Annotated in this window: 128 protein-coding genes, 1 other RNA gene and 1 riboswitch (1 of these 130 running past the window's edge); of the genes, 36 read left to right on the forward strand and 93 right to left on the reverse strand. The window is 37.0% G+C overall.

The window, feature by feature from the left end; translation table 11 throughout:
• Nucleotides 1-123: 123 nt before the first annotated feature.
• The 5 genes from V1L66_RS20515 to V1L66_RS20535 form a co-directional block, all read right to left on the reverse strand.
• Complete coding sequence (locus V1L66_RS20515; RefSeq protein ID WP_333006202.1) at nt 124-1194, reverse strand: glycosyltransferase family 2 protein; 1071 nt, start codon at nt 1192-1194, stop codon at nt 124-126.
• A 157-nt stretch (nt 1195-1351) separates the two neighbouring features.
• Nucleotides 1352-2104: a hypothetical protein gene (locus V1L66_RS20520; protein WP_333006203.1), complete on the reverse strand. Its 753-nt coding sequence runs from the start codon at nt 2102-2104 to the stop codon at nt 1352-1354.
• Between the two features lies 1 nt (nt 2105).
• A complete protein-coding gene (locus V1L66_RS20525; protein ID WP_036078123.1) occupies nt 2106-5888 on the reverse strand; it encodes an ATP-binding protein in 3783 nt (1260 codons plus the stop codon).
• Nucleotides 5889-6000: 112 nt separating this feature from the next.
• Nucleotides 6001-6555: an NADPH-dependent FMN reductase gene (locus V1L66_RS20530; protein WP_026023374.1), complete on the reverse strand. Its 555-nt coding sequence runs from the start codon at nt 6553-6555 to the stop codon at nt 6001-6003.
• Between the two features lie 128 nt (nt 6556-6683).
• Nucleotides 6684-7514 (reverse strand): oxidoreductase, encoded by an 831-nt coding sequence (locus tag V1L66_RS20535; RefSeq protein WP_258859150.1) that lies wholly within the window; start codon nt 7512-7514, stop codon nt 6684-6686.
• 402 nt (nt 7515-7916) lie between these two features.
• Between V1L66_RS20535 and V1L66_RS20540 the strand changes: the two genes are divergently transcribed.
• The 5 genes from V1L66_RS20540 to V1L66_RS20560 all read left to right on the forward strand — a co-directional run bounded on the left by V1L66_RS20540 (nt 7917) and on the right by V1L66_RS20560 (nt 12256).
• Nucleotides 7917-8963, forward strand: coding sequence for a PseG/SpsG family protein (locus tag V1L66_RS20540; RefSeq protein WP_066037048.1), 1047 nt, complete (start codon nt 7917-7919; stop codon nt 8961-8963).
• Nucleotides 8964-9155: 192 nt separating this feature from the next.
• Nucleotides 9156-9341, forward strand: coding sequence for an SE1832 family protein (locus V1L66_RS20545; protein WP_016992348.1), 186 nt, complete (start codon nt 9156-9158; stop codon nt 9339-9341).
• A gap of 34 nt (nt 9342-9375) precedes the next feature.
• The gene (locus tag V1L66_RS20550; protein WP_016992347.1) at nt 9376-10947 is read left to right on the forward strand and encodes an ABC-F family ATP-binding cassette domain-containing protein; all 1572 of its coding nucleotides are present in this window, start codon (nt 9376-9378) and stop codon (nt 10945-10947) included.
• Between the two features lie 434 nt (nt 10948-11381).
• A complete protein-coding gene (gene spx, locus V1L66_RS20555) occupies nt 11382-11786 on the forward strand; it encodes a transcriptional regulator Spx (protein ID WP_004225558.1) in 405 nt (134 codons plus the stop codon).
• A 23-nt stretch (nt 11787-11809) separates the two neighbouring features.
• On the forward strand, nt 11810-12256 hold the full coding sequence (locus V1L66_RS20560; protein WP_016992346.1) for a MarR family winged helix-turn-helix transcriptional regulator: 447 nt from the start codon (nt 11810-11812) through the stop codon (nt 12254-12256).
• 108 nt (nt 12257-12364) lie between these two features.
• On the opposite strand, the gene V1L66_RS20565 is transcribed toward V1L66_RS20560, so the two are convergent.
• Nucleotides 12365-12913 (reverse strand): RNA polymerase sigma factor, encoded by a 549-nt coding sequence (locus V1L66_RS20565; RefSeq protein ID WP_036078118.1) that lies wholly within the window; start codon nt 12911-12913, stop codon nt 12365-12367.
• Between the two features lie 302 nt (nt 12914-13215).
• Nucleotides 13216-14343, reverse strand: coding sequence for a LuxR C-terminal-related transcriptional regulator (locus tag V1L66_RS20570; RefSeq protein ID WP_333006204.1), 1128 nt, complete (start codon nt 14341-14343; stop codon nt 13216-13218).
• Between the two features lie 191 nt (nt 14344-14534).
• Here V1L66_RS20570 and V1L66_RS20575 point away from each other — a divergent pair, with 191 nt between their 5' ends.
• From V1L66_RS20575 to V1L66_RS20585, 3 genes are all read left to right on the forward strand, one after another.
• The gene (locus V1L66_RS20575; RefSeq protein ID WP_333006205.1) at nt 14535-15290 is read left to right on the forward strand and encodes a glucose 1-dehydrogenase; all 756 of its coding nucleotides are present in this window, start codon (nt 14535-14537) and stop codon (nt 15288-15290) included.
• Nucleotides 15291-15310: 20 nt separating this feature from the next.
• Entirely contained in the window at nt 15311-16054 is a 744-nt protein-coding gene (locus V1L66_RS20580; protein ID WP_036078112.1) for an SDR family NAD(P)-dependent oxidoreductase, read from the forward strand.
• A 247-nt stretch (nt 16055-16301) separates the two neighbouring features.
• On the forward strand, nt 16302-17684 hold the full coding sequence (locus V1L66_RS20585; protein WP_036078110.1) for a dipeptidase: 1383 nt from the start codon (nt 16302-16304) through the stop codon (nt 17682-17684).
• Between the two features lie 57 nt (nt 17685-17741).
• Here V1L66_RS20585 and V1L66_RS20590 read toward each other — a convergent pair whose 3' ends face one another.
• Nucleotides 17742-18314 (reverse strand): nitroreductase, encoded by a 573-nt coding sequence (locus tag V1L66_RS20590; RefSeq protein WP_016992008.1) that lies wholly within the window; start codon nt 18312-18314, stop codon nt 17742-17744.
• A 95-nt stretch (nt 18315-18409) separates the two neighbouring features.
• Entirely contained in the window at nt 18410-18904 is a 495-nt protein-coding gene (locus tag V1L66_RS20595) for an amidase domain-containing protein (protein ID WP_036078108.1), read from the reverse strand.
• A 182-nt stretch (nt 18905-19086) separates the two neighbouring features.
• Between V1L66_RS20595 and V1L66_RS20600 the strand changes: the two genes are divergently transcribed.
• Nucleotides 19087-20109, forward strand: a complete 1023-nt coding sequence (locus tag V1L66_RS20600; RefSeq protein ID WP_333006206.1) for a DUF2804 domain-containing protein — start codon at nt 19087-19089, stop codon at nt 20107-20109.
• Nucleotides 20110-20205: 96 nt separating this feature from the next.
• Here the strand turns inward: V1L66_RS20600 and V1L66_RS20605 are convergent, their stop codons facing one another.
• Nucleotides 20206-20922 carry a glycerophosphodiester phosphodiesterase gene (locus V1L66_RS20605; RefSeq protein WP_016992005.1) on the reverse strand — a complete coding sequence of 239 codons (717 nt, stop codon included), beginning with the start codon at nt 20920-20922 and terminating at the stop codon, nt 20206-20208.
• Nucleotides 20923-21079: 157 nt separating this feature from the next.
• Between V1L66_RS20605 and helD the strand changes: the two genes are divergently transcribed.
• Nucleotides 21080-23308 (forward strand): RNA polymerase recycling motor HelD, encoded by a 2229-nt coding sequence (gene helD / locus V1L66_RS20610; RefSeq protein ID WP_333006207.1) that lies wholly within the window; start codon nt 21080-21082, stop codon nt 23306-23308.
• Between the two features lie 35 nt (nt 23309-23343).
• Here the strand turns inward: helD and V1L66_RS20615 are convergent, their stop codons facing one another.
• On the reverse strand, nt 23344-23466 hold the full coding sequence (locus V1L66_RS20615; RefSeq protein WP_004229664.1) for a hypothetical protein: 123 nt from the start codon (nt 23464-23466) through the stop codon (nt 23344-23346).
• Nucleotides 23467-23651: 185 nt separating this feature from the next.
• Here V1L66_RS20615 and V1L66_RS20620 point away from each other — a divergent pair, with 185 nt between their 5' ends.
• Nucleotides 23652-24077, forward strand: coding sequence for an HTH domain-containing protein (locus V1L66_RS20620; RefSeq protein ID WP_058844812.1), 426 nt, complete (start codon nt 23652-23654; stop codon nt 24075-24077).
• Complete coding sequence (locus V1L66_RS20625) at nt 24020-24955, forward strand: IS3 family transposase (protein WP_409072246.1); 936 nt, start codon at nt 24020-24022, stop codon at nt 24953-24955. Before V1L66_RS20620 ends, V1L66_RS20625 begins: the two co-directional genes overlap by 58 nt.
• Here V1L66_RS20625 and V1L66_RS20630 read toward each other — a convergent pair.
• The 4 genes from V1L66_RS20630 to V1L66_RS20645 form a co-directional block, all read right to left on the reverse strand.
• Entirely contained in the window at nt 24940-25809 is an 870-nt protein-coding gene (locus tag V1L66_RS20630) for a GNAT family N-acetyltransferase (protein WP_244905043.1), read from the reverse strand. The two genes, V1L66_RS20625 and V1L66_RS20630, sit on opposite strands and share 16 nt — an antisense overlap.
• Before the next feature lie 361 nt (nt 25810-26170).
• The gene (locus V1L66_RS20635; protein WP_333005567.1) at nt 26171-28003 is read right to left on the reverse strand and encodes an ABC transporter ATP-binding protein; all 1833 of its coding nucleotides are present in this window, start codon (nt 28001-28003) and stop codon (nt 26171-26173) included.
• Complete coding sequence (locus tag V1L66_RS20640; protein ID WP_333005569.1) at nt 28003-29724, reverse strand: ABC transporter ATP-binding protein; 1722 nt, start codon at nt 29722-29724, stop codon at nt 28003-28005. Before V1L66_RS20640 ends, V1L66_RS20635 begins: the two co-directional genes overlap by 1 nt.
• A 66-nt stretch (nt 29725-29790) precedes the next feature.
• Nucleotides 29791-30684: an EamA family transporter gene (locus tag V1L66_RS20645; protein ID WP_333005570.1), complete on the reverse strand. Its 894-nt coding sequence runs from the start codon at nt 30682-30684 to the stop codon at nt 29791-29793.
• 186 nt (nt 30685-30870) lie between these two features.
• On the opposite strand from V1L66_RS20645, the gene V1L66_RS20650 reads away from it, so the two are divergent.
• On the forward strand, nt 30871-32898 hold the full coding sequence (locus V1L66_RS20650) for an EAL domain-containing protein (RefSeq protein WP_333005571.1): 2028 nt from the start codon (nt 30871-30873) through the stop codon (nt 32896-32898).
• A gap of 41 nt (nt 32899-32939) precedes the next feature.
• Here V1L66_RS20650 and V1L66_RS20655 read toward each other — a convergent pair whose 3' ends face one another.
• Both V1L66_RS20655 and V1L66_RS20660 read right to left on the reverse strand, forming a co-directional pair.
• The gene (locus V1L66_RS20655) at nt 32940-33416 is read right to left on the reverse strand and encodes a threonine/serine exporter family protein (RefSeq protein WP_081010948.1); all 477 of its coding nucleotides are present in this window, start codon (nt 33414-33416) and stop codon (nt 32940-32942) included.
• 12 nt (nt 33417-33428) lie between these two features.
• The gene (locus tag V1L66_RS20660) at nt 33429-34181 is read right to left on the reverse strand and encodes a threonine/serine exporter family protein (protein WP_016994658.1); all 753 of its coding nucleotides are present in this window, start codon (nt 34179-34181) and stop codon (nt 33429-33431) included.
• A 328-nt stretch (nt 34182-34509) separates the two neighbouring features.
• Here V1L66_RS20660 and V1L66_RS20665 point away from each other — a divergent pair, with 328 nt between their 5' ends.
• Nucleotides 34510-35919 carry a polysaccharide deacetylase family protein gene (locus tag V1L66_RS20665; RefSeq protein WP_258859159.1) on the forward strand — a complete coding sequence of 470 codons (1410 nt, stop codon included), beginning with the start codon at nt 34510-34512 and terminating at the stop codon, nt 35917-35919.
• A 350-nt stretch (nt 35920-36269) separates the two neighbouring features.
• Here the strand turns inward: V1L66_RS20665 and V1L66_RS20670 are convergent, their stop codons facing one another.
• From V1L66_RS20670 to V1L66_RS20685, 4 genes are all read right to left on the reverse strand, one after another.
• Entirely contained in the window at nt 36270-38366 is a 2097-nt protein-coding gene (locus V1L66_RS20670) for a beta-propeller domain-containing protein (RefSeq protein WP_333005574.1), read from the reverse strand.
• Between the two features lie 130 nt (nt 38367-38496).
• Entirely contained in the window at nt 38497-39690 is a 1194-nt protein-coding gene (locus V1L66_RS20675; RefSeq protein WP_036078088.1) for an acyl-CoA dehydrogenase family protein, read from the reverse strand.
• A gap of 9 nt (nt 39691-39699) precedes the next feature.
• Nucleotides 39700-40872: a saccharopine dehydrogenase family protein gene (locus tag V1L66_RS20680; protein WP_004229703.1), complete on the reverse strand. Its 1173-nt coding sequence runs from the start codon at nt 40870-40872 to the stop codon at nt 39700-39702.
• A gap of 26 nt (nt 40873-40898) precedes the next feature.
• A complete protein-coding gene (locus V1L66_RS20685) occupies nt 40899-42377 on the reverse strand; it encodes an aldehyde dehydrogenase family protein (RefSeq protein ID WP_036078085.1) in 1479 nt (492 codons plus the stop codon).
• A gap of 578 nt (nt 42378-42955) precedes the next feature.
• On the opposite strand from V1L66_RS20685, the gene V1L66_RS20690 reads away from it, so the two are divergent.
• Nucleotides 42956-43756, forward strand: coding sequence for a TIGR00266 family protein (locus tag V1L66_RS20690; RefSeq protein WP_004229711.1), 801 nt, complete (start codon nt 42956-42958; stop codon nt 43754-43756).
• A gap of 38 nt (nt 43757-43794) precedes the next feature.
• Here V1L66_RS20690 and V1L66_RS20695 read toward each other — a convergent pair whose 3' ends face one another.
• The 4 genes from V1L66_RS20695 to V1L66_RS20710 all read right to left on the reverse strand — a co-directional run bounded on the left by V1L66_RS20695 (nt 43795) and on the right by V1L66_RS20710 (nt 48580).
• The gene (locus V1L66_RS20695) at nt 43795-44757 is read right to left on the reverse strand and encodes a D-glycerate dehydrogenase (RefSeq protein ID WP_036078082.1); all 963 of its coding nucleotides are present in this window, start codon (nt 44755-44757) and stop codon (nt 43795-43797) included.
• 215 nt (nt 44758-44972) lie between these two features.
• Complete coding sequence (locus tag V1L66_RS20700; protein ID WP_016994460.1) at nt 44973-46265, reverse strand: globin-coupled sensor protein; 1293 nt, start codon at nt 46263-46265, stop codon at nt 44973-44975.
• Between the two features lie 295 nt (nt 46266-46560).
• Complete coding sequence (locus tag V1L66_RS20705; RefSeq protein WP_004229718.1) at nt 46561-47397, reverse strand: undecaprenyl-diphosphate phosphatase; 837 nt, start codon at nt 47395-47397, stop codon at nt 46561-46563.
• A gap of 103 nt (nt 47398-47500) precedes the next feature.
• Nucleotides 47501-48580, reverse strand: coding sequence for a metallophosphoesterase (locus V1L66_RS20710; RefSeq protein ID WP_312124652.1), 1080 nt, complete (start codon nt 48578-48580; stop codon nt 47501-47503).
• Nucleotides 48581-48888: 308 nt separating this feature from the next.
• Here V1L66_RS20710 and V1L66_RS20715 point away from each other — a divergent pair, with 308 nt between their 5' ends.
• Complete coding sequence (locus V1L66_RS20715; protein WP_016994458.1) at nt 48889-50037, forward strand: acyl-CoA dehydrogenase family protein; 1149 nt, start codon at nt 48889-48891, stop codon at nt 50035-50037.
• Between the two features lie 34 nt (nt 50038-50071).
• On the opposite strand, the gene V1L66_RS20720 is transcribed toward V1L66_RS20715, so the two are convergent.
• The 4 genes from V1L66_RS20720 to V1L66_RS20735 all read right to left on the reverse strand — a co-directional run bounded on the left by V1L66_RS20720 (nt 50072) and on the right by V1L66_RS20735 (nt 54064).
• Entirely contained in the window at nt 50072-52282 is a 2211-nt protein-coding gene (locus V1L66_RS20720) for a histidine kinase dimerization/phospho-acceptor domain-containing protein (RefSeq protein ID WP_312124653.1), read from the reverse strand.
• A gap of 16 nt (nt 52283-52298) precedes the next feature.
• Nucleotides 52299-52454 carry a hypothetical protein gene (locus V1L66_RS20725; protein WP_016994457.1) on the reverse strand — a complete coding sequence of 52 codons (156 nt, stop codon included), beginning with the start codon at nt 52452-52454 and terminating at the stop codon, nt 52299-52301.
• A complete protein-coding gene (locus tag V1L66_RS20730; RefSeq protein ID WP_016994456.1) occupies nt 52432-53124 on the reverse strand; it encodes a response regulator transcription factor in 693 nt (230 codons plus the stop codon). Before V1L66_RS20730 ends, V1L66_RS20725 begins: the two co-directional genes overlap by 23 nt.
• A 76-nt stretch (nt 53125-53200) precedes the next feature.
• Nucleotides 53201-54064: a DMT family transporter gene (locus V1L66_RS20735; protein WP_016994455.1), complete on the reverse strand. Its 864-nt coding sequence runs from the start codon at nt 54062-54064 to the stop codon at nt 53201-53203.
• 155 nt (nt 54065-54219) lie between these two features.
• Between V1L66_RS20735 and V1L66_RS20740 the strand changes: the two genes are divergently transcribed.
• Nucleotides 54220-54450 carry a hypothetical protein gene (locus V1L66_RS20740; protein ID WP_016994454.1) on the forward strand — a complete coding sequence of 77 codons (231 nt, stop codon included), beginning with the start codon at nt 54220-54222 and terminating at the stop codon, nt 54448-54450.
• 53 nt (nt 54451-54503) lie between these two features.
• Here V1L66_RS20740 and V1L66_RS20745 read toward each other — a convergent pair whose 3' ends face one another.
• From V1L66_RS20745 to V1L66_RS20755, 3 genes are all read right to left on the reverse strand, one after another.
• Entirely contained in the window at nt 54504-55490 is a 987-nt protein-coding gene (locus V1L66_RS20745) for a homoserine dehydrogenase (RefSeq protein ID WP_333005589.1), read from the reverse strand.
• 464 nt (nt 55491-55954) lie between these two features.
• Entirely contained in the window at nt 55955-56341 is a 387-nt protein-coding gene (locus V1L66_RS20750; RefSeq protein ID WP_036078066.1) for a hypothetical protein, read from the reverse strand.
• 332 nt (nt 56342-56673) lie between these two features.
• Nucleotides 56674-57975, reverse strand: coding sequence for an O-acetylhomoserine aminocarboxypropyltransferase/cysteine synthase family protein (locus V1L66_RS20755; protein WP_333005591.1), 1302 nt, complete (start codon nt 57973-57975; stop codon nt 56674-56676).
• Between the two features lie 117 nt (nt 57976-58092).
• Nucleotides 58093-58206, reverse strand: a riboswitch (SAM riboswitch).
• A gap of 155 nt (nt 58207-58361) precedes the next feature.
• On the opposite strand from V1L66_RS20755, the gene V1L66_RS20760 reads away from it, so the two are divergent.
• Both V1L66_RS20760 and V1L66_RS20765 read left to right on the forward strand, forming a co-directional pair.
• Nucleotides 58362-58994, forward strand: coding sequence for a glycerol-3-phosphate acyltransferase (locus V1L66_RS20760; protein ID WP_016994445.1), 633 nt, complete (start codon nt 58362-58364; stop codon nt 58992-58994).
• Nucleotides 58995-59190: 196 nt separating this feature from the next.
• A complete protein-coding gene (locus V1L66_RS20765; RefSeq protein ID WP_333005592.1) occupies nt 59191-60672 on the forward strand; it encodes a DASS family sodium-coupled anion symporter in 1482 nt (493 codons plus the stop codon).
• A gap of 72 nt (nt 60673-60744) precedes the next feature.
• On the opposite strand, the gene V1L66_RS20770 is transcribed toward V1L66_RS20765, so the two are convergent.
• The gene (locus tag V1L66_RS20770) at nt 60745-62268 is read right to left on the reverse strand and encodes a succinate CoA transferase (RefSeq protein WP_016994443.1); all 1524 of its coding nucleotides are present in this window, start codon (nt 62266-62268) and stop codon (nt 60745-60747) included.
• 367 nt (nt 62269-62635) lie between these two features.
• On the opposite strand from V1L66_RS20770, the gene chrR reads away from it, so the two are divergent.
• Both chrR and V1L66_RS20780 read left to right on the forward strand, forming a co-directional pair.
• Nucleotides 62636-63367, forward strand: coding sequence for a class II chromate reductase ChrR (gene chrR, locus V1L66_RS20775; RefSeq protein WP_016994441.1), 732 nt, complete (start codon nt 62636-62638; stop codon nt 63365-63367).
• Nucleotides 63368-63571: 204 nt separating this feature from the next.
• Entirely contained in the window at nt 63572-63997 is a 426-nt protein-coding gene (locus V1L66_RS20780) for a hypothetical protein (RefSeq protein ID WP_258860732.1), read from the forward strand.
• A gap of 41 nt (nt 63998-64038) precedes the next feature.
• On the opposite strand, the gene V1L66_RS20785 is transcribed toward V1L66_RS20780, so the two are convergent.
• Nucleotides 64039-65718, reverse strand: a complete 1680-nt coding sequence (locus V1L66_RS20785; RefSeq protein WP_016994436.1) for a hypothetical protein — start codon at nt 65716-65718, stop codon at nt 64039-64041.
• Between the two features lie 132 nt (nt 65719-65850).
• Between V1L66_RS20785 and V1L66_RS20790 the strand changes: the two genes are divergently transcribed.
• The 3 genes from V1L66_RS20790 to V1L66_RS20800 all read left to right on the forward strand — a co-directional run bounded on the left by V1L66_RS20790 (nt 65851) and on the right by V1L66_RS20800 (nt 68954).
• Entirely contained in the window at nt 65851-66501 is a 651-nt protein-coding gene (locus tag V1L66_RS20790) for a lysoplasmalogenase (RefSeq protein ID WP_333005596.1), read from the forward strand.
• 90 nt (nt 66502-66591) lie between these two features.
• Nucleotides 66592-67821, forward strand: coding sequence for a peptidase T (gene pepT, locus V1L66_RS20795; protein ID WP_333005597.1), 1230 nt, complete (start codon nt 66592-66594; stop codon nt 67819-67821).
• 170 nt (nt 67822-67991) lie between these two features.
• On the forward strand, nt 67992-68954 hold the full coding sequence (locus tag V1L66_RS20800) for a multidrug resistance efflux transporter family protein (protein ID WP_036078053.1): 963 nt from the start codon (nt 67992-67994) through the stop codon (nt 68952-68954).
• A gap of 261 nt (nt 68955-69215) precedes the next feature.
• Here V1L66_RS20800 and V1L66_RS20805 read toward each other — a convergent pair whose 3' ends face one another.
• On the reverse strand, nt 69216-69647 hold the full coding sequence (locus V1L66_RS20805) for a DUF4395 domain-containing protein (RefSeq protein ID WP_333005600.1): 432 nt from the start codon (nt 69645-69647) through the stop codon (nt 69216-69218).
• A gap of 119 nt (nt 69648-69766) precedes the next feature.
• On the opposite strand from V1L66_RS20805, the gene V1L66_RS20810 reads away from it, so the two are divergent.
• Nucleotides 69767-70477 carry a hypothetical protein gene (locus tag V1L66_RS20810; RefSeq protein ID WP_036078049.1) on the forward strand — a complete coding sequence of 237 codons (711 nt, stop codon included), beginning with the start codon at nt 69767-69769 and terminating at the stop codon, nt 70475-70477.
• A gap of 61 nt (nt 70478-70538) precedes the next feature.
• On the opposite strand, the gene V1L66_RS20815 is transcribed toward V1L66_RS20810, so the two are convergent.
• Both V1L66_RS20815 and V1L66_RS20820 read right to left on the reverse strand, forming a co-directional pair.
• Complete coding sequence (locus V1L66_RS20815; RefSeq protein ID WP_333005603.1) at nt 70539-71222, reverse strand: GNAT family N-acetyltransferase; 684 nt, start codon at nt 71220-71222, stop codon at nt 70539-70541.
• An 11-nt stretch (nt 71223-71233) separates the two neighbouring features.
• On the reverse strand, nt 71234-72346 hold the full coding sequence (locus V1L66_RS20820) for a mandelate racemase/muconate lactonizing enzyme family protein (RefSeq protein WP_036078045.1): 1113 nt from the start codon (nt 72344-72346) through the stop codon (nt 71234-71236).
• An 80-nt stretch (nt 72347-72426) separates the two neighbouring features.
• On the opposite strand from V1L66_RS20820, the gene V1L66_RS20825 reads away from it, so the two are divergent.
• On the forward strand, nt 72427-73668 hold the full coding sequence (locus tag V1L66_RS20825) for a hypothetical protein (RefSeq protein ID WP_016994426.1): 1242 nt from the start codon (nt 72427-72429) through the stop codon (nt 73666-73668).
• A 55-nt stretch (nt 73669-73723) separates the two neighbouring features.
• Here the strand turns inward: V1L66_RS20825 and nhaC are convergent, their stop codons facing one another.
• From nhaC to V1L66_RS20855, 6 genes are all read right to left on the reverse strand, one after another.
• Nucleotides 73724-75172: a Na+/H+ antiporter NhaC gene (gene nhaC, locus V1L66_RS20830; protein ID WP_026023485.1), complete on the reverse strand. Its 1449-nt coding sequence runs from the start codon at nt 75170-75172 to the stop codon at nt 73724-73726.
• 280 nt (nt 75173-75452) lie between these two features.
• Nucleotides 75453-76562, reverse strand: coding sequence for an amidohydrolase (locus tag V1L66_RS20835; protein ID WP_036078042.1), 1110 nt, complete (start codon nt 76560-76562; stop codon nt 75453-75455).
• A 204-nt stretch (nt 76563-76766) separates the two neighbouring features.
• Nucleotides 76767-76910, reverse strand: coding sequence for a hypothetical protein (locus V1L66_RS20840; protein ID WP_333005607.1), 144 nt, complete (start codon nt 76908-76910; stop codon nt 76767-76769).
• 201 nt (nt 76911-77111) lie between these two features.
• Nucleotides 77112-77663 carry a superoxide dismutase family protein gene (locus tag V1L66_RS20845; protein ID WP_016994420.1) on the reverse strand — a complete coding sequence of 184 codons (552 nt, stop codon included), beginning with the start codon at nt 77661-77663 and terminating at the stop codon, nt 77112-77114.
• 159 nt (nt 77664-77822) lie between these two features.
• Entirely contained in the window at nt 77823-78584 is a 762-nt protein-coding gene (locus tag V1L66_RS20850) for a 3D domain-containing protein (protein WP_016994419.1), read from the reverse strand.
• Nucleotides 78585-78978: 394 nt separating this feature from the next.
• Nucleotides 78979-79995, reverse strand: a complete 1017-nt coding sequence (locus V1L66_RS20855; RefSeq protein ID WP_258860725.1) for a GGDEF domain-containing protein — start codon at nt 79993-79995, stop codon at nt 78979-78981.
• 464 nt (nt 79996-80459) lie between these two features.
• On the opposite strand from V1L66_RS20855, the gene V1L66_RS20860 reads away from it, so the two are divergent.
• From V1L66_RS20860 to V1L66_RS20875, 4 genes are all read left to right on the forward strand, one after another.
• The gene (locus tag V1L66_RS20860; RefSeq protein WP_333005610.1) at nt 80460-81149 is read left to right on the forward strand and encodes a response regulator transcription factor; all 690 of its coding nucleotides are present in this window, start codon (nt 80460-80462) and stop codon (nt 81147-81149) included.
• The gene (locus tag V1L66_RS20865; RefSeq protein ID WP_333005611.1) at nt 81146-82132 is read left to right on the forward strand and encodes a HAMP domain-containing sensor histidine kinase; all 987 of its coding nucleotides are present in this window, start codon (nt 81146-81148) and stop codon (nt 82130-82132) included. Before V1L66_RS20860 ends, V1L66_RS20865 begins: the two co-directional genes overlap by 4 nt.
• A gap of 103 nt (nt 82133-82235) precedes the next feature.
• Nucleotides 82236-82997, forward strand: coding sequence for an ABC transporter ATP-binding protein (locus V1L66_RS20870; protein ID WP_016992178.1), 762 nt, complete (start codon nt 82236-82238; stop codon nt 82995-82997).
• Entirely contained in the window at nt 82987-84828 is a 1842-nt protein-coding gene (locus V1L66_RS20875; protein ID WP_333005613.1) for an ABC transporter permease, read from the forward strand. Before V1L66_RS20870 ends, V1L66_RS20875 begins: the two co-directional genes overlap by 11 nt.
• Before the next feature lie 363 nt (nt 84829-85191).
• Here V1L66_RS20875 and V1L66_RS20880 read toward each other — a convergent pair whose 3' ends face one another.
• Nucleotides 85192-85632: a DUF2269 family protein gene (locus tag V1L66_RS20880; RefSeq protein ID WP_016992176.1), complete on the reverse strand. Its 441-nt coding sequence runs from the start codon at nt 85630-85632 to the stop codon at nt 85192-85194.
• 172 nt (nt 85633-85804) lie between these two features.
• On the opposite strand from V1L66_RS20880, the gene V1L66_RS20885 reads away from it, so the two are divergent.
• Together V1L66_RS20885 and V1L66_RS20890 are read left to right on the forward strand one after the other, a co-directional pair.
• Nucleotides 85805-86443 carry a YfbR-like 5'-deoxynucleotidase gene (locus V1L66_RS20885; protein ID WP_333005614.1) on the forward strand — a complete coding sequence of 213 codons (639 nt, stop codon included), beginning with the start codon at nt 85805-85807 and terminating at the stop codon, nt 86441-86443.
• Between the two features lie 103 nt (nt 86444-86546).
• On the forward strand, nt 86547-87059 hold the full coding sequence (locus V1L66_RS20890; protein WP_016992174.1) for a zf-HC2 domain-containing protein: 513 nt from the start codon (nt 86547-86549) through the stop codon (nt 87057-87059).
• Nucleotides 87060-87112: 53 nt separating this feature from the next.
• Here V1L66_RS20890 and V1L66_RS20895 read toward each other — a convergent pair whose 3' ends face one another.
• Nucleotides 87113-87451, reverse strand: a complete 339-nt coding sequence (locus V1L66_RS20895) for a zinc ribbon domain-containing protein YjdM (protein WP_016992173.1) — start codon at nt 87449-87451, stop codon at nt 87113-87115.
• 247 nt (nt 87452-87698) lie between these two features.
• On the opposite strand from V1L66_RS20895, the gene ssrS reads away from it, so the two are divergent.
• Nucleotides 87699-87891, forward strand: a non-coding RNA gene (ssrS, locus tag V1L66_RS20900) — 6S RNA.
• A gap of 139 nt (nt 87892-88030) precedes the next feature.
• Here the strand turns inward: ssrS and V1L66_RS20905 are convergent.
• From V1L66_RS20905 to V1L66_RS20915, 3 genes are read right to left on the reverse strand one after another with little or no spacing between them, the layout of a single operon-like run.
• Entirely contained in the window at nt 88031-88198 is a 168-nt protein-coding gene (locus V1L66_RS20905; protein WP_333005615.1) for a hypothetical protein, read from the reverse strand.
• Nucleotides 88199-88213: 15 nt separating this feature from the next.
• Nucleotides 88214-89128 (reverse strand): helix-turn-helix domain-containing protein, encoded by a 915-nt coding sequence (locus tag V1L66_RS20910; RefSeq protein WP_333005616.1) that lies wholly within the window; start codon nt 89126-89128, stop codon nt 88214-88216.
• Nucleotides 89107-89298, reverse strand: coding sequence for a hypothetical protein (locus V1L66_RS20915; protein ID WP_333005617.1), 192 nt, complete (start codon nt 89296-89298; stop codon nt 89107-89109). The genes V1L66_RS20910 and V1L66_RS20915 overlap by 22 nt, the downstream gene beginning before the upstream one ends.
• A 166-nt stretch (nt 89299-89464) precedes the next feature.
• Between V1L66_RS20915 and V1L66_RS20920 the strand changes: the two genes are divergently transcribed.
• The 3 genes from V1L66_RS20920 to V1L66_RS20930 all read left to right on the forward strand — a co-directional run bounded on the left by V1L66_RS20920 (nt 89465) and on the right by V1L66_RS20930 (nt 90568).
• Nucleotides 89465-89674 carry a helix-turn-helix transcriptional regulator gene (locus V1L66_RS20920; RefSeq protein WP_208704770.1) on the forward strand — a complete coding sequence of 70 codons (210 nt, stop codon included), beginning with the start codon at nt 89465-89467 and terminating at the stop codon, nt 89672-89674.
• Between the two features lie 84 nt (nt 89675-89758).
• Entirely contained in the window at nt 89759-90280 is a 522-nt protein-coding gene (locus tag V1L66_RS20925) for a PH domain-containing protein (RefSeq protein WP_333005618.1), read from the forward strand.
• 24 nt (nt 90281-90304) lie between these two features.
• Nucleotides 90305-90568 (forward strand): hypothetical protein, encoded by a 264-nt coding sequence (locus V1L66_RS20930; protein ID WP_333005619.1) that lies wholly within the window; start codon nt 90305-90307, stop codon nt 90566-90568.
• A 52-nt stretch (nt 90569-90620) separates the two neighbouring features.
• On the opposite strand, the gene V1L66_RS20935 is transcribed toward V1L66_RS20930, so the two are convergent.
• The 45 genes from V1L66_RS20935 to V1L66_RS21155 all read right to left on the reverse strand — a co-directional run.
• The gene (locus V1L66_RS20935; RefSeq protein WP_333005621.1) at nt 90621-91292 is read right to left on the reverse strand and encodes a M15 family metallopeptidase; all 672 of its coding nucleotides are present in this window, start codon (nt 91290-91292) and stop codon (nt 90621-90623) included.
• Complete coding sequence (locus tag V1L66_RS20940; protein ID WP_333005622.1) at nt 91289-91546, reverse strand: phage holin; 258 nt, start codon at nt 91544-91546, stop codon at nt 91289-91291. The genes V1L66_RS20935 and V1L66_RS20940 overlap by 4 nt, the downstream gene beginning before the upstream one ends.
• 1 nt (nt 91547) lies before the next feature.
• A complete protein-coding gene (locus V1L66_RS20945; protein ID WP_112116168.1) occupies nt 91548-91748 on the reverse strand; it encodes a hemolysin XhlA family protein in 201 nt (66 codons plus the stop codon).
• Between the two features lie 70 nt (nt 91749-91818).
• The gene (locus tag V1L66_RS20950) at nt 91819-91959 is read right to left on the reverse strand and encodes a hypothetical protein (protein ID WP_259419804.1); all 141 of its coding nucleotides are present in this window, start codon (nt 91957-91959) and stop codon (nt 91819-91821) included.
• A complete protein-coding gene (locus tag V1L66_RS20955) occupies nt 91959-92255 on the reverse strand; it encodes a hypothetical protein (protein WP_333005623.1) in 297 nt (98 codons plus the stop codon). Before V1L66_RS20955 ends, V1L66_RS20950 begins: the two co-directional genes overlap by 1 nt.
• A gap of 14 nt (nt 92256-92269) precedes the next feature.
• Nucleotides 92270-93445: a hypothetical protein gene (locus tag V1L66_RS20960; protein ID WP_333005625.1), complete on the reverse strand. Its 1176-nt coding sequence runs from the start codon at nt 93443-93445 to the stop codon at nt 92270-92272.
• Nucleotides 93445-94260, reverse strand: coding sequence for a putative phage tail protein (locus V1L66_RS20965; protein ID WP_333005626.1), 816 nt, complete (start codon nt 94258-94260; stop codon nt 93445-93447). The genes V1L66_RS20960 and V1L66_RS20965 overlap by 1 nt, the downstream gene beginning before the upstream one ends.
• A gap of 10 nt (nt 94261-94270) precedes the next feature.
• Nucleotides 94271-94618: a hypothetical protein gene (locus V1L66_RS20970; protein WP_333005627.1), complete on the reverse strand. Its 348-nt coding sequence runs from the start codon at nt 94616-94618 to the stop codon at nt 94271-94273.
• The gene (locus tag V1L66_RS20975) at nt 94615-95655 is read right to left on the reverse strand and encodes a baseplate J/gp47 family protein (RefSeq protein WP_333005628.1); all 1041 of its coding nucleotides are present in this window, start codon (nt 95653-95655) and stop codon (nt 94615-94617) included. Before V1L66_RS20975 ends, V1L66_RS20970 begins: the two co-directional genes overlap by 4 nt.
• Entirely contained in the window at nt 95656-96102 is a 447-nt protein-coding gene (locus tag V1L66_RS20980) for a DUF2634 domain-containing protein (protein ID WP_313871113.1), read from the reverse strand.
• Nucleotides 96102-96461, reverse strand: a complete 360-nt coding sequence (locus V1L66_RS20985; protein ID WP_333005629.1) for a DUF2577 domain-containing protein — start codon at nt 96459-96461, stop codon at nt 96102-96104. Before V1L66_RS20985 ends, V1L66_RS20980 begins: the two co-directional genes overlap by 1 nt.
• Nucleotides 96462-97439, reverse strand: a complete 978-nt coding sequence (locus V1L66_RS20990) for a hypothetical protein (RefSeq protein WP_333005630.1) — start codon at nt 97437-97439, stop codon at nt 96462-96464.
• Nucleotides 97439-97861, reverse strand: coding sequence for a hypothetical protein (locus tag V1L66_RS20995; RefSeq protein ID WP_333005631.1), 423 nt, complete (start codon nt 97859-97861; stop codon nt 97439-97441). The genes V1L66_RS20990 and V1L66_RS20995 overlap by 1 nt, the downstream gene beginning before the upstream one ends.
• Before the next feature lie 12 nt (nt 97862-97873).
• A complete protein-coding gene (locus tag V1L66_RS21000; RefSeq protein WP_333005632.1) occupies nt 97874-99898 on the reverse strand; it encodes a phage tail tape measure protein in 2025 nt (674 codons plus the stop codon).
• A gap of 201 nt (nt 99899-100099) precedes the next feature.
• Nucleotides 100100-100492: a phage tail assembly chaperone gene (locus tag V1L66_RS21005; protein ID WP_333005634.1), complete on the reverse strand. Its 393-nt coding sequence runs from the start codon at nt 100490-100492 to the stop codon at nt 100100-100102.
• A 25-nt stretch (nt 100493-100517) separates the two neighbouring features.
• Nucleotides 100518-100952 carry a phage tail tube protein gene (locus V1L66_RS21010; protein ID WP_333005636.1) on the reverse strand — a complete coding sequence of 145 codons (435 nt, stop codon included), beginning with the start codon at nt 100950-100952 and terminating at the stop codon, nt 100518-100520.
• Between the two features lie 14 nt (nt 100953-100966).
• Entirely contained in the window at nt 100967-102025 is a 1059-nt protein-coding gene (locus V1L66_RS21015) for a phage tail sheath subtilisin-like domain-containing protein (protein ID WP_333005638.1), read from the reverse strand.
• Nucleotides 102026-102028: 3 nt separating this feature from the next.
• Entirely contained in the window at nt 102029-102520 is a 492-nt protein-coding gene (locus V1L66_RS21020; RefSeq protein ID WP_333005640.1) for a DUF6838 family protein, read from the reverse strand.
• Entirely contained in the window at nt 102517-102945 is a 429-nt protein-coding gene (locus tag V1L66_RS21025; protein WP_333005641.1) for an HK97 gp10 family phage protein, read from the reverse strand. Before V1L66_RS21025 ends, V1L66_RS21020 begins: the two co-directional genes overlap by 4 nt.
• Nucleotides 102942-103271 (reverse strand): phage head closure protein, encoded by a 330-nt coding sequence (locus V1L66_RS21030; RefSeq protein WP_333005643.1) that lies wholly within the window; start codon nt 103269-103271, stop codon nt 102942-102944. Before V1L66_RS21030 ends, V1L66_RS21025 begins: the two co-directional genes overlap by 4 nt.
• Nucleotides 103272-103280: 9 nt before the next feature.
• The gene (locus V1L66_RS21035; protein WP_333005645.1) at nt 103281-103571 is read right to left on the reverse strand and encodes a head-tail connector protein; all 291 of its coding nucleotides are present in this window, start codon (nt 103569-103571) and stop codon (nt 103281-103283) included.
• A complete protein-coding gene (locus V1L66_RS21040) occupies nt 103561-103716 on the reverse strand; it encodes a hypothetical protein (RefSeq protein ID WP_158499503.1) in 156 nt (51 codons plus the stop codon). Before V1L66_RS21040 ends, V1L66_RS21035 begins: the two co-directional genes overlap by 11 nt.
• Before the next feature lie 38 nt (nt 103717-103754).
• Nucleotides 103755-104924 carry a phage major capsid protein gene (locus V1L66_RS21045; RefSeq protein ID WP_281115204.1) on the reverse strand — a complete coding sequence of 390 codons (1170 nt, stop codon included), beginning with the start codon at nt 104922-104924 and terminating at the stop codon, nt 103755-103757.
• 1 nt (nt 104925) lies between these two features.
• Nucleotides 104926-105531, reverse strand: a complete 606-nt coding sequence (locus V1L66_RS21050) for an HK97 family phage prohead protease (RefSeq protein ID WP_281115205.1) — start codon at nt 105529-105531, stop codon at nt 104926-104928.
• Nucleotides 105521-106774, reverse strand: coding sequence for a phage portal protein (locus V1L66_RS21055; RefSeq protein ID WP_333005649.1), 1254 nt, complete (start codon nt 106772-106774; stop codon nt 105521-105523). The genes V1L66_RS21050 and V1L66_RS21055 overlap by 11 nt, the downstream gene beginning before the upstream one ends.
• A 12-nt stretch (nt 106775-106786) precedes the next feature.
• The gene (locus tag V1L66_RS21060) at nt 106787-108466 is read right to left on the reverse strand and encodes a terminase TerL endonuclease subunit (protein WP_333005650.1); all 1680 of its coding nucleotides are present in this window, start codon (nt 108464-108466) and stop codon (nt 106787-106789) included.
• Nucleotides 108463-108924: a P27 family phage terminase small subunit gene (locus V1L66_RS21065; RefSeq protein ID WP_333005652.1), complete on the reverse strand. Its 462-nt coding sequence runs from the start codon at nt 108922-108924 to the stop codon at nt 108463-108465. Before V1L66_RS21065 ends, V1L66_RS21060 begins: the two co-directional genes overlap by 4 nt.
• Nucleotides 108925-108999: 75 nt before the next feature.
• Nucleotides 109000-109230 carry an HNH endonuclease gene (locus V1L66_RS21070; RefSeq protein ID WP_333005719.1) on the reverse strand — a complete coding sequence of 77 codons (231 nt, stop codon included), beginning with the start codon at nt 109228-109230 and terminating at the stop codon, nt 109000-109002.
• A gap of 441 nt (nt 109231-109671) precedes the next feature.
• Nucleotides 109672-109875: a hypothetical protein gene (locus tag V1L66_RS21075; protein ID WP_333005653.1), complete on the reverse strand. Its 204-nt coding sequence runs from the start codon at nt 109873-109875 to the stop codon at nt 109672-109674.
• A 237-nt stretch (nt 109876-110112) separates the two neighbouring features.
• Nucleotides 110113-110475, reverse strand: coding sequence for a hypothetical protein (locus tag V1L66_RS21080; RefSeq protein ID WP_333005655.1), 363 nt, complete (start codon nt 110473-110475; stop codon nt 110113-110115).
• Nucleotides 110472-110888 (reverse strand): transcriptional regulator, encoded by a 417-nt coding sequence (locus tag V1L66_RS21085; RefSeq protein WP_333005657.1) that lies wholly within the window; start codon nt 110886-110888, stop codon nt 110472-110474. The genes V1L66_RS21080 and V1L66_RS21085 overlap by 4 nt, the downstream gene beginning before the upstream one ends.
• A 38-nt stretch (nt 110889-110926) precedes the next feature.
• On the reverse strand, nt 110927-111394 hold the full coding sequence (locus V1L66_RS21090; protein WP_333005659.1) for a DNA N-6-adenine-methyltransferase: 468 nt from the start codon (nt 111392-111394) through the stop codon (nt 110927-110929).
• A 28-nt stretch (nt 111395-111422) separates the two neighbouring features.
• Nucleotides 111423-111557, reverse strand: coding sequence for a hypothetical protein (locus V1L66_RS21095; RefSeq protein WP_333005661.1), 135 nt, complete (start codon nt 111555-111557; stop codon nt 111423-111425).
• On the reverse strand, nt 111554-111787 hold the full coding sequence (locus V1L66_RS21100) for a hypothetical protein (protein WP_333005662.1): 234 nt from the start codon (nt 111785-111787) through the stop codon (nt 111554-111556). Before V1L66_RS21100 ends, V1L66_RS21095 begins: the two co-directional genes overlap by 4 nt.
• A 35-nt stretch (nt 111788-111822) precedes the next feature.
• Nucleotides 111823-112074, reverse strand: a complete 252-nt coding sequence (locus tag V1L66_RS21105) for a hypothetical protein (RefSeq protein ID WP_333005663.1) — start codon at nt 112072-112074, stop codon at nt 111823-111825.
• Between the two features lie 37 nt (nt 112075-112111).
• The gene (locus tag V1L66_RS21110) at nt 112112-112366 is read right to left on the reverse strand and encodes a hypothetical protein (protein ID WP_333005665.1); all 255 of its coding nucleotides are present in this window, start codon (nt 112364-112366) and stop codon (nt 112112-112114) included.
• A gap of 224 nt (nt 112367-112590) precedes the next feature.
• Nucleotides 112591-112767: a hypothetical protein gene (locus V1L66_RS21115; RefSeq protein WP_333005667.1), complete on the reverse strand. Its 177-nt coding sequence runs from the start codon at nt 112765-112767 to the stop codon at nt 112591-112593.
• 35 nt (nt 112768-112802) lie between these two features.
• Entirely contained in the window at nt 112803-113330 is a 528-nt protein-coding gene (locus tag V1L66_RS21120) for a hypothetical protein (protein ID WP_333005669.1), read from the reverse strand.
• Nucleotides 113317-113544 (reverse strand): hypothetical protein, encoded by a 228-nt coding sequence (locus V1L66_RS21125; protein WP_333005671.1) that lies wholly within the window; start codon nt 113542-113544, stop codon nt 113317-113319. The genes V1L66_RS21120 and V1L66_RS21125 overlap by 14 nt, the downstream gene beginning before the upstream one ends.
• Nucleotides 113544-113921, reverse strand: coding sequence for a hypothetical protein (locus tag V1L66_RS21130; RefSeq protein WP_333005672.1), 378 nt, complete (start codon nt 113919-113921; stop codon nt 113544-113546). Before V1L66_RS21130 ends, V1L66_RS21125 begins: the two co-directional genes overlap by 1 nt.
• On the reverse strand, nt 113902-114141 hold the full coding sequence (locus V1L66_RS21135) for a hypothetical protein (RefSeq protein ID WP_333005673.1): 240 nt from the start codon (nt 114139-114141) through the stop codon (nt 113902-113904). The genes V1L66_RS21130 and V1L66_RS21135 overlap by 20 nt, the downstream gene beginning before the upstream one ends.
• Nucleotides 114142-114150: 9 nt before the next feature.
• Nucleotides 114151-114366 carry a hypothetical protein gene (locus V1L66_RS21140; RefSeq protein ID WP_333005675.1) on the reverse strand — a complete coding sequence of 72 codons (216 nt, stop codon included), beginning with the start codon at nt 114364-114366 and terminating at the stop codon, nt 114151-114153.
• Nucleotides 114366-114914, reverse strand: coding sequence for an ERCC4 domain-containing protein (locus tag V1L66_RS21145; protein ID WP_333005677.1), 549 nt, complete (start codon nt 114912-114914; stop codon nt 114366-114368). Before V1L66_RS21145 ends, V1L66_RS21140 begins: the two co-directional genes overlap by 1 nt.
• Nucleotides 114911-115210, reverse strand: coding sequence for a hypothetical protein (locus tag V1L66_RS21150; protein ID WP_333005678.1), 300 nt, complete (start codon nt 115208-115210; stop codon nt 114911-114913). Before V1L66_RS21150 ends, V1L66_RS21145 begins: the two co-directional genes overlap by 4 nt.
• A gap of 110 nt (nt 115211-115320) precedes the next feature.
• Nucleotides 115321-115343: the 3' portion of a hypothetical protein gene (locus V1L66_RS21155; protein ID WP_333005679.1), read on the reverse strand. The gene runs 403 nt beyond the window's last position; only the last 23 of its 426 coding nucleotides appear in the window; its start codon lies off the right edge, out of view — the gene reads right to left on this strand; it ends in the stop codon at nt 115321-115323.

The raw sequence follows: 115343 nt of genomic DNA on the forward strand, positions 1-115343 counted from the left end.
TGGAAGCAAAAAATTTTAGGCCACGTAATGTAATTTTTATGACGGTTGTTGTAGGTGTCTCTGTGTTAATTGGCCAAGCTATTTATGTCTTGTTTATTGATGTACCTTTTCCATAAGAAAGATTTATATCTTTAATTGACTAAGTAAATATTTCCCATTATTGATTATTTCCTGATGATTCGGTTTCCATTTTTGTGCCTCTAGATTATGCTGATAGGCATTTTCAAATAACCGTAACTCCCTGTATAAAAGGCTTAATTGTAAATGAGGAATCCATGTTGAATAAGCACGCTTTTGGATAGTCATTGTATCGGCAGGAGCTTGTTGCAAGGCTTGAGAGTACCAGTAAATAGCCTCTTTATGTTTTAGTTGCTCCATAAAAAATTGGCCCATTCGGCAACATGCTTCTGGCTTTGGTCGATCATATAAGAAAGATTGCAAAATAGCTTGCTGTGCTTGTTGATCATCATGTAAACGTCGATAGCATTCCCCTACATGTAAGCAAGCTTCAATGCAATCATCTGTTGTGCCTAAGTTACTATCCAAAAATAGATTGTATTGATTAATAGCTTCTAGGTAACGTTGATGTAATTTTAATTCATTCCCATAATGAAATGTCTCAATTGCTGAAAGAGAATGTCCATCCTTTATTAATCCCTCATAAATACGTATATTACGATGGATATCTTTTGTTAACGGTAAATGTGTAACAGCGATATCACTATGGTAGAGCTGCCCAGACACCCTTAAATTCTCATGGACAGCACCTTCCCATTGAAAATGATTCGCCCTTTTTACTAGACGATATTTTCGTTCACTACACTCCACTTCTCCGTCACAGTCAAGCGTCAAATAATAATCCATTGTTACAGCATCAATAGAGGGAAATAAGGATTGCTTTAGTTGGCTGAACTTGTACTGATTTTCCTTTGTCATAACATCATCAGCATCGAGCCATAAAATATAGTCTTTTGTTGCTTGCTGAAAGGAAAAATTTCGTGCTTTAGCAAAATGATCACACCAGGAAAAATCGTAAATTCGAGAGGTAAAATTTTGGACAATCTCCTTTGTTCGATCAGTTGAGCCTGTATCAATGATGTTGATCTCATCCACTAGGTGCTGAACCGAATCTAAGCATCTTTCAATCGTACATTGTGCATTTCTCACAATCATACATAAACTAATTGATAACATCTGTCCCCTCCTTAATAAGGTTTTACTATATGCTAATGTAGTATTTTATCGAAAACATTTTCCGATTATCACCTAACTTTGTAAATTAATCATGTAAATCAAAAAAAACGAACGCGTCTCACGTTCGTTTTTTTCTAGCATTTGATATCCTGCTGAATCAAGATAAATATTGCTCGCGCCATGATAATTGTTCTTTGTCTGTAAGCTGTTGTTCTAAATGATGATCCCATTGATTGAGTAATGTATTCCACACTCGTACAAATACTATATCCTGCTCCTTATCATAAAGAACAAACTCTAAACACGGGCTATCATTAATTTGTCGAGCTTCTGTTTGAACAATATTTGCGATGACTTTCTGAGAGTTCCCTTCCTCCTCTTCATCCACTTCCTGTAAAGCTGCGATCACCATGGACTCCTCAAACTGTTCCTGTTGCTCTGCTTCTTTGTCAATATAACGATAGAGCTCTGGCAATTCATCATATTCATCATTATTCGTATCGACTGTGAGAAATGATTGATGGCAAGGACTAAAGTAAAGCGTGGAGGTTTCTTCTTCTAGTTCTTCTTCAAAAATACCTCGTTCTAGCTGTTGCTGCCCTTTCTCAGTTAGTCTATAGAAATCATCTTCATTCCTCACAAGATTTACTCGAATCATTAAAGAAATCAAGTCCTCGATAAATAATGGGTCTACAAGCAATAGCTCACTCAATTCCTGTGTGTTTCCAAAATCGGCCTCTTGAATACTAAGCAGAAGCATTGTCATTAAGACATCCATTGTTGAACGGCGAACTGGCTTATAGGTCACATCAACTGTCCGAATGGGAATACACCATTCAGCCGTTTTGACAATCTTAATATTACGATTCTGCTGAAGCTCACGCATAAGCCGTTGCTGTAATTTTGACAATCTATATCACCAATCCTTCATGATTACGCAAGCCATCGTAGGATTTTACTGTCTTTAATAAATTTGCATACATCTCTCTTGTATCTTGATGTTTTGCACGTTTTGCAAACATTTCTGCACTTCCAACAAGCAGTAGTAACTCACGAGCACGAGATAGCGCGACATTTAAACGACGATAATCTCTGGCAAAACCGATATCCCCGCCTTTAGGTGTATTACGAACCATACTCACTAAAACGACATCCATTTCCATTCCTTGAAATTTATCAACAGTCCCTGTTCTAAATTGCAGGTGTGGTAGCTGTAATTCCTGCTGAAGAAGGCGATTAATTTTCTTTACCTGCTCACCGTAGAAACTGATGACACCAACGCTTTTTTGAGCATCCTGTGGCATACGCCCTGCTTCTTTTGCCGCCTTCACCGCTTCATTGAGATCCAGCAAAATACGTCTAATTGTTAGTAATTCACCTTCATTATAACGACTCGTTCCACCTTTTACTTGCTCCTCTAAATAAGGTTTTTCTGTTGGAATATCAATCCATAGTAAATGGTCATCACGTTTTATAAATTGCCCCTCTAAGCCATGATCTCTTGCTGCATCCGAATCTGGTAAGCCACATTGCAAGCCATTTTCCTCTTTGGCATAAAATGGTGTGATACTTTGCATAATCTTCTCATGCATGCGGTATTGCAGTGCTAGCATTTGCTTATGTGTTGGTGGCAAATTATTAAATAAGCGCTCAAATAGAGATTCACGCAACAGATTTTTTAATTCCTGTGCACCCTCAAAGTTTGGATTTTCTTCAAGCATTGCCTTTAATGTTTCCTCTAGTGTATCATCCCCAAGCAATGGTGGTAGCTGATGATGATCACCTACTAATATAACTTTCTTCCCCTTCAGCATTGGTAAGAGTAATTCTGGGGGTGTTGCCTTTGAAACTTCATCAATAATAACCACATCAAAGGTTGGATAGTTTTCCATAAACTCCTTACTAGCAGAGGCTACGCATGTTGTTCCAATAACGTTAGCATGACGCACATATAATTTTCGAATTTCATCTAAATCATACTCTGTTGCGTTTTGTAGTTTTTCACGCCATTGTTCTTGTAGTTTTTTACGAAGTGGTAGCTGTTTTTCCTGACGTTGTAATGCTTTAATTGCTTGGTTTGCAGTTTGTATAGCTTCCTTCACCTCTTCTGCCGTTCGTTCTGGCGTAGATTGTAAAAGCTTTGTATAGGAAGCTAATTGCTTTTCTTTCTTCAATCCAGCTATATTAATGTCTTTTATCTGTTCTTCCATCTGCGTTAGCTGCTGCTCTACTTCCTGCAAGTTTGTTTGGATAGTCTGTAAAGAGGCTTGTTTAGGAACAAGTTGTACTTTAGCCTGTTCCACTGCCTCAAGCTGCTGCTTTGCTTGTTGAAGAGACTCTCTAGCTTGTGAGGCAAGAATTTTTAAATATTCTACAGATTCTTCTGGTTCTTCAGTAATCTGAAAGGCGTTTGCCAGTTGTTGTAACCGTTCAGTATGTTGTATAAAGGGTTGGAGCTGCCGCTGGTAACTTTGCACATCAAAACTAGTTATTGCACACTCCTGATGAATTAAAGTTACTAGATTTTTACGAAAAGTTTCGTATTCCTGATCTTTATGGTCTTGCTGTTGCTTTAGTGCTATTCCCTTTTGCCAAACAAAATCACGACGCATATATAGCCCGAGCAAATAACTTTCAATAACATCAGTTGCTGGTGCTTGACCATCTTGAAAAGCCGTGTTTAACTGTGCGAATACACCAGTAAGGTTTTGCAAAGAAAACGGTTGTACTGGTTGTAGTCTACTTTTAGCAAGGGCACGCTCCTTGACTTCATGCGTAACCAAAGCCTCTAGCTTCACAATTGCTTTTTGTAAACGAGCATTAATTGTTGACCATGCCTCTAAGTCCTTAGCATCTTCTAAATGCTGCAAGCGACCAATTTGCTGCGAAAGTACATGAGAAGGACGAATTTGATAATGTTGTAAAAAACGCTGGATAAGCTCAAATGAGGTTAAGGTATATATATATTTTTGCGCTTCCTTCATGATAACGAGACGATTGCTTTCGATTTCATATTTCTGCTGTATCTCTTCAAATTGCTGTGTTAACTGGTGCTTTTGCTCTTGTAGTTCTTTATATTGAGCAGCAGCCTCTAGATGTTTTACTTTTTCAGTAGTTTCCTGAATCGTACTTTGTAATTGCTCAACTGAAGGGTAATCAGCAAGTGTCTGTTCAAGCTGCTGTACAATTGGCTCAATTTGTGCGAGCTGTTTTACATAATGCTCTTTTTGAGCTTCACATGTTTGTTGCTCTGTTTTAGCAGCCTTCAATTCTTTTTTTAATGCTTGAATCTCCTGCTGTAGAATGGGTTCTTCAATAGCTGCTTGCTCTTTTGCAGCAATTTCCTGTGTTAATTGCTCTAGCCATTGCTCTAATTTCTCTTGCTCATCCTTTGCTTTTACAAGATTTGCTTCTAGCTCTTGCTGACGTTCTGGAAATATTGTAATTGCTTCTTCAATCGCAGCAAGTGTCTGCTCACGCCACTGCAGTGCAACATTTTCCTCTATAAATTTTTTACCCTCTTCCTCAATACTCTCCGTTCTACCATAGCGTAAAATTCGAATTTCTTGATTGGACAGTAAGCGTCCTAATGCATTATCTACAGCTAAATTAGACTGTGAGGCAACAAGTGTTTTTAAGCCTGCTTTAACATTTTGCTGACAAATCTCTGAAATGACAGTTGTTTTCCCCGTACCAGGTGGACCCTGAATGACATACAAATCCTCAACGGATAATGCACCTAAAACGGCTCGTCGTTGATATTCATTTAAATTATTATGAAACTCAATATCTTCGCGTAGCTTGGATGCGCGAACTGTAGGACGCCGCTCAAACAGTATTGTTTCTAAATTAGGGTTTACTGCCTCACCCTTTTCTAGCTTTGTAAAACCATTACGTAGTCGTCGAATTTGGCTTAATGTTGCAAAATTACTGAAGCTCGCTTGTTTTGTACGAAGATTCAGCTGATCTCTGCGAGCTAAATCCTGTACGAAAGGTTTTAAATCAATTTCAACCGTTTGCTTTCCTGCATTCGCCTTTAAAATCTGCCCAATTTCGCCACGAACTCCTTGAATGCTAACACTTAAACCCTCTAGCTTTTTCCACTCTTTACTCTTTATGTAGGGGCATACAATGGTTAAGCGTGTAAAGTCTTCATTGAAATAGCTTTGCTTAAATTCTGTATGAATATCATCAATTGTCGCGTCTTGTTCTTGTATCTTTAGATAGCCTTCCCAGCTGGCTATACGTTTTTTTACATACTCTGTACGTTCTTCTGCAATCGGTAGCTGTCTTATTTTGCTGTGCAGCTCAAGTGGAATACCTGCTCCATTATTAGGCTTCGTCACAAATTGTAATGCGGCTGCTAGGCGACGGTTTGTGTTAATAGGTCCACGCATATGGACAAATCGTATATTGGTTGCCAGCAAACCTTCCACCTTTAGCACACAATCCATAATGACCGTTTTCTCAGCAAGAAGATCGGATAATTTTTCGTTGTCCTCCGCATTAAAATAGATGGATAAAAAGGTTTCACCAACTGTTTTTGCTTTTCGTTTTTCAATATAGACAGTAAAGGATCTTTGTAACGCAAAAAAGGCATGCTCGTTTGCTGAGCATTCCTCTACCGCTTCCTTCGCCTTATTGGTCAAAATAAGATTACAGCGTTGTTTTTCTAGTAAAGCGATGTCCTGCATGAGCAGCCCTCCTTCCTGTGTCACTAAAGTTTTATTTTATCACATCCTAAAACAATACTTACAAAGAAAAATCCCCTGCACAGTGATTTCTTACCACCGTACAAGGGCTATCTTAATGTTGATCAATTGTTTCCTTCGGCAAATTCTTGCTCATTTCACAGTACTGAACAAATACCCGTGCTAATTCACGTAAACGGCTATGAACGTCTGCATCTACAATATTATTGTTTGCATCAAAATGTGATGTATGTGTATACACATAATTTGGCGTAACAAGCGCTCGGAAGTAGTCTAAAATAGGCTTTAATTGATTTTCGACTACAAGATGATGCTGGTATGTGCCTCCATTTGCAACAATGGATACAGGCTTATAGCGCATTGTTTTAGGGTGTAAGAAGTCAAAGGCATTTTTCAAAACACCTGGAATAGACGCTTGGAAAATAGGCGTTGCAATAATGTAAGCGTCTGCCTCCTCAAATTGTTGAATCATTTTTTTCATATCATCATTTAATGGAGAACCATCCACAATTTGATGCTTATATTGACTAAAATGCATCATTTCTAACTCGAAACTAGCATCTAATTCTTTAATATATTGCTCCACTTGCTCTAAAATAGCACCAGTTTTACGACCAAACATCGTGCCATCTACGAGTAAAATTTTCATCATTACTATGCCTCCACATTCATCTTCTACAATAATATTGTAACAAATGAAAAGTGGCTCGGAAAGGATTGTCATGGCTTTAGATATAAATTCAGCCTTTAGACGGAACGCTAAAATTATTCCCTAAATTAATTATCCTGATCATGATGTCGGAAATGGACTTCCTTATCAATGACCGTTTCCTCAAGCTTATATTTATCTCGATTAATAACAACCTCACGATTTACTTTCTCGCCTTCATTCAGCTTATCCCAATTAAATAATATCTCTCTTGAAATGTCCTCTTCTGATACTTCTGGATACTCTAATGTTGCTAACTCATCTGATGGATAAATAGTGACTGGCTGCTGTTTACCATATAGGGCAATGATAATCATAGCCTTTGCCACTTGTGTAGCTTCGATTGCTCTAGAACGCTTTAAAGGTCCAATTAATAAAGGCTGTGCAAGCTTTAATAATTTTTCTCCTGCCTTTTCTCCTAATCGAAATTCTCCTCGGTTCCCTACTAAGAGTGAGGGACGAATAATGGAAAGTCTTTGTAAGCCTAGTTCCTGTAAATCATGCTCAAGTTTGCCTTTAACTCGATTATAGTAAAATGGAGAATTCTCATTAGCTCCCATTGCCGTAATCACAAGAAAATGAGGGATTCCCCGTTTTTTTGCTAAAGAGGCAATTGCTAATGGGTATTCAAAATCTACCTTTTCAAACATTTCACGAGAGCCTGCCTTTTTAATGGTTGTACCTAAGCAACAATACAACTCGTGAGCAAATCCTATATCGTTTTCTTCTATTCTATCAAAATCACGAATTTTCACTTCTAACTTCGGATGCGTAAAAGTTAGCCCTCTTCGTGCAATAACTGTTACTGAAATATACTCATCATTTTCACATAATTGTTCAACTAGAGCGGAGCCGGTTAAACCAGTCGCCCCTACAACAATCGCTGCACGCATACTCATTTTTTCTCCCATCCTTCTACATATTGATAGTGTATCAATGACGCCTCACGCTAACAGCATCCAGATTTTTCCAAATTCACACCACAAGCTCGTCTTCCAAATCCGCGATACCCTACGTAGGCTGTATCCTGACACATTGGAATTAAACAAAAACATGCTATCGTCTCTCTTTGTGCAGAGGGATTTTTCTAAATCAAGATAAAGACCTTCCAGTTGTTATGTATCATTCCTACCATTGGCCTTACTATCTATATCGGCCATTTCTTTAATGATTAAAACAGATTAAAGATAGCTATTTTAGAGGATTCCTCTAGAGACATTCATGATCAAATCCTAAATTTTACACATACTTGCTCTTTCTTCGCCATAATTTAAAGAGACAGAGGAAAGGATGGGATACATTTGCAAAACGAAACACACGCAATTGAACCAAAAAAAACGATTGTTTTCATTATTGAAAGCTGTATTGATAAAGGGCTGTATCCTTTTGAGCGGGTTTCAACATTAGCTAAACTACTTTCGAATGAGAAGGTTTTTATCTTTGTAAAGACTCCTTCAAATGACGGAATCCAAATTTTAATGAATGAAGGAGTTACGCCTATTCTATTTGATCACTTTAACGAATTACCTAAGCAAATCAAAGGACTTCAACCTGATTTAATTGTTAGAGATGGGCGAAATTCTGAAGGCTGGCAAGTAGAGGAATTACGACCTTTCTGCAAAACAATTATTCATTTTGACGATTTTGGTGAAGGTGGCCAAGCCTGTGATTGTGTACTACTAGCACTCTATCAAGAAGTAAAAGATTATTTACCATCGCATTATATTGGTGGAAGCTTTGTTTTTGCTCTTCCAGATGCCTATCAACATTTCGATAATATACCTGATAGTAAAACACCTGAAAATCCGCCTCATATCGTTGTCGCTTTTGAGGATGGGGACGAGCATAATTTAACATATCGAACACTTCGACACCTAACTCAACTACAAATACCACTACAAATTACAGTTATGATTGACGACAGCTATCGCCATGCAACGGATGACTTGCAAATGATGGTACTTAGTCGTCGTAATACTGCCATTCTTCGAGATAAAAATGCACTCCTCAAACTACTACCTAAAGCAGATGTCATTATTTGTAATGCTAACTATACACCTTATAAAATTGCCTCTTATGGTGTACCATGCATTACACTTGCGCAAACTGAAGCTGAGCTTTTACATGCTTTCCCTCGCGAGCACAACGGCTTTATCCATCTAGGACTTGGTCGTAAAATGAAGCAATCACAAATACAAAATGCTGTCATGGAATTTCTTTTACACGAAGCCCGCAGTGAACGAGCAGTGAGAAAACAGCGACAGCTTAATCTTGCTGGTAATAATGAGACACTCCAAGCATTACTCTTAGATTTTGCTTATGATCGTCATAATATCGCTTCTACTTAGTGCTACTTCCAAGATGATTATGATACAATATATAAGAATTTTTCACTCCAACTCCTCTTATAGAAGTTGGGACATCAGTATATTCAACAAGTACCCGATTGATTTTAAAGAATAAGCGGTGGGGGATTAGCAAAACCTCCATCGCTTTTACACGCATTCACTATAAAAACATTCTCAAAAGGAGTAGTCATCATGCCAACAAAAAGTGATATTGAATACCAAATTAGAGAGTTAAAAATGGACTATATCAATTTACAAGGTGATATAGAAAAGTTGGAGTCCACTGGGCACAATGATCAGGTAGCTAAGGCAGAGCAACGTCTTGCGAATATGGAAGCACAATTAGCCGAACTTAACAAGCAACTTGCAGAACTATAAAATGTAAACAAGAAAGATAGTTGGAGGAACAGATATGGCAATATTAACAGTAGAAAATTTAGGTCACTCTTTCGGTGATCGTACACTCTTTAAAGATGTATCGTTTCGTTTAGTGGAAGGTGATCATATTGGACTTGTAGGAGCGAATGGTGTCGGTAAGTCTACTTTAATGGGCATCATTACAGGTCAAACGATCCACGATACAGGAAAAGTTGAGTGGCTGCCTGGCACACACTATGGTTATCTAGACCAACATACCGTCCTATCGGCTGGTAGAACCATGCGTGAAGTATTACGCGATGCCTTTTTACCATTATATAAAAAAGAAGAAGAACTGAATGAAATTACTGGCAAGATGGCAGAGGCAACGCCTGAAGAATTAGAAGTACTTTTAGAACAAATGGCAGAAGTGCAAGATGCATTAGATGCAGGAGATTTTTATTCATTAGATATGAAAATTGAAGAGGTGGCACGTGGACTTGGACTTGATGCCATTGGCTTAGAGCGTGATGTAGCTGCTCTTTCTGGTGGACAACGCACAAAGGTACTACTTGCTAAGCTTTTATTAGAAAAACCAAAAGTACTTTTACTAGATGAGCCTACGAACTATCTTGACGAAGAACATATTACTTGGTTGAAAATTTATTTAAAGAACTATCCATATGCCTTCCTTCTAATCTCACATGATACAGAGTTTATGAACGAAACAGTGGATGTCATCTTCCAACTGGAATTTTCAAAGTTAACTCGTTATACTGCAACATACGAAAAATTCCTTGAACTTGCTGAAATTAATAAACGTCAGCATATTGAAGCCTATGAAAAGCAACAGGAATTCATCAAAAAGCAAGAAGATTTTATAGCCAAAAACAAGGCACGTTACTCCACTACTGGTCGTGCAAAATCGCGTGCTAAGCAACTTGATCGTTTAGAGCGAATAGATCGCCCAGAAACAGCTGTAAAACCAGAATTCGGTTTTAAAGAAGCCCGTTCATCTAGCCGCTATGTTGTAGAGGCCGAGAACTTAGTTATTGGTTACGATAAAGACAAGCCATTACTTCCCCCACTATCTTTTGCTATTGAACGAGGGGAAAAAATTGCTTTAGTCGGTATGAACGGTGTGGGTAAATCCACATTATTAAAAACAATGTTAGGTAAAATTAATGCGCTTGGCGGGAAAGTAGTCCGTGGTGACTACCTGTATCCTTCTTACTTTGAACAGGAAGTAAAAGCAGAGAAAATCACACCGATAGATGATGTTTGGAATGCCTTCCCTTCTATGGAACAAGCCCAAGTACGTGCAGCTTTAGCAAGAGCTGGTCTAAAAACCGACCATATTACACGTCCGCTTAATTCATTATCTGGTGGCGAGCAAGCTAAAGTTCGTTTATGTAAATTAATGATGGAGGAAGCTAACTGGCTACTCTTCGACGAACCGACAAACCATTTAGATGTAGATGCAAAAAATGAATTAAAACGTGCCATGAAGGAATTTAAAGGTACTATTGTGCTAGTAAGCCACGAACCTGATTTCTATGAAGGTCTCGTAACAAAAGTTTGGAATGTACAAGATTGGTTTACTTCTGGACAACAAAGCCAAGACTAATAATTATTTCAAGGGCAGCTCCAACATTTTATGGAGCTGCTCTTTTATTTTTTTTAACTCCGATGTATAATTAGCCTCATTTAAACATACTATAATCAGTGGACTAACAATTTTACTCCAACTAACTCTCTCCTACAAGGTAAACTCAGAATCCTAGTAGTCCCTATTAACTCATCACCAATTTTATAGCTTAAAAAGTCATATTCTAAATGGTTAACATAAACTTACATCATTGTAAGCTGAATAAACGAAACTTTTTACGCTTATCTTCGTATATTTTAATATAACTGAAAAAACAATAATTCGATTGAGAAATTTTTTCAATTAACTATTGATTTATATATAGCTTACTAGTAAGATATATATATAAACTATTAACTTACTAATAAGCTATTTGTAAAATATAATCTAAAAAAGAAAGCGAGGAATGAAGAATGACAGTTACAATTTACTCACAAGCGAGCTGTTCTTCATCCAGAAAAGCACTTAAATGGTTAAAAGATCACAACATAGAATATAAAGAAAAACGTATTACTTCTCACCCACTTACATTGGCAGAATTCAAAGAAATTCTAAGCATGACTGAAGATGGTACAGATGAAATCATTGCAACAAACTCAAACGATTTTAAAAACTTAAATATCGACATCGACCAACTTTCTATTCAAGAGCTATTTGCTATCATTCAGGCACACCCAAGAATGTTGCGTAGCCCTATTATAATAGATGAAAAACGTATTCAAGTTGGTTACAATGAGATGGACATCCGTCGTTTTATCCCACGTAAAGTACGTGCTTACGAATTAAATGCGATGACAAGATTGGCACAGGAAAGTTAAAACAGTTTTGGAGATGACCTTCTATGGACCAAGAAAAACAAAAAGCCATTACCTCGTTGTTTGAAGTCGTTTCATCTATTGAGCGTAAGTGGGCAAACGAGTGGAATAATCATAATGTACTCGGCTTTTCAAAATCCCACATTTTAATTTTAGACTACTTATCGCAGGAGGGCCCAAAACGCCCTTCTGCTATTGCTGAGCGGTTAAAAGTAACTACTGGCGGTGTCACTGTTTTAACAACCAAGCTGATAAACGGTGGCTTTATTGAAAAAACGCAGCATGCCACAGACCGCCGTGCTTCTCAGCTAATCATTACTGCTGACGGTGAAAACATATTAAAAGAATCTCGTCAACAAGTGAGTGAAATCATTAATAATATGTTTGGTATGCTAACAGCAGAAGAACTGCAAACCTTACGAACTATTTTTTCTAAATGTTTACTGGACGTGGAGACAAATCGGCCAGAATAAAGCACAATAAAAAGATGCATTCGCAAATAGTTGCGAATGCATCTTTTTTAGATTAGTCGACCAAATACTTCCGTCTAAGTACTGTGTTGTGCGACCAATCTGCTTTCATTACGCTGGTAGCACAGATTCCACAATAGCTGTATCTGACATGAGCATTTCTTTTAATCGAGCCTTTGCACGGAATAAACGAGATTTCACAGTACCAATGGAAACTTTCATAATTGTAGAGATTTCTGCAAGTGAATATTGGTCTATGTAGAAATACCATAAAGTCTTTCTATAAATGGCATCTAATTGCTCCATTTTATCCTGCACTAGTTTTGTAACAATATCCTTTTCAATTTTTTCTTCTGTAGAAATATCGTTATTGGGAACCAAATCTAGAATCGGTACGTCTAATGTTTCAGGTTGGTTCATCATATATTTGCTACGTCGTACTTTTTTACGATAGCGATCTCTGAATGTGTTCATTGTAATAGTCGTCAACCAAGCTTTAATGTGCTCTACTTCGGCCACGCTATCTTCATAGCGTACAACTTTTACCCAAACTTCTTGCATTAAATCTTCAGCTTCTATATTATTGCGAGTTAGTTTTAAACATAAGTGATATATATATCGATTGTATTCCTCGTATACGCCTTCTAATTTTTCATTCATTGTGTATGCCTCCGCTTCTTGTTCTTGCTTCTATACACATTCTCGCAAAATAATGTATTACACTCTATCGCATTGGCTTTCAATTTCATTACAATCGTGTAAGCTTAATCGCTTTCACTTGTAATATTCGTAAAAATTGTTTTACTACTATATTGCTTTCACTCCAAAAAGTCCATTTATGACAATAGTTACCTATTATTTAAACTATATTTTCAATAATATTTATTGTCAGAATTTTTATCAGCCATTTATTGGTGTTGGGGAAATAAAACATGCACTCCTAATTGAAGTGCATTGGTTTGTTAGCTTAACAGTCCTAGACGAAAGGCAGAGGCAACGACCTGTGTTCGATTCTTTGCTTTGAGCTTTGTCATAAGACTACTTACATAATCCCTGACCGTATGCTCACTTAAAAATAATAAACCCGCAATTTTTTTATTATCATATCCTTCGGCAAGCAGGCCGAGTATCATCGACTCCCTTTCAGTTAAGTGAAGCTCGGTATTCTTTTCTACCTTCTCCCCCTTACGTGATAAAAATAAACCTAATCGCTTCCCTACTTCCTCAAGGAGTAATAATTCTTCCTTTGTACAATCAAATTCCTCACCTAGCTGATCAAATGTTAGCCAACCAAATAATTGGTCTTGTCTCAAAATGGGAATAAAAATAATCGAGGATAAATTAAATAATTGGATATGCTCTTCTTTCACGTAATTTTTAGGGTTTCTTAAATAAATGGGTTTTTTTGAACTAAGTATCGTATTTTCCCCAGTCAACTCCCCTTTCATGCTTTGCACCTTAGGGAGCTCTGCGCCAATAACTCCATAAAACTGATTTGACCATGGGACATATGCGTAAAATACGCATCTTTTATAACTAAAATACTCTTCACACTTTTTTAAAATATGGGCTAAATCCTGATAGCCTGAGGAACTAATGAGCAATTTATCAAGCCTATCTAATTGTAGGTGCCTAATTTTCTGGTTTTCGGTAGCTATGTTACTAGTTTGGTTGGCTCCCTCACAGTCATAGTAAAGCTCTACAAGTAACGTAAATAACGATAATACATACATTAAGACGGCGTTCGTTCGGCTGCTCTTCTGTTGAATCATAAAAGTAATCAATGATTTCTCGAAAATTAATTGGAATAAATTAAAGCTCTTCCTATCAATAATAGACAAGTGTGATTGAAGCCATATGTTAAAAAAATACTTATCATCATTATTTAATTCATCAATATTTGCATGTGTCATTATACGCAAAAATGAATCTAATAGTATTGCTGCTCTTTTTCGATCTGCCCCAGTTATAGAAGGTTCTAGATTAAGGTAGATATTTGTATTCTCTTCAATTTGCTTATGATGAATTTTTATAAACAACACAAACTCTTGAAGTGTAACTTCTTCAATTGACTGAAATGGATGCGTCATAGGAAATTCTTCTCCTTCACACTAAAATACCCCTATAAATAGAGGATATTCACTCACTATATTATACAGCATCTTATAGGATAGTATTTCAAATTGAAAGGAGTAAGATGAAAGTATCGCTAAATAATGCGAATACTTTTGAATCCTAAGGTAACCATATAACCAGAAATAATGAAAGGTGCGTGCTTGAAATGAGATTAGAAAATAAAGTGGCCATTATTACAGGTGGAGGTACAGGAATCGGGAAAGAAACTGCACTATTATTTGCTAAAGAAGGAGCAAAAGTAGTTATTACTGATATAAATGAGCAATCTGGTAACGAGGCAGTCCGTGATATTCAAGCTATTGGCGGTGAGGCATTATTTATCCGTCACGATGTTAGTAATGAAGAAGACTGGAAAAAGGTTGCAGATGAATCAATAAAAACATTTAACAAAGTCGATATTCTTTTCAATAATGCAGGTATTTATATCATAAAACCACTTGCAGAAATCGAGCTTTCTGACTGGAACCGCTTAATGTCCATTAATGTGACAGGTGTGTTCCTAGGTATGAAACATATTATGCCACTTATGGCTAAGCAACATCATGGATCTGTTATTAATGCCTCCTCTATTGCAGGCTTAACAGGTGCTGCTGGTCACGTCTTATATGGGGCTAGCAAAGGAGCTGTTCGCATTATGACCAAAGATGCTGCTATGGAATATGCTCCATATGGCGTACGTGTCAACTCCATTCATCCTGGCTACATCGATACAGGTATGGCAGACTATGCATCAGCAACAACAGGAAGCTCAAAAGATGAATTAGGCAAAAATTTATTCCCATTAGGACGTTTGGGCTCAGTTAAGGAAGTAGCGCAAACTGTATTGTTTTTAGCTTCTGATGAGTCTTCCTTCTCAACAGGTGCAGAATTCGTCATTGATGGCGGAGCAACAGCAAAATAACATTAAAGGTGGTCATTAATATGAAACTAAAAGATAAAGTAGCAATTGTTACAGGTGGGGCTAGTGGTATTGGTGAAGCCACAGTTCGTCTCTTTGTAGAAGAAGGAGCTAAAGTGGTTATTGCCGATTTTTCTGATCGTGGACAAAGCGTCTCTGAAGAATTAAATAACAAGGGTTTTGATACACTCTTCGTGAAAACTGACGTAACAAATGAAGCAGACATTCAAAACATGATAAAAGAAACCGTTACTAAATACGGTAAACTTGATATTATGTATGCAAATGCTGGCGTAGCTGACGATGCACCAGCACACGAGCTTTCTTTCGAAAAATGGAAAAGAACAATTGATATTAATTTATCAGGTGTATTTCTTTCTGATAAATATGCCATTGAACAATTCCTGGCTCAAGGAACAGGTGGCGTCATTGTTAACGCTGGTTCAATTCATAGCTTCGTTGCCTTACCAAACCCTACAGCCTACTCATCTGCAAAAGGTGGCGTAAAGTTATTAACACAAAACCTATGTACTGCTTACGCTAAACAGGGTATTCGTGTAAATGCGGTTTGTCCTGGCTATATCGACACCCCTCTACTGGCTGAAGTGGATGCTCAAAAGAAAGAATATTTAGCATCCCTTCATCCACAAGGTCGTCTTGGTAAACCAGAGGAAATCGCTAAAGCCGTTCTCTTCTTAGCTAGCGATGACGCAAGCTTCGTCAATGGGACAACCCTTCTTGTTGATGGCGGTTATACTGCTCACTAATGGGACTTTGAATAGCCTGATAGCTAGTACATGTAATCATGCAGTTCTAGCCATTAATGGTATGAAGCGTCTGGCTGGTGTGTCTGATCCCTTTAAACTCAAGTAAGACTCAACCACAATTGCGATTTAGCTCTTGTGGTTTATTTTGTAGGTGCTATGTGTAATCTTTCAAGACAATTTAAGATTCCTAAAAGCAAATTGTGCTATACTATTTCTATTATCGAAATATTGGAAAGAGGGATACTAGATGACTAATTTACAGCAAATAGATGCTTATTTTACAGAACATCGTGAGGCACATTTAAATGAACTGAATGAATTTTTACGAATTCCAAGTATCAGTTCTTTATCAGAACATAAAGAAGATATTCAACATGCAGCTCAATGGCTAGCCAGTGCATTCGAAAAACTAAATCTTGAAAATATCTCTATTACACAAACAGCTGGACACCCTGTTGTTTATGCAGATTGGCTACATGCTGAAGGTAAACCAACTATTTTATTTTATGGTCATTATGATGTTCAACCTGTGGATCCTTTAAATTTATGGGATAGTGAGCCTTTTAATCCTACGATTCGAGACAATAAATTATTTGCTCGTGGCGCTAGTGATGATAAAGGGCAAGTATTTATGCACTTAAAAATGATCGAGGCATTGTTTGCTACAACAGGGACATTACCAGTCAATGTTAAATTCATTTATGAAGGTGAAGAAGAAATCGGTAGCCCTCATCTCCCTGCCTATGTTGAACAATATAAAGAAAAACTAGCAGCCGATTTAATTTTAATTTCCGATACTGGGCTTTATGGTCCTGGTAAGCCTGCTGTGTGCTATGGACTACGTGGCTTAACAGGCATTCAAATTGATGTTCGTGGAGCTAAGGGCGATTTACACTCGGGTCTTTATGGTGGTGGCGTACAAAATGCCATTCATGCATTGGCTGAAATTTTAGCATCTTTCCGTGATGAGCATGGTACGATTCAAGTTGAAGGTTTCTATGACAAAGTGTTGCCATTAACTGAAGAGGAACGTGAAGCCTATCTTGCACTTGGCTTTGATGAAGAATCTGTTAAACAGGAAGTTGGCGTAAAAGAATTATTCGGTGAACAAGGCTATTCTTACTTAGAACGAACTTGGGCGCGCCCAACACTAGAGGTTAACGGTGTATTTGGTGGTTTCTCAGGGGAAGGCATCAAAACAGTGCTACCAGCTGAAGCTGGCGCTAAAATCACATGCCGTCTTGTACCAAATCAAGAGCCCGATGAAATCGTGGCACTTTTAAAAGCACATGTTGAAAAGCACAAACCTGCTGGTGTAGAGATCAACATTTCTGAATTCGATAAAGGCCGTCCATTTCTAACGCCTTTCGATCATCCATTTATTCAGGCTGCTGGACGCTCCTATGAAAAAGTGTATAATGTACCAACAGCATACACACGTGGCGGTGGATCCATCCCTATCGTCGCTGCGTTTGATGAAATTTTAGAATTACCTGTGGTGTTAATGGGCTTCGGTCTATCAAGTGAAAACTTCCATGCACCAAATGAACACTTCCATTTAGAAAACTTTGATAAAGGCTTACGTGTTCTTAGTGATTATTTATATGAGGTTTCAGCATTACAAAAATAAATATCGAGTAATTAGAAAATCCCCTCACTTTTAAAGTGAAGGGATTTTTTTGTTTGATTACTCACCAAAAATCGTAACGATATCAGCTGCTTGTTTGCGTTCTTTGCCTTTTGGCACTTCATCAAAATAACCAACTTGTAGCATAGCAATGACACGCTCACCTGGCTGAACCTTTAATGCTTCACGGAATTTAGGATTATCTAGGAAGCCTGGCGTTTTCCAGCAAGAGCCTATGCCTCTATCCCATGCAAGTAATTGGATATTTTGAATAAATGTACTTGCTGCTGCATAATCTTCTAAACGTTCTTTTTGACGCACATCCTCTGGCACGATCACAAAGGCATAGCCACCTGGTAATGTAAATTTCAACATCTGCTTCGCTAAATCTTCACTTGAAAGCTCCTGCCATTTCGGAATTGTCAGGTCACGTAATAGCTGATGAAGGTTTGCTAATTCCTTTCCACAGGCAACAACTAATCGCCACGGCTCACGATTACCATGGTTTGGAGCCCATACCGCATCGTCAATAATAGCCATTAAATCCTCACGCTCCACAGGCTGACCATTAAACTTTTTAATGGAACGACGCTGAATAATTGCATCTCTAACAGATAAAATTTGTTCGCTCATATCAATTCTCCTTCTACCATAAGACAACATATTAGAGTTTATCTCTTCTATCTTTCACATTATCATAAATTTGTATGCTTTAAAACTACCTGTCCTTAAGCAAAGCTGTCATCTATATGATAGAAAAAGTAGGTCATGCTTGGCGTATAGGCAGTGGAATCCTCATAAAAATAAGGTCGATTAATACTATCTGAGGTATGGGCATTCACATATGGAATACCATTTTGAATACTTGTAACAATAACAGAGTGGTCAATTCTTCCATTCCCTTGAAAATCATAAAAAATGACATCTCCAAGCTCTAGTTCTTCTGCATATTGTACACGTCTACCCTTCAATCCAGTCGTAGACCCTTCTAAATACCATCGTAATGAATGGGCAACAGACCAGCTAAAGCTCCAATTTCCTTGCTGAATCCACCAGCCTTTATCTCTATTTGGTGCACCTCGCATTGGTGCCCCCCCTGCAAGTAAACACTGAGATATATAGTTCGTGCAATCTACATCAAAGTTTGGAAAAGCTGGATTACGTCTGTTCCACCACAAATTAGCATATTGAACTGCAGCCTGCCTATTATACATTTTTGCCATACATCCCCTCCTCATGCCATCATATGTCTATTCAAGTATTTCTATTAGTTAGGTCCTTCCTCATAATTCTTATTGAAATCCATTATATTCAGCATGTTCCTTTCCAATTTCAAGAACATTTTTGCTACAATAAGGATTAAAGATATGTCAATTTTATTTTATGACCAGAAGGGATGTTGAATGTGAAGCAGCATGCTGAGAAAGAGATTTTACAGCCAACTCTTTTATGCGATAAAAAAGGTAATTTAAATCCAGCAGCCATCGGATTTGCACGCAAGCCACTTATTAACAGCAATTTAAGCGGCCATCTCATGCGCAAAAAGAAATGGAACTATTGGTGTGTCTACGGTGATGAAATCTTGTTTTCAGCTACAATCAGTCATCTAGATTACGCAGCAGTCTGCTTCGTTTATTTTCTTGAATATGAAACACAGCGCTATTTCGAAAAAACGATCACAATTCCCTTCGGTGGTAAATTAAAAATGCCTACACAGGTTTTAGAATCTGTTTCATTTAAAAATAGCGAAATGATGATTGATTTAGTATATATACAAAATGAGACGCATCTATCTGTTTCCATACCAAACTTTGATGGAGATGTTTTACGAGCAAAGCTTATCATTCAGCACCCACCAACGGATGAAACATTAAATGTCGTTATTCCTTGGAATCGTAAAACATTTCAGTTTACAGGTAAGCATCACATACTGCCAACCTCAGGTGTTGTCACAATTGGTACTCGACGTTTTAATTTCTCAGCTGAGGAGAATTTTGCTGTGTTAGATTTTGGACGAGGTGTATGGCCACGTGAGGCATTATGGAATTGGGGAATGGCCTCTCAACGAGTACGTGGACGACGGATTGGACTTAATTTAGGAGGTAAGTGGACAGATGGCACCGGCATGACTGAAAATGCTGTTTTTGTAGATGGTAAAATGACAAAAATACATGAGGATTTATTATTTCAATATGATTCTGAAGATTATATGCAGCGTTGGAAAGTGGACACAAAATTTTCCAATCAGGTTTCCTTAACCTTTTCACCTTTTTTTGAGCGTACTGCTCTAACGAATGCCAAACTAGTTAAATCAGAGGTACATCAACTATTTGGCTATTACGACGGTTCCATTTTACTCGACAATGGCGAAACACTTGTTATTCAACAAATGCTAGGATGTATTGAGGAACATCGTGCAAAATGGTAGCACAAATCCTCTAGAAGACGTTGCTTTCCGTGGGTATTTTGAAAATGCAAATGATTCCACGGAAGCTTTTTGTCTCCTACCTGTCACTAATTTGCTCTAACTAAGGGCTCGTAATATTTTTTCTGGATCATCTGTAAATATCGCCTGTACACCTAGTTGCTGTAAGCTTCGAGCATCACGTTGCTCATTTACGGTATATACACGTACAGTTGCACCTTCAGTGAGGGCTAGCTTAACTGATTTACGAAAGGAAGTTGGCAAACTTACATGTAACGCCTTAGCTGGAATAAGAGCAATGTAAGTAGGAAAATCCACCAACACCTCTGCAAACAATGCTGCACTTTCTATATAAGGCGCTATTTTTGATACTGTTTGCAATGATTCATGATTGAAAGAGGAAATGATCACCCGCTCTGTCATTTGCTGTGCTGCTACTTCTTTGAGCACGAGCGCTTCGATCCCTTCATATGCAATAATGTCTGTTTTCAGTTCAATGTTGATGCGATGATTGGTACCTGCAAAAAGCTCTAACACTTCCCCCAACGTTGGAATTACTTCATCTCCGAACTCCCGCGAAAACCACGAACCGAAATCAAATGTACGCAATTGCTGTAATGTAAAATCTTTTACATAGCCTGAGCCATTGGAGGTACGATCAATGGTTTCATCATGAATCACCACTACCTCTTTATCTGCAGTTAAATGAACATCTAGCTCTACCCCTGCTATAGGGAGCTTTGCTGCTGCTTGAAAGGCTGCCATCGTATTTTCTGGATAGTTTATCGAAACACCTCTATGTGCAAATATGTCCAAATTCATTAACCTCCTCTATTTTTTATTAAAGAAAAACCTTCCATCCCCTTGTAATAGTAGCATAATTAACTTTTTAGCTTTCACTTGATGGTAAATATTATATATAGTAGTATGATAATCTACTTTGAAATTGTAAGTACCTAGGAGGTGCTAAAAAATGACTGTACAACATCCTGATTTTCAGGCTGAAGTAGAACGGTTAGCGTATACCCAAGGCTATATGCAACAAATATTAGATGAATCACAACGAGATTTACAATCTGCTCAAGAAAATATCCGCAAATCTATGGCCGATCTTGATTACTTAGATTCAAGTTTAAGTTATTTAAATATCTTAACAAATGCCAGATTCTTTGAAATGGCACGTAATCAAAAAGAAGGTCTAGAGGCCGTTCGCAAGAAGCCCTATTTCGCTAGAATCCATTTCCAAAAAACAGGTGACCCGGAAGAGTTTCTTTATATCGGGAAAACGTCTCTATTTCATCGTGAAACCCATGAGCCCATTATTGTTGACTGGCGTTCACCCGTAGCTAATGTTTATTATGATGGACGTCTTGGCGATATGGAGTACGATGTCCGTGGAGAAGTTCATAAAGGGCATCTCTTTGCTAAAAGGCAATACAAGATTGAAAATGGCGAATTACTCGATATACGAGATATTGACTTAACAACAAATGATGAACTCCTACAAGAAGCATTGGCTGGAAAAGCAGATGTTCGTCTAACTGAAATTGTTTCAACCATTCAAAAGGAACAAAATGAAATTATTCGAGCACATCTTCGTCAACCAATCATTGTGCAAGGTGCTGCTGGCAGTGGAAAAACGACCATTGCTCTACACAGAATATCCTATTTCCTTTACACAATGGGTGAACATTTTAATCCTGAGCAGCTCATGATTTTAGCACCGAATAAGTTATTTATTGATTATATAGGCGATGTTTTACCAGAGCTTGGCGTCGATAAAATATGCCAAACTACTTTTACAGACTATGTTCTTTCTGCCACTAAGTTAAAGCTTAAGCTTCAAAATCCGAATGAGCAATTAGAGTCGCTCGTTGCTGGAGGTAGTCATCAGCCTACTGCCTGGATTGCTGAAATGAAAGGTTCCCTATACTATCGTGATGTCATCGAACGATACTTACAAAAGCTGGAACAAAAGATCGCAGAACAATTCGAAGATGTCTATATTGAAAAATACTGTATCATGCGCGCCTCCCACCTGAAGAAGCTGTTTTTATATGAATTTTCATATATGCCTATCGAAAAGCGACTTGAACATATTAAAAAAGTGTTAGCAAGCCATGTTCGTCAAAAAAAACAGGCTGTTTTAGCTACACTCCATAAAAAGTATGATGAAGCATTGGGTAAAGCCTTAAATGGAATACGAGATGATGAAAAACGGCGACGTGTTGTCACAAAATTCATCGATGAGCGAGATGAGCGAATTCCCGCCATTGAGAAAGAAGCTAAATCAACGGCATCAGCTTATATGCGTCGCTTTACCAAACATAATATTAAAACACTCTATCGTACCCTTCTCACCGATGCAGAACTATTAGCAGAACTCGCTCCTGAATGGCATTATCTTGAACAGCAACAATTTTTGCAGGCACATCGTAAAGAACAATGGGTACTCGAAGATTTAGCTGCACTATACTATTTACATGCACGTTTAAAAGGCATTGCAGATGAATGGAAAATGCGTGTAGTCTTTATCGATGAGGTCCAAGATTATAGTTTATTTCAGCTTGCTGCTTTAAAAGCAGGTCTTGATACGGATATGTTCACAATGGTCGGTGATTTAGCTCAAGGTATTCATAGCTATCGCTCATTAACAGCATGGGAGCCTGTCCAAAGCTTATTTCCTCGTGCAACCTTCCGAACTTTGCAAAAAAGCTATCGAACAACCATTGAAATTATGGAAGTCGCGAATCAAATTCTAGCGCAAATGAATGAACAGCTACCTCTAGTAGAACCCGTTGTTCGTCACGGTAGCGTACCAAGTTTTATTCAAGCAGAGCAATTTGATGCTTTAAAAATTAAAGAAATCTTTGAAACCATACGTCAAAATGGCCATCGATCCATTGCTTTAATTTGCAAAACTACTGCAGAAGCCATTACTATACAACAGACATTAAAAGACAATGAGATTGCTTCACAACTACTAACGGAAAATGAATCCATTAATCAAGAAATGTTACTTGTTGTGCCAAGTCACCTAGCTAAGGGACTTGAATTCGATGCCGTCATTGTAGCTGCCTATGATACACCCTTTTACGATACGCCAATTGACCGAAAGCTACTTTATGTAGCTCTTACACGAGCCATGCATGAGCTATACTTAATCGGTCCATCTAAAAGTTCGTTCTTATTAGAAAATTAAAAAGTCGCTAATGGGCGACTTTTTTCTTTGCATCATTAATTTCTTGGTGGTAATTTATAAAACTTCCCTTTGGATAAATAAGCTTTCACAACTTTCCACCATGAGCTAGGGGCTTCCTTCGGAGGAGACTTTTTCTTTGGCAATGCTGGCATGCGCATGATCACGGCTCCTTTCTTAAAGCTTATTAATATTATATGAAGATAGTAGGTGATTATGATAAAAAAGGGCAATGAGTTGATATTAAATATCTAAAATGTACCCTATAAGATAGACACTTTCAAAAAGGTCATCTTATAGGGTATTTTTATTTATAATGAAGAAAAAACGAGCGGTGGTAGATTGTATGACTAAAAAATTTTTTTCGGAACAACAACAGGCACAATTAAAATTAAATCCATACGTCAAAACAGTAAGCGCGAAAGCCATTACTTATACAGATGAATTTAAAGAATTTTTTATTGATGAATACGATAAAGGAAAATATCCAAGTGAAATCTTTTTTGAGGCGGGTTTTGACATTGAAGCCCTTGGTCCAGCTCGTATTCGGAGAGCTTCGAATCGTTGGCGTACAGCTTATAAAGAGCATGGGCTTACAGGCTTAGAAGATGCCAGAAAACATGCTTCAGGTCGCCCTTTAGAACGCGAATTAAGTATAGAAGAAAAATACGCCCGCTTAGAGGCGAAGATGAAATTGTTAGAAGCAGAAAACGAATTTTTAAAAAAGCTAGATCAACTCGAAAGGCAGCTGATAAGGAAGCAATCAAAATAAGTACTACACAAAAATTTGAGTTAATCCATCAAATTATTGAAAAATATCAATTAAAACGGATGGTACGATATCTTTGTGAAATGGCAAAGGTTTCACGCTCAGGCTACTATCGCTATTTTAGAGAAGAAGCTGTCTTAACTCGTCAAAAACAGAATGAAGAAGATGAAGTGGTGAAAGAAGTCATTTTAAAGGCCTTTCATTTCCGAGGACGAAAGAAAGGCGCACGTCAAATAAAAATGACACTAGAAAACCAATATGAAATTACGTACAACCTTAAGCGTATCCGTCGCATTATGAAAAAGTTTAATATTATCTGTCCCATTCGAAAAGCCAATCCAGCGCGTCGTATGGCAAAAGCAACGAAGGAACACCGTATATGCCCTAACAATTTACAGCGCAACTTCAAGCAAGGTGTGGCAGGAAAAGTATTACTAACCGACATCACATATTTAACATATGGAGGCGGTAAACGTGCTTATTTATCAACGATAAAAGACGCCGAAACAAATGAAATTTTAGCGTATGAAGTATCCTCTACATTGGGTATAGAAATTGCGCTCAATACGTTACATAAATTAAAGAAACATCGGCATTTAAGGGAGGATGCCTTTATCCATTCGGATCAAGGTTTCCACTATACGAATCCAAAATTCCGAGCCTTAGTGAAGAAAATTGGCTTAGGACAGTCCATGTCACGTCGAGGAAACTGTTGGGATAATGCGCCACAAGAATCGTTCTTTGGGCATTTTAAAGATGAAACAACTATTAGAGCATGTGAAACGTTAGAAGAAGTAAAGAAAGAAATTAAGAGTTATATGATTTACTACAATCATTATCGAGGATCACTCATAGCCCTTTTTTTCTATTGTTTTACATAATAATCAATTTGCTGCGCTTTCATAAAGCCCGCTTTTTCATAGACAGAAAGTGCTTTTTTATTGTCTACTTCTACATCTAGCATGACGAATGCTGCACCAACCTTACTCGCATAATCCTTTGAGAAGGAAAGAAGTGCTGTCCCAATACCTTGTCCTTCACAATTCGGATGTACAGCAAGTGCTGTTACCCACTGAATTTCATTTTCCTTAGCCGTTGTCACTGTTCCAACAACTGCGCCATCCCGATAAGCAATCCAAAGCTTTCGTCCATTTTTTGATGTATTAAAGGCAATAAGCTCTTCTGATTCTTCTGGTAAATCTCCAAATGCTTCACTATAAATAGTAATCAGTTCAGCTTGTTCACCATTATAGGGTTGAATATTAATATCTTTTTGTAATGTAACGGCCTCTGCTTTTGTTTCTAGAGTAGCTTCGGAAAAACTGTAGGTAAAACCTTTGTTTTCAATAAATGTGTGCCCATAAGGTGAGCCATCAATTATTACAGCTAATTGCCCCTCTGCCCCTCTCTCTTCTAGCCCAACTTGTATACCTTCAACTAACGCTGTTCCAATACCCTTTTGTCGATATGCAGGTGTCACCACTAATGACCACTCATATGTATGAAGCCCCATTAAGTCAATTGCACTAGCAGCACCAACTAATAAATCCTTATCATCCTCATACGCTAGTACCATAAAGCCCTTAGTCTCGAAAGAGCTAGCCATTGGTACATTCATAATGGTTTCATATACTCGATAATCTTGCACTGTTGCTTCTTCACATAAAAACTTTACTTCTTTCAATGTTTCTCCATCTAATGGAAAAGACACTGTCATCACTGAAATATTCATCATTTACTCCGTTCCTGTAACAGACTATTGCCCTATTGTAGCAAGAATGAAAATAAGCTGGCAACAAAATATATTTATCCCCTCTATTAATCAGAATTTTACTCCATATAATGGGAAAATAAAAGGATTTTTACTATAAAAATTTAGAAAAGTGACTGAAATTTACTAGAAATAATAGCTATAAAATATTATACTAATTCTGCGAAAATAGAGATATTCATCCTTTTACAACCTGCTACTTTTAAACTATATACTACTTTCTGTTTTAATAATGTTTTATAATAATTATACTATTTATTCAAATTAATAACATTTTTAATTCAATAAAAAAGAGCAATTTCAAATGAAATTGCTCTTTTCCCATCTATTCCTCAAGATGGTGTGAGGATGAATGTAACATTTGTGCATAAAGACCACCTGATTCGATTAGTTTTTGCTGTGGTCCAGCCTCAACTAATTCCCCTTTATGCATAACTAAGACCATATCGGCATTATGCACAGTATTTAAACGATGTGCAATCACAAAGCTGGTGCGCCCTTGCATTAACGTATCAAGAGCCTCTTGTATCGCTAGTTCTGTCACAGTATCAATACTGCTTGTGGCTTCATCCAATAGTAAAATTTTCGGATCAGCAATAAGTGCCCTTGCTATAGATAGTAATTGCTTTTGACCCTGTGAAATCTCGCGCCCATCCGCAGCAAGAATGGTATCATACCCATCCTTGAGTTTCATAATGAAATCATGTGCATTAGCCCGCTTGGCCGCTTCCTCAATCTCAGCATCAGTCGCATCCAGTCGACCATATCGGATATTCTCGCGAACAGAAGCCTCAAACAAAAATGGATCCTGTAAGACAAAGGCCATCTGTGAACGAAGGGATTGTCGATCAATTTGCTGTACATTTATACCATCAAATAATACCTCTCCCTTTGAGACCTCATAAAATCTTGCAATAAGTTGAAGGATTGTCGTTTTCCCAGCACCAGTTGCACCAACGAGGGCTACCGTTTGACCAGGTTCCACTTTAAAGTCTACATTTTTTAGTGTGTACCCTTCTTCTTCTTGTACATATTTAAAGAACACCTGCTTAAACGCTACATGTCCCAATAGCTGATGCTTTTGTGCTGACACGTTTTCTGCCTCTGGTTGTTCATCGAGCAAGGCAAATACACGTTCTGCACCAGCAATAGCTGACAATACCGTATTAAACTGGTTTGCTAAGTCATTTAAAGGACGTGTAAACTGTCGTGCATATTCAGTGAATATCACAATTACTCCTATCGTTACATGTCCATATAATGCGAGAACTCCTCCTACACCTGCGACAATGGTAAAGCTCATATTATTTAAGAAGTTCATAACCTTAGGAATATAACCTGAGTAAGTCTGTGCCCAAAAACCAGTCCTTTTTAAGCGCAAACTTTTTTCACGAAACTCCGCTTTCATTCGCTCCTCTTGTGAAAATGCCTTCACAATCCGCTGTCCTGAAATTGTTTCTTCTATCATTCCGTTTAAGGCACCAATAGCTACCTGCTGTTCTTTAAACAGTGGTGCTGTACGACGTGTAATCCATCGCATCGCCCAAAACATCAGTGGAATAATAATCATCGTCAAAACTGTCAACAATGGGCTTAAACTGAGCATAATAATGACGGTCCCTCCAAGCGTAAGTACACTTGAAAATACCTGGATAAAAGAACTGTTCAATGTTGAGCTGACCGCTTCAATATCATTCGTCATTCTACTCATCAATTCACCATGCTGACGACGATCAAAGAATGCCACTGGCAGTCGTTGAAAATGAGCGAATACACTTGTTCTTAATCTATAGATCGTTTGCTGGGCGATGCCAATCATCCAATAGTTTTGTAGGAAAAGTGAAACGGCTAATAAAACATAAATAGCAATTAATACGCCAATCCCCTTACCTAACCCTAAAAGCTCGCCATGCATAACATAGTGATCAATCATTTGACCAATTAGATAAGGGCCAAGTAAAGCTAATATGGAGCTAATCATCACTAATAAAAGCACCACAATGAGAAGTGCACGTTGTTCATCGACAATTTTCCATAACCGCAGCAATGTACTTCTCCAATCAGCTGCACGTGGCCCCTTCTTTTTCTTCACAGCCTGTTTCAGATCATCTTTTGTCAAAATCGGTTCATAACCAAAAGGTTTCTGGAAAAATCCCATTATTCCTCCACCTCCTGTTGTGAGATAGCTATTTTTTTATAAAGCGAGGAAGTCTGTAAAAGCTCTTCATGTGTGCCATAAGCAACAACTTTTCCAGCATCAATCAGTAAAATGCGATCCGCACCTTTTGCTGTACGTATTTTTTGCGTCACAACAAGCATCGTCGCCTTTTCTTCACTCAATGCCTCCCACAAAGACTGTTCTGTTTTAACATCTAAGGCACTAGTGCTATCATCAAGCATTAAAATATGTCCTTTTCTCAAAAGAGCTCTAGCTATGGATAATCTCTGTTTTTGCCCTCCCGATAAATTAACACCTTTTTGCCCAACCTTGGTATCATAACCATTTGGAAAATCTTCAACAGATGCATGTATTTGTGCCTGCATTGTAGCCTGTAGTACAGCATCCATTTCGGCCTGTGTATCTCCCCAACGCACATTATCTGCAATACTTCCTGTAAATAACAATGACTGCTGAGGGACATAGCCAATTATTTCCCGTAACTCTTGTAAATCCCAATGTTGAACATCCTGGCCCTCGACAAGTATTCTGCCTTGCGTTACTTCATAGAAACGAGGAATGAGCTGTAATAATGTTGATTTTCCCGCACCAGTAGCCCCCATAATCGCAAGCTTCTCACCAGATTTAACTTGAAAGCTCACATCTGACAAAACAGGAACATCTCCTCCTGGATAAGTAAAACTAACATGGTCAAACGTTAATTCTCCATATTGTGTTGCATGGCCTACTTCTTCTATAAGGGACGTATCTTCAACCTCATTTTCAATCGAAAGGATTTCTGCCATACGTTCTGCAGATGCCTTGGCACGTGCGTAGAAGATAATAATAAACGCGAACATTGAAAATGAGCCTGTCATACGCATTGCATAATTCACAATAGCCACAATATCTCCAAGCGGTGTTGTTCCTGTCGCAATTTGTTTTGTACCAAACCATAAAACTGCAAGCAGGCTCATATTCATAATTAACAAAAGAACCGGCATAATATATTCCATTATGCGTAAAGCCTTCACAGTATCAACTTTTAACCGCGATGCAACTTCATCAAAGCGTGTAGCCTCATAAGCTCCTCTTAAGTAAGCCTTCACTAACCGTATTGCCTGTAAATTCTCCTGTAAAACCCTGTTTAAACGATCAACCCTCTTTTGTACACGTCCAAAATAAGTCACACCTTTTGCCACCATAAAAATAAGAAAAATAAAAATGATCGGTGCACCGATAACCAAAAATAAAGCCAATTTCGGATTTACGACAAAAGCCATAATAATACTTCCTATAACAGCAAGTGGCGCTCGAAGCATAATACGTAAGCTCATAAACAGCACTGTTTGTACTTGTGTGACATCATTTGTTAATCGCGTAATAAGCGATGCTGTGGAGAATTTTTGATAGGTTGCTAGCGTAAAGGATTGAATCCTATCAAACATGGCATTTCGAAGATCATACGAAAAGCTTTGAGCTGTATGGGAAGAAAAATAAGAATTGATAATGCCCGCCAGAAAGGCAACAAAAGATAGCGCAAGTAAAACAGCCCCCCATTGCAAAACCATTCCTTGATTTTGAGCCCTTACTCCTTCATCGATTATTTTGGCCATGATGAGTGGCTGCACTAGCTCCACAAATAATTCTAAAAGCATTAAACATAAAGCAAAAATAGCTGTCCATTTATATGGCTTTACATAGGAAAAAACTTCTTTCATATTCTTTCCCCCTTGTTGGTAGATAAAATTTCCAGGTAGTCAAAAACTATTAACACTATAGTATATTTATGCTTTTTCTCCTGCTATTGAAAGCCAAGTTACACAAACAAGCATAACGAATACTCCTATTAATTGCCAGAAACCTAAAGAGGTACCGAAAATAATAACTGAAATAACCATTGCTGTTAATGGTTCAATACTGGAAAGAATGCTCGTTTCAACTGCCGAAATGTATTTCATACTACTTAAAAACAATATAAAAGCTACTGTTCCAAAAAATATTAAAGCAACTAATAACATTAAAATTTTTAAGTCTACTAGAACACCCCATTGAGTGGACTGCCAAACACGGCTTACTAAGCCTAAAGTGAAGCCACCCACCAGCATCCCCCAGCCAACTACTAAAAGCACACTCCACTCCTTCATTAAGCGTGCAGGATACAAGGTGTAAAATGCAAATGTTAAGCCTACTGCTATACCCCACATCAAGGCTTTTGGACTAATAAGCAAACTATCAAATGATGCATTCGTTAGTAATAGAAATAACCCTATAAGGGTACCAATAATACCTAATACTTGATATTTTGGTGGCCACTTCTTTAAACTAAGAGAGACATATGCGACAACAAATATTGGCGCTAAAAACTGAAGCAAGGTAGCCAACACAGCGTTACTTTCATTAATTGCAGCAACAAAGGCAAATTGTACACCCAGCATACCTGCAATACCAAAAACGATGAGTTGCCTCCCCCATAGCTTGTGCTGCCATATTCCAAAAATATTTTTTCCTGTTAACAATAAATATGTAAGTAGTAATATACCTGCAACCGATAAACGGATTGTTAACATAAAGGATACAGTCAAAGGTGTATGATTTAGCAACCACTCCATTAAAGGGCCAGTTGCTCCCCATAACATAGCACCTGAGACGATAAATATTATTCCTTTTAAACGTTCCATACCAATCCTGCTTCCTATATACGTACTAAAAATTGTTACTTTTCTTCAAATCATTTCTTGAACTTCACTAGAAAAGTCCTATTATTTTTCACTATCAAATATTTACAAATATATTCATAATGACTAATTCCCGATTATTATCTATAATATTAGTATATATTGATTACCCAAGGAGATCGAATAATCATGAGTCATATGCATAAATCATTTACGATTGATGAACATTATTTAAATTCACTTCCTTTTCCTGCAATTATCATTAATCAAGATGGACAAGCGACGGTTTGGGGAAAGAGTGCTGAACATCTGATTGGCTTATCAGCTAATGATATTAAAGGAAATACTACTCCATCTATACACGAAAATCTACTGCGTCAGCTTCCTGTCGAAACACTTCAATCTATTTTACAAAAAGAGGACAGTACGTATCTAGAAAAAATTCAAGTACACACAGCTTCAAATGTAGAAATAACAACAGCTCTGCTTGCTAAACCTTTTACAAATGAGGGAGAAAGTTTTATTCTATTGATTTTTATGCTACCAGAATTAATGACGCAAGCTATCTCTCATTGCAATACCTTTGTAAATCTTAAGCAAGGTTTAGATGCGACCTTCATGACTGTTACACTCGATCACGATGGATTTATCTTAGAATGTAATAATGAATTTTTAAAAACAAGCCAATGGACACCAAAGCGTGTTATCGGCAAAACCTTTTGGCAACTGTTCCCTGATAATGAAGCGAGTGAAAAAATAACACATACAATCTGGCGTAATTTAAATAACGGTCATACATGGCAGGGAGAAGTTGAAAAAATTACAAAAACGGGGCAATCCTATTGGGTACTACTAACGGCTATTCCCCTCGTTAATCTTGAAACAAATGAACAACAGTTTATCCTAATTGAAAAAGATGTTACAAAGTCAAAAACAATTCAACACCAACTTGAAAAAATTGCTTACATCGATACAGAAACTGGTTTGATGAATGCACATCGACTTGAAAAAGTAATTACCAATATGATTGACGATGAAAGACACTTTTCATTTGTTTATCTAAGTATTGATAAATTTTATACACTTAAAGAATTACATGATCAACAAATTGATCAAAGCCTAATTGTTGAATTTACAAATCGTATAAAAATGTATTTCCAAGATAGCACGATGGCTCGTATAAATGAAAATGATTTTGTTGTCATCACGCCTTTAAGTGAATGGTTTATTCAAGGCTTCTTATCTTACTTACAACAACATCCGATTTATAGCGGCAATATTGCTGTACCAATTTCTATTAGTGGCGGCATAACTAGATATCCTGAGGATCAATCAACATTCTCTCAGCTTATGAAGGCATCCATTGCTACTATTTCTACAGTACGTGAGGCTGGTGGAGACAAAATTGTTTCATTATCAACAGCAACACATAAAGCTTTAAATCGTAAAGCATTAATTGAAAAGCGCTTACTCCAAGCACTTGACCAAAAAAACTTGAAGGTACTCTATCAGCCACAAATTGATGTGTATTCCGGGAAAGTTACTGCTGTTGAAGCACTTGTACGTTGGGAAGATGAGGTAATAGGTGTTGTAACGCCTGATGAGTTAATTCCTATCGCGGAAGAAACAGGTCTGATTAACAATATTGGGTCCTTCATGCTGGAAAAGGCTTGTGAACAAGCCTTACTTTGGAAAAAGGCTGGCTATGATTTAAAAGTATCTATTAACTCTTCTGTACGTGAATTCCGTGATAAGAATATGGCAAAATCCATACTTGAAATGATTACAAAAACAGGTTGTCCAGCAAATCTATTACAAATAGAGATTACTGAAAAATTTGCTTTAGAAGCTGAAGCTGCATCTTCTATCGCACAGCAAATGCGTAAGCTTGAAAACGAAGGTATCGCTTTTGTATTAGATGATTTCGGTACTGGCTACGGTTCATTTAGATATATGCAAATTTTACCAATAAGCACTTTAAAAATCGATCAAACCTTTACAAATTCACTCTTGAAATCCGAAAAGAGCCAAAAGCTTATGCATGGTATGGTACAACTAGGCAAATCCATGGAATTGAAAGTTGTTGCTGAAGGTGTAGAAACAGCTGAACAAGCAGATCTATTAATCACTTACGGCTGCGATGCCATTCAGGGCTATTATATTAGCAAACCCGTGACACCAGAAGAAATTGAACTAGTACTGACTAAAAAACAATAAATAAATAAGGAGGCTGCGTTTATTGTGCACGCAGCCTCCTTCTATTTTTTATAAACCTTTTGTAATTTTACTTTACTTGAACGCACTGAGCGGAAGATGAGTTGAATAATTACTTCTGCAAAAACTAGTCCAATAACAATGGCACCTGTAATTAAAAATGCCTTCAAGCCATATTGCAAGCCTTGTAAGTAATCATCTTCTACCACATTTCTCATTGCATTATAGGCCATGCCCCCTGGCACTAACGGTATAATTCCACCAACAATGAAAATAATCATGGGTATTTTAAAACGTCGGGCATATAAATGAGCAACAATTGCAATGACAAATGAGCCAAAGAAAGAAGCTTTGACAACATCCATACCTTGCTCTGTTAGAACATAGTATATAATCCAGCCAATTACCCCAACGAGTCCGCAATGAAGTAGTGTTTTTCTAGGAACATTAAAAATAATGGCAATCCCAGCCGTTGCAAAAAAACTAACTATTAATTGTATAATAATGTCCATCATCTGCATATTGTCCGCCTCCTAAAATCCTAGTGTGACGGCGATTGCTGCACCAATAGCAAAGGCTGTTAAAAAGGCCTCTGCTCCCTTTGCCATCCCTGACATAAAATGACCTGCCATTAAATCACGAACTGCATTTGTAATCAAAATACCTGGTACGAGTGGCATGACGGAACTAATAATAATTTTATCAAGTTCAGTACCATAACCATACTTTACTGCAAAGAAGGCAACAAAGCCGAGGACGAGTGATGCTGTAAATTCAGAAAAAAACTTTACCCTTGTTAAATGATTGATTATTACAAGTACTAGGAAACCTAGCCCACCTGCTAAAAAGGCGATAGGAAAATCAGACCATCCACCCTTAAACATAATAAGGAAACAACCACTAGCAAGTGCAGCAGCCAAAACTTGTAAATAAGTTGGTAAAAAATAATTTGTTTTTTGTATCGACTTTAGCTCGTCATAAGCTTCTTCTAGTGTTATGATTTGAGATGTGAGTCTACGAGATACTGAATTTACCAAGGCTATTTTTTGTAAATCTGTAACCCTGCTGGGAATTGATGTAATTCTTGTTGGCTGTGTCTTGCCTAACGAAAAAATGATGCCAGTTGGTGTGGCATAACATTGAGCATTTGGCATATTTTGAGAATGTGCCATGCGCAGCATCGTATCCTCTACGCGATATGTTTCTGCACCACTTTCGATCATAATACGTCCCGCAAGCAACAAACAGTCAATCGTAAGTTCATTATCCACATCTTGTAAGACCATTGCAGCTATCTGCCTCCTTCAAAAGGTTCCTTGCCAATATTAACGAACTGCCAATAAAAACTCAACTGAAAATTTTTTCATAAGCAATGGGTTATTATCGTTCAATTTATTTTCAACTAATATTGAGCATTTTTTCTATTTTAGTAGGTATTTTACAACCTCTTATATAGAAGTACAACTACAATTCATTCACTAATTATAGAAGAAAAGTGATGTTAATAATTTTCCATAAAATAACATAAAAAGATTATAGATTTGTATAACTTTTTTAATGACTGACACGTCTGATTGTATAGAAAATAAAAAAGAGGGGAGCGTATCCAAAACCATGCAGGAACGCAGAAAAAGACGCGGTCCAATAATTGATTTCTTATTACTTAGCCTTATTGTGACCTTAACGACCGTTATACTTTTTATTATCCTTTCAAAGGATGAATTTAAGTTTCAAAAGATTAGTGCTTCAAAAGAATCCGAGACAGAATCGGTAAATAGTCATTTATCGACTGAAAGTTCTGCGTTTCCTGGCATACGTATTGTTACAGACGTTTCAAATGACAAACGAACACCATTTGCTATTCATTACCCACAAACAGATAACGAGGTTCTTAATGATGCCGTATTACAATACATATCGGATTCAAAAGAAAACTATCTAACATCGATGAAAAAAAATAAAGATAAAGAAGCAATGGGTGAATTAAATATTAGTCTTGAAACTTTTCCATACCGAGAGCATTACTATTCCTTTGTGTTAACAAAAATGCTATATCTAGGTGGTGCCAATCACGAAGTCTCAACAAAAACATTCTTTATTAACAACGAAACTGGCGAACAAATTACGATCCAAACACTCTTACAAAATGATGAGAATAATCTATCTACGTTAGCTGTAAACGTCCGAAAAGATTTGCAAAAAAACCTCCAATTAAAGGATGAGCTTTTCAACGATGAATTATTAAAAGCTACGGAACCAAAATGGTCTAACTTCAGTCGCTTTGCTATTGTTGACGATTCATTACAAATCTATTTCGATGAATATGAGATTGCTAGTGGAGCAGCAGGTACCCCAATAGTGAAGCTACCCCTTTCACTTATTAATCCATTGTTAGCCTCCGAGTTTCAAATCGCAATGGAAAATGTAAAACCAATCAATCCACCACCAACCGGTGATCCAAATAAAAAACGTATTGCTTTAACGTTTGATGATGGTCCACATCCAAAAGTGACAGAGCAAATTTTAAATATTCTCGATAAGTATCACGCAAAGGCTACTTTCTTCATGCTCGGTAGTCGTGTACAATATTACCCTGACATCGTAAAAGATGTTCTTGCACGCGGTCATGAAATTGGAAACCATTCGTGGAACCACCCTGTCTTAACAAAGCTTCCGCAAGAGCAAGTGATGAAAGAGTATAACACTACTGCCACTGAAATAGAGAAGGCAATCAATCAAGGTGCCACCGTTTTTAGACCGCCATACGGCGCAACTAATGACACAATTAACGCTGAAATTCCTATTCCTGTTGTGTTATGGACGATTGATACATTAGATTGGAAACACCGCAATGCACAGCAGCTTTTACCACATGTAAAAAATAATTTACACAATAATGCCATTGTTTTAATGCATGATATTCATCAATCCACTGCTGACGGACTTGACGCTGTTCTTGCCTATTTACAAGAGCAGGGTTATGAATTTGTGACTGTATCCGAGATACTGCCATATCGACAATAGTAATTAACAAAGAAAAGTCCAATGAATTTCATTGGACTTTCCTTTTTGTTGAAAAAAGATGATGTCAACGGCAGAAAAAGCAACTTTGCAAGGTGAGAGGTTGATCCAGCTTCCTTTCTAGGGGGCGTCCGCTGAGCCGCTCAATCCCCTAGGAGTGACGCTGTCTCCTCTCCAATCAACCATTCTGCATAGGTCTTACTTTTTCATAGTAGTTTAGCGATCAAATAGCCCTTTTTCTGTATACTTAGAGTAAACTCTTATTTTCAATGCGGAGAAGTGATGGGTGACAACACCTCTTCATAAAGAGTAGGCTACTTGATACCTTTCAATTGACTGTTTTGTTTTTCTTATTATTTTATTGTTAATGTATCTAAAGGCTTGAAGTCATTTAACTGATAGCTTTTTATCTCGTTACGCGCTATTGTATACAGCGTATTATCTATATAGACAACACGTTGTACAACCTGCTCCCAATTTTCATATGACTCACCATTCTTTCGATTGATTATATTTCCTTTCAATACAATCCCTTTCTCAGCAGTAATCTCATAAATTTGAGCACCTTGACCTTGATAGACAACTTCATCTCCCTTACCTGCCTCATACAGTACTACAGGGAAGCCAAAATAGTTGAATTCCTTATTGCGGAATAGCGCTTTAGGATTGTATTGCACTTCAGAGGAAGAACCTTTCCCACCGATTTTTACGGTCGATTGCTCTTTCGGATTTCGGAAGTCTGATACATCAAATAGGGACATCTTCATATTGGTTGTCACAGTAAAATTACGTTTCGTATACGAATCATAGCGTTGCTCCGTATCATAACCAATACCAATTAAATGCGTATCATCTAATGGATGGAGGTAATTACTAAAGCCAGGAATCTTCAATTCACCTAGTACAGCAGGCTTTTTCGGATTCGCTACATCAATGACAAACAGTGGATCCACTTGTTTAAATGTCACCACATATGCTTTTTCTCCCATAAATCTAGCTGAATATATCTTTTCTCCAGGCGCCATATCTTTTACTGAACCAAGCGTTTTTAAATGTTCATCCAAAATAAAGAGATGGTTATAAGAAGTACTTTTTTCATTCCACGTATTACCTTCTGTTGTAAAGATTCGGAAGTTCCCCTTATATTCATCCATTGAATACTGATTTAGCACAGTTCCCTTTACTTCAGTACTTCCAACAAAGTTCAAAGTCGTTCCATCTACTTTCCACTTGAAAATTTGAGTGTCAGCTGACCTCGGTAACCAAATCATATCCATGATGCGCTTTTCTGATGAAACATCAATATTACTTTCATACATTGGTGTCGTTAAATACAGAGCATTCTCTGACATATAAAGACCACTGCTTCCGCCTAAGTACCCTTTGGTATTGGCCGTTGTCTTAGCTCCATTTTTTAAATCGACAGCTGTAATTAAACTATAGGTACCATCCATCGTATTTGGTAAAATCGAGATTTTTTCTAAAGGTAGACTTTTGTATTCTGATCCTGCCATACTATCAAACGTTTTAGGCTTTAAATCCGTTTTATTATTTTCTTGTAGCATCCAATAATTTGGATACATATTACCAATTAAATATAATGTGTCCTTTGTTATTCGAATATCCTGTAAGAAGCCCTCTTGCCCCACATCACGTACATGCGTTGGATTGCTCGGATTTGAAATATCATAAAATGAGGCTGTTACCATAGCAGTGCCTGCTTTTTCAATATATTGATCCCCGATGGCAATTAATAGATTGTCATATAGCGCAAGCTTAGAAATGTATTGGGACTCTTTTAATTTAATACTTGTAGCCATCTTTAAATTCTTAGGATCTTTAGCATTCACAACAGTAATGCTCTGATCTTTTGCAGTGTAAATAAAGCCATCTTTTACAACTACAATGTCTCCCTCTTCTACCCCTTCTACTTGATTATTGGTAGTAGACTCATTATTAGCAGTTGCCTTATCTTCACTTGTTGCATTTTGGGCGCTCTCTTCTTCTCTAATTTCTACTCTTTGAGTTGTTAACAACTTTTTAAAATACCGCTGTAACTCTTTCTCAGATTTGACGGCTGTTAAAGTCTCGATAATTGTAAATGGGATTGTTTGTGAAGCTACATTCAGTCCGCCTTGTGCAAAGGCTTCCTTTTTCACATGCAACTGATAACTACCTGGTGCTAACTTTTTCACCACTACCGTTTTCTGATCTTCCAACAATTCAATTGTTGCAGGTACTTTGCGTCCTTTTTCCGTAGTGATATAGACATATTCTTCAGTAATTTTGTTTTTCTTTAAAGCAACCGAAAAAGATGCTTGCCAGTTTTGTGTTGCCATACTTGCACTAGCGGCCTTTGCCGTCACATCTGTATTCACTATCCATGTAAAAATGCCAGGCACGATAGCTAGAACAATAATCAGCATAATTGCGAGCCATTTACTTTTCATTATGTTCCCTCTCTTTCATATACTTGTTTATCAATTAGACTAGTAAAAAGGAGGAAAGTTACATTTTTCTGAAATTTTCTAAGTAAGTTAAACCACTACAAAAAGCGAGAGGGAAATGTTTCCCTCTCGTTTATTCTTCAAATGGCCATTTAGGCAACATATTTTTTAATGGCTTATCTTGTCGTCTTCCCAATACATAATCAGCCTGCATAATAGTATGAATTTCTCGAGTTCCTTCATAAATGACTGGAGCTTTGGAGTTTCTTAAATAACGGGCAACTGGATATTCGTCTGAATAGCCATATGCTCCATGAATCTGTACCGCATCATCAGCAGCCTTATTGGCAAAATCACAAGACTGCCATTTTGCCAATGATGTCTCTCGAGTATTTCGAACACCCTTGTTTTTCAATTCTCCAACACGATAGACAAGGAGACGACTCATTTGATAGCCTGCTTCCATATTAGCAATCATTCGTCCAACAAGCTGATGCTCACCTATAGGCTTACCAAACGTCTCTCGTTCATGACAGTATTTCACACTAGCCTCTATGCAAGCTTGGATTAAACCAACAGCACCTGCTGCTACTGTAAATCGACCATTATCTAAAGCAGACATGGCAATTTTGAAGCCCTCGCCCTCTTCACCAAGTCGGTTTTCGATTGGCACGCGTAAATCTTCAAAAAAGAGCTCACCAGTATTACCAGCCCGGATACCATATTTCCCTTTAATCGCTTTAGATGTGAAGCCAGCCATGGAACGTTCTACAATAAACGCACTAATCCCATGATGTTTCTTCGATTTGTCTGTATAGGCAAATACGATAAAGTGATCTGCAATATCACATAAGGAGATCCACGTTTTTTGCCCATTGAGGATATAATGATTTCCATCAAGAACAGCAGTTGTTGACATAGCAGCTACATCAGATCCAGCGCCCGGCTCTGTGAGACCAAAAGCGCCAATCCGAACACCCTTAGCTTGTGGAACAAGGTATCGCTGCTTTTGCTCTTCAGTCCCCCACTGCATTAAGGTCATGCTATTTAAACCTGTATGGACAGATACAGCTGTGCGAAATGCTGTATCTCCTCGTTCAAGCTCCTCACATACGATAGCAAGTGAATTATAATCCATGCCACTACCTCCGTATTGCTCAGGAACACAAACCCCCATTAAGCCAAGCTCAGCTAGTCTTGACCAAATTTTAGCATCAAAGCCACCTTCAGCATCCCACTTTGCAATATAGGGAATGATTTCATCATCAACAAACTGCCTTACTGTTTTTCGTAGCATTTCTTGCTCAGTGGACATTTCAAAGTTCATGGTCAGCACCTACCATTTCACAATCATAGCAGATTTATGTGATGTCTCTTTAATCACCACGCCGCGTTTTGCCATCTCTTCAATATACGTATCACCTGGCACGATTGCTTCAGGCGGGAATACACCATGCTCTGTAATAGCACCCGCACCAATCATCTGTGCTACAACTGAAATTGTATTTGCGGTAGCACGCGCCATAGCTGTTTCATTAATTGTCATATCCTTACGTACAACCATTTCATATTCATATGTCACCTGCTGCTGGGCTTTTTCACCAGCCACAATAACACGTAACAATACAGCATCAGGTTTTGTGCCTAATTCTAGTTTCTTTTTGAGTGCCTCTCGTACGACTGCACGAACAGGTACTTCTTGGTTATCCACTTCTACCTTATTTGCAGAATCAAGGAAACCTAAATCAGCTAAAAGTTTAAATTTCTCAGCATGGCCTTTATAACGGATGGTTTTATATTCTAATGTGCGGACATTCGGGAATGTCTTATACAATGTGGAGATACCACCAGATGTATAAAATGCCTCAAGCACACCAAAATCATCAAAATAAATAGGTTCAACGCCTGATAGGGATGGAACTTCTTCAAGCTTACCCTTCTGAATCGTTTTTGAAGGCTCAGTATAATGATCGAATACGCCATCTAAAGAAAATACGCGTGTATAATGAAGCGGAGGCTTTGGTTCAGTTGGAATACCACCAACAAATAGTTTAATAGATTCTACTTCGTCTAATTTTGAAGCACCATAGCCCGCTAGAATATTGACCATGCCGGGAGCAACACCTAAATCAGGGATAATTGTAACACCCTTTGCCTTTGCTTCCTCATGTAAATCTAGTATCTTCTCTGTAACGCCACCGATATGACCACCTAAATCGACGGAATGGACACCTGCCTCAATAGCTGCTCTTGCTACTCGCTCATTGAACGAATAAAACAATGCATTGACGGCAACATCCCCCTTCGAAATAACGTTCATTAATGAATCGTCACGTTCTGCATGTAGTTCTACCACTTCTACCTTATTCGTATCTAGCGTATCTACAAAGTCCTGTGCAACTTTTACATCGATATCACCTAAATATACACGCTCCACTTTATCGTTTTTTATTAAATCACGAGCTACCTCTTTCCCCATTAAACCTGCACCTAATACAACAACTTTCATCAAGAACATCCCCTTTCGTTGATCTGTTACTCTGTATCGATTTGTGCTCTTTGTAATTTACCGCTGTAGTCTACATAAATACTTTTCCACTCTGTGTATACATCTAGGGCTGCTACACCTGAATCGCGGTGACCATTTCCTGTCCCTTTAGTACCTCCAAATGGCAAATGGATTTCAGCACCTGTTGTGCCGGCATTTACATAAACAATACCTGTGTCTAAATCACGTTGTGCGCGGAAAATTGTATTGACATCTTGTGAGAATATTGAGCTAGATAAGCCAAATTTCACACCATTATTTACTTCAATTGCTTCTTCCAAACTTGCCACTTCAATTAGAGATACGACTGGACCAAAGATTTCTTCTTGGGCAATAATCATGTCAGGCTTCACATTCGTAAACAATGTTGGCTCATAATAGAACCCCTTATCATAAGGTGGTTCATTTAATATCCTGCCACCTGCTAATAATGTAGCACCCTCTTGTTTACCTATTTGTACATAGTGATTAATTTTTTCCAATGCTGCTTTATTAATCACTGGCCCGATTTTAACTCCCTCATCTAGACCATCCCCAATTGTGAGCTTTTGCATTTCATCTAAGAGACGTTTTTCTAATTGTTCTTTTACATCTTTATGCACAATGACTCGACTACATGCTGTACACCTTTGCCCAGCAGTACCAAATGCGCTCCATAAAATCCCCTCTGTAGCTAGCTGTAAATCAGCATCATTCATGACAATAACAGCATTTTTTCCACCCATCTCTAAAGAAACCTTTTTCAAATGTTTCCCGCCAAGTTCAGCTACTTTACTGCCAGTTGTTGTAGAACCTGTAAATGAAATAACTTTGACGTCAGGATGTTCAATTAATGCTGTACCTACTGTAGGTCCTGTACCAAATACGATATTAGCAACACCATCAGGTAAGCCTACTTCCTCAAAAATTTTACCCATTTCATAGGCCATCATTGGAGTCTCATTAGACGGTTTCCAAATGAATGTATTCCCTGCAACAATGGCAGGAAATGACTTCCACGTGGCGATAGCAACAGGAAAATTCCAAGGTGTAATGAGTGCTACTACGCCTATAGGTGCCCTTACACTCATAGCAAATTTATTGGCAAGCTCAGACGGTGTTGTTTCACCAAACAATCTACGTCCTTCACCAGCCATATAGTATGCCATATCAATTCCTTCTTGGACTTCTCCTCTAGCCTCTTCAATGACCTTGCCCATCTCTTTTGTTAAAACGGTCGCCAAATGTTCTTTTTTTTCTTTCATTTTTTGACCGATGGCATATAAATAATCTGCACGTTTTGGTGCTGGTATAAGTGCCCAGCTCTTTTGTGCTTGTTTAGCAGCAGCTACAGCCTCGCCTACCTCATTCGAAGTAGAGCGTGGAATGGTAGCAAGCTGCTCACCGTTTGCAGGGTTCGTCACTGCTATACTTTGTAAATGTGAATGTGTGATCCATTTACCACCGATATAGTTTTTAATCTCCACTACATACACCCCCTGAAATACTCTATGATGCCTCAGCTGTTGTACCAGTCGTATTCCATAGGTATAAGTCTATGAATTTAACCAGAATCCATTTTGCCTTTGGATATTGCGTCCGAGCAGTGGAATGTGCTTGCACGTTTCACTTTTCGTGACAGCTACCAGTGGCTTTATCTCCATACATCAATAGTTGCTCTCCACCAAAAGAAAAAATGTCTCATTAGGAATCTTGGAGTGAGCGGAGATAAAATATGTCAAAATTCCGAATTTTCAATATACACCACACCTTGTAATACTAGCATTTCAATAATAATCGGTGACAACTGCCAGAGGCTTTATTTCCACTTAACTTCATTGCCTCTATATAGAGGATGGCTTCTTAATTTAGAAGCCTCTTAGGGTTATGTATATTCACAATACCCTTAGTTAAATGAAAATAAATAATACACATTCTAGTTTTTTATATTCGACATTTTCTAACTAATTCCCTTTTTTTCTAAAATATTTAATTTTCTATTGAAACCAATGCAGCTTATAATCGTATACAATATCATTAAATTTATTTTTGGAGGAATCCCTTTATGAATAATCATGAAATTGACTACAAGTTATTTGGTGACGACATGCAATATGTGCAAGTTGAGCTTGACCCTCAGGAAACAGTTGTTGCAGAAGCAGGTGCGTTAATGATGATGGATGATTCGATCCATATGGAAACTATTTTTGGTGACGGCTCACGAGGTGGCTCACAAAGTGGTCTAATGGGGAAATTATTAGGTGCAGGGAAACGGCTAATAACAGGGGAAAGCTTATTCATGACAACATTTACAAACGTTGGCTCAGGTAAAAAACATGTTTATTTCGCTTCACCATACCCAGGGAAGATTATTCCAATGGATTTAAGCCAATTAAACGGTAAAATTATCTGTCAAAAAGATGCATTCTTAGCTGCTGCTAAAGGTGTTTCTGTTGGCGTTGAATTTCAGAAAAAAATTGGAGTAGGCTTCTTTGGTGGTGAAGGTTTCATTATGCAAAAGCTAGAAGGTGACGGCATGGCGTTTGTGCATGCAGGAGGAGCCATTCATGAAAAAACATTACAACCGGGTGAAGTTTTACGTGTGGATACAGGATGTCTTGTAGCAATGACATCCAATGTGGATTACGATATTGAAATGGTTGGAGGCGTAAAAACAGCACTGTTTGGAGGCGAAGGAATCTTCTTTGCTACATTACGTGGTCCTGGAACAGTGTGGGTACAATCATTACCATTTAGCCGTTTAGCCAGTCGTGTCTTTGCAGCTGCCCCTATTTCGCAAGGCGGAGGCGGTCAATCAAAAGGTGAAGGCGGTATCGGCGGCTTATTCGATTTATTCAATAGATAAAAAAATGGAGCATATCTTTCACCGATATGCTCCTCTTTTTAATCAATTCGATTGGATATTGCCTTGCCTTGTCCATAAGCAGTCAAAGCTTTTACATTTAACATTAGCATAGCTGTTCTCGTTTCTAATGACGCGCTACCGATATGTGGCAGAGCTACTACATTTGGAAGTGTTAATAAGGGATGATCCATCGCAATCGGCTCTTGTTCAAACACATCTAGTCCTGCAGCCCAAAGCTTCCCATTTTTAAGAACATCGTATAGCGCACCCTCATCAATAATTCCACCTCGTGAGGCATTAATTAATACCGCATCTTCTTTCATCAATGCAAGTTCCCGCGCTCCAATAAGTCCTTCCGTATCACTATTATAAGGTGTCATGATCACAACAAAATCAGATTGCTTTAATAGATCCTCCAGTGAAACATACTGGAAGCCATACATTTCTTCCGCTTCATGACGACGTCTGCGATTATTATACAAGATTTTCATATCAAAACCTTTTGCTCTTCTAGCAACGGCTTGGCCAATTCTCCCCATGCCAATAATGCCAATTGTGGCTCCTGAAACATCCTTGCCAACCAATTGCATTGGATACCAGCTTTTCCATTTGCCCTCACGTAAATATCTTTCACTTTCTGGAATTCTACGGGCAGTTGCAAGCAGTAAGCCAAATACTAAATCTGCAGTTGTATTCGTTAAAACACCCGGCGTATTTGTCGCCATAATGCCTCGTTTTTTTAAAGCCTTCACATCGATATTATTATATCCAACTGCTAAATTCGTCACTAATTTTAAGTTGGGTGCATGTGAAAGTAATTCTTCATCTACTTGGTCGGCTAACGTTACCCACAGTACCTCACAGTCAGCGACAGCTGCTAGTAATTTTTCACGTGGGATCACAATCTCTTCCTCATCCCACTGTGAGATTTCATAAAACTCCTGTAATAGTTCAACAATATGTGCAGGAAACTTACGTGCTATAAATAATTTCTTTTTCATGCTCCAAACACCCCTCTACTCAATTCCCTAATTCGCCTATAGCGTAACACTTAAAACAAGCATTTTCTAGGGTTTTGTAGTCTTCCTCTTTCTATAAAATTTGTTATTAGCTATTTCATCAGCCTATTAGTTGATTCATCCATAAAATAAGACCTTTCATCCTAATTCACATACTAAAAAACTATGCATAAATAGAATGCATAGCTATATTTCTTTTAAAACTCTCTAATTGTTGTATTTAAGCGATTCGCCACTCTCTCTAATTCTTCCGAAGATTCACCAATCGATTCAATAATAGTAGCCAGTTCAGATACTTGATTACCAACCTTTTGAAAATTAGAGATCGAATCCTCTACAGAGCCAGAAATCGCATCAAATGCTTTTAGAGATTCAGCATTACGTTCGATACTACTATTCACAAGCTCCTGTATGTCCTGAATAGCTTGTACAACTTGAGTTGTAATACCATTTGACGTCATGATTAACTCAGCAATCTGTTCAACAGAGCTTTTCGTTTGATCCGCAAGCTTGCGTACTTCGTTTGCAACAACTGCAAAGCCTTTACCATGCTCACCAGCACGTGCTGCCTCAATCGCAGAGTTTAACGCAAGTAAATTTGTTTGCCCAGAAATACTTTTCACAATTTCTACAACGGCATTTATTTTCGAAGAAGATGCATCTAATTGCTCTACCATATTTGCCATTTCAACGGTCTTGTGATGAATCTTCCCTGTTTGCTCATCAATAGATATTATTTTAGTATAACCTTCACTAGACACTTTTTGCATAGATTCAGCCTCATATACACTTTCCTTCAAGAAAGCGTTGACACGCTTTGCGCTATAGACAAGCTCTGTTACTGTTTCAGTCGTAGTTTGAGATTGAACTTCTAATTGCGTAGAAATTCCGCCTATAATATCCTTTACATGATCCCTAACATTATTGCGTTGTTCCTCAATTAGTATGCTTGCATAGTTATCGTATTCTTCTAAAACGATTTGTTGTTCAAAATTACATATTTTACTGATAGCATCACAAAACTTCTCTTCCTCACCCTTTGGTAATCGAAGCTCATAGACTATTTTGCGAAGTGATTTCTCAAGAATTTGAAAAGCAGCTAAATACCACTTCGGATATAAATTAATCTTTACATGCATTTTTGCCACACGTCTCCGCTTCTCTAAAAAGGCTTCATCTATTCGCCCCTCAAACATTTCAATAATATGATGACGTAATGTTTGACGTAGACGTTCGCTGGAGCTATTTGATTGAATAACCTTATGTAAGGAAGGAACACTTTCTATTGCATGATAAAATGCCCCTACCACTTCTACTACATTTCTTTCTACATATGGTTTTAAACTACTAATCAGCTGAAGATCATGAACACTTAACCCTACAAGATTTAATTGTAGTAAACGGTCTGGATCTTCTATAAAAATACCGATAGTTGTTTCATTGCTTATTTCAATTGTATTTTTCTTAGATCTATTGATAAGTTGAAACATTTTCTCCACCTCATATTTTAATCATATATATTTAACTAAGTCTATATTCCTATTTTTCATTATAAAACAACATATAATTAGACACTTTATGTATCAATTATAATCTCAAAACAGATAAATGAACAATATATAGGTAAATGATGTCTAATATTATTATAATTTGCTATTATTTTATGTATAAAGATGATTCTTTATACTCACTTTCCTTCACTTTAATGAAAAAATGGATGGAGGATTCAATAAATTTAACGCAAAAAAAGCCACTGCTTCTTGAAGAAGAAGCGTGGCTTATTGTTTACATGAAAATAATAACGCAAAGAACTGCGGCTAAAACTAAACGATAAATTGCAAAAGGCATTAATTTTACCTTTGAAATAAGTGCTAAGAAAAACTTAATGGACAGTAATGCAAAGACGAACGAACTAATAAATCCGACAGCATAAAAACCGAAATAGTCCATTGATAAAGTATCCCAGTTTTTCAAAACGGATACGAGGCTAGCTCCTGCCATGATTGGCACAGCCATAATGAATGTAAAATCAGCTGCAACACGATGACTCATACCAAATAGTACCCCACCCGAAATAGTTGCGCCTGAACGAGAAAAACCTGGCCATAGAGATAGGCATTGTACTAGCCCTACCTTAAATGCTAAACCATAGGAAATCTTATCTAAAGAATCTACTTTTGGTTTTCTAGGTGCTAACTTATCTGCAGCAATCATTAGAATTGCTCCCGCCACTAATGCATAAACAACATGCTCTACTTTAAAAAGATGGTCGTCAATAAAATCCTTGAATGCAAAACCTAAGACAACTGCCGGTAGCATCCCAACAATAACATGCAATAAGTTAAAGCGGCCATTTATGGACTTAGCTTGACCTTCAATATTATATAAACCGACTAAGCTTAACATACGTTTCCACATAACTACGATAACCGCTAATATGGACCCAAGTTGTACAACAATTTTAAATGTGTTGGCAGGATATTTCCCTAAAAACTCCTCTGTCTTTAACCACATATCATCCACGATAATCATATGACCCGTAGAAGATACTGGTGCAAATTCCGTCATACCTTCGACAAAGCCCAATATTAATGCTTTTAATAACTCTATAATTTCCACCATGTCACCTTACCTTTTTTAATCAAATACTCATTTATTATAGAATACTCCGTTTTCATATACTACTGCCATTTCACCTAACAAGCCATTGTTAGATTATCACATACTATTGAAATTTTATATCTACTACCCAAAGCTCTGATCTACTGCCAATTCGCATCGGTGGGCCCCAGAAGCCATAGCCTGATGAAACAAGTGTATGCATCTGTTCCTTTAACTTATAACCATAATCTAGTTCAAATACACGAGCTGTTATATACTGATTTGGCCACAGTTGTCCCTTGTGTGTATGACCAGACATATGTAAATCAACGCCCATTTTAGAAGGCGTAATCAAGTCGTCAGGTGTATGATTCATCACAAGCCATGGTAAGTTTGCAGAAGGCTTTAGTACTTCAAGTGTTTTTCTTTCTTTATTCGTTTTGTCTTCTTGCCCTGTTAATATAAACGCATCTTCTATAACAATTGTTTCATCTAGGAGCATTTTTACATTGGCATTTTCCATTTCCTTAATAAATTCAGGAATTTTTTTCCCGTAATATTCATGGTTACCTAATATACCATATGTTCCATATGTAGAGGTTAATTGTTTCATGACATCTGCCATCCCCTCTTGAACAAACCATTTCGGGTCATCGTCCACGATATCCCCAGCTAACAACACGATATCTGGTTGTGCTTCATTAGCTAAACTTACAAAACGTTGTAAATGCTTTTTATGTGATAAAACACCTAAGTGAAAATCCGATGCCACAACAGCTCTTAGTGTGTTTAACTCACTATCTTTTTTATCAATTGTTATTTCTAAATGACGAACAACTGGAGAGTAGGCTAAATAAGAGCCCATGATATTTAACAAGAATAGGATTACTACTGCTATACTACCTATTAATTGTATATTTTTAAAAGGTGTGAACCAAATAATGATTTGTGCAACTAAGCATAGCAATAAGCCATATTCAAAGATAAACATCCAGTAATTACTGATTACAGAAAACACTCGTAAAGACTCATGTAATCTTCCGATTATAATACTAAAAGCAACAAAATACAGCACTAACCAAAATAAAGCTGGAAAACGGAACCATCCCATTGCTACAAGCCACTGCTTTACTCCCCACCCTAAATAGAAAGTCAACGCACTATAAATACTAATTAAAAGAACACCGCCGATTACTTTTGGCATAACCAAGTCCTCTACTTTCTTTCTATAATTTAATTGATTATATCATTACATTTAGCAATCATATTGCCGAAAGCACTTGAATAATCTTCTAGAGAAAATAGGAACTTGTCACTTTATGCAATGACAAATTTAATTTTACCTTTTCATTTCATTAGTTACTCTCGTTTTACATGACATTTCACTGTATATAGATGTCATTTTCGTCATTTACACACTAAATGCACTTTAATTTTCACAAATCTTCCAGTAACATAGTAGATGAACGAGCAAATTTACGCATTTACGAGGAAAAAGGGGTGCTATTTCAAATGACACGTTATAAATTTGAAACAACAGAGCATGAGTTATTTCGTAAAACCTTTCGTAAGTTTTTAGCTGAAGAAGCTGAACCGCATTATGCACAATGGGAAAAGGATCATCTTATTCCGCTTTCTTTTTGGCGTAAGCTTGGTGATATGGGCTATCTTTGTCCACAAGTAGAAGAACAATATGGTGGGCTAGGGCTGGATTTCAGCTTTGGCATCATTATTCAAGAGGAACTTGAACGTATAGGCTCTAGTTTTATCGGAATCGGCCTGCATAATGATATTGTCGTCCCTTATATCGAAGCATATGGAACACACGAACAAAAATCTCGTTGGCTACCCAAATGTGTTACAGGCGACTATATAACAGCTATTGCAATGACTGAGCCTGGTACAGGTTCAGATTTGGCGAATATAAAAACGTCAGCCATTCGCGATGGCGATCATTATATCGTAAATGGTCAAAAAACCTTTATAACAAATGGCATCCATACAAACTTAGCGGTTGTTGCAGTAAAGACAAATCTTCAGGCTGAGAAAAAGCATCGTGGCATCAGCCTACTTGTTATTGAAGAAGGTACACCTGGCTTTACAAAAGGAAGACAGCTCGAAAAAGTTGGTATGCATGCCCAAGACACAGCTGAACTCTATTTTGAAGATTGTCGAGTGCCTGTTCAAAACCTACTTGGAGAAGAAGGCAAGGGCTTTCAATACATGATGGAAAAACTACAACAAGAGCGATTAGCAGTAGCGATTGCCGCACAAACAGCCGCTGAGGATATGCTTGCGTTAACGCTCGATTATGTGAAATCACGTCAGGCTTTTGGCAAAACAATTGGTGACTTCCAAAATACACAATTTAAAATAGCTGAAATGGCGACTAAAATCGAGCTTGGTAAATCATTTTTGGAAACCTTGATTGAAGAGCATATTGCAGGAAATGATGTTGTGACAAAAGTATCTATGGCAAAATACTGGATTACTGAAAATGCACGTGACCTTGCTACCCAATGTATGCAATTACATGGTGGCTATGGCTATATGGAGGAATATAAGATTGCTAGAAGGTATAGAGATATACCTGTTATGTCGATCTATGCGGGTACAAATGAAGTCATGAAGGTTATTATCGCCAAAAATTTAGGCTTATAAAAAAAGGCGGCAAATGTTTGCCGCCTTTTTACCATTAAATTGCTGAAATTCTAACAATTACTTTAAATAAATCGCCATCTACATCAATGCTCATTCTTGCTCCATGTAAATCAACAATGGATTGTGCAATGGCTAATCCAAGCCCCGAGCCCTCTGTATGACGTGAAGCATCTGCACGTTTAAAGCGTTCAAATAATTCCTCAGCATCCTCACTAATTTCATACTTCGCTACATTTTTCACAGTAAATTCAGCATCGCCATCTGCCGTACGCTTTAATGTCACATAAACACGCGTTCCCTCTAGCGCATACTTCAAAACATTGACAATTAAATTATCAATAAGTCTCCACCACTTTTGACCGTCCACATATGCAAAGATTGGATCATGTGGCATGGTCATTCGTAAATCTAGTTGGGACTGTGTCAAATCTTCTTTATGCTCTCCTACTGCTTGTTGAATAAGCTGCGTTAGATCTACTCGACTGCGGTGAAGTTCAATATTACCGCTTGCCATTTTAGATACTTCAAAAAGGTCTTCAATCAGCACTTTTAAACGTTCAGATTTTTTATCAAGTATATGAATGTATTGTTGGCGTTCTTCCTCTGTAATATTTGGTTTCTTCAGTAAATCGGTATACGTAATGATAGACGTTAAAGGAGTCCGTAAATCATGACTCACATTTGTAATCAGCTCTGTTTTTAAACGCTCACTTTTCGCCTGCTCATGCATGGACGTACGAACACCTTCTCGTAAATGGTTAAGGTTTTCCGCATGACCTGCAAGTGGAGACTTCCCTTTCACCTTCACATCACGATTCAATCGCCCTTCAGCCATATCCTTCGTATCCTTCATAATACGATTTAAGTAACCCATTCTAGATAGGAAAACGATCATAGCAGGGAATCCTATAAACATACAAATACCAAGCACAAGGACTGCGAAGCCCCCTACTCCTGCTCCTATCATGGTAGCGACAAGGCTACCTCCTCCAAAGAAGGCTGCAGCTAGCATTACAATTGAATGCAATGCAATCGAACGATTGATAAATAAATCAGTTATTGAATCCCCTAGCGACCATAAATAGCTAGATTTCACATTTTCCTCTAGCTTTTTCAAAGTATCTACTCTTGTATACAACCATATTAATTGCACGAAGAAAGCACTGCCAATTATCACTAAAACAGCAATTTTAAAAGCAACATCTAATATATAGCGTACATAATTATGTTGATAATTGTAGTCGTAAGTGTATTCAATCGATTCAAAAACAACTTGAGAAGCAATAAGATACATCAACCCTGTGATTAATACTAGAATAACTTGAAAGTCGAATCTTGCTTTATTTAAAATCTCTTGTTCCTTCATACCTTTGACAGTTTGTAGTAAATCCTTACGCCCTCTCCAAGCAAAGATTGCCGTTACAATACTAGTGAGCCACACAAAGAAAAAGGTATATTGATTCCGATGAAAACGGCTATAATCCTGCATAACCCCTAATGATTGGACTGCCTTTTTTGAGATGGTTAAGACACCCGTATATTCAGCAGTTTCATAAAGATTATCTACATTCACATAATTTTCTGTACGGTAAAAAGTATCCCTTAAATTCTCACTTATGTTCCCTACATATAATGGATTTCGCTCAGTATACTTGATTTTATAGGCACTACTTTCTGAAATATTACCTGCACGGTACGTTTTGCCTGTTTCACTATTCGTCAGCTCATAAGACCAGTAATCATAAGCCTTTTTAAAGTTTTTAGCTTCTCCTTGTGCTGCCTTGATATATTGATCGATAAGTGCTTCTTCCCCAGCAAGAATCTTCTTTCGTACATGCTCATCATCTTCAAAATTTGTCGTAATATCTTTAATTTTATTATCGCGTTCAGTCTCTAGCTTTGCCTTTAGTTCTGTTGCATTGGCATCTACAGCTTCCTGAATGCGCTGTTCGTATTGGGCTTTAATATTATCGATTTGCTGTCCCAGTGTTCCGTAGTAATTACGATGCTCTTCTATTTCCGATTGCGTAACCTCTATTTTATCTTTCAAATCTTCAGCATTCGGTACATTTATTACTAACGGTCCTAGCTCTGCCGTGAAATTATCGATTTCATGCTGAAAATTTTCTGAATCGAAATATGATTTACCAATATACTGATAACCTACATGCCAAAAAGTAAACATACCGAAAATCGTCCAGATTAAACACATTAATACGAGAAGGGATTTCCATTTTTTCACCATAAATCTTTACACTCCTCTAAAAAATTCTTTCTAGTAACTGTAAAACCTCTGAGGAGCGAGAATTGACAATTTGATAGGCATAAACACCAAAATAAATGAGTCCAACAACGCCTGCAACAAATCCTGCAATTGTCATATACTTCTCTAGTTTATTTTTCCATTTTATAGCCAACGCCCCATACCACCTTTAGATAGCGCGGATTTTTCGGATCAGCTTCAATCTTTTCACGTATTTTCCGAATGTGAACAGCTACAATATTTTCAGCATTATAAGCTTCCTCATTCCAAACACGTTCATAAATTTCACGAATCGAAAATACACGCCCTACATTTTTCATTAATAATTCCGTTATTTTATATTCTATCGGTGTTAGTCGAACAGGCTCTCCTTCTAATACAACCTCTTTTGCCTCTTCATCAAGAACAAGTCCGTCTATTTCCACTTTTGTAGCACCCTCACTATACGTTCCTAGCTGAACATAACGACGCAGCTGGGATTTTACACGTGCCAATAGCTCTAATGGATGGAATGGCTTTGTTACATAATCATCTGCTCCAACTGATAATCCATGAATCTTATCGCCATCCTCCGCCTTTGCACTCAGCATGATAATGGGAATATTACGCTCTTCTCTAATTTTAAATGTTGCTGTAATTCCATCCATGTTTGGCATCATGATATCTAAAATGATTAAATGTACTTCATTATTCTCTAGCTTTTTTAATGCGTCTAAGCCATCTGCTGCTTTAATGACATGATAGCCTTCATTTTTCAAATAAATTTCAATACCATCACGAATATCTTGATCGTCATCTGTAACAAGAACTGTTAATTTCGTCATGATATACACCTCGCTCTCAAATATAAGTGTATCTTCTAAATCTTAAAAACCAGCTATTATAAAAATGAAGAATTTCTTAAGGTTTTAGCTTTTTTCTCCCACCTAAAGTTAAAACAACAATGCCTCCTAAAAGCATCGCTACACCAAGCCAGGATACTATACTTAAGTGTTCTCCTATTAAAAACACACCAAGAATTGCAGCAGTTAATGGTTCTGCTAATGAAAGTGTTACAGCTGAGGATGAACTAATTTTTTGTAATCCACTTAAAAACAGTAAATACGCTACGCTTGTACACATAATCCCCATAAACAGCATTGTCCATAAGTTGTCCACGTTTCCTAGCCAGGAAAAACCACCTTCTAATGAAAATGGCAGTAAAAACAAGGTGCAAATGGAAAATGTCATAGCAACTGCGGGTAATGCATCTTCCTGTGCCATTAATTTTTTACTTATGTTTGTGTAAAATGCAAAGGATAAACCTGCACAAAGAGCTAATGTGAATCCACCAACGTGTACTGACTCTTCTCCATTATTCATGAATAATAAAAGACATCCGATAATGGCCATCAATGTAGCAAGTCCCCATACTGCTGTAGGACGTGTTTTCCATACTAGCCATTCTAATACACCAGAAAATACTGGTGCACTACCAATAGTAGCAACAGTTCCAATGGCTACACCTGTTAGACGAATAGATGAGAAGAAAAGCCCTTGGAAAAGGGCAATACTAGCCGCAGCTAAAATTGTCCATTTCCATGACCATCTTAAAAAGTTAATTTTCTTCATTATAATTGTAATAGCTAATAATAAACCGCCACCAATTGCAGAACGAATTGTGGCCACTGCTATAGGAGAGACCCCTTGTTCCAAATATGTTTGGGCAGTTCCTGTCATTCCCCATAGAATAGCTGCTAGTAATACAAACAATGAATTTAACATTTTTCAACTCATCCCCGCTTCACAACTTTATCAATACTAATCATACATATTTATCCAAAATCAAACAATTATCATTTTTACTTTTCTTTTAATTATCACAGTATGCATTCTCATTAATGGACGTTATAATAAAAACAGTAAAAGGAGCGAATCGTATGTACAAAACAATTGAAGAGACAGCTATTGATCTTGGCATGCCTGTGGATCAAGTAATGCGTCTAATTTACGAAGGACGCATCCGTTCTGTTTACGATGGCCAACAAATTTTAATCAATAGTGGACAATTCAGCACTTATTTTAATCAATTGGAACGTATTAAAGAAGAAATTGAGATTTGGCGTTCTACCCCTATTCCAGAGGATATTGATGTCAAAGATGAAGACTAAAAGCCCACCATTCAATGAACATTGTTGAATGGCGGGCTTTTTTAAAGCTTTTATTAGATTGTCACAACAAATCCTGCTCTTTTCCCAATGATTTCAGCATAATCCTCTACCATGACACTCGCAGTTGGATACATCCCTGCTCCAGGACCGACTAATGTTAATGTACCAATATAGTTAGTCTCTAATGCCACTGCATTAAACACATCATCGACTGGATAAAGTGGATGCTCTTTATCAACTAGTTGTGGACCGACTTTTGCAATAATTTTACCGTCAGCTCGTTTCTCCACTTCAGCAACATGGCGGTAACGCAGACCCTTTTCACACGCTTCATGAACTTGTTCAGCAGAGATACTATCGATTCCAATTACTTCTACATCTGACCAATTTGGTTGCTCACCAAAAGCTAAGGCACTTAATATCATTAATTTTTTAAATGCATCCTGCCCAGATATATCATTATACGGATCTGCTTCGGCATAACCTAAGCCTTGTGCCTCTTTTAGAGCTGTTTCGAACGACCAGCCCTGTGCACGCATTTTTGTTAATATGTAATTACATGTGCCATTTAAGACGCCTTGTATACGACTTACATCATTAACAAGTAAAATATTTTTCATTGTTTTAATAACAGGTACGCCACCAGCAGTGGTAGCCTCATAGCCTACAAAAACGCCATTAGCTTTTGCAAGATCCTGTAGCTCCAAACCTCGTTTGGCAAACATCACTTTATTAGCAGTAATAACATGACATTTATGTTCAACAGCTCGCTTTAAATAACTGTATGCAGGTTCTTCGTTCACAATTGCTTCAAACACAACCTGCATACCTGGCTCTGCTAAGACTTCATCCATACTTGTTGTCATTAAATGTGCTGTGCCAGGCACACGTTCACGACTAGCATCTGTCACTAAAATCTTCGCTACCTCTAATTCAATACCTAATTTATTTTTTAGCTCTTCTCGTTTTTCATTTAAAATATGATAGATCCCCTGACCTACCGTTCCAAATCCTAAAATCGCTGCCTTTATAGTTGCCATTCTTGTTATTCCCTCCAACTTACATTCCGCAGTTTCATTAATGCTAATTTTCCATGGGGTTGTGTCATGACTATTTGACACCCACCGCAGTCTTTAGCCAACAACTCTTCTTTGTATGAGTTTCGCTATTTCTATATGTGTTGGAACACATACAAATTCAAATAATTCAAAATTTAACTTAAAGAAAATTGTAACGCAAATACATACATTGCACAAGAAAAATCTTTCTAGGAAGGACATTTGTTTTCTCTAGATGTGCAAAAGAAATCGGTTTCATTCCCTTTATTATACGTTTTATTAATCATTCTATAAGATTTGAACAAATATTGACTCTTTACATTTCAATATATGAATGTCTTTCTTCTATTATATATATGTATGCTCAGACATTCATAACAATCCCTTTAAAGAAAAAACTCATTCCCTGTAGCAGCAGAGAATGAGCATAAAAATATGAGGGGATTTTAACTTGCTTTTGAAAGCAATTGATAGCGATATTGTTCTAAAGCGTGTTGAACAAGACTAATTTCTTCTTCTGTAAAATCTGGTATTGCATACGTACGTTCCACTAATTGAAATGTACCATACTTTAAGTAAATCTCTGTGGCAGGAAGTGAGATATGGCTCACACCGTACTGTTCATATGTCTCAAATACTTCCTTAACAGTATAGTCTTCTTTTTCAGTAAAAACTTGTTCTTGAAATGCTGTATGACCAAAAACTTGTTGCCATTTCTTTTCGACTGATGTAAGAAGGTGTTGAATGGATTTATTGTTGACAAAAACGTGTCCTTCATTTAGCTCATATATTAGATAGGATACAATGTTTTGCGCACTATAGATGTTACCCATTTTAAACACTCCTTTATCATCAGTTTTTTGGAAGAGCAGTTACTGGCTAGGCAACTACTCTTCTATATATTCAAAAGTGGGGGAGCACTTATGAAAACATTTTCCTTTTTAACAATAATTTCCGTACTCTTAACTTATTTCCTAGTATATAGCATGGATTTAATTAAGTCAATAATACATATAAAATTACTTGGTATTATTTTTTATAAGGTTCTGATAATTAACGGATGCTGTAAATAGTTGATGTAGCAACGTTTAACGCATTACCAAATGAGGCAAATCGAATGAGAAAATACGTAAACGCTACACCATTCTTCCCTCTGTTCTAAATCTTAAGCTTCTACAGTTTGTTCACTTGTTGTTGCCTGTGTAATGGCTTGATCTAAATCAGCAATAATATCCTCTACTGCCTCTAAACCGATGGATAAGCGAATGAGCGACTCGGTTACACCAGCTTGAACTAATTCGTCTGCTGATAGCTGCTGATGGGTAGTAGAAGCAGGATGTATAATTAATGACTTAGCATCACCTACATTTGCTACATGTGAAAATAGCTTCACGCTATCAATAAGCTTTCGCCCAGCTTCACGTCCACCTTTGATGCCAAATGTAAGCACTGAACCGAAGCCATTTCTTAAATATTTTTTTGCCAACTCATGTGTCGGGAAATCTTCTAGGCCATTATAATTTACATACTCCACAGATGGGTGGTTTTGTAAATATTCAGCCACTGCCAATGCATTCTCATTGTGTTTAGGGATACGCAAATGAAGCGTTTCTAACCCTTGCAACAAATTAAAGGCAGCATCTGCACTTAATGTTGGGCCAAAATCACGTAATAATTGTACGCGTAGCTTTGTAGCAAAGGCTGCAGAAGCTGTATCAATTCCATAGCGTAACCCATGGTAAGAGGCATCTGGTTCAGTAAAACCTGGGAATCGCCCACTAGTCCAATCAAACTTACCAGCGTCTACAACAACGCCCCCTAAGGTTGTACCATGGCCTCCTATCCATTTAGTTGCTGAATGAACAACAACATCTGCACCATATTCAATAGGTGTAGAACCATAAGGAGAAGCAAACGTGCTGTCAATAATTAGTGGTAGCCCATTATCATGTGCAATCTTAGCTACTGCTTCAATATCTAAAACCTTTAAGCTTGGATTACCATAAACTTCTGCAAAGACAGCTTTTGTTTTATCAGTAATCGCCGCATTGAAATTCTCTGGGTTTGTTTCATCTACAAAAATTGTTTTAATACCATAGTTTGGTAATGTGTTAGCAAATAAATTATACGTACCGCCATATAAAGAACTAGCTGCTACTATCTCATCACCAGCTCCAGCTAGATTTAAAATGGAAAATGCGATAGCCGCTGCACCAGATGAAAGTGCTACTGCTGCTGTTCCACCTTCCAATAAAGCCACACGTTTTTCAAACACATCAACAGTCGGATTGGTAATTCGTGTGTAAATATTCCCTACTTCCTCTAGGGCAAAAAGACGTTGCGCATGAGCAGTGTCTTTAAATACAAAAGCAGTTGAGCGATAGACTGGAACTGTCCGAGAACCCGTCACTGGGTCTGGCTCTTGACCACCATGTAACAGCAATGTTTCTGGTTTAAAATTTGTCATTGTGTACCTCCAAATGGTTATTTTTTTACGATGGTACCGGAGATGAGGAGGATTTTTCTGTAGAAAACAAAAAACCCTCTTCAGCTAAGAAGAGGGTTGCGGTTGCAAGTTTTCCTCCCCTTATCTGCCAGATCCAAGTTAGAATCTGTAGGAATTAGCACCTTAGTAAGCTCATTACTTACTGGTTGCCGGGCATCATAGGGCCTATCCCTCCGCCGCTCTTGATAAGAGTATGAGATTCAATTTCCATCGTTGTTACACAGTATAAACATAGAGTTTTTTTCTGTCAACATGTAAATTTTATTTTTTCCGAAACTTCTGTCTGCTCTTATACGTAATATGAACGCATACACTATTTTAGAAAAAATTTTGAGAGGAGTATTTTTATGGTAAAGGCCGTGATCATTTTTCTTATGATTGGCTATTTAATAGGCTGTATTCACGGCTCTAAAGTGGCTCAATTTTTATCTGGGGTTGATTTAAAAAAAGCTGGCCACGGAAATGCGGGTGCCTCGAATGCTACTCTTTCCCTTGGCTGGAAATATGGCGTTTTAGTAGCCCTCATTGATATCGGCAAAGGCGTTGTCGCTATTATCGGTGCACATTTTTATCTAGCGGATGCCACTCATTTGACACAAGAACAAATATGGCTGCTTACTTACATTATGGCTGCTGGGGTTATTTTAGGTCATAATTTCCCATTCTATATGGGCTTCAACGGCGGGAAAGGAACGGCCTCCATCATTGGCATTTTACTTGCTGTTGATTGGAAAATTGGTTTATTTGCACTTATTTTATTTGTTATTTTATCCTTTGCAACAAATTTTTTAATTGTTGGTGTTCTAGAATTTTATCTCGTTTTTTGTACAGCAACTTATTTATGGATTCCAGGCATTGGCCCAACCATTATAGCTGTCCTTCTTTTTGGCATAGCTATCATCCTGCATATAGAAAATATTAAACGTTTAGTTAATGGGACAGAGCCTAAAGTAACTACTGCTTTTAAGAAAAAGAAATAATATTTTATGGATATTTTTGTATTTTGTATGACCATATATTTTCTCTTTATCTACTAATATTGCTGTAAAAAACATCTATTTTACACAGGTTTTTTTTCTACAATAAAATAGACATATTCTTATCTTAATAAAACATTACGGAGTCCGATGTTATGGATAATAATCGTCATTTTTATCGTAGAAAGGATGAGAAATTATGTCTTCACCAAAACAAGCAGCTACAAAACGTAACTTAAAGCCACTATGGATTGGCTTAGCATTCGCTTTACTAATCATTATTACTTTTTTACCTAATAACGGCGATTTACCTATAGCTGGGCAACGAGCTTTAGCCATCTTAGCTTTTGCAGTCATCCTTTGGGTAACAGAGGCTGTTTCATATCCTGTTAGCTCGGCCATGATCATTGCACTAGTAACTGTTTTACTAGGACTCGCTCCGTCAATGGATGATCCATCTACAGAGCTAGGAACAGCTGGCGCATTAAAATTATCCTTAAGTGGCTTTAGTAATTCTGCCGTTGCTTTAGTAGCAGCAGCTCTTTTTCTAGCGGCTGCAATGCAAATTACTAATCTACATAAACGACTTGCTCTGTGGATTCTTTCACTGGTAGGAACGAAAACAAAGGCTATCGTATTTGGCGCCATTTTAGTTTCTATCGTCCTCGCATTTTTTGTTCCTTCTGCTACAGCACGAGCTGGCGCTGTAGTACCTATATTGCTTGGAATGGTGGCAGCATTTGGTTTACCACGTGATAGTCGGCTCGCTGCTTTGCTAGTTATTACTTCGGTACAAGCCGTTTCCATTTGGAATATCGGCATTAAAACTGCAGCAGCTCAAAATATGGTGGCTTTAAACTTTATCCAAGAGCAATTTAATGTGGATATTTCCTGGGGTGCTTGGCTACTTTACGCTGCTCCCTTCTCGATTATTATGTCGATCGTTTTATTTTTCATTATGATTGCGTTAATTAAACCTGAGACTAGCAATATCGAAGGTGGTAAAGAGGTCATCAAAAAACAGCTTGCAGAGCTTGGCCCATTAAAGGCTCCTGAAATTCGCTTAATCGTTACTTCCTTAGTTTTACTATTTTTCTGGGCAACTGAAGGTAAATTACATCCCTTCGATACGACAACAGTCACAATTATTGCTATCGCTATTCTATTAATGCCTAAAATCGGTGTGTATTCATGGAAGGAAGTTGAGCCTCATATTCCATGGGGGACAATTATCGTCTTTGCAGTAGGCATTATGCTAGGAACCATTTTACTGAATACGAAAGGTGCTGCATGGTTATCAGATAAAGTTTTTGGTTCACTTGGGCTAGATGCAATGCCTTTACTAGCAACAATCGCACTCGTAACTTTATTTAACATTTTGATTCATTTAGGCTTTGCAAGCGCAACTAGCTTAGCCTCAGCACTTATACCTGTGTTTATCGTTTTAGCCTCCACATTAACGGCTAATGTGGATCAAGTTGGTTTTGTTATTGTGCAACAATTCGTCATAAGCTTTGGCTTCCTATTACCAATTAGTGCACCACAAAACATGCTTGCCTATGGTACAGGTTCCTTTACAACAAAGGATTTCTTGAAATCAGGCATTCCATTAACCATTATTGGTTTCCTTCTCGTACTTTTGTTCTCTGCAACTTATTGGAAATGGATTGGATTATTATAAGACTTTGATTAAATAAAAAGTAAAAGCCTTGAAGAAACAGACTAACTGTCCTTCAAGGCTTTTAAAGTAGTATTATTGTTTCGTGAAAGCAGGGTCCTTCATCGTACCATTTTTCGCATAATTAACGTGCCATGATAGTGCTTTTTCTAGGTCATGTGGTGTATGATGTCCGCCCGTTGCCTCATTGGCATCATTAAAGTACTGCCACAGCTGTTCCCTATAATCAGGATGTGCACAGTTATCAATGATAAGCCCAACTCGTTCTTTTGGAGCAAGTCCTCGTAAATCTGCTACGCCCTGTTCAGTTACTATGACATCAACATCATGCTCTGTATGATCCACATGCGAGACCATTGGGACAATACTCGAAATATCTCCACCTTTAGCATAAGACTTTGTCACAAATATCCCTAATCGTGCATTACGTGCAAAGTCTCCAGACCCACCGATACCATTCATCATCTTTGTACCAGAAACATGAGTCGAATTAACATTACCGTAAATATCTAATTCCAATGCCGTATTCACTGAGATTAATCCGAGTCGGCGAATAATTTCAGGCTGATTTGAAATTTCTTGAGGGCGCAACACTAATTTATCAGCATATTTTTCAAAATTCCCATAAACACGGTTTCCTACTTGCTCAGAAAGGGTAATAGAAGTTGCAGAAGCAAAATTCACTTTCCCTGCATCAATCAATTCAAACACTGCATCCTGAAGAACTTCTGAATAAACTTCTAAGTTCTCAAACTCAGAATCTTTAAAGCCTAGCAATACAGCATTGGCTACTGAACCTACCCCAGATTGAATTGGTCGCAAACTTGTTGTTAAGCGACCTACTTTAATCTCTTCACGTAGGAAATTTAATAAGTGAGTAGCCATAACATCTGTCTCTTCATCCGCGGGGACAATAGTTGATGGCGCATCTAATATATCCGAAATGACGATGCCTTTTACTTTATCTAAATCTAGTGGAATTCCAATTATACCAAGACGATCAGAAACATTCTGTAAAGGAATTGGATCACGCTTTCCTTGTGGCGCAGGCACGTAAATATCATGTATACCTTCTAATGCATCAAGCTGTGCTACGTTTAATTCAATGATGACTTGGTCTGCTTCTTGCACAAAAATAGGAGAGTTACCAACTGAAGTTGTAGGAATTAATAAGCCATCTTCTGTAATTGCAGCCGCTTCAATGATCGCAAAATCGATTGGTCCAATAATACCTTGACGAACAAGCTCAGCATTATGGGAAAGATGGGCATCGACAAATGTGATATCACCGCTATTGATTTTATTACGAATGCCAGCATCTGCTTGGAAAGGACCGCGTTTACGAATGACCCCTGCTTCTGCTAAGTATTGGTCTACCTCAGGGCCAAGTGATGCACCTGTAAAGACATCTACTTGGAAATCCTCTTTTTTCGCTTTCTCTACAAGTGCAAGAGGTACAACCTTTACATCGCCAGCACGTGTGAATCCACTCATCCCTAATACCATGCCATCCTTAATCCAAGATGCTGCTTCTTCGGCTGTTACAACCTTACTTCGTAATTGTTCATGACGAAGCTTTTTTGCTAATTTTTCTTCCATTCCCTATTCCTCCATTCCACTTTATTTTTGTTCAACTTGCATATTTGGTTCCAGTAAATCTGTGACATCCGTCAGAGGCTATATCTTTATTCCAGGAGCATTTCATCACCTAATAGCTAATGCTGTCTAAACATTTGAGAATAAAGATTTTGTAATTTTTGGTAGCACAACCAAATAAACAGTCGCACCTATAATTTTATACTATTTAGAATATTTAATCTATATCAAATGAAATATTTTACTTTACGAGATAATTTCTACATTTATAAATTATTGATGTATAACTTTTTATCCCTCATTATTCGATTTTGCTAGAAAAGCGTGCTATGCTCAAGGTATAGAACAGACACAAAGGAGAGAGTTTTTAATGGTTAAAGAACTATTACGTAGCCATTCCTCGGTACGCATCTATGATGGTGAACCGATTTCAAAAGAAATCATTGAAGATTTAATTGGAACCGCACAAATGGCTGCAACATCCCATTTTGTGCAAGCCTATAGTGTAATCTGGGTAACAGATGCAGATAAAAAGGAAAAATTAGGCTTACTATCTGGTAATCCACGTCAATATGAAACCTCAGGTGGGGCATTTGTTTTTTGTGTAGATTTCAAGCGACTTCAAATGGCTGGGAAACTAGAAGGAGTAGATATTGTAGCCGATTCTGCTGAAAATGTCCTTGTTGGTGTAGCTGATGTATCATTGTTTGCACAGAATTTTGTTATTGCAGCTGAATCAATGGGTTATGGCATTTGCTATATTGGAGGGGTACGCAATAAACCTTCTGAAATTAGCGAATTATTCAATCTACCCGATCACGTTTTCCCATTATTTGGGCTAACAATCGGTGTTCCAGCACGTCGCAATGAGGTAAAACCTCGTTTACCTGTATCTGCTGTATTACATGAAAATGAATACAATGTTGAAAAATATGAAGAGCTTTTACCAGCCTACAACGAGGAAATGGAAAAATATTATAACAGCCGTTCATCAAACAGAAAAATTGATAATTGGACAAAACAAATGGCTGATTTTTTAATCGAGCAACGACGTCCGCATATTAAAGAATTTTTAGCAACCAAAGGGTTTAATTGGAAATAGCATAACAGAAATGGAGTTACTATCGTATGATAATAATTCCATTTTTTACATAAAATTATTACCTACTTATGTTCAATACAGGTATATTGCCACACTTGTTAATTTAACTATATCTATAAATTAAACGAAAAGACTCTTTCCTTTTCCAACTATTCCATTCATATTAATAAATGATACCTAACAAAGAAAGGAGTTATACCAATAATGTCCAATATCAATAAACATCTTGCTCGCACCTTAGAACAACAGCATAAGAGAAGTGTAAGAGGTTTATTTTTAAAAATTGAAGACTTAAATAATGAATGCACCCAACTAAGAAAACGACTAGAGTCACATATTGATTTGAATGTATATAAAAAACCCATTGATTATGTCAATCAGTTCGTTTCTCATACTACTATTCTCAATTTAAAATTCGTTACGAATACACAGAATTTAGAAGTCGTTGTCTTGCATGCTCTTTTATTATCCTATATTTTAGAAAACACTTACGGCCATGCTTTTGAATATGAAGATAAATTATTAAAAGGGTATATACAAGAAATCTTTACACTAAATGATCATGCCGAAAGACTATTTATGAACCATAGAGAAAAAATGCTTACCTATATTCAAGAACAATCTACATAAAAAAGACGATCTTCGTAATATCAAGATCGTCTTTTGTTCTTTTATTGTAGTCCTTTAATTATAAGAGAGCGCACTGGTAGGAACTGCTCTCCTGTATCACCATAAGTGAGTATTACCTCATCACCCTCCTGTAAATAAATTGCTAAAGGTTCTGTTTCAGCACTCACTAAATAATTTTCGCCATTGTTTAATAAGAAAGATACAGTTGTAAAATCGCCTAGACGTTCTTTATATACACGCAATACCTTTCCGCTAACTTGTTTCTCCTCAGCACTTGAGCTACCATCTACAGTATTTCCTCCTCGACTTAAGGCAGTTTTATATAATTTCAATGCCTCCTTAGGAGTAGTAGCGTAAACGGAAATTTCAGGATTGGCTGCGGACACGATAAAATAGTTTTGTAAGAAACCATTGGAATCTAGCACAGCTGTCAGCCAACTCGCTTCTCCATAAAAGTTATACAACACTGGCATTTCACCATTCCACTTTTTCTCAATGAATTTCTTCTCGATTATTTGTAAATTACCTTGTGAATCCATATAACTTGAGTCTTGATTCCCTGTATAGTATGTTGCATGCCCTGTTCGTGCGTTTGTTAGTGAATAGCCTAACATTGAATCCACACCTTCTTTAGGACTTGTAAAATCTGTAAAGTAATACATATCACCCTTCTCGTCGAAGATTGGGCTAACATTCGATTCTGTTCCTTCATCAGAAGGAATCTTTACATCCTTTTTACCAAACATACTATTCCAAAAACCATGTACATAGTTACCAAAATAACTGTTTTGTAAACTTACTGTCTCTGGTGATACAGCACCATCAATAAATTCAGGTACTTGATCCAGTTTAATTACTTCTGATTTCCCTGTCAGTGCATCGACCAAGACAATTCCTTTTACATCAAAGCCATTACGCGCGGAAATAAATTCACCATATGAGCGAATGTAGTATGGCTTTCCTTCATCATCTACTTCCAGTTGTACGTCACCATAAAAAATAAGGAATGGATGTTGTAAACGAATATGACGTTCTAAATTAGCATTTAAATATGCAGAAGGTACGTATTTCATTTCCTCTTTAATAAATTTAGGATTATCCGCAGAATCTGTAGCACTCATTATGAAGTAACCAGGTGTTGTACTACCGTTCATCCATTTAAAGAATCCCGAAAATTCAACTGGCGCGATATAAACATATTCGCCCTTCACTTTTTGAATTTGTAAGCGTCCTAATTCATAGTAACTCGTGTTTGGCACTTGTCCAAAAGCCTTTTTCATTTTATTACGAGCAAATTTCGGTGGTACACTTGCAGGTGTTTGTGTCTCATCGAATGGTTTTATTTCTACTTCTTCCTTCATTTCAGATGACTTAAATTTTTCATTAGCATTCCATAAAGGTGCTGATAATACATACACAGCTACACCCAGACTTGCTAAAAATAAAAGACCTTTTATTTTCCGTTCGATACCACTTGCTAGCAGAGCTCCCGCCAATGTTAATAAAATAATAGCAGGCCAAAAAACAAGCCAATTTACATCAATTTTTGTTACATATAAAGTAATGCCTGTGGCTAAAAATCCTAATACAAAGATTCCAATAAAAAAGTATCCGATTACCTTTTTCGATTGTCCATCTTCTCGCTTCTTCGTAATAAGCGGTGTCACTAACACACTTGCGATCAATGCAATGACTGCAGAAGCTATCAGTAGCTTAGTCATTTGGTTCATCCTCTCTTCTTCTTTCTCACTACTTACTTTACGGTCACATACTAAAAAAGTTTCATACATACGTTGTACAGAAAGGAATTCTACCATAAATATTGAATTTCAAAAGGAAAGGAGCTGAAAAATTTGTTAAAAAAATTATTAATCGGTGTCATTATTTTATTGGGTCTTTATTATATTTTTCTCTTTTCCCATATTGCGGAAAGTTTAAAACTCATCTTTAAAGTAATTCCAATGTTGCTCATCATTATTTTAGCAGCGATTCAGAAGCCATTACATATTAAAAAATACCAGCTTTTGATTATTGCGGGACTTATTTTTTGTATGATTGGAGACTATACATTGCAGTGGTTTTTAATTGGGCTAACTAGCTTTCTTATCGGGCATATTTTTTATATTTTTGCTTTCTCTACTGCAAATGAGCGGCATATACCAACATGGGCAAAAATACTTTTATTACTCTACGGAGCAAGTATGGCAATATGGATTGCGGGGTCTGTCTTTAAAACAGGCGAAACAATACTTGGTATCGCAGTAATCGCCTATATTTCTGTGATACTTACAATGGGATGGACAGCTATTAAAACTGGATCTACGCTAGCAGCAAGTGGTGCATTATTATTTATTGCATCTGACTCTTATTTAGCTATTAACAAATTTGTCATGCCACTAGCTTTTTCTCATGAAATTATCATGCTGACTTATTATAGCGCCCAATTACTTATTGCTTTAAGTATCCTTCAATATTCCGAAATCCGAAGTAAAGTGTTACAATAATATCAATTATGCCAAGGCATAATTGCGTCTGGGATCTGCTTTGTAAATGCACAAAGAATTTTAACATATACACATTAGGGGGCCATACTTATGAAAGAACAAGTAATTGAGCGATTAATACGCTATGCAAAAATTGATACACAATCAGACTTCACAAGCGATACAACTCCTTCTACCCAAAAACAATTTGACCTATTACATGTTTTAAAAGACGAACTTGCCGAAATTGGTTTAACAGACATTACATTAGATGAAAATGGCTATTTATTTGCGTCATTAGAAGCTAATACAGATAAAGAAGTACCAACTATCGGCTTTTTAGCCCATGTTGATACAGCTACTGACTATACAGGCACAAATGTGAAGCCACAGCGCGTAGATAATTATGATGGTGGAGATATTCCGTTAAATGAAAACTTAGTTATGTCTCCAACTGACTTTCCTGAGCTTAAAAACTATGTAGGTCAAACACTTATCACAACAGATGGTACTACATTATTAGGCGCTGATGATAAGGCAGGAATTGCTGAAATTATGACGGCAATGGAATACCTCATTAAAAACCCTACTATTAAGCATGGTAAAATCCGTGTAGCCTTCACTCCAGATGAAGAAATTGGTCGTGGGCCACATAAATTTGATGTCGCTGCCTTTGGTGCAGACTATGCCTATACTATGGATGGTGGACCTCTTGGTGAGCTACAATTCGAGAGCTTCAATGCCGCTGGCGTAAAAGTAGTTACCAAAGGCACTAGCGTGCATCCTGGTTCTGCCAAAAATAAAATGGTAAATGCTATTACAATGGCCATCGCCTTCCAAAATGAAATGCCTGCTGACGCAGTTCCTGAAAAGACAGAAGGTTATGAAGGTTTCATTCATTTAATGGGCTTTAAAGGGGCTCTTGAGCATACTGAGCTATCTTATATCGTGCGTGACCATGATCGCCAAAAGTTTGAAGAGAAAAAACAATTAATGCGTGATGCTGCAGCTAAAATTCAAGCACAATTTGGTGAGCATGCACTGAGCATTACAATTGAAGATCAATACTACAATATGGGTGAAAAAATTGAGCCTGTAAAAGAAATTGTTGACATTGCACGGACTGCAATGGAAAAATTAGATATTACACCGAATACCCTACCAATTCGTGGTGGTACAGATGGCTCACAATTATCCTATATGGGCCTACCAACACCAAATATTTTCGCTGGTGGCGAAAACATGCATGGTAAATTCGAGTATGTATCCGCTGAAACAATGGAAAAAGCAACTCAGGTTATCATAGAAATCGTTCAGCTTTTTGAACAGCAAGCAAAATAATAGTTTTGAGTGAGCTTATTTCTATACGCATTTACCTAAGGAATCATGAAAAATTTTTATAGCTACGAAGAGAGGTTTTTCCTCTCTTCGTAATTTTTTCAGCCATAATTACTGAATTTTCAAATTACATAAAGGGCTTGAGGCAATAAACTCAGGTTGAGGTGATGTTTATGAAAGAAATTGCATTAGGTATTTTAGCTTCCCTTTTCTTTGCCGTGACATTTATTCTAAATCATGCAATGGAAATGCAAGGTGGTAGTTGGCTATGGAGTGCATCATTACGATATTTTTTTATGCTCCCCTTCTTGCTCATCATTGTCTTTTATCGTAAAGGCTTTTCTCAGCTTTCTGGTGAAATAAAAGCACAGCCTATAGCATGGCTACTTTGGAGCTTTGTTGGTTTTGTCTTATTTTATGCGCCCTTAACATATGCTGCTGCTTTTGGTCCAGGTTGGTTGGTTTCTGGTACATGGCAGTTTACAATCGTTGCTGGTGTATTATTAGCTCCTCTTTTTGTTTCGGTCATTGCTGGTAAAACAGTGCGACAAAAAATACCTTTTATATCTTTGCTTATTTCATGTGTCATTTTAGTAGGTATTTTGCTTATACAAATACCTCATGCACAATCAGTATCGTTTAGAAGTTTAATGCTTGGTATTTTACCTGTCATTGTTGCAGCGTTTGCTTACCCTCTAGGCAATCGCAAAATGATGGAAGTTTGTGGGGGGCGAATTGATACTTTTCAGCGAGTGTTAGGTATGACAATTGCTTCGCTGCCAGCATGGATTATCATGGCTATATATGCCCTTCTTACAGTAGGACTTCCCTCAGCAAGTCAAATGTTCCAATCATTGCTTGTCGGAATTAGCTCAGGCGTTATAGCAACTGTTTTATTTTTCATAGCAACGGATCGCGTAAGAGACCATCAAGGCAAGCTAGCTGCTGTGGAAGCAACTCAGTCAACAGAAATTCTTTTTGTTATTATGGGTGAAGTATTACTATTAGGAATTGCCTTTCCTAGCCCTATTGCACTTGCAGGTCTCGGTGTCATCATTGTTGGTATGCTATTACATAGCTACTATACAATGATTATTGGGAAAAAGAATGCTGTGCAACAAAACACAACTTCCTAGCAGTCCATTTTATGGGCTGTTTCTTTGGCAAAAAAAAAAGACGACTCTATTCTAAATAGAATAAGTCGTCTGAGATTTTCACGTTCCCAAAAAATGAGGGGGGTTTTAGGAGCGTAATCATGAACTAGCAAACTTCTGGAGAAAAGTAGCTAAAGTTCATCCTCTCTACACTGTATTGTAGAGGAGGAATAATCTTTATACGATAATGATAATCATTATCAATTAAAATGTCAATCATAATCTTATAATTTTTTTACTTTTTTAAAAAGATTTTTTTAATGAGCGTCGGTACTGCCATTGCTTCAACTGAAAATGCAGAAAACAGCCTATACAAAAGCCTGCTATTGCGATGGACGATGCGATAACAACCATGCTAGTAAAGATATGACCAACAACCTGCCAATGTAATAGATAACCTAACAAACCCACTGCTAAACAAAGGCTTGCAATACTGGAATTAAATTTTTGTTGCTGAGCATCCTCTGGTATATACACAGATCGAGGCATTGTTAAAAAGAGCTTCCCTACACGAAGTACTGGATTATAGTTACATAAAATACCTAGTAAATTTGCAGCTAGTGGAATTATTAATATCCAGGTAATTCCTGTTACCCATGATAAAATGACACTCAAAAGAATAGTCCACTGGTTCAGTCTAACTAGTGGTCTTGGAATTGTCTGAGGCTGCGACACTCTAAAACCCACCTTTCTTATATGTTTAATGTATTTTACTACATGATATTCCATTTGTGAAGCAAAAATGATTACTTTATAATGATGTTAACAGATGTTCAAAGGAAAAGAGGATAACCATGCCAGCTTTAACAATGGATCAAGTTCAACAATTAAACTCGTACAGTATTTATACAACTGAACCTAAGCGGACTTTATTTACTTTAGCTGATATACATAAAGACTTTTACCATCCTGATTTTTTAAACCTTATGATGGGTATAACAGATGCAGCAACAGAAACAGCCGCTATTTCACACTTTGCACGCCGCTATGGAATGTTTTTTGCGATGCAATTTTATATGCTTGCCGCTTATGATGAAGTATGGGATGGTAAGCCGCTTGAATTGCGTTTTGATGCTGCAAAGGAATTTAACAGCTTTACTGTTGCCATGTTCGCTAATCCAAATGATTGGCGCTACGTTGATGAAGATGAACGTCAAGCTGTTATTGAGAAAATTCTTTACGATGGCCACGTCATTGTCCAACAGCTTCGTAAAGTAACATCCATCTCCCCTCTTACCATTTGGGAAAATTTCTTTGGCTACTTGCTATGGCATTATCATATATTATTATCTAATCCTGGCTTAGCCGACCAAGCCATGGAGGATATTGAGGCTTTAGAAGACCCTAAAACATGGGCACGCTTCTCCAATAAATCTTGGTGGGCTCAATATACAGGTGGCCTTAGCCCGACTAATTTAGTCAATGTTCCTGTAAGAAAGTCATGTTGTTTTTCGAAAGATATCCCAGGTTTAATGGCTTGTGGTTTTTGTCCAATGAAGAAATAATAGAGCCCTATAAAAAAGCCTTACCCCCCACAAATTCATGTGAAAGGTAAGGCTTTGTGCTTTATTTTTCGTATACAACAAACCAATCGTTGTTTTCTTCATACATCGTTGTGCCAAGGAAACCTTGTTTTAAAAGTTGCTGTTGCGCAGTCGTGTCTCCCATTGATATCACTTGTTTTTCAGTGAAGGTCGGGAATATCTCTTGTCGTAGGTCTTTAAAAAAAATATAACGAAGCTTATCTACATATTTAATTTTCAATCCTTTAATAACGAGATCTTGCGAGAATTTATCCTTTAAGCTCGGAATATTATAGGGCTTTACAGTGGAGCATATATAATCGTATTTTTCTAAATCGATATTTTCCATCACTACAGTGGCTAATGTTTTCTGTAATCCGTAACCTCGATATTTTGGTGAAACATTCGATATTTCCTGATATAACACACGTTGAAATTCGTTTTCTGCAATTCCACAATCATAGCCAAGGTGTTCTTCATCAATAGGTGGATTTAACAGTGCACGAAAGGCAATCAATTCTTCCCCTACATAAGCACCTATCATCATTCCATACCCATTTAAAATATACTCAAATTCCTCTGTGCTTAAGGGTTGTAGTATACTTTTGTCTGCTAATGCTTCATAAACCGCAACTTGTAGCTCTTCAACTTGTTGTAAATGCTGGGGCGTTAATTTTATAACAAAAAACGGTGTCTCACCAAGCATACCATCATAAATAATTTCCATATTACGCCTCCTTAGGCTGTGACAACAGTTGAAAACTTACATAATTCTTGGATTACAGCTTCATCCACATCTACACCTAATCCTGGTTTTTCATTTAAGCAAATAAATGGTACATCATAATGTAAGTTCCCAACATCTTTTGAGAATTTTAATGGACCCGTTAGTTCTACACTCGTCATAATCTTCTTAGAGAATGCTACATGGAAACCTGCAGCAGAACCAACTGACGACTCTACCATAGAACCAACTTGACATTCAATACCTGCCATTTCTGCCATCACAGCAAGCTTCATAGCAGGGTAGATGCCACCACATTTCATTAATTTTATATTTACTTTATCTGCAGCACGCTTGGCTATAATTTCACGCATTTCGCGTACGCCTCGTAGTCCTTCGTCAATCATTAATGTCACATCAGACTTTGATTTAATTTCTACCATTCCATCAATGTCTTCACTATCTACAGGTTGCTCTAACCAATCGATATTTAAATCTTTCATAGCACGTAAACCTTGTAATGTAATGGCTGCATTACCCCATCCTTGATTTACATCCACTCGAATAGCAATGTCTTCGCCTACTCGTTCACGTACCGCTTTAATACGGGCTACATCACGAAGTACCTCTGTACCTACCTTCATTTTAAAAGAACGATAGCCCATTTCTACTCGGTTAGCTGCCTCTTCTGCCATTGCTTCAGGTGTTCCAATACTTAGTACATGTGTGATTGGGAATTTTTCATGATAACGCCCCCCTAGAAGTTGGTATACAGGTACCCCTAGCGCTTTCCCAGCAATATCGAAGCAAGCAATATCAATAGCTGCTTTTGCTGCTGGTACATCTTTCACAACTTTATTCATTTTATCGTGTAGCTTTTCAAAGGCCATTGGACTTTCCCCAATAATAGCCGGGACAAGCTGATGTTTCAGCACAGCATATGTGCTTTCCCATGACTCACCTGTTACATGTTCATCAGGAACTGCTTCACCATACCCTACCACACCTGTGTCGGTAGTTACTTTTAAAATAATGGAAGGCATTGTATCATATGTAGCATAACTAATGATGAATGGATCAATTAGCGGTAAATGTATAGCAAAAATTTCTACTTGTTTAATTATCATCGTAATCAGTCTCCCTTGTCGTTAAAGTTGTCGCTAATACGTCGCTAAATGTTTAAAAAAATAGAAAAGGACGGATGCCCATGTCTACCAAAATAGCGATTATATGTTCAAAAGCATTTATGAAGCGTATTATTAGTATCGCACAAAACATAACCGATATTCAATTAGAATTTTATCTTTACAGCCACCCCTCTGAAGCACCTACTTTAATGAAGCAAATAAAACCATGTGATGCAATATTATTCGGAGGAACGTTACCCTATTTACACACTCAATCATTATTATCAGAAGTACCAATACCTTGGAATTATATTAAGCAAGATGAAACAACCATTTCTACAACATTGTTATCATTAGTAGCCAAACATGCAGTGGCAATCGACAGGATATCCATCGATGTAATGAATCCTGCATTCGTTGATAATGTTTTAGCAGAAATAGAATTTCATGGTCAAAAGCCATATGTTCAGCATATTTCGATTACTGAACCAACTGAGAATATTTTAAAACGCCATATCGCCCTATGGAATTCAAAAAACATTGATTTTGTCATTACAAGTATTCATAGTGTATTTGATGAGTTACAAGCACTTCAAATACCATCCATGCGTATGTTAGATGCTACCAAGTCGATTATCCAATGCCTTGAAGAGACAAAATCCAAATCACTATTAACGAAGTCAGAAGCTTTTAAGGCTGTAGTGGGTCTTTTAGAAATCCCTAAAGATTGTTCCATTGGATCAACTGTATTAAGTCAAATTACGAAAGCTACCTTTTCAACTTTTAAGCAGATTTCAACACATTCCTTTGAGCTATACACAACTGCTGGCAATCTGCAAAATGCTCTAGAAAAGGACAACCTAGAACAGCTCATACAGCAAGTTGAACAACCATTTAAGCTAGCATTCGGCTATGGTTATTCCATTTTGGAAGCTACACAAAATGCACAGCATGCTTTAACATTTACTAAACCTTTTGAGATTTATATTCTTGATGAACATAAAAACTTATTAGGACCTTTCCCTAATACAGAAGGTAAAGTTTCTCTGAAAACGGATGATCCCTATGTTTTACATATGGCTAAGCTTACAAGTTTAAGTCCATTAAATATTTCTAAATTAATTAATTTCAGTAATGAACGACAGTCAGCTCAATTTACATCTCAAAATCTTTCTGAATACCTCCAAGTAACACGACGTACTACCGAACGTATTATCAAAAAATTAGTTGATAATGGTTATGTAAAGATTGTTGGTGAAGAAATGACCCATCAGCAAGGACGTCCTCGTAAAATTTATCAATTGAATTTTTCAACTTACTAAACTACCTCATAAAAGAATTCTCGTAGATACACATGAATCTACGAGAATTTTTATTTTAGTCAGCCATTACCAAATTATCCGTATTTTCAGCCTCTTGTGCCTTTTTATGCTTCTCAGCTTCTGCTATTTCTTCTGGTGTTAATTTAACAATAGCAAATCCAATATATCCATAAATAATAGAAATAATCGGTACAGTAAAGTTAAGAATTGCATATGGTGCATATTCCATTGCACTTACACCTAAAGTAGCTAAAATAAACACACCACAAGTATTCCAAGGGAAGAAAACAGATGTTAAAGTTCCCCCATCCTCTAATGCACGAGATAGGTTTTTAGAATGTAAACCACGTTGTTGATAGACACCTGCAAACATACGTGAAGGTACAACAATTGAAATATATTGCTCAGAACATGTTGCGTTAGTTGTTACACAAGCTGCTATCGTTGAAGCAATAAGGCTTCCTGTAGATTTAGCAAACTTCACAATTACATTCATTAGTGCCTTTAACATTCCTGAATACTCTAAAATACCACCAAATGTCATCGCAACGATTGTCATTGAAACCGTATTCATCATAGAGTCTAAACCACCGCGGTTAAATAAATCATCCACCATGTGATTACCTGTTGAGATTTCAAAGCCTGCTTGTAATGCTTGTACAGCACTTGCAGCTGAACCACCTTGTACAAAAATCTGAAGTAAGAAACCTGAGACAATTCCAATTATTAAAGCTGGAATTGCTGGCACTTTCTTAGCCACCAATACAATAACGCCAACAGGAACTAGTAATAGTAAAGGAGAAATAACGAAGCTTTCTTCCATCACTTTTAATGTTGTCAAAATTTCTTCAGATTGCATTGAAACTTCTGCAAATTTTCTACCCATGAATCCAAAAACAACAAGTGAAATAATCAACGCTGGAATCGTTGTATAAAGCATATGCTTAATATGAGCAAATAGGTCTGTACCTGTTAATCCCGCTGCTAGATTCGTTGTATCTGATAATGGTGACATTTTATCTCCAAAGTATGAACCCGAAATAACTGCACCAGCAATCATAGCCGCTGGAATACCCATACTTAAACCAATTCCCATACCTGCGACGCCAATTGTTGCCATTGTAGACCATGAACTACCAATAGCTAATGACACGATTGAACATAACAGCATGATTGTCACTAGGAACCACGCTGGAGAAATTAACTTTAGACCGTAGAAAATCATTGTTGCTACGACACCGCCGCCAATCCATGCTCCAATTGTCAAACCTACTAAAATAATAATAACAATGGCAGGTAATGCCAGACGTATCCCTTTATACATCATCTCTTCAATTTCTGCCCATTTATATCCATGCATTTTGGCCACAATTGCTGCTACAGTTGTGCCTACAAGAAGAGGTACGTGAGGACTTTGTTCTAAAACAACTACTGTAATCAACATAGTAATAATCATAATTGCAAAAGTTAGTAGTGCCCAGCCCGCATTAATATCCTTTTTCATTTTTCCATCCCCTTTTTTTGCACCAAATTCCATTTCGGTTTTTTCAAGACGCAAATAATTTTTTACGTTTTTTAGCTTAATATTCAAAAAATTAAAAGTCAACGCAAAAAATTTATGCTTCCCTAGCAAATCCCTTTATTTTAGCGTAATAAAACGCTTTCAAGTAGCAATAAAAAACAATGCAAACCCTTGAATATCCATGCATTATTAAAAATGTTCATGCAAAAAAAGCTAGATGAAAAAATAGTTACATTTTTTCATCTAGCTTTTAAAAAATTTTTTATTCAGGCTTTTTTTCTAATACACATGCAAGCACTTTCGCAGCATCAATTAAGGCACTACGATCAAATGTCATTTTAGGGTGGTGTAATCCTGGAGTTAAATTTGCACCAATTCCAATCATTGCTGCTTTTAGCTCCGGCTTTTTAACTGTATAAAAGTGGAAATCATCACTACCTGGTGTAGTTATTTCATCCGCTAAATGCTCTTCCCCCAAAGCTTCAATGATGGCAGTCTTCGCCATGTTCGCAGCAACCGAGGAAACTTCAGCACCTGGTGTGAAATCTATCCAATTCCAACTCATATTAATTTCAAATTGTTGCTGTATCGATTTCAATCCAGACTCAATTTTACTGCGCAGCAATTCAAGTTGTTGATTATGTTGTGCGCGAACATCCATCGAGAAACAAGCATTTCCAGGAATAATATTTGTACTACCACCATCCGCAATAATTTTTGTTAACTTAGCAGAATGCGGTTCAAATGGTGATAAATGAATACTGTGTAGCATTTGTTGCACGGCCATAATTACATCAATGGCATTTTTACCTTGATGTGGTCTAGCCCCATGTGCATCAATACCTTGAATAGATCCCTCTAAAAAATAAGCAGCACCATGATGAATGGCAGGCGAAACTTTGCCAAGTGGTAATTCTTCTATTGGTCTTAAATGAACACCAAATAAATGTGATACGCCATCAACTGCTCCTCTATCAAACGTTGCACATGCGCCATTTCCTAGTTCTTCAGCAGGTTGGAAGATGAAACGAACACGATGTTGTAAGGAGCGATCTTTCAGTAGTAATAATGCACCAAGAACCATTGAGATATTCGCATCATGTCCACACGAATGATTGGCTTGCCATTTCCCATCAACTTCCTGCCATAAAGCATCAATATCAGCACGTACTGCAACAATTTCATTACCTGTCCCAATTTCAGCTATTAATCCAGGTATATCACCTAATAAACGATAACTAACATGTAATTCATCCAGTATGGAAGCAATTTTTTTAGTAGTCTCAAACTCTTTCCAACTTACTTCAGGATATTTATGAAAATGATCAAACCATTGATAAATCGTTTCTTCTACTGTTAAAGCTTTTGACATAATTACACCTCTATACGCATTTTTGTTTCCCATTATACATGAATCTTTTTCAGAAAAGTACATATGTCTTCAGACCTAACCCACTTATTTAAATTATATAGTACATACATATGCGCTGAAAAAACCCTTTATCAATAGAGGTATAAAATACAATGGGCTATGCTAAAAGTTAATACACTTTCAACATAGCCCATCAAATTCTCATTATAAACTTGTAAAAAACCCTTCTGGATACTCTTCATACTGAATGTTCACCATTTGCTCCTCATTTTTCTCTTCCTCGTCACGTAAATCAAATTCTTGATCCATTAAATACGTTTCAAACTTTGAATTTAACAACTTCCCCATCGTATCACTCCTTATTAATTGAATTTTCTGATAAAAGGATTATACAATAGGTTTTTAGTAAATTGCAATAAATTATATACATTATGCATTATAACTATAAAACCTATCGCATTTTTAGATTAAATCACAGGTTTTTTCTATTTATTCCCAAAATAAAAAAACTGTATCTTTTAACGTTCAGATACAGTCTCATTTTTCATCCTATTGAATGACTCCACAGGCTATTCTTGCTCCAGAATTACCAGCAGGATCTGTTTTATAATCATCCGCTGATTCATGAATGACAATAGCACTTCCATCACTATCTAATAGCGAATTAGGTTGGTCTTTTTGTAAAGTTAACCCTTCAGCTAAAAAGTTAAGATCCACGTTGCCATCTTCACCAATTTCCAAATTTGGTAAGTCTCCTAAATGATAGCCATTAGGATTTAATTTACCATGTTCCTTTTTTGTTGGATTAAAATGGGCACCAGCTGATTCAAATTTAGGTGGTTCACACTTCCCTACTTCATGAATATGGATACCATGTGTGCCTGGTGGTAAGCCTGTTAACGCGAGCGTCATCATAACGCCGTTATCTTCCTCTTGAAGATATGCATTACCATAGCTTTCATTATTAGCACCAATCACTTTTGCAGTAGCTGTTAAAGGGGAAGAAGCATTGACAGCTACTTTTTCCTCTTTCTTATCAAAAAAACTGCAACCCGCAACAAAAATTAGTAAAGAAAGGCCCATTAAGCTTATTTTTTTCATAAAAATACCTCCTCTCTTTCTGATGATTTCCAATTTCTTCAGTACTTATGCACAATTAATCAATTACGCATCTATAATGGCTCCTATTATTAGAGCTTGAATAGAAAATTCAACCAAGATAAAAGGGATTTCCTAAAGTTTAGGAAATCCCTTCCATAATTAATTTAAGATTTTTACCGTTACTGTTTTAACACCCCATTGAAGTGCTTGTCCTTCAGTAGGGATAAATACATCAATTTTATTACCTTTAATAGCTCCTCCTGTATCAGCAGCGATTGCTTCACCATAACCTTCCACCCAAACCTTTGTACCAAGTGGAATAACTCGTGGATCTACAGCGATTACTTTTAAATTAGGATTAGATCTTATATCTGTTCCATTTGCTGTAATTCCTGAACAACCTTCACAATAGGCTGTATAGGCCGTAGCACGCATTGTTAATGTTTTGCCAGATCCTGTCGCTGGAGCACTTGCAGGTTTTGTTTTAGCCGATGTTGCAGGCTTGGCAGATGCAATCCCCACGGATGTTTTTGGTGCTGGTTTTGCAGCGGAAGCTTTAATAGCTAGCGATTCACCAGCTAAAATTAAATCTGACGCAAGGTGATTCCACTTTTTTAAATCATCTACTGTTACGTTATTAATACGAGCTATTGAAAATAATGTGTCACCACCCTTGATAACATATTCATCTCCCGACGGTTCTTCTTCTTTTGACGTGTCTTTTACTAAGTCTTGCTCTGGATAAAACAATAATGAATCCATTTCATTTAATTGCTGGAACTCACCTACAGTTAAATTATAAATTTGCGGGAGTGCCCATAATATATTGCCCGGCGATTTGTCCTTAGCAAAAGAAGGACTAGCATAGAGACTTACACCAAATGTCAATACCACTGCTAAAGCTAATGCTCTTTTCTTCATGTTTAGTAATACCTCCATCATTTTATTATTTGTTGCAAATCTGTTGCTAGCACACTAGAGTTGAATGCTCTATTATGTAAGCAACAATAAGTTTGCAAATTAATAACTCAGGACTAGCTGCCTGATATTAGGAATTATTACTATAAAAACGGAAAAATATACAATTTTAATTAATTTTTTAGTAAATTAATCAATTTGTTGCGTATATATCTATAATTTAGTAGGGCGGTTTAACCTTTATCATATTAGATGTTTGCTATTTTTTAGCTGATACAAAAATAAATCGAGCAATGGAAATAAGAGCTCTTTCTAAGACCCAACAAGCTTTTAATTGAATTATTTAGAAGACACGAAAAAGCATGCTAGTACCGTACACTAGCATGCTTTCATACATTCATTTAATAATCATTTGTCTCATATTTCTAACAACACATAAACAGTTTCTTCCTGATTGTTTAGCCTTATATAAAGCATGATCTGCAATTTCTATCAATTGATTCGGACTCTGGACATTTGGTGTAAAAGCCGTAATTCCAGCAGACATGGTTACAGGTCTACCACATGCAGTTTCCTGTAAAGCTTGTTTAATCCGTAAGTTTTCTGCCAGTTGGACTGCAGCATCTATGTTCATGGAAGGTAAGATGACCATAAACTCTTCGCCGCCATATCTAAAGCACAAGCCTTGATCCTTTATGCTGCTTTGCATATGATTAGCAAAAGCCTTTAGAACCTCGTCCCCAACTGTATGACCATATGTATCGTTTATACTTTTAAAATCATCTAAATCAATTAAGATGATCGCATGTGGCACTTTTTGAACAATCAACTCATGTAAAGTTTGATCCATTCTTCTTCGATTAGGAATTCCAGTCAATGCGTCTAGATTCAATTGCTCTGTTAAATCTGTAATTTTACTTTCGGAACAAATCATCATATTTTGTACATTACTTTTCAATAATTTTACTTCGTAATACCAATCAGTAATATCCTCTGTTCCTTGCAATGTCTCCCCTATCTCTATTCTTGTTGCAAGATCCTTAAGTGGTCGGGTAATTTTTTTCGCTAACCATATAGCTAACCCTAATACCACAACTACTACTATAATAATATGAATAATGGTTTTCTTAATTAGTAAACTAAAAGAAATAGCTCTTTCATCAAGTAAAGTATCTACTATTTGCTCCATATATGGTTCTAATGAACGATCATCTTTCACAGAACCTTGTAAATAGTCTGTAGTAAGTGTGGAAACTTCCTTTACATAGGTTTCTTTCATATCCTTTTTATTTTCCTGCAAAATTTCATTAAAATTTAAATAGCTACTCCAAATACTAATACTAGATGCCGCGAGTACAACTATTATCGCCATACTAACTATAAGAAACGATAACTTTAACTTGAATTTACCCACAATAGATCATTTCTCCCATTGAGATGATTTTTTCGTTAAATTTTATCTTTGTTTCAACTCAAACTTCATATATTTATTCAATCATCATACGCCATGTCTCTTAAAAAATACTTAAAAACTAATAAATTCTCCCCTATTCTCAATACAGCAAAAAAATAAATCGAACTATAATACCCATAAAGTTCAATTTTTTTAGTCTTAAAGTTCTTATTTAAATTTAGAGTGAAACTAGTGATTTATTGCTCCTAACCCTTGTTCATAAATTCATTTGCTCACTACTTTATTTGTATCTTTGTTTTTACGTTTAGAATCATCCGATTGTCCATATTGCAAATAAAAAAGGATATATACTATCTCTATTTGTTTTGAGGTGGCTCTTCCCAAAGTTTCAAGTTACAATTCTTCTATAGATTTTTGGAAACGAGGGTACATTATACATATAAAACAAAGGAAGGATGGTAGGTATGTACAAAATATACATAATAGAAGATGATGCAAATATAGCTTCACTGATTGTCGAGCATTTAGCTAAATATCAGTTTGAATGCTATACTGTACAACAATTCCCACACATTATTGAAGAATTTAACATTATACAACCACACCTAGTCATAATGGATATCAATCTCCCCACTTACGATGGCTATTTTTGGTCACGGAAAATCCGTCAACTCTCAACATGTCCCATCATCATTGTCTCTGCCAGAGTAAATGATATTGATCAAGTATATGGAATTGAAAATGGTGCCGATGACTTTATCACAAAGCCATTTTCATTGGATGTCTTCATGGCAAAAGTAAATGGACTACTTCGACGTACCTATGGTGAATACGCATTAACCGAGACAACAACTATAACAATAGCGAATACTACATTAAATCCAGATACAGTTCGTCTTCAAACAACAGGCAATGAGAGCCTGTTAACGCTAAAAGAAATGCAGCTAAGTAAGTTATTATTCGAAGCTTACCCTAATGTAGTACCTCGTCAAAAGCTTTTAAGTGCTATTTGGGATGATGAAACCTTTGTTGAGGAGAATACTTTGTCTGTGAATATTGGTCGGTTACGGAGAAAATTGGAAGCCGTACACTCTCAACTTGAGATTAAAACAATTCGTGGTCTCGGTTATCAATTGGTGGAGGAAGGTAAATGAAGCTATTCTTTCGAGATCATCTTAGTATCATTATTCTCTATAGCATAAGCTTTCTTCTACTACCTTGGATTATTCATGTATTAGATGACCTATCCTCACATTATGCCTACTTTATTTTTCTTGTCAGCTTTCTATTTATTCTATGGCTACTTGGTCGTTATTATCGAAGAAGAAAGTTTTATCATCATTTACAAAAAAACATCAAAACGCAGGATGACCTTCATTTATTTGAACCACGTGCAGCTATTGAGCAATACTATAGTGAAAAGCTAAGACAAATACAGTATTTATTTTTAACCCAACAACAAGGATTGGAAGAACAGGCACATGAGAAGCAACTAGTGCTATCACATTTTGCACATCAAATGAAGACACCTTTATCTGTTATTCAATTAATCGTTCAAGCTACGTCCAATAAGACCAATGACGAATTGCAGCAATGGCATATTATCAATAAAGAGTGCAATAAATTGACATTTACCCTCAATCAGTTATTAACGTATGAGCGCACATCTCATTTAGTAGCTGATTTAAAAATTGAACCTATTGTTTTAAAGGGACTCGTGCAAGAAGTCATCAATGATTTGAAGGATTTCTTTATCATAAGAGAAGTTTTTCCAAAGCTGACGTTTGCTGAAGACCAAATCATTTATTCAGATCGAAAGTGGTTAAAAATTGTACTTTATCAAGTATTAAATAACGCCATTAAATATAGTGAAATGGCAAACACCATCCATATTGATTATGAAAACGAAGCTTTACACATAACAAATCGTGGTGAGACCATCCCTACTAGCGAAATAGCACGGGTCTTTGATTTATTTTATACAGGCATAAAGGGACGAACGAGTGGCGAAGCAACAGGTATAGGCTTATATTTAGTGAAAAAGATTTTAACTACGTTAGAGCATCCCTTTACTTTACAATCTTCTGAGCATATCACTACTTTTTCCATTCGTTTTTCAAATAGTCTTAAAAAATGAAGATGACAACTTTGTCATCTTCATGTCATCAAGAGAAATAGGTTATATGCCGCTCCTTTTCTATACTAAAGTTATCTAATGACCATAAAGGAGTTGTTTTAATTTGGGCAACACAATACTTCAAGTAACCAATTTGCACAAGGAATACATCGGTGAGATCACCTATAAGGCGTTAAATGGTATCGATTTTCAGCTACGGCAACAGGAATTTGTAGCTGTCATGGGACCTTCAGGTAGTGGGAAAACAACATTTTTAAATAGTGTATCCACTATTGATCGTCCTACAGCTGGCGATATTGTCATAAACAATCATAATCCATACGCATTAAATGATGAGGAGCTTGCTAAATTTAGACGCTCTGAACTAGGTTTTGTTTTTCAGGATTTTAATCTTGTCCATACATTAACAGTGAAAGAAAATATTTTATTGCCATTAACGCTAGATAGCCTTCCTGCTTCAAAAATGCATCAACGTTTAAAGGATGTCGTTCAATTTCTCGGCATCGAGGAACTATTGCCTAAACGGATTTATGAAATTTCGGGTGGACAAAAACAACGAGTAGCCATCGCTCGTGCCGTTATACATGAGCCGAGTTTATTGTTAGCAGACGAGCCTACAGGAAACTTGGACTCAAAGGCTGTCAATGATGTCATGAACTTATTTTCCTCAATTAATCAAGAGCTTAATACAGCTATTCTCATGGTGACACATGATCCTTATGTAGCAAGCTTTGCCAATCGCATTATTTTTATTAAAGATGGAAAATTATACAACGAAATACATCGAGGCAACAACCGCAAGCAGTTTTATCAGGAAATTATGGACACGCTTGCTTTTCTAGGTGGTGGACAGCATGAGCTTTAACCATATTGTGATTCAAAATATTTTACGTGACAAATGGACATATGTTTCTTACTTCTTGAGTAGTATGTTTTCCATAATTATTTTCTTCCTATTTTCTGTTATCGTCTTTCATCCAAATTTACAAAGCCTAGATCCAGACTCTACACTTGGAATTTCTTTGATGCTAGCTAGTATGCTCGTTTATTTATTTTCTTTTATCTACATCACCTATTCAATCAGGTCATTTTTACGTAAAAAGACCAAAACTCTAGGGATATTTATGATTACTGGGGCTTCTATGAAGCAGATTCGTAAGCTTGTCTTCCGAGAAAATTTCTTGATTGGCATATTAGCTATTCTGGCAGCTATCGTTCTCGGCCTTGTCATTACACCTCTTTTCTTAATGGGTGCAAAAGTCATTTTAAAAGCAGAAACATTTGGTATGTACATGCCTCTTCAAGCAATTGGCTTAACCATAGGCTTATTTCTGCTTTTATTTGTGGTGATATCGACACTCGTTACGAGGTTCATTAATAAAGAAGCATCTATCCAACTCTTAAAAAGTGATACAGTTATCGAGAAATCCATTAAGCCACATTATGTGGTATTAATACTAAGCATTTTGATGACTGCCACTTTAGCTTACTTGCTAAAAATCGAGCATTCCATTGTAGACACTTTAAGTGTTCTTTATTATCTGTTATTTTTTATTAGCATTCTTAGTACGATTTATTTAGTCATCACACAAGGTTTTCGTTTGTTTTTGAAAATATATGAAAGGTCTCCTGCCTATCATCAAAAAACAAATATGCTGTTGGCATCCAATTTAAATGCAAAAATGAAATCACATGCAAATATGCTGTTTCTAATTACCATCCTATTAAGCGGTGTCTTTCTATGTACAAGTATTTTATTTAGCTCTTATTACAATGTAAAACAGGATAGTGAAGAGAATTATCCATATAGTTTTCAATACATTGCTGATCCAAAAGCTGATGACAATATGGTAAAGACTGATCTTGATTATCTTGAAAATACTTTATCAACGGTTCAAACTCACAAGTATTTTATTGAATTTAAATCACACGAAGCACAACGAATTGGCTATATGGCATTATCGGATTATAATCTGATCCAGCAGCAGAAAAATGATCTAGGTAAAGATGAGTTTATTGCCGTCGCTGGAAGCCGCGGTATAGCGCCAATAACAAACACTGCCGGCGATCTGTATATAAAGACTTTTAAACTAGCCAGCACACATGAGCAAAACCTGCTCTCTACTGGCTTCCAACAAAGTTATTTCGTTGTATCTGATGACATTTACGATACCATTGACTATCCCGTCTATAAAACCTATATCTATGAACTAGAGGATTGGACAGCCCATACAGATTTGGCGAAATCGATTACCAATGACTTACCCTCTTTACCTGGAGAACGTTATGTAACATCCAAAATTGATTTGTATAACTCAGAGATGTTTGTCAAAAGCGTCATGTTCTTTATCGGCTCCATGTTAAGTCTAATTTTCTTAAGTGCAGCCATGAGTATATTGTACTTCTATTTACAAACAACATTACAACAAGAGAAAGAAAAGTATATTGGTATCCGTAAGTTAGGACTTTCTAGAAAAGAATTAGCTACTGTAATTGCTAAAGAATTGGCGATCCTTATTTTTGTACCGTTCACCATAGCTATCACACTCTTGCTAATTACACTTTTGGCTATGCGATCAATGGTTTCTACAGCATTTTTACAAGTTTCCATGGCCAGCTCTTGTTGTTTCTTTGTGCTTTTCCTCATTAGCTATGTATTAATTCGAAAAAGTTATTTTAAACGCTTAGTAAACTAAAAAAATCGCACTCCTTAAGGGGTGCGATTTTTTCAAAGTGTTGAAAAACAAATCAATAAATAAAATCTTTATGAAAGGTGAAAATGTTTCAAATAAATTGAAGGTGTTAACTACTCATTTTAGTGAGGAGTGTCATCACTTCTCACATTGAAAATAAAAGCCCTAATTCAAATAATGGGTTATTTGATCTGATCGATGCTGCTGATAAGGAAAAGACGCTTCTGCAGAATGGTTGATTGGAGTGGAGCCAACGTAAGTGAGTGAAGTGGCTCATCGGACGCCCCCTGGAAAGGACGCTGGCGGAACGGAAATCAATCTCTCGCCTTGTGAAAAGGTCTTTTTCTGCAGATGACAGTATCTTTTTTACCAAAGAACGGGCTTTGCTACCATCAGCCAAAGCATAATAAGCAATAATAAAATATACATCCATGTTTTTCGATGTAACAGTGAAACAAATTGTTGATGGTTATATGCAGGCGTGTTAAATGTGCGCAACGTCGGTTTAAACGCTCTCGCTAGAAATACAATCGATGCAAACATCACGAGGAATGTTAATACAATCCATGAGGTATTCCAATGATAGCCTGCATACCACATTAACAAAATACCCGATGCTACTAGTACATGCCCTGAATGTTTTACGAGCGCAATGGCACCCTTAAATGCTTCTATATATGGTGACATGTCATCAGTGGAAGCTGTGCGCATTTTTTTTACAATGGTTAGTACAACAAACAAAGGCCCAATCGAAAGAATAGCACTTAAAATATGTATATAAAGAAGAAGTGTATAAATGGAAAACATGCTGTGTACTCCCCTTTTCATCAGTCCCCTTCATTATAGCATTCAAGCTGAATCTACTTTATCAGCAATTGTGAATCCTTTGTAAACACAGCCTGAATCATTGTTAAATTGTTTGAAAACCGTATAAAGAGGGTATTGTTTATAGTAACATGCACTTATAGAACAAAAAGGAGTGATTTTTATAGGAATTCACCAATTTTTTACAAGCCTTAATGATTTAGAGCGTATTATTCGTTGCCCAGGTCGCTTCAAATTTGAAGAGCACAACGTGGCAGCCCATTCTTGGAAAGTGTCCCAATATGCGATGTTTTTCGCAACATTAGAAGAAATGCACGGTGCAACAGTTGATTGGAAATCTTTATATGAAAAAACGATTAATCATGACTTTGCTGAAGTATTTATTGGCGACATCAAGACACCTGTAAAACATGCTAGTCCAGAGTTAAAGCAAATGCTAGCACACGTGGAAGAAAAGATGATGGAAAAATTCATTATCAATGAAATCCCACAAGAATTTCAGGCTATTTTCTTTGAACGGATGAAAGAAGGAAAGGATCAGACTATAGAGGGTCGGCTACTTGAATTTGCAGATAAACTAGATCAATTTTATGAAGCTTTCGCAGAATTAAAGCGCGGCAATACTGACAAAGAATTTGTCTATATGTATCAATCAGCCCTTTCAAAACTGTTGGCGATTCCACTTGAAGCGACCGTCCAATATTTCCGCACAGAAATTTTAAAGGACGCAGTAAAGGAAAAAACACATATCGATATTCAAGCATTAACAAATGAAGTATTAACATCAAACTAATAGGGTGCATGTACAAGTTTTCCGATTGAAAAATTCACGGAAGGCTTTTTTTATTTTCCACAAAAAGTCGTATAATGAGGATAGATTGAATGGAGGGAAAGTATTGTCACAGGAATGCTCAATTGTAGAAGATTTATTACCTCTTTATAAAAAACAAATGCTTCAAGCATCAACAATAGAATTTGTTGAACAGCATCTAACAACTTGTCAGCAATGTCAGAAGCTTGTAGCCAATTCATCAACTCAGAACGCATACTTACCCATGAAAAGAACAGTATCCTTTTTTCATATCATATTTATTGTATTATCCTTTATGTTTGCCATTAACTCGTCCTTACTCGGCAATCAAAAGGGCTTTGTCATCTCATATGCACTTTTCGGCTGTCTTTCTTACCTTTTCTATAAAAACATCTGGATTGTCTTTATCATAAGCTCTGTGCCTGTATTCGTTTGGGCTATCATTAATAATCTTAATAATGAGCTCTATATTACAACCTTCTCCTTAACAGAAATAGGAACGCTTGTGATTGGAGCTGGCTACATTGCACTTTTACATACCATTTTCGCCTTAATTGGCGCAGCTTTTGCCATTCTATTACGTAGGGTTTTTCACTAAACAAAAAAGCACCTTGAACTTTTTTTACCAAAGTTGAGGTGCTTTTTTGCTTGTTAGGCCTTTTTCACAAATTCTGATTTTAATTTCATGGCACCAAAGCCATCAATTTTGCAGTCGATGTTATGATCGCCTTCTACTAGACGGATACTTTTTACCTTTGTACCAATTTTTAAAGTGGAAGAACTGCCCTTCACCTTTAAATCCTTAATAACAGTAACTGAATCGCCGTCAGCTAACAAATTACCATTTGCATCTTTTACAATAAGTGCATCTGATTCCTGTTCAGTTGCCTCCATACTCCATTCATGCGCACATTCTGGACATACATAGTTGGCTCCGTCCTCATACGTATATTCTGAATGACATTTTGGACAATTTGGATAAGCTGCCATTTCCGCTTCCCCCTTTTACATATTTGCTAGGAAAATCCTCTTTATGCTCCTATCTTTACATAGTCGACCTTAATTAGCAAAGGTTGTTCGTATTTTCCGTTCGCATTTGTGAAAAAAATATGAAGCATCCGTACCTTTTTGAAGGTATTTCAAGATGCTCATTACGCTATTTGGAACACTTGCCCATTGACTAATTTGCCATTATCATCTTACTTGCATGTTTATCGTTCATGCTTTATTATATCCATAAAGGCTGCATTGTTCGTATAATATTAAGTTTTAACCTTTAAGCTGTAAAAGGGAGTTTTATTATTGGAGTTGGAATGACGGGCCTCACACTACGGTGCATGAGGATAAGCAGGAAAACTTCTGCGAACACCCACTTTGAGGAGTGGTGGTTTAAAACTTTCTATAATAACTACGGCATACGCGGCTTTTACTTAAATAGTGTTATATCAAGGTTTCTACAGCATCTTAGCCAAATTGGTTAAGGTGCTTTTTTCATCCCAAAATAGCCAATGGGGTTAAATTGGGGTTAAACCTCATTATAATTATTGGTAATTAAAACTAAACACTTGTTTATCTCCGCACAATATATACTCTCATACGAGGCTCAATATACAGCTTTTTATCAACAGGTTTACTAACACTTGTGGATGCCTTTTTAAATTTCATTTCCTCATATTGATCTTCCAAATCAAAAATCGTTAATTGTCCTTGCTGCTCCATGTATTCAAAATGAGTCATATACTAGTCCCCCTTTCACCATTCCAGCCAGTTTTCTAAGTTTGGTCTACTACATATTTCTGCTCGACTATCTCTATCCTCTAGCCAGTTATAGAAAGGCACAGGACGCTTTCTATCTGCTGTTTCTTCTATAGATGATGATTTATATTGCTTCATACTAGAACGCTCTACAGACTTATTAAATGCTCCTACAAATACGGCTCTTAATGTACTTGTAACCGTCAGAATACCCTCTTTAATATCCATAGCAATTTTAAATAGCACGTTCTTAGCTTTTATAAATTCATCCGCAGAATTTACTTGTGAAGCTAATACAACCTTGTGTAATTCATCTTTCAAATTGTCAGCTAATGGCAAGCTATTCATGAAGTCAAATAGCATCACCTGGTACTCATTCATGTATTCCTTATGAGCCTCTTTTTCAGCGTGAGCATTATTATATATTTCTTGTAAAGTGCTTGTTTTAAAAGATAAATGATTAAAAGATTTAGATGATTGGTTTTCAGATTGTTGCGCTTCAACCTTACTCTCACAAGGCTTTTCGTCATTTTCACGCTCGGACATTGACGCTGGGACATCGTAAGGCAAAATAATATAAATGCTTGCTCCTTGCCCACCCTTGCTTTTTACAGTCGTTTCTTTCTTAACAATCCCTAACAATTCCAGTTTTGAAATAGCTCGATAAACCGTCTTTGTGCTGATCTCCAATGCTGCAGCAATTGTGGCAGCTTTCAAATGGCAGGCTCCTGGATGCTCTAACGCATGACTAGCAAGCTTGAAAACGATGGCACGTTCTGATTCTGTTAAATCATAGTAATGAGCCGCAATGTGTTCTTCAACTGCTGTGTCCATGTCTGCTACTGATTCAAATGTTTTATAAGTTGCTAAGTATTCAAATGCCATCGTTTTCACCTCGCTTTCATTTCCCATAACTTCTCCTTAAAATTTTCACGTATCTCTTTTACTTCTAAATCTGTAAGCAGACTATGATACCTCATAAGGCGTTTTAATCTTCGTTGATACTTGTGAACATCTGTAATTACATCATTTTGTTTCATCTTTGTTTGAATGTACGTATTACGTTGTTGGATGTTTTTCACATTAATTCCTCCTACCGTAATTTTGTTACTTCTTGAAAAGAGTATATAACCACTGAAGTAATAAGTCAATACGATAGGAGTAATTTAATTGCTTTTATAGTATTCAAAATTACTTCTCTGTGGTAAAATCATTACCATAGAAGTAAACGGAAAAGGCGGTGTATGTATGGGGATAAAATTCTTAGTGTCTGATTGGCTCGGAAAAAAGAAGATGACACAAAAAGAGTTATCGGATTTAACTGGTATCAGACCTGCTACAATATCAGCTTTGTATCACGATAAAATTAAACGAATTGAAGTTGAACAATTGGAGAAGTTATGCACGGTTTTTGAATGCCAACCTGGGGATTTAATGACTTTTGAAACAGATAACTAACATTGGTTGTCTGTTTTTTTATATGTACTATTGGTAGGATTTTCTATAGAATGAAATTACAATTATCTGTAAGGGGTGCATGACATGGATACAATAGCAGAAACTATTAAATTCGCTGGTTTTGGTAAGAAGAAAGCAATGGCTAAACAAATTCAAATGTTTGATGATCGATTAACAGATCAAGGTGAAACACTACTCGCTGTTTGTGCATCTGTAAAAGGTACAAAACAGCTTTATGTAACAGATAACCGAATCATTTTACATGAAATCAAAGGTATCGTTTCTAACGATGAAAGAAGCATTCCTTTAGCTTCAATTAGCAGTATTAACATTTCCAACAAGCTTGTTTACTCAACAATCGAAATCGTATCAACCGGAAACAAGGCAATCATTGACGATGTGCCAGCGCATATCGCACTTGAAATTAAGAGTGGGATTGAGAACCTAAAAGCAATGGCAAAAACGTCAACTGCTCCTGCAGGTAAAGTGGAAAAAGATATATATGATGTAGCCGATGAAATTCGAGAATTGAAGGAACTATTAGAGGATGAATTAATTACTCAAGAAGAATTTGACGCGAAGAAAAAACAGTTATTAGGGATATAAGACACAATCAAGGAGGGACTTAGTATGGATGGAGAAGTAGTAATAGTTTCTGAATTAAAACAAACTGATAATTTGTTGAATTGGCTACAGTCACAGTTAGAGCTAGAGGCTTTAGATTTTAATATCTTAACTCAAATGAACGAATTAACTTACTACGATTCAAGTAGTCATAAATGGTCAATTCACTTTAGTGATCGAGCTGCATTAATTATTGTTAATTCTAAATTGGTAGTAGTAGATGTTACTGATGGTAGCTCAATAGAAAGTGTTGAAATTGCAGATGTTTAACTCAAAAAAAGCCCAGGTACTCACTTTTAAATGAGCGTCTGGGCTTTTACTATTAAGCACTACGTTGTGAAATGATAATCTTCAATCCTTCAAAATCACCACTTGTCATGCTTCCATTATCAAATTTCTCCAACCAAGATTTATCGATCAACTTTTTATCGACTGCTTGTTGAATATAATCGCGTACTGCAGCCTTTGCGGTTGTGCTAGTGAATTTCATTGTATCATCATCCTCTACTGTTTGTTGGGGTTTATCTTCTACAATAAGTTGCACTCTTACAGCGCTACTTGTTGGTACGATTACTTGTCCTTCTAACCTGTACCCTTTTGGTATAGCCCAATTTGAAGGAATCTCAAAGTGTGGAGCATCATACTGTCCAGCAGGCCAATACCCTCCCCATGTGATCCCTAACTTTTTTGCAATTGCACCGACCTTTGACAATGTAGATTTATCATATAGATCGCGAGGCGGAGCTACGGCAATATCCCATGCTCTACGTGATGTATGATTGCTATTACGTGTCCAGGTAACTACTTGCCCTGGTCTAGTTCGACCTTGTTCGTAAAGGTAATTTTGACGAGCTTGGCTGCGGAATGTCTCTGTGATAAAAATGTCTACAATGCCAGCTTTGAAACATTCCTGGAAAAGCAGGCTACAAGCCATTTGAGCAGCTGCAGTTAATTCACTTAAATCTCTGCATGTTTGAGTTACGCTTGTACTCATTTATCATCATCCTTTCGGCTGTATCTCATAGCTCTTTCACTGTCATTCATACCTGGTGTTGTTGGATCACTCACGACACCAAATAAAACTAATAAAGCAAGCACAGTATTAAAAATATCTGTTACTTGCTCATTGTAAATCGTAGTATCAAAGCCAAATAAAGCCTCAATTTGTTGAATTAATAACAGCAACAATGAAAATGCTCCCACTAAGAACGGCTTATGATGTAAACGTACTTTCCAGTTGATTTTCATATTAAATCATTCCTCCTTTTATAATAAAGGTCAACAATGCTCCCACAAGTCCACCAATTACTAATCTTAAAATCCAGGTTGTATTGTCTTTAATTCCGCCTATATCTTCTCTAATTTCCCTGATGTTTGATTCAGCTACAGCTAATCGAGTTTTCACATCGGTCATATCATGCTCTAACTTCCCAATACGTTGTTCATCCATTAGTTCACCTCGGAAATCAATATAAAAGCCCTCCACAATTCCTGTGAAAGGCATAAAAAATAACGCTAGCCTACGCTGCGTCTTCTGCATCTAAAACTTCATATACCATTTCTTGAAGATTTGATAGTTTTGGTACCTGTTCCCTTTCGTAGTTCCCATTCTCCACATTTTTTGCCCACAATTTTACCAAAGCTGAATTTGTTGTAAACATTACGCTGTACCTCCTGCGATAATTGACGTTAATTCAAGAATGGCTTGTTCTAATTCATTGACTTTCTTTTGCAATTGAACACTAACTTCTTCTACAGTAGGTACTCTGTCAACATACTCGTACCAGACTCTGCCTGTTTTGCTATCAGCTTTTAGTATTGCAGCCTGCGAAGTCGTTGATTCATCTACTGGTAATGATTCCAGTTTAATAGCTTTATCTTTATTTTCTTGGGACAGATATTTTCCATCGAAAACCACACTTGCTAAATTATTTTCACCTTCGAATACGTAGATCATAGTATCCTCTCCTTTTAGTATAATGTCCTAAAGATTGTATTTGTCTGCATAAAATACAATCTTCCATCAGATCCTTTTGTTAAATCTTTCATGCCTGTAAAATCGTTGTCGAACAACTTAACGCCAGTATCCTTATTAATTTTATGCAAACGATTGTCTATTAATAGATAGAGATATTTTTCGTCCGCGAATATCAGACTAATAGTAGAATTAGCTTTAAATCGTTGAAAACGGTTAATATTTTCTTGCTTTATAGCGCCGTTACTTATATTAAGTCTTCCAAGATGATACGTGTATGATGTAGTAGGACCCTCCCTTTGGACGAAGTATACATACTTATTATCTTTACATGATACCCATTGAATTTCAAAGCTTGTTGCAATAGCTGCTATCGAGGTGAATGTTTCCAGATCTATTTCTCTAATTTTTTTAACGTCGTAAAGTATCATAAATCCGAACATTCTACCGTCAGGGGTAATGTCTATTTTTGTATCAGAGCTTCCACTAGTGGTATCGAACGGATTTCCAGATTTTACGACTGATAAATCCACTGGCGAAAATGCTTTAACAAAGCCACCATAATAAGACACATAAATTAACCCATTATAATAAACTACACTACCAAAATCGTTGCCTATACTTACTATCTTTTCAGTAACCATAGTTTCTTTATTTATTTTTGCTAATTCATTTCTATTAATTGAACTTCCTCTACCCACTGGTACAAATAAATGTGTCTCATTTTGTACCACACCACTGCTCATCGCAATATAATAATCACTAGATCGACTTATTTGCATATTAGTTCGAAGATCGTACTTGTAAACATAGTACCTATTTGCAAGATTGAAAGAGAATATATACGCATATTTGCCATCCAAGTCCAAAAGCATACTAGTGCTCAAGTTGGTTAGATATTGAACATAAAAGTTTTCGTCTAATATCTCAAGTTGCAATTTATCTTTTAGAGATGCAGATTCAGCACTTTCAAAGCTGACAGGCAGTCTACCGTTTTCATCTAGCTCGACAAGTCCACCTGGTTGACCTTTACTGCTTTTGAACTGTTCATAATCATCTTTTAAGTCCGTAATGGTGTCGTCTAAAACATCCATATTTTCATTTAGATCATTAACATTCACATTATCTGTGAGACCAGGCTTTTTTAGATTTAGATTTTGTGTATATTCCATTAGCTCACCTCATCCCATATTTGTAATTGGTCCCATGTTATATTGCTAACATCACCCCATGTTTTGTTACTTAAAAATTCCCAAGCATTAAAAGTGTATGTGTAGTCAAATTGCAGATGGGCAGGCGCTACAATATCGATAGACTCTTTTAAGCCATCCATATTGTTTGGAATGCCTTTTGCACCAACAAATTTAATCTCATACACACCTGGCGTTTCTGTTGAATTTACCTCTACTTCACCATTGCTGAATGCAGCCGCAACTAATTTAATAGTGTCCTTTGTTGTTTGACCAAACGCTGCAATATTGCGTGCGATAATTTGTTCGCGACGCTGGTCATAGCGCAATGTGCTATTTGGTTTAATGCCAAGATCTCGTTCATAAATAGGTAGTGCTTCAATAGCAGTATCTATAAAAATGTTACGGTTCACTATTTCAAGCTGTTGCTCGGCATTTCTTAACTCTCTATCATCTGCAGTTAATATTGTTCTAAAGATGTTTGATTTACGTTCATATAGAGGTAAATATTTAATCATGTCTGATAGATAGTCTTCAGTAGAAACAACAATACTTGTAATCATTTCGGACTTTGTTTGCATGATTATAGGAGACTGCACCACTTTAACACCTTGCGTCTGCAGCTCTGTTATTATCTCGTTTGTTACACCTGATAATGCAACAGAAACGCCCTGCGTCTGAAGCTCAGTTTCAGTAATCATTAATGCAAGTCGAAAACATTCCCATTGGTGCGCTGATAACTCTCCCCACGTAAAGACTGATACTTGCCCCCACTCAGACTGCGGTATTGCATGCATTTGTCCTCACCTACCTTAAACGGACAATTAAATAGTTTTTAGGAATCTTATATTGGCTTGATATATCGATATTTTTTGTAAACTCTGCTTGCGATTTAAACAGTAAATTACCAGCTGTATTTGCGTCATAAATACCAATGTGCGTAATATCTCCCCATGTCTCAGCAGCAATGGGAAACAGAATATCAGCGCTGTTCGATGTTTGACCATCTGCAGGTGTTGCAAATACTCCTGATTGTCGTGAATAGCTTGCCGCATTTACTTCTATGTCGCCATTAAACAAGGCAACAAAAACTGGCGTTGTCCTTAAATTGTCCGTTAAAACTTTGTTTTTCAAAAACACTGTCATGTGATTCATTCGTTTACACCTCCTATTACTGGCACCCCATCATCAGGAATAACCACATTAGCAGTCGATCCATTGATTAAAAGATTCTGATAATCTAAAACGCCATCGCTTTCGATAATGAGCGCCCCAATCTTTGCATAGCTCACAAATGAAGTTTTAAAGGCTATTTCTTTTAAGTGCTTTGTAATGTTCTTTTTAATATTCTCTTTGACTACTTCCTCTGTATAACCTGGCATTATTGTAAGGGCCACCGATAGATTAATTAATAATGCTTCTGCAGGTATTACAAGTAAATCATCAACACCGAAAGGCATTTCTTCATCGATGTGAGCAATTACAGCTTCGACTAATTCGGCATTAGCAGGTAATTTGTTCGCATCGATCACGACTACTTTCATTGATAATGGCCCATTGTAGCGAGGGAATATTTTTGCATCACCTACCCCTGTCACTTCTAAGGCCCATTCGCGATAATGATATTTATTGCCTGCCTTACCTGGACGCTGCAACTTATCATAATATCGCTGGCGTAAATCGTTATCTGTTTCCTCGTCATAGCCATTTGTGACAGGTTCAGGATTGTACACGTTGACCAGGCCATTAATAGATGCAGGGAAATTTACAATGGTGTTTGCTGGCACGTTACCTATTTGGCCGGACTCATTACATTGAATACGAACATGAGCGAACCCACTTTCATTAAGAACTGCTTCTTCAATCACCGTATATAAAAGTGTGTCTGTACCAACTAGCTCGCCCACTTTAACCGCTGTGCCAGCTGTACCTGACACAATGACCGTTGTTGTGACTTGTGTAGCAGGCTTACGGCTAATACCTGTGCGCTGATAAACTGTTCTTGTTAGCTCGTCACCTGTTAATTTTTCAACATCTAGCTTTTCTTGTACTGCAGCAATCTTTTTTTGTTGTTCGGCAAATTCAACGGCCACTGGCTTTGTAATGTCATAAATAAATTCACCTTTTGACTTATCGTAATCATCGCTAATATTAGCTATCATCCGATCATGTATGACCTTTTCATCTTCCATCTACGCTGCCACCTTCTTTATTGGCTCGTCAATTTCGAATGCTCCCTCTACTGTGACGACTCTAAATTTTATCCGCATCCATTTTCCATCATGGCTGAATTGCCATTCCTGGATTTCTTGAATGTGGGTATGTTCCATTAGGGACGCTGTGACTTCTCGTTTTATTTCTGCTTCAATAAAGGCTCTTGGCAAGCTGGAACCTATTAAATCCTCCAATGTCACCCCATACGGAATGTCTTTATAAATTCTAAAGCGAAAGCGCTCGGTCTTTAACACTTTTAAGATCCATTGCTTCAATGTTTCAAGACCATGGACTTCAATCATTTTTCCATTTCTGAATACAAAATCCCCTTTATCAAAGTCATACAAAAAGGACTTACCTAGTGGTGGCAAGTCCGTTTTAATTTCCTGTGTATCAAATTCTAGTTGTGCGATCTTAGGTAACATTATTCGAACCTCACCGCCTTACCTACAACAAAATACAGTTGTTCATCTGCAGTCGGTAACAGTATTACTTCGTCACCTTCTTTGAGAGTATCCTTTGTTTTAGATTTTACTTCTTTCGCTTCAAATGTTTGAAAGGGACTATCTGTGATCCGAATATCACCCTCTAGCTCAATTTCACGTTCATAATCTTCTAGTACATGAGCAGCAAAAACTAATTGGTTATTACCAAGAATGACTGTATCATTTAAGCGTATTTGAGCATTTGGCGGTGATGAAATAACAATACCTGTAGACATTGACACAGGTTTAGGATTCTCATTTTCTTTTAACATCCTTGCCAAAGTTGTAATAGGATCCATTTACTTCACCTCTAATGTAGGCTTCATGGTGTGAATGCCTTTACTAATCGTGTGCAATACATCCTTAATTAAAAATGTACCTTTAATGCCTGTGGTTGGTTCTTCGAGTGCAAATAGACGGCCAGCTCTAAAATCATCGTGGCCCATCAATTCAACGCTATTTTCTTCTGACACTTTTGACAGCTGCTTTAATTCATTTTCAGCTACCTGTTTAGCACTTTTCTTTTCATTCTGATCTAGCTTCACAACTTTAGTAATACGACCATATTTCTCAGCCATTTTATTATCAGACTTGGTTAAAACCACTTTGTCATTGTTTCCGACAACCTGGATTGTATTGGCCATTTCCGTAATACTACGTCTCTTCGAAGGATTCATAAGAGCTGAATGAATATCATATTTTGGGCCACCTTCAAACAACTGAAATGTACCTGTTACAACGACATCACCTTGCTTTTCGATGTATAGCTTGCCATGGCGCATTTCCATGAGGTATTTAACACCTAACGACTGTTCTGCAATAGTAAGAATGTCTTTTATAATTTCACTTACCTTTTTATCGTTGTATATTTGATCGATAGGTTTAGGAATAGATACGATCTTACCAACTTGGATATTGAAGTCTTTGGCGATCTTCTTGATACAAGCATCTGCAGATAACTTATTAAATTGATAAACTGCATTCGATTTATTTAGATAAAAGGCATAATCAAAGGCAACGTATGCAATTGGTGATCTTCCATTTTTCAGCTCGTCCACAATAATAGCGCGTGTTATTTCCTTGCCATTGTTGTATAAGGCCACCATATCACCAATATCACATGGATTCACAGGGAAGTAATTTGTATCAGTAAAAGCGATACTAAAATTAATTTCGTCCCCTAATTCCTCCATATTGCTACGCCAGGTTAATGTGCCAAGCAAAGGCGTAATATTCGTCATGGTACCACCTTTAATTAGCCATAATTCATGTGCCATTATTTCACCTTCTTTGTTTCTAAAATGATCTCTTTAAACTCTGATAGGGCCAGCGAATAATAAACATCCCCCGAACCGTCTTGAAGTCCAGCCTCAAAATTTTCGATTGTCATTAGCATATTAATAGGTGTGTTTGACATAATCAGTCGGATTGGCATTCGTTTGTCTATCCAGCCCTCAATGATCTCATAATACTCCCACCCAAAATATTTATTGTTTCTTGAAAATGGATACACCTTTGAAGGAAAAAAAGAATCAATCGTAAGAGATTTCAAGCCTCTACGACCAAGCAATTTAATGTCACCTTGATTAATTGTTGTCAACACTTCATTACTCACAGGACTAGGTATTTTAAAATCAGCTGGCACTATAGGAAGTTGAATAATTTGTTTTCGATCCATTGTGCTTAGAAAAATGTCCATCTATCCAACCCCCTATAAATTGGCCAATCTTAATTTTAGTAATGGCACAAGTTCATCGGCTACTTCCATTGCTGTTACGCCTTTGGCATTTAAGTTTTGGATAATAACTTGTACACCGCCAGTATTTGATGCTGTTGGTTGTGGTGTACTTCCTGCAGGTGCAGGCGTTGCTACTGTTCCTTGTGATGGTTGCACCATTTGATCTACATTATCGATTGATCCACCAGCTGCACGAATCCTTTCAGATTGTCGAGCAGGTATAACCATTTCGTCTTTGTGTAATTCTGCAATATAACCGTCATAAGGAACACGATTTAAACCAGTAGCATGTGATCCTGAAACGAATTTACCGACGGCACCTGCAGCCTTTCCGATTGTGCTACCAACTGAGGAAACCCATTTTGGCACTTTAAAACTTGAAATAGAATTTTTAAAGCTATTCCACTTTTGACCTATAGTTTCGAACCAGCTTATTGCAGGTTGTACAAAGCTAGATACAGCTGATTTAATACCAGCAAATTTTTCTTTAGTTGTAGCCCACAATTCACCTGCTTTTGCTTTGACCGTATCCCAATTTCGATATAACAAGACACCTGCCGCAACCACTGCAGCTATCCCAACGACTACCCAAGTAAGAGGACTGGCAAGCATGGCTGTATTCATCGCCCACTGTCCAGCTGTTGCGAGGCCCATTGCGGTTTTAAACCCCTGGACCATAGTAGTAACTGTGGTAATAACCTTTAATGTTCCCATACCTGCAGCCACAACCCCTGCAGCTGTGCCAACGCCTATAAGAGTCTCTTTAATTGGCCCCCAATTTTCGCGGACTGTATTTCCAAACTCGAAAGCTTTTTGTACAATTCCTTGTATTTTAGGCACCAATTCATCAGCTTTCTGAGCAACACCTTGTAAAAACTCCTGTGCGCCTGCTCCATTTACTACATCAGCTATACCAACTTGTAGTTCTCGCCAAGATGAAATTAACCTATTTTTTAAGCTACCCTCGACTTTGGCTGATGCTGCATCGGTTGCTCCTTCGAAATCCTTCATCGCGTCTTTTGAGCCAAGCATTGCGTACATTGCCCCTGCTTCGAGGTCTTCCCATTTTGTACCGAATAGCGATACTGCTAATTGGTTGGCTGTTACCTGGTCATCCATACCTTTCAACTCGGCTGTTACTGCACTTGCTACCTCTGCAACAGTCGCTTCACCTCGGTTGAAGGATTCCCACAGGTCAAATGTTGATTTACTCATGGCAGAAAAGGTTTCGTCAGTTGACTTCGATCCGTCCTTAACTCGGATCTGGAACTCTTTCATGACATCATTCACATAGTCCAGGTTATAAACACCTGCCTTGGCCCCTCGCTCCATGATCCCGAAATATTCCTCAGCGGAATATCCCATATTACCAAATAAGGATGAATACTCTGCAACATTATCAAACATTTCGTTACTAAAATTAAGCCCTCTCTGCCCACCTGCAGTGAACAAATCGAACGCCTTATCTGCAGATATACCGAACGCTTCCATCATATTGTTAGTACCGCGAGTAACTTCGTTCACGTCACCATCAAAGGTTTTAGCTAAAAACATTGCATTGGAAGTAACTTTACTAAGCGCCCCATTGTCGATGTTATGCATATTTTGTTTAACTCGCGCTAAAGCATTGGTTACTTCATCGATGTTTTCACCATACCCTTTGCCGAAAACTTCTTTTGCAGCGCTCCCGTACGCTTCCATTTGCGATTCAGTTGCGCCAGTTTGGGCCTCTAACATATCCAAAGAGCTGCCCATGTCTAAGATAGTTTTACCAACACTAGCCCCAAAGGCTGCAACACCTGCAGCACCTAAGGCAGCTGCACCAGCACCCACCGTTTTAAATATCCTAGTTGCACCTTGCCCAAATCGTTGTATCTGATTACCTACTCTTGTAATACCTCGGCCAAAATCATCAGCACGATCACTCGCTCTTCTTAAATTGCTAGAAAAATCACGATCTTGCAATGTAAGAACTGCAGATATAACCCTATTTCCCAATTTCTCACCGCCTTTTCACAAAAGAAAAAAGCTAAAGCATTAGCGCTCTAGCTTTCATTTCCTTATCTTTTTCTTCTAAATATTTATCAAGACTTGCCGTCATGAATAGCTTTTCGTCATAAGGTAAATTCAACAACTCGTCCAGCTTACGGCCCTTTTGAATATAGTGATGAAGAAAATAAAAATCATCATCACTATCAATTAGTTTTTTATAGCCTTAACTCCGTCTTTTTTATATCCTGCTAATTCAAATGCTATACCTGATAATTGTTCAATTTCACCTGGATCAAAGATTTTCGCCACGATGTCGGTTGGTAATGTACAACCGTAAGCTTTCTGTAATTCTTCATCTTTTAAATTTGGCTCTACCATTGTGTTATATACCATGTACTCGTCTGCGTCAGTATCGTTGTTTTCATCTCGGGCCATTTTAAATGTATCTACGCATAAAGATTTTTCAGGTTTACGCAAAACTACTTCAACGCCTAATCGTTCCACAAGAACTTCCTCTGTGACATCATTCTTTACCTGGTATTTTTCTTTCTCTTTCATTAAGTCAGTAAGCGTTAATCGTTTGATTTCTTTTTTTGACATCTTATATTTCCCTCCGATATTTGTTTTAGGCTGTAATTGAGTCAATAAGATCATAGTCTGCAAAGTTAAAAGGTAATTCCTCTGCTCCTATTGTTTTTTGGGCAAACTGCATCAACATAAATTCGTTAAATGTCACTTCATTAATTGCCACTCGCTCTGAACCAAATGCATCAGGATCAGCTAATTTCCCAACAATATTTACTTCAGGTGTCATTCCCTTTTTAACAGCTTCTGCTAGTAACTTTGCCCCTCGACTATATACTTTTTTAAGTTTCAAGTTGCCTTCGCCTGACCAACCCGTTTGTTTTTTATGTGTCGCTGGATCTTCGGCCATATTTACATCTTCATAATCAATGGTTACTTTAGCTTCAAATTCCTCAATGTCTAGCCATTTTTCATTATTCACCCACACGCTGCCATACGTGCCGTTAATAACGCGATTAGATTTTAATTTACCCATGTGTCAATCCCTCCTTAAATCGCAATATCCATATCTAAGTCCTCGATAGCATCCACAATTTTTATATTGCTTGCTAAGAATACATTCTTTTTAAAGGACATTTCTTTGACTTTTTGATCGTCCCATTCTGACGTATCACGGCCAATACCCTCCCAAGCCAAACGCTGTTTTTGTACATTTATTTCAGCTTTATTATTAAAGTTCGGATCAAGTATTTCTTCACCTTCTAAGCCGTCATAATAAGCGTTGATAGATCGGATAAACAATACTTGATTATCGTAAATATTATTGTGTTTACCGATGTAATACTTATCAAATGTTGTTCGAATATCATCTCTAATTAAATCTTGAACTTCCATGACACGAATCGATTTAAAGTCTTCTGTCTTTTTGCCTGTTGTTGTTGTCAGGCTGTTAATCCCTCGTCCGATTTTAATGTTTTCGCCATCGTTAATAAGAATAAGTTCACCATTATCAACAGCCGCGTCAGGATCTTCAATTTCTGTAATAGCATCGATCTCATTCAATTCGTAATAGGTAGATGATCGGGTAAATGGTAAACCTGCTAAGATGCCAGCAATTCGTGCTGTATACTCTGCAGTCGTATAATCGTTTTCACCGACTTTGATTCCAGTTGTTGTGAAATTAATGATTCCTTCATGATCTGCCTCACTGTTTGGCAATACTGCCTTGAACGTTTTCTTATTAATGTCACGCTTTGTTTTAATCCAAGTTGCAATATTTGTTGTATCCTTGTCTTCGACGCCTGGTATGGCCAAGTAATTGAATCGCTTGTTATTCAAGCGTGTTAATGCAGCGTTATAATCTGTTGCTGCTGTTGGCAAACGTTCAATAATAATTTTGCTTGGTGTACCCATAAACGCTAGATGAATGTAATCTAAACTTCCAGGCGACCATCCATCTGTTGGTACTTCTTCAATGCTTTTGTAAGTCACAGTATCAGCAGTTTGTACATCGTCTTTTAGAACCAAAGCAACAATACCTAGTTGGCTTCGCTTGATTGCTGTAACGGCTTTACCTAAAAACTCAATATTAATTTGTGGTAGGCCCATTCTTTAATCCCCTTCCTCATCATCCAATTCACCCATAAGCTCAATTGGATATTTTTCATAAAAGTCTTTGCCATTTTTAATTTCATCTTCAATATTTCCGCCTGAACTGCCCTCACCATATTCACGGCCATCAAAAAATTGAATATCAAATTCAAACTGCAGCACACCATCTATTTCATCAAAATTAGGTTCGACTATATCCAAATGGCGATCTTCTACAGTAAATTTAAGATCAAATAAATTCCCTAAAGCTTCTTGAACATCTAAAAATTCAATTGCATTATCATCGATTGTTGAAGGAAAATAAAAAATGCGAACCGTACAAGACTTTTCAACTTGTGTCAAATAGCCCTCACGCTTCACATTATCTAATTCCACTTTGAACGATGGCCGTGTAAATCCTTTGCTTGCAGATTTACTAGAAACATCAATATCAATAAAGTTCGACTGTAATTTCTCATTAATCACTGCTTTGATTTGCTTAAAAGTAATCATAATTTATTCTTCCTCAACAATTCATCTAGCCATTTTACAGTTTCGCTTTCTACATCACCTGAGGATTCAAATTCACGCATTCCTTTGTCCATTGGTTTTTTACCTGGCACAAAATCACCTGTTTTATTGCCCTCATGGTCTACCATCCAGTGGCCATCTTCCACTAAGTGTGCATGTGGTGAAGAATTATAGACGCGGACAACAAGTTCGCCATGATAACCAACAAAAACTTTTCCTCGTTTCCACTTTTTGTGGTACATTCCTGTTTTCTTTTTTACAAGACTTCGAGATTTTTTAGCAACTGTTGTCCTTGCTTTTGAGCCAATTTTACGCATCAATTTTGGCGCTTCTTTAGGCACCTCTCTAGTAGCAACATTAAACAAATCTCTTTGAAAATCAGTTAAACCGTTCATTTGAATGCTCACTTCAACACCTCCTGAACAAAAATTTCAAGTGTCTCGTTTTTAAAGAACGGATTGAGAACATATTTAATTTCAAACTCATGATCCTTATATCTGATACGCATATCTTTTGTAATGTCTTTGCCAGCGTTGTATCGCACGATGATTTTATGCGTGACATTCGTTAAAATCGTATCGGCAACTTGCTTTTGTAATGAGCCTGTTTGAGGAATGATCGCTGCCCATATTTTTTTATAAGGCAGAAATGCATAAACAGTTTCGTTCAATTCATTTTTTGTTTTTTGATTATTGAGGATCTCAACTCTGTGTCTTAAATCTCCAGGATTCATAGTCTCACCTCAAAGTAAATTAATTGAATGCATATCTAAAATGGTTTGAACAACCTTATTTACGTTGTTATCCTTCACTGTGAAGATACGATTTTCATACATTTCATTAGAAAGGACAAAAACAGCTATCGAAATATCCTCTTTGGTGTCCAATTGTTCATCAGATAGCCCTGTATAGCCTTTTATAAAAGATTTTACAGCCGATAAAATTAGCGAAAAAGTTGATAGGATTTCGGTATCTGTTTCATCTTCTCGCGCATATTTAGCCAGCTCACCTGGTGTGATTTCACTAACCCGCATCAGTTTTCACCTGCTTTTTCGTAACAACTTCCTCTACATGACCAGCCTGCAACAAGTCCTCTGCAACTTCTTTTGATAACACTTTAACTTCATCTTTAGACATTGTGACGCTACCTGAAAAGCTTACAAGTGCTTTTACTTTCATTCTGTCACCTCCAATAAAAGAAGCGTAGAGTTTAGCCCCTACGCTGATTTCATCACTAATTTAGAGATTTTCTGTTCATTTTCAACCTTTGAATCAATTTCAATCCAGCCAACAACACCAATTGCATGTTGAGTAGCATATTTTTCACGTAGAATTTCAATCGAAACGTTCTCAGAAAGTTTTACTGCAAGGCCCGACATGTCACCATAGTAAATTGCTGTTTTTCCAGCTTCCATGCCTGACATATTATCCGATGTATAAACATCTTTCCCTAGTAAAGTATAGCCCCAACGAGCTGTGGCATCTTTGTTCAGTAGGTAGTTGCCTTGTCCATCTTTCAATTTTCGAATGGCTTTACGAGTAGTTTTATTCATGATCCAAATGGCATTGCCCTGGAAAGCATCAGGTACTTCTTCTTGTACATCAATCAATTCATCAGCTGTTAATACTGTAGCAGCTGCAGCAGTGACAGATTGCTTTACAGTTGAAAGGCCCGTAATCTTATTTGGTGTACCGTTTAACAATTGGTTTTCAATCCATTTTGCAATTGATTCAGCCATTTTCGCTACAACAAATGAAACAAGATCGAATTGTGAATTATTAACGAGTGACTTAGACACTTTACTTAATGCACCTGCTAAGAAGCCTTTTAACTCAATTGAAGTGAATCGTCCACTTGTAGATTCCAATTCAACAAATTCATCAGCATAAGCCATTTCGATTGTTCCTGCAGATTCATCATAGTAAGGAATACTTAATGATCCAGCAATGTTATAACGAGTTGCTAACTGATATATTGGTGAAATATCATATACCTTTTGAATGATCTTATTTGCAATACTGGAAGGAATTACGGCACCGTTTGCCCCTACAGTTAAATTAACATCTGCTCGTTCCTCGACTACACCACGAATGTAATTTTCGAAAGCGCGTGTTTCAGCTTCTTCTTGCGTACGTTGTTCAGCTTGTTTAGCAGGTAGTTTTTTGTCCAAAGAACGTGCTTCATCCAAAGCAGCGATTGTTTTATCAAGTCCTGCAATTTCTCTTTTAATTTCATCAAATCGAGTCGATTCTTGGTCAGTTAGTGCGCGTGTTTCTTCTTTGGCACCCTTTAGTAAATTATCCATTTCATCTAATAAGTTGTTGCGCTGTTCAACCAGTGACGGCATAGAACGTGTTTCAATAAACTTCTTAATATCTTTTTTCATGTTAGTTTCCACCTTTCAACTTTAAAAGCTCAATTTGTTTTTCATACAATGAATAATCAACATCTTTTTTAGAACGTGTTTCTTCTGAGCGATCTTCAATCTCAGCTTTAAAATCTGCTCCGCGAATTTCTGAAATCGCCTGATCTTCTCCGCGAGCTTCAATTGAAGTAGCAACATAAGCTGGCGTTTTATCTAAAATTGACACCTCTAATAACTCGATGTCCTCCAATGTGCGTTTCTGAATGCCATCTTCTCCGTCTTCCCACGATGGCTTGTTATCGACAAAACCAAATGACCAACCTTTTAGCTTACCGTCTTTCGCCTTTTTAATGATTTCTTCATCAGACACATGAGCAATAGCACGTAAACCGATGTTATCCTCATACAACTGCAGGTTCCCCTCTTGTAATGATCCAAGCTTGCGGTTTTTATCATGATTGAATAATAGATCAACATTTTCAGCCTTATCCAAAGCTCTTTCAAACGTTTTAGCACGTATTTTTTCTTTAAAACGTCCTCTTGGTGAAGGTAAAATACGACTTTCACGCTCAACAGCATTCACGTAACCATCTAGCAACACTTGATTTTCTCTAATTTCAATCCTCAATCTCTTCACCTCCCTTCTCAGATACTTTGCCATTCTCTGAAATATCAGCAGTTTTATTTGTGTTAGGTGTGTAAATTGTCTTTGTTTTTGGATCGTACAAGACATCTTGCAAGCCTAATTTAATGAAATCTAGCCCAAGTGGCTCATGATCTTCTAAATATCGAATCTCGTCAATTTGCATCCAACCATTTTTAAGTGCGATTTCATAAGCTTTATAGCGCTTTTCAATATCACCTTTGACTAGCTCTTTCATATCGAAGGCAAAATAAAAAGACTGCACTTTTTCCGATGGAAGAAGCAAGTCCTTGTTCAATGCCGTTTCAATTGCTCGAATAATCGGCAGTATGCAATTTTTAATAAAGTTTGTATGCACTTCTTCATTGGCGGAGCCATCCAAAATGCTATCAGGTACTTTAAAAAGTTTATTTATTTCGCTTGAATTGGTCTTTTTGTTTTCATTCAGCTGCATTTCAACCGATGTACTCGATGCCTCTTTGAAATCTATACCATTATTTAATACCACAACATTTTCTGTATTGTTTTTGTATAAATTGTTCCAGGCTGTTTTTAGTTCTGCAATTGCATCCTTTGACAATCGGCCCAATGACTTCAAGAAACCTTTTTTATTACCGCCAGTTTTAACAAGTGAGTCCTCAAAAACAAGCGTATTGTACGCAACTGATAAAATTTTATTGTGATCCTTTATAATTCCACTACCTGTTACCCCATCTTTAGAATTTCGAGCAATTTTAATAAACTCAAATTCCCGATAGTTCACACCATTAACAGAAATATCATAGCTTTTAAATATTGGATCAACACCAACTAACACCGATACATTTCGATTCTCAACATAATGAAGACTTTCAACATCATTTCTTTTTCGGTTGATAAATACATACCCTGCGCCTTCCAATAAATAATCAGTTACTAAAGCTTTTTTAAACTGGAAGCCATCTAGTGTATCTAATGTCTCGTCATTAAGTAGAAAAACACGTCTATCTTCTTCAATTTCTTCAACTTTACCACTGTTTTCTTTGTGCAATTTGATAGGTAAAGTTGCAATAATATCTGAAATCAAATCTACACAGGTGCCAACACTAGGTATGCTTAACGCTTGTTCCTTTGTTAAAACAGCATCCGTTAACCCTGCTTGCAGCAACAACTCATCCATTCCACTTTCACGAAACTCCTGAATACGCTTATAATCACGCCATTCACGCCACTCTTTAATAAATCCCACAATCTCACCTCCTTAAATGACTTGTGCGCCCCAATCAGCATCAGGATTAAAGATGACATCATTCTGCAGTAAATAGATTGCATTGATTAGGCTTACAAGCATATCAACTTTGCCAGTGGATTTTTTCTTATTAACATAAATATTTTTGTTAGTATCCTCAGTGACTTTTGCATTTTGGAAGTTTTCTTCTAGCAATTCATTTTCGGTATAGTGAAACTCTTTATCTACAATCTTTTCTCTTAATAGCTTTGTAGCTGGATGCAATACGCTTGAATGCTGTTTGACCTCCACAGTAACCAGACCTTCCCTTTCTAGTTTTTGAGCTGTAGAAAGGCAGTTATAACGGTCATATGCTACGCCCATCACAATCACATTAAATTTTTCTTCTACTTCCAAAACCTTTTGTTCAATAAAGCCATAATCCACAGTCATATCACCACAAGAAAAACACTTCCCTGACTTAATGTGATCATAATAATTGATCTTCTCTACGCGGTTTTTATCAGGAATACGCTCAGTTGGTACAAAGGCGTAGGAATCCGCATATATATGCATGTCTTCCTCTGTCACCATAGAGAATGAACAGTTATCATTCGTCATAGCCAAGTCTAAACCTAGCCATACTTGACGGCCTGACCAATCGAAATTATCCATTTTACATTTCCGAACGTCCTCTACATTCACATACGCTTCACCACTATTAGAAGGTAAAAAGTGATTCATATGTTTACATAGGTATTCCTCACGCTCTGAGGGCTTTTCTATGGCTGATTTACGGCTATCTCGTATCTCGTTATAGTTTTCCTCAACTCTTAACGGATTCGCCTGTAATAGCCCCGTATCGTCCCATAAATGATCGTCCTCAGCGTAATAAAGCAACGCAAACATGCGATCATCTTCAATAAACCCATTAAAAACCTTCTTCGCATACGCCAATTCTTCCAACATGATCGATTTATCCTCAGCATAGGCCGTTGTTAATTTAAAGCGCAATGGATTTTTCACATTTAATTGCCCTGACTTCATAGCGTTTATATTCTTGTAATCTTTAAATGCGCCAACTTCATCAGCGATAAAAGCAGATGGCCGGATTGAGTTATTTCTATTTGCCTCTGCAGTACGTGCCTGGTAAAAACTATTTGTTAAAGTACATACAATTTTTCCACTTAACGTTTTTGGAATCACAAAGTATTTAGCAACGCCTGGGCTGGCCATGATAATTTGTGTCATAGCCTTTTTAACTTCACCTGCAAGCTCACGATCCAAACAAATAGAATAGAACTCTGAATAATCATCCTCTGTAAGCATTAAGATAATGATAATTAAAGCACAAATGAACGTCTTCGCATTCTTACGAGGAATAAACAGCGTAATATCACGGTATCTAAACTTTTCTTTATCGTTTTTAAAGCGCCAACCAAATATATTGACAAGAAAAAAAGCCTGGAATCCTTCCAAACCCTCTAATATTGTTTTCCCTGCAACGCCTAAACCTGTAGCAAAGTTCAGTAATTCTAATAGACCCTCTATCTTTTCTATTTCTTCCATGTCGAAATAGTAATCAAAATCATCTTCATACTGCTTTTCTAAATCCTTTAGGAACCAATTACACTGAATAATGACCTCTTTTGTTGTAATTTCTTTGCCTTTTACAACTCTTTCAGCGTATTTTACTGCCTTTTCAAATATCATTTTTTGCCACCACTCAATACTTTTAACAGTGGATCGTCTTCTTCAACGCGAACTTGGAAATTGATATTTCCTAGCTTTGCTCGACTTTGAGGCGATAGGCTTAATTCATTACAGCAACGGAAAAACTCTTTTGAATACTTATCTTTAGCACTCAATAAGTTCCGATCTAAAAGCCTTTCAATATCCCTGTTAATAATTCGTTCAATTTGTTGCACTCGGTCAATGGCTACCGCACAGGTGCTTAGAATATAAATATCGAGATTACCAAGAATCCCACTTGCCTGTAACTCCTTCACAATGAAATTGAAAATTTTCTTTTGCCTTGCATTCAGGTATGTAGGAGGCAAGATTTCATCGGCAGCACCTTTTAATTTGTCTTCTGTTTGAGTACGAATTGCGATTTCTTCCTTCGTTAAATTCTTGCTCATTGTTTTCACACTTTTTGACGGTCTAGCCAATTTCCTCACCTCCTTAAAAATTTTCATTTAGGGAATTTTTTTAGAGCAAATGGGGGCAGTCGGTGTACAGGAATTTCAGATTTTTTCACCGAATACCAGGGGGGTACTCTCCAAAATAATATTTTGTAATTCTTCTGCAGGTATTGTTCCCTTCTCTGCCAGCTCATGATGATAACGACACAACGATATAAGGTTGTCATCCTCTAGCCTCTTGTCCCATGCGTTAGCTATAGGCTCTATGTGATGCACCTCTAAGTCTGTGAAGTTATATTGCATCTGAGTATTGTATAAGTTTCGTAAGCACACCTGGCACAGATGTTTATCACGTTCAGCTATGTGCGCTCGCTTATTCTTCCATGCCCTTGACCATCTGAATCTATCAATGTATGTGGTCTGCTTTGTAGCTACTGACTTAGATGCACACCGTTGACCACGCTTATGAATACCACCACAATAAGTACAACTCTTTAGCAATACACTAACCTCCTCTATTTTTATAGTTGGAATATAATTTAATTTCAGTGCACATACTAGCTTTTAGCTAAAGGTGGTGAGATAAATGAAAGCTGAGATAAAGCTCACTTGTTGTGAAATACTTTTATTAATCTTAGTTATCGAAAAAATCTTCTTTTAGTTAAGAAGGTGACAATGCGAAAGGGAAATGCATTGTCATACTGTTTAATCAAATAAATACATAAAAAACGCATAATAAAAAGCCACACCTGGTTAGATGTGACTCTTTATTATTTATTTTGCTGAAATATGATATGTCTTTACAAGACCCATATTATAACCTTTAGCATAATGACCCTCAGGTTTTACAACTACTTTTTTATCTTCTATCATTTTAGAAACATCAAAAATAGCTCTTTCTAAGTTTTCTGCTTTTACAAAAATTGTTTCACTTTCGCTTTCGCTAAAATATAAGTTTACTTTGTATTCACTTAACATAAATTAACACCTCCCATCTACCTATATCATAGGATAAATGGAACGTATTGTCATTATAAAAAGAGACTACCAATTTAGTAGTCTCAATTACTTGTTTCCGACATACACGTACAAGCAACGTGTTTATTTCGTAATGAAGTATTATTTAGCGTATTTCCGTACGCTTTTGATAAAACTTGATAATACCAATTTACACTGTTTTTTTGCGAACTTCGCTAGTGTTAGGAAGTTCACTTTTTAAATCAATTCAACATCCTTTAATTTATGGACCACTTCGTTTACATCTAGATACGTTGTTTTTCCAGTAAGCTTCATATTTTCATCTAGCAGTTCAACGTGAAGTTCTTGGAATTCACGTTCGTATTCAAAGATGTGATAAGCGTCTCCCTCACCATATTTATCAATCACAATATCGTTTACTTCAAACGTAGGATACATACCTTCTTTATTTTCTACATATTCAGATGTACAAAACTCATATGTCATTTGCCTAGTTTTTAAACCATGACCGTCTTTACCATCATCTAAGAAATACTTTTCAACTGGTATCGGTTGAATTGGTTCATCCCCGTAAAATTTACGCCAATCAATTTCTTTCAAACCCATCCAATCCTTTCTGCAGTTTTATCAATTAATATATTACGCTTTCGAAGTACCTTGTGACGAGAAATATACAGCTTGTCAGCTATGTCCTCCCATTCGTAACAGCCATCTGTATCCCAATAACGCATATCTACAATGGTACGCATATCTTCGTCTAACTCGTTGTATAGGTCCTCCACAGTCTTGATGATACGTTTTAGGTTTTGGTAATAGTCGTCATTGGCTAAAAGCATCGCTTTTTTAGCAGTCGTGTCAGAAATAGCATTACTACGACCTCCGACCATTTCACCACCTTCATTATGTGGATGTAACAACTCCCATTCACGATATTTTAATTTCTTCTTATTTTGTTCCAGCTCAATCCAATATCGTTCGATTGTCTGTATATCACTACGCGATAACGTAGGCATGTGCAGCACCTACCTTGTTTGTTTATTTCCTTATATGTTCAGTAACTACGATTCATAATTTTAATGATTCCAGTATCTATGTGTGGTCCAAAAATCACTAAAGCGCTTGGAAATGGTGCTGGGCTTTCTGCTCCTACAAATGTAATTCTCCCTCTTACAAAACGAACCTCTGCATTTGGAAAAATAACATCATGCCAAACTTTCGTATCAGGTCTAGCAGGTATTAAACAGACAACAGTAGCACCTTTTTTTGATTCCTCATAGGCTTTTTCTATCCATTTGATTTGTTCACGCCCATAAGGAGGATTCATCCAACAAACTTCATTCGACGAATCTTGATCAAGTCCATTCATTTCAGGGGTAAAGTATCTAGGATGTTTTGCGTTGTGAGGTAATGCACAGACATCAATAGTAAATTGAAATTCTTTATTTAAAGCATTGTATAAAGTATTTGGTGTTTCCCAATCTTGTCTAGCACTACTTAATAGCGCTGTTTGATTTTGCATATCCTTCATCCTTCCTGTACATTTTCTTTCAAGTAAATTCTTTGTACATGGCATCTATAATTCGATTGATTTCTTTTTTCAATTCTGTTTTACGCACTTTTTCTTTTCGAATAATTGATAGTAACATCACTGCGAAGCCATAATAAAATGTCTCTTTTTTCATGTGTCACCTGCTTTATTATGCTTTCCACATGGTAAGCAACGTTCCACTACTATTGCGATTCCTAAACAAAGAACATCATGCCAATAGTTAGGCTTTAAATGGCCAATAGTCATCCACTCAATGAAGCACCAATATATAGCTAAACCAAATGCAATTACTGCTATCCGTTTCCAACGTTTTTCACTGGCTACTTTTATAAATTCATTGCGAAAATACCTTAGATAATTCATAGCTTTCCTCCTGAACAAAATTTATCGATTGTCTGCTAATTAATGATTTCAATTTCTTCTGCACTTACAAAGTCGTCTACATCAAAATACGGTGAATAACCTGTCACATTCCCGTCTGAATGAAGCACACCGTCATATACTCGACCAGCTACAAAAACTCGTCTCATATGCCCCCAATCTTCCCAGTAGATGTTTTTCTTCGCTTTGAAACGAATTGGTTTATCTGAACGCTTTTCATCACCTAAAGCTCTATCGTTTGCATGTGAATCCGTTTGATTACGTGCCATTTCACTCGCTCCCTTCGTATTGAACAATATTTATCGATTAACCTTTCAATTCATCTTGCCATTGTCTTATATGGTCAATTGTTTCTTGCCATCCATCTCGACATTCTTTCAAATAAAGCATAGATTCAACAACTTTATCTTTATCATTAAGTGAACAACCATCAGCGGTCATAATACTTAGTTTATTGTCCAAATTATTCAAATCTCGTTGACATTCATCACACTTTTTATACGCCTCTTGCATAGCTAATTGCAAAATTATCTGACGTTCATTTATAATTTTGAAATCCAAATTTACCAACTCCCTTCCTGCACAAAATCTTTCGAATAATCAAGAATGACGTTTTATTAATTCCTCCAGTAGTTTTAGTGCGTGTTTTTTAGATTTTTTATCTAAAGCATGCCTTTACTAACATTTATAAGTAGGACCGTATTTTGAATTTCCTTTAATTTTTCAATTGTTTTTTCATCCACTTAGCACACACTCATTTCTGTACAATATCTTTCGTTTACTCTTTAGAGGTCTGTAAGAACTGATATTGTGTTTTCACATGATTTACATACAACTTCAACTAAACTCTCACCAGTAATACGGAACATGATTTCAGAATCCCCTTGCAACCCATCTTGAACCGTTTCATTAGCCAGACAATTTTCACACTGAATGAAAAAATTATTTCGAGAAACTGTCATCTATCCACCTCCCAACCTTCCTGAACATTATCTTTCTACTGCACCGTATCCACACGCTTTTTACTATCCTCAACATTGAATGACTCTGGATAACGCATTTTCAATTTATCGATGTTCATTTCGCAAATTTGTTCTAGTGTTGAATCATAGAATTTAGCTAATTCGATTAAATTTTTGATTAACATTTTTAATGCTAATTTCATTTTGGATAAATTCAATTCATGACGATGATATATAAATTTTTTAACTTGTTCTGAAATCTCACCTGAAAGGATGATGATTTTTTCTATTACCTTTTCCTTTGGGCCATCCACAACATAATTAGCTAATGGCTCATATGTTTCCTTTAAGAAGGTTAATAGCCCAAATGCATAATGCGCTACATCGCCTATTTCTTTCAAAACAGCTTCACGATCATTAGCAGCACCTAATACCTCTGCGCATTCACCTATTAGGCCCAAAGCGTAATTTGTTAAGCCGTTTTCATATTCCACATTGTTTTTAGGCTCACCGCCAAATGGCATTGTACGCTTAGACAACTCTTGAAATTTATTTAGTTCCATTTTGTAGTTCCTCCAATTTTCGAATTACTACTGTTGCATATACAGCACCATCAATCATTTCTTCGCGGTAATGTTTCAGCCATTCAATAGTTGAGTGATCCATTGGATTGACTGTTGTACCATATTTCGCAAGACCTTTAGCTGTTTGATTTTGTAACAGTTCATTTACTTCTCGTAACACTGGATTTGCTAAGATTTCATCATCAATTGTCATTAGCTTACTACCTTTCTTCTTCTCAAATTATTTTTAGTAATAATTCCATTTTTCTTTTTCCAGTTTCTAATTGTGCATGGTGATACTTTGTACATTTCAGCGATTTCTCTATCCAATTTTTTATCCTTTTTTAAATCCAAATACTCAGCTTTAGTCAGAGTAGTTATTGGCTTTGGACCAGACTTTTTATTTTTTGAATCAGTTTTAATAACCCTTCGCTTATTCACCAGTTTCATTAACTTGTCGCCATACTTGCGGAGCTGTTTGCAATTTGAACAATGATTATATTCATTGGCTGCCTGACAATTACATTTGTTTGTAAGTGCATCAACCTTCTTCAATATTGCTACACGTTTCTCAAGCATTTCTGCGTTCATCTACATCCCACACTTTCTTGGTATGCCAGCCTTCTTTGGTATACTGTTGCACCCATTTATATTTGTAAGGCATAATGACACTGGCCTCGCATCCATCAACGATAATGGCCATTTCGATATATCGTTTGTAAGGATTGGGTATGGCCTTCCACAATCTACCCTGTGGCTGTTTTGACATCTTCACCGACTGAACAATAGGAATCCCATTGCGCATGTTCATAGGCTTCTCCTAATGAATCAGATAGTTGATTACAACTAATTTTTGTTTTTCAGAAAAACGGCCATATTGCTCAAAGTTGTCCAAAATGTTGAGAGTCATAGTTTTATAATTTTCATCACCTGTATAGCCATTAATGGACATATCTTCTTTTATGAGGTCAAAAAGCATTTTGTCACTGTATTGTAGAAACCTACTTCTAAGCATGTCGTAAGGATTGGTTAACATTAGAACACCCCATTTTTTAGGTAATACCTCGCTTGATATAAAAACCTGTGTAAAATAACATGTCCCATCATATCTTTTTCGACCGGACGAATTTCGAAGTTGTATTTTGCTTGCAGGCTATCTAATCGACCTCGTAATGCTTTAGGGTCGTATCGACTGCGATATTTCCCTTGTGCAAGGTTACGGTCAAAATGCGGATCTTCCACAAACAGAACAAATTTGCTTCCCTGCGAGCGAATGAGCTCATTAATAAATGCTTGTTGAGTATCTCTTTGTAAGTTACCGCAAATTTCATCTATGCCATTTTTACGCTCAACGTAAGAATTGAAATATAAATCACGTGTGACACCTAGCATTTTCGTTTCCTCGTTACAAGGAATCATAAAGCTGTAATCGCCTGTGTCCAACTTTTGTAATTTCATCGGAATATCCTTTCGTTTGAAATATTCGATGATGTGCATAGATGATTTTTCCCTAGTGTCCATGATGATGGTTAAGTGTTTTAAAAGTGTGTCAATTTCTTTGTCCGAAAATTTATAGTGAATCATTGTGAATCACCTAGCATTCCATGTATTTCACGTTTGAATGAAACAATTTCATCATGTAACTCTTTAAGCGTAGCTGCTTCTGACTCAAATACACGTTGTCGTAAAATTACTTCAAGAGCTTGTTCTATCTTTCCACAGTACTTCCACGTCTTCCACTCTTCACGAATTTCAGCAGAATGCTTTGTTTCGTCAAAAATTGGCGATTTCGTTGGATCAACTATGTGCTTTCGCATAATAACAATTTGCATACCATCACTCGTTAATTTATATTCATCATTCACCATTACATCCAACATTGGTGTAACCCCCTTCACCTTCGCTTTGTTTTCCTTTTGTTCTGCTTTATTTAAGCTGTTTAAAAGTTGCTAGCATATAAAATATCAACTTAACCTGAATGCCCCTTAAATCACTTGTTTTGACGCGCATATA

Origin of the sequence: Lysinibacillus sp. IITD104, from assembly GCF_036698265.2 — a bacterium.
Taxonomy (GTDB): domain Bacteria; phylum Bacillota; class Bacilli; order Bacillales_A; family Planococcaceae; genus Lysinibacillus; species Lysinibacillus boronitolerans.

Bases quoted from the DNA above. Each gene is read 5' to 3' on its own strand.
- V1L66_RS21075 (WP_333005653.1), bottom strand. From the start codon at position 109,875: ATGTTAAGTGAATACAAAGTAAACTTATATTTTAGCGAAAGCGAAAGT.
- V1L66_RS20860 (WP_333005610.1), top strand. From the start codon at position 80,460: ATGTACAAAATATACATAATAGAAGATGATGCAAATATAGCTTCACTG.
- V1L66_RS21030 (WP_333005643.1), bottom strand. From the start codon at position 103,271: ATGAATCCTGGAGATTTAAGACACAGAGTTGAGATCCTCAATAATCAA.
- V1L66_RS20945 (WP_112116168.1), bottom strand. From the start codon at position 91,748: ATGGATGAACAACGTATTGGGAAGTTAGAGCATGATATGACCGATGTG.
- spx (WP_004225558.1), top strand. From the start codon at position 11,382: ATGACAGTTACAATTTACTCACAAGCGAGCTGTTCTTCATCCAGAAAA.
- V1L66_RS20550 (WP_016992347.1), top strand. From the start codon at position 9,376: ATGGCAATATTAACAGTAGAAAATTTAGGTCACTCTTTCGGTGATCGT.
- V1L66_RS20960 (WP_333005625.1), bottom strand. From the start codon at position 93,445: ATGGAATATACACAAAATCTAAATCTAAAAAAGCCTGGTCTCACAGAT.
- V1L66_RS21145 (WP_333005677.1), bottom strand. From the start codon at position 114,914: ATGATTCACTATAAATTTTCGGACAAAGAAATTGACACACTTTTAAAA.
- V1L66_RS20630 (WP_244905043.1), bottom strand. From the start codon at position 25,809: ATGATGAATATTTCAGTGATGACAGTGTCTTTTCCATTAGATGGAGAA.
- V1L66_RS20935 (WP_333005621.1), bottom strand. From the start codon at position 91,292: ATGAGTACAAGCGTAACTCAAACATGCAGAGATTTAAGTGAATTAACT.
- V1L66_RS20690 (WP_004229711.1), top strand. From the start codon at position 42,956: ATGAATAATCATGAAATTGACTACAAGTTATTTGGTGACGACATGCAA.
- V1L66_RS21140 (WP_333005675.1), bottom strand. From the start codon at position 114,366: ATGTTAACCAATCCTTACGACATGCTTAGAAGTAGGTTTCTACAATAC.
- V1L66_RS20585 (WP_036078110.1), top strand. From the start codon at position 16,302: ATGACTAATTTACAGCAAATAGATGCTTATTTTACAGAACATCGTGAG.
- V1L66_RS20565 (WP_036078118.1), bottom strand. From the start codon at position 12,913: ATGAATGAAAAATTAGAAGGCGTATACGAGGAATACAATCGATATATA.
- V1L66_RS20715 (WP_016994458.1), top strand. From the start codon at position 48,889: ATGACACGTTATAAATTTGAAACAACAGAGCATGAGTTATTTCGTAAA.
- V1L66_RS20595 (WP_036078108.1), bottom strand. From the start codon at position 18,904: ATGGCAAAAATGTATAATAGGCAGGCTGCAGTTCAATATGCTAATTTG.
- V1L66_RS20755 (WP_333005591.1), bottom strand. From the start codon at position 57,975: ATGACAAATTTTAAACCAGAAACATTGCTGTTACATGGTGGTCAAGAG.
- V1L66_RS20700 (WP_016994460.1), bottom strand. From the start codon at position 46,265: ATGTTTCAACTTATCAATAGATCTAAGAAAAATACAATTGAAATAAGC.
- V1L66_RS20985 (WP_333005629.1), bottom strand. From the start codon at position 96,461: ATGGATCCTATTACAACTTTGGCAAGGATGTTAAAAGAAAATGAGAAT.
- V1L66_RS20750 (WP_036078066.1), bottom strand. From the start codon at position 56,341: ATGGGTAACATCTATAGTGCGCAAAACATTGTATCCTATCTAATATAT.
- V1L66_RS21095 (WP_333005661.1), bottom strand. From the start codon at position 111,557: ATGAAAAAAGAGACATTTTATTATGGCTTCGCAGTGATGTTACTATCA.
- V1L66_RS20785 (WP_016994436.1), bottom strand. From the start codon at position 65,718: ATGACTAAGCTACTGATAGCTTCTGCAGTCATTGCATTGATCGCAAGT.
- V1L66_RS20740 (WP_016994454.1), top strand. From the start codon at position 54,220: ATGTACAAAACAATTGAAGAGACAGCTATTGATCTTGGCATGCCTGTG.
- V1L66_RS20965 (WP_333005626.1), bottom strand. From the start codon at position 94,260: ATGCATGCAATACCGCAGTCTGAGTGGGGGCAAGTATCAGTCTTTACG.
- V1L66_RS20880 (WP_016992176.1), bottom strand. From the start codon at position 85,632: ATGTTTTCCATTTATACACTTCTTCTTTATATACATATTTTAAGTGCT.
- V1L66_RS20705 (WP_004229718.1), bottom strand. From the start codon at position 47,397: ATGGTGGAAATTATAGAGTTATTAAAAGCATTAATATTGGGCTTTGTC.
- V1L66_RS20825 (WP_016994426.1), top strand. From the start codon at position 72,427: ATGTCTACCAAAATAGCGATTATATGTTCAAAAGCATTTATGAAGCGT.
- V1L66_RS20620 (WP_058844812.1), top strand. From the start codon at position 23,652: ATGACTAAAAAATTTTTTTCGGAACAACAACAGGCACAATTAAAATTA.
- V1L66_RS20810 (WP_036078049.1), top strand. From the start codon at position 69,767: ATGCCAGCTTTAACAATGGATCAAGTTCAACAATTAAACTCGTACAGT.
- V1L66_RS21045 (WP_281115204.1), bottom strand. From the start codon at position 104,924: ATGAAAAAAGATATTAAGAAGTTTATTGAAACACGTTCTATGCCGTCA.
- nhaC (WP_026023485.1), bottom strand. From the start codon at position 75,172: ATGAAAAAGGATATTAATGCGGGCTGGGCACTACTAACTTTTGCAATT.
- V1L66_RS20975 (WP_333005628.1), bottom strand. From the start codon at position 95,655: ATGGAAGATGAAAAGGTCATACATGATCGGATGATAGCTAATATTAGC.
- V1L66_RS20515 (WP_333006202.1), bottom strand. From the start codon at position 1,194: ATGTTATCAATTAGTTTATGTATGATTGTGAGAAATGCACAATGTACG.
- V1L66_RS20955 (WP_333005623.1), bottom strand. From the start codon at position 92,255: ATGATCTACGTATTCGAAGGTGAAAATAATTTAGCAAGTGTGGTTTTC.
- V1L66_RS20735 (WP_016994455.1), bottom strand. From the start codon at position 54,064: ATGTTAAATTCATTGTTTGTATTACTAGCAGCTATTCTATGGGGAATG.
- V1L66_RS20800 (WP_036078053.1), top strand. From the start codon at position 67,992: ATGAAAGAAATTGCATTAGGTATTTTAGCTTCCCTTTTCTTTGCCGTG.
- V1L66_RS20845 (WP_016994420.1), bottom strand. From the start codon at position 77,663: ATGAAAAAAATAAGCTTAATGGGCCTTTCTTTACTAATTTTTGTTGCG.
- V1L66_RS21120 (WP_333005669.1), bottom strand. From the start codon at position 113,330: ATGGAACTAAATAAATTTCAAGAGTTGTCTAAGCGTACAATGCCATTT.
- V1L66_RS20675 (WP_036078088.1), bottom strand. From the start codon at position 39,690: ATGAACTTTGAAATGTCCACTGAGCAAGAAATGCTACGAAAAACAGTA.
- V1L66_RS20950 (WP_259419804.1), bottom strand. From the start codon at position 91,959: ATGTTTACAACAAATTCAGCTTTGGTAAAATTGTGGGCAAAAAATGTG.
- V1L66_RS20570 (WP_333006204.1), bottom strand. From the start codon at position 14,343: ATGACGCATCCATTTCAGTCAATTGAAGAAGTTACACTTCAAGAGTTT.
- V1L66_RS20850 (WP_016994419.1), bottom strand. From the start codon at position 78,584: ATGAAGAAAAGAGCATTAGCTTTAGCAGTGGTATTGACATTTGGTGTA.
- V1L66_RS20655 (WP_081010948.1), bottom strand. From the start codon at position 33,416: ATGCAGATGATGGACATTATTATACAATTAATAGTTAGTTTTTTTGCA.
- V1L66_RS21100 (WP_333005662.1), bottom strand. From the start codon at position 111,787: ATGAATTATCTAAGGTATTTTCGCAATGAATTTATAAAAGTAGCCAGT.
- V1L66_RS20525 (WP_036078123.1), bottom strand. From the start codon at position 5,888: ATGCAGGACATCGCTTTACTAGAAAAACAACGCTGTAATCTTATTTTG.
- V1L66_RS20990 (WP_333005630.1), bottom strand. From the start codon at position 97,439: ATGGCACATGAATTATGGCTAATTAAAGGTGGTACCATGACGAATATT.
- V1L66_RS20590 (WP_016992008.1), bottom strand. From the start codon at position 18,314: ATGAGCGAACAAATTTTATCTGTTAGAGATGCAATTATTCAGCGTCGT.
- V1L66_RS20575 (WP_333006205.1), top strand. From the start codon at position 14,535: ATGAGATTAGAAAATAAAGTGGCCATTATTACAGGTGGAGGTACAGGA.
- V1L66_RS20745 (WP_333005589.1), bottom strand. From the start codon at position 55,490: ATGGCAACTATAAAGGCAGCGATTTTAGGATTTGGAACGGTAGGTCAG.
- V1L66_RS20680 (WP_004229703.1), bottom strand. From the start codon at position 40,872: ATGAAAGTTGTTGTATTAGGTGCAGGTTTAATGGGGAAAGAGGTAGCT.
- helD (WP_333006207.1), top strand. From the start codon at position 21,080: ATGACTGTACAACATCCTGATTTTCAGGCTGAAGTAGAACGGTTAGCG.
- pepT (WP_333005597.1), top strand. From the start codon at position 66,592: ATGAAAGAACAAGTAATTGAGCGATTAATACGCTATGCAAAAATTGAT.
- V1L66_RS20840 (WP_333005607.1), bottom strand. From the start codon at position 76,910: ATGGGGAAGTTGTTAAATTCAAAGTTTGAAACGTATTTAATGGATCAA.
- V1L66_RS20615 (WP_004229664.1), bottom strand. From the start codon at position 23,466: ATGCGCATGCCAGCATTGCCAAAGAAAAAGTCTCCTCCGAAGGAAGCC.
- V1L66_RS20760 (WP_016994445.1), top strand. From the start codon at position 58,362: ATGGTAAAGGCCGTGATCATTTTTCTTATGATTGGCTATTTAATAGGC.
- V1L66_RS20645 (WP_333005570.1), bottom strand. From the start codon at position 30,684: ATGGAACGTTTAAAAGGAATAATATTTATCGTCTCAGGTGCTATGTTA.
- V1L66_RS21035 (WP_333005645.1), bottom strand. From the start codon at position 103,571: ATGCGGGTTAGTGAAATCACACCAGGTGAGCTGGCTAAATATGCGCGA.
- V1L66_RS20875 (WP_333005613.1), top strand. From the start codon at position 82,987: ATGAGCTTTAACCATATTGTGATTCAAAATATTTTACGTGACAAATGG.
- V1L66_RS20920 (WP_208704770.1), top strand. From the start codon at position 89,465: ATGGGGATAAAATTCTTAGTGTCTGATTGGCTCGGAAAAAAGAAGATG.
- V1L66_RS21040 (WP_158499503.1), bottom strand. From the start codon at position 103,716: ATGAAAGTAAAAGCACTTGTAAGCTTTTCAGGTAGCGTCACAATGTCT.
- V1L66_RS20670 (WP_333005574.1), bottom strand. From the start codon at position 38,366: ATGAAAAGTAAATGGCTCGCAATTATGCTGATTATTGTTCTAGCTATC.
- V1L66_RS20635 (WP_333005567.1), bottom strand. From the start codon at position 28,003: ATGGGATTTTTCCAGAAACCTTTTGGTTATGAACCGATTTTGACAAAA.
- V1L66_RS20970 (WP_333005627.1), bottom strand. From the start codon at position 94,618: ATGAATCACATGACAGTGTTTTTGAAAAACAAAGTTTTAACGGACAAT.
- V1L66_RS20720 (WP_312124653.1), bottom strand. From the start codon at position 52,282: ATGGTGAAAAAATGGAAATCCCTTCTCGTATTAATGTGTTTAATCTGG.
- V1L66_RS21125 (WP_333005671.1), bottom strand. From the start codon at position 113,544: ATGACAATTGATGATGAAATCTTAGCAAATCCAGTGTTACGAGAAGTA.
- V1L66_RS21090 (WP_333005659.1), bottom strand. From the start codon at position 111,394: ATGCAAAATCAAACAGCGCTATTAAGTAGTGCTAGACAAGATTGGGAA.
- V1L66_RS20835 (WP_036078042.1), bottom strand. From the start codon at position 76,562: ATGTCAAAAGCTTTAACAGTAGAAGAAACGATTTATCAATGGTTTGAT.
- V1L66_RS21015 (WP_333005638.1), bottom strand. From the start codon at position 102,025: ATGGGCCTACCACAAATTAATATTGAGTTTTTAGGTAAAGCCGTTACA.
- V1L66_RS20925 (WP_333005618.1), top strand. From the start codon at position 89,759: ATGGATACAATAGCAGAAACTATTAAATTCGCTGGTTTTGGTAAGAAG.
- V1L66_RS20710 (WP_312124652.1), bottom strand. From the start codon at position 48,580: ATGCCAAAAGTAATCGGCGGTGTTCTTTTAATTAGTATTTATAGTGCG.
- V1L66_RS21135 (WP_333005673.1), bottom strand. From the start codon at position 114,141: ATGAACATGCGCAATGGGATTCCTATTGTTCAGTCGGTGAAGATGTCA.
- V1L66_RS20580 (WP_036078112.1), top strand. From the start codon at position 15,311: ATGAAACTAAAAGATAAAGTAGCAATTGTTACAGGTGGGGCTAGTGGT.
- V1L66_RS21130 (WP_333005672.1), bottom strand. From the start codon at position 113,921: ATGAACGCAGAAATGCTTGAGAAACGTGTAGCAATATTGAAGAAGGTT.
- V1L66_RS20820 (WP_036078045.1), bottom strand. From the start codon at position 72,346: ATGATAATTAAACAAGTAGAAATTTTTGCTATACATTTACCGCTAATT.
- V1L66_RS20695 (WP_036078082.1), bottom strand. From the start codon at position 44,757: ATGAAAAAGAAATTATTTATAGCACGTAAGTTTCCTGCACATATTGTT.
- V1L66_RS20980 (WP_313871113.1), bottom strand. From the start codon at position 96,102: ATGTTACCTAAGATCGCACAACTAGAATTTGATACACAGGAAATTAAA.
- V1L66_RS20910 (WP_333005616.1), bottom strand. From the start codon at position 89,128: ATGGGAAATGAAAGCGAGGTGAAAACGATGGCATTTGAATACTTAGCA.
- V1L66_RS21150 (WP_333005678.1), bottom strand. From the start codon at position 115,210: ATGTTGGATGTAATGGTGAATGATGAATATAAATTAACGAGTGATGGT.
- V1L66_RS21105 (WP_333005663.1), bottom strand. From the start codon at position 112,074: ATGGCACGTAATCAAACGGATTCACATGCAAACGATAGAGCTTTAGGT.
- V1L66_RS20660 (WP_016994658.1), bottom strand. From the start codon at position 34,181: ATGGTCTTACAAGATGTGGATAATGAACTTACGATTGACTGTTTGTTG.
- V1L66_RS21020 (WP_333005640.1), bottom strand. From the start codon at position 102,520: ATGATTACTTTTAAGCAAATCAAAGCAGTGATTAATGAGAAATTACAG.
- V1L66_RS20730 (WP_016994456.1), bottom strand. From the start codon at position 53,124: ATGACGAAATTAACAGTTCTTGTTACAGATGACGATCAAGATATTCGT.
- V1L66_RS20895 (WP_016992173.1), bottom strand. From the start codon at position 87,451: ATGGCAGCTTATCCAAATTGTCCAAAATGTCATTCAGAATATACGTAT.
- V1L66_RS20560 (WP_016992346.1), top strand. From the start codon at position 11,810: ATGGACCAAGAAAAACAAAAAGCCATTACCTCGTTGTTTGAAGTCGTT.
- V1L66_RS20665 (WP_258859159.1), top strand. From the start codon at position 34,510: ATGCAGGAACGCAGAAAAAGACGCGGTCCAATAATTGATTTCTTATTA.
- V1L66_RS21010 (WP_333005636.1), bottom strand. From the start codon at position 100,952: ATGGGTAAATTAAAATCTAATCGCGTTATTAACGGCACGTATGGCAGC.
- V1L66_RS20535 (WP_258859150.1), bottom strand. From the start codon at position 7,514: ATGAGTATGCGTGCAGCGATTGTTGTAGGGGCGACTGGTTTAACCGGC.
- V1L66_RS20780 (WP_258860732.1), top strand. From the start codon at position 63,572: ATGTCCAATATCAATAAACATCTTGCTCGCACCTTAGAACAACAGCAT.
- V1L66_RS20765 (WP_333005592.1), top strand. From the start codon at position 59,191: ATGTCTTCACCAAAACAAGCAGCTACAAAACGTAACTTAAAGCCACTA.
- V1L66_RS20905 (WP_333005615.1), bottom strand. From the start codon at position 88,198: ATGACTCATTTTGAATACATGGAGCAGCAAGGACAATTAACGATTTTT.
- V1L66_RS20940 (WP_333005622.1), bottom strand. From the start codon at position 91,546: ATGAAAATCAACTGGAAAGTACGTTTACATCATAAGCCGTTCTTAGTG.
- V1L66_RS20930 (WP_333005619.1), top strand. From the start codon at position 90,305: ATGGATGGAGAAGTAGTAATAGTTTCTGAATTAAAACAAACTGATAAT.
- chrR (WP_016994441.1), top strand. From the start codon at position 62,636: ATGGTTAAAGAACTATTACGTAGCCATTCCTCGGTACGCATCTATGAT.
- V1L66_RS20995 (WP_333005631.1), bottom strand. From the start codon at position 97,861: ATGGACATTTTTCTAAGCACAATGGATCGAAAACAAATTATTCAACTT.
- V1L66_RS21005 (WP_333005634.1), bottom strand. From the start codon at position 100,492: ATGTCAAAAAAAGAAATCAAACGATTAACGCTTACTGACTTAATGAAA.
- V1L66_RS20530 (WP_026023374.1), bottom strand. From the start codon at position 6,555: ATGAAAATTTTACTCGTAGATGGCACGATGTTTGGTCGTAAAACTGGT.
- V1L66_RS20650 (WP_333005571.1), top strand. From the start codon at position 30,871: ATGAGTCATATGCATAAATCATTTACGATTGATGAACATTATTTAAAT.
- V1L66_RS20640 (WP_333005569.1), bottom strand. From the start codon at position 29,724: ATGAAAGAAGTTTTTTCCTATGTAAAGCCATATAAATGGACAGCTATT.
- V1L66_RS20865 (WP_333005611.1), top strand. From the start codon at position 81,146: ATGAAGCTATTCTTTCGAGATCATCTTAGTATCATTATTCTCTATAGC.
- V1L66_RS20770 (WP_016994443.1), bottom strand. From the start codon at position 62,268: ATGGAAGAAAAATTAGCAAAAAAGCTTCGTCATGAACAATTACGAAGT.
- V1L66_RS21060 (WP_333005650.1), bottom strand. From the start codon at position 108,466: ATGATATTTGAAAAGGCAGTAAAATACGCTGAAAGAGTTGTAAAAGGC.
- V1L66_RS21115 (WP_333005667.1), bottom strand. From the start codon at position 112,767: ATGACAGTTTCTCGAAATAATTTTTTCATTCAGTGTGAAAATTGTCTG.
- V1L66_RS20545 (WP_016992348.1), top strand. From the start codon at position 9,156: ATGCCAACAAAAAGTGATATTGAATACCAAATTAGAGAGTTAAAAATG.
- V1L66_RS21085 (WP_333005657.1), bottom strand. From the start codon at position 110,888: ATGCCTACGTTATCGCGTAGTGATATACAGACAATCGAACGATATTGG.
- V1L66_RS20815 (WP_333005603.1), bottom strand. From the start codon at position 71,222: ATGGAAATTATTTATGATGGTATGCTTGGTGAGACACCGTTTTTTGTT.